The following is a 115,343-nucleotide window of genomic DNA, read 5'->3' as shown; positions in this document are numbered from 1 at the left end:
ATTGTAGAACAGGAGCATCTGCACCAGCAGCGGCACGCCGCGGAAGAAACTCACATAGACCCGCGCCAGCAGCGACAGGGGCAGCACCGGGCCGCCCCGCATAGCAGCGACCGCCAGGCCGATGACGCAGCCGAGCGCCGTGCCCGCCAACGACACGTAGAGCGTGACGCCGAGACCCTCCAGAAGGAACGGGATCGCGGTCTGCCAGTCTTGTGTGTTCATCGGCGCGGCACCTGTCGGTCGGTCAGGACGGGATCGCGGGGATCAGAACCCCGGATCCGGCATCGTGTCGGGCAGGTCCTCGGTCTGACCGAACCACTTCATCTGGATCTCGGCCATGCGGCCGTCTTCCTTCATGGTCTCGAGCGCGGCCGAGATCGCCTCGATGAGGCTGGCGTCCGCCGGATCCTTGCGCGTCACCCAGCCATAATAGTTCGGCTGGCCGAACGGCGGCTGGACGACCTCCAGCTGGTCGGGGCGCTGGACCGACGCGTAGGAGACGTTGGGCACCGAGGAGGCGCCGGCATCGATCCGGCCGTTGGCGACGTCGGCGTAGACGCCCAGCATGTCGGAATATTCGCGGACCTCGATCGGCTCCGGGAGGGTCTCGGAGTAGGCGGTGACCTGCTTCAACGTGGAGCTGGCCTTGATGACGCCGACGGTCTTGCCGGCGAGGCTCTCCGGACCGGTGATCTCGTCGTTGCCTTTGCGCTTCACGAAGGCGTTGCCCGAGTAGGCGATCGGGCTCGAGAAGGCGTAGCGCTCCAGGCGCGCCTGGGAGGCGTTGAGCGGGGCGCCGACGAAGTCGTACTTGCCCGCTTCCAGACCCGGCAGAACGCTGGTCCACGGCAGGTCGACGTACTCCATCTCGACGCCCAGCTCCTTGCCGACCTCGTCGAGCAGATCCTTGTCGACGCCGGTGTACTCACCGTTCACCATGAAGTCGAACGGCGGGAATTGCATCTCGGTGGCGACCACGAGCTTGCCGGCCTCCTGGACCTCGGCAAGCGTGTCGGCGTGGGCGGGCACGGCGAAGGCCAGGCCCAGGGCTAGGGCCGTCGCGGCCGGCAGCTGCATCAACGTCTCGATCCTCAATGTGATCTCCTGATCGGGTGTGGACGATGGTGGCGTGTCATCGCGGGGCGTCGGCCTTCCGGCCGATACGCCTCAGGCGATCCTGGACGGCGCGGGCGCGGACCACCGCGGGCGCGTCGATCATGCGTCCGCCGGCGGCGACGGCGCCGCGTCCCTCGCGGGCCGCCGCGGCGAACGCGGCGAGGACGGCGTCGGCCTCGGCGGCTTCGTCCGCGCTCGGCGTGAAGGCGGCGTTGAGCGGAGCGACCTGGGTGGGGTGGATGCAGGGCGCGCCGTCGAAGCCGAAGCGCCGGGAGCGGGCGGCCAGCGCGGCGTACCCGTCGACGTCGCCGAAGTCGGCGATGGTGTCGAGCGTGCCGAGCGCCAGCCGGCGGTGCCGGTGCGCGGCGAAGACGACCGCTTGCTTGGGTCCGGCGAGCGTCGCCTCACAGGCCGCGATCCCGGCGTCGGTGGCGAAATCCTCGTCGCCCAGGCTCAGCGCCGCGACGCGCGCGTGCGCCGCGGCGATGGCGCCCGCCGCGCCCAGCGCGTCCAGCGTCTCGATCAGGACGATGAAGGAGATGCGCCCGGCCGGCAGCTCTCGTTCACGCTCCAGCGCGTCCACCAGTTCTGCGATCAGCCGCACATGGTCGGCCGAGCGGACCTTGGGCAGACACAAGGCATCCACACCGGGACGCACGGCCGCCTCGATGTCCGCCGCCAGGTGCCGCAACTCCGCGTTCACCCGCACGACGATGTCGCTGCCGCAGCCCGCCAGCGCGTCGACGGCGCCGGGCAACGCGGCCCGCGCCGCGGCCTTGCGGTCGGGCGGGATGGAATCCTCCAGATCGAGGATGACGGCGTCCGCGCCCCGCCGGCCCGCGCCGGCGACGAAGCGCTCCGACGTGACCGGCACGTAGAGGAGCGAACGCCACAGCGGCGGCTCGTCGGCGGTCATTGCGCCGCGACCCCGCTGCGATCCGGAGCGAGCGGCGCGAGGACGACGCCCTCCCGCGCCATCCGATCGATCTCGCCGGCGTCGAAGCCGAGCGCCGTCAGCACCTCGCGGCTGTGCTCGCCATGGCCCGGCGCGGGCGTGCGGAAGGTGCCCGCCGTATCCGACAGGCGCGGGACGATGTTGTGCATCGCGATCCGCCCCAAGTCCGCATCCGGCAGGTCGACGACCGCCTCGCGCTCCAGGACGTGCGGATCGGCGACGACCTGATCCACATCGTAGACCGGCGCGACGGTGACGCTCGCCGCGTCGAAGAAGGCGAGGGCGTCATCGAGGTCGCGCGCGGCGATGAAATCGGCGATCGGCCCCTCGCAGGCGTCGGCATTGTCGAGGCGCGCGGCATTGGTGGCGAAGCGGGGGTCGTCGATCATGTCGGCCCGGCCGATCGCCCGGAACAGGCGTTCGACCATGGACTGCATCGGCGCCGACAGCGACACCCAGCGCCCGTCCCGCGTGCGGAAGACGTTCCGGGGGCAGGCGATTTCGGAGCGGCTGCCGTCGCGGCGCGGCAGCCGTCCGGTCTGCCGGAAGGTCTCCGCCTGCGGGCCGAGCAGGGTCATCGTGGTCTCGAGGAGGCTGAGGTCGATCACCTGGCCGCCACCGCCGGGCGAGCGGGCCTGGACGGCGACCATCGTCGCGTAGGCGCCGTAGATGCCGCACACCAGGTCCGACAGGGCGAGCGGAGGAAGGATCGGCGGCCGATCCTCGAAGCCGAGGCGGGTGGCTAGGCCGGAGAGCCCCTCGACCAGCGTGCCGTAGCCCGGCCGGCCGCGGTAGGGCCCGGTCTGCCCATAGCCCGAGATCCGAACGACGACGAGGCGCGGGTTGAGGGACAGCAGAACCTCGGGCGCGAGGCCCATCGCCTCCAGCGTGCCGGGGCGGAAATTCTCGATCAGGACGTCGGCCTCGGCGATCAGGCGCGTCAAGACGGCCATTCCGGCCTCCTGCCGCAGGTCCACCGCGAGGCTGCGCTTGTTGCGGCAGTAGACCTTCCAGAACAGCGACTGTCCGTCCACCATCCAGTCCCGCAGCGGGTCGGCGTTGGCGACGCCCTCGACCTTGAGGACGTCGGCGCCGAAGTCGGCCAGCTGGAGGCTGAGCATGTTGCCGGCGACCAATCGGGACAGGTCCAGAACCTTCAGGCCGTGCAGCGGGCCGGTCGCGTCGGGGGTGAAGGACTTGGAGGCGAACATAGCGGCGGGATACTCGATTTCTGGCTCGAATATGTATATACAATATTCGAGTTTGGTGTCTATTGGAAAAAATAGACTGCAGTACGCCATGCAGGAGCGATGCCATGAGCGACCATCCCAAGCGTATACATATTATGGAGGTCGGCCCGCGTGACGGCTTGCAGATGGAAGAGCGCCGGCTCGACGTCGGCGAGAAGCTCGCCCTCGTCGACGCCCTCGCCGAGAGCGGTCTCGCCGAGATCGAGGTCGGCTCGTTCGTCCATCCGGGCCGCGTGCCGCAGATGGCCGACACGGACGCCGTCTTCGCCGCGCTGGCACGACGGCCGGGGGTCGCCTATCGCGCGCTCTGGCTCAATCGCCGCGGCCTGGAACGGGCCCGTACCGCCGGCGCCGACCTCACCGCCAAGCTCTCCATCGCCACCAGCGAGACGTTCGGCCGCCGCAACGTCGGCCGCTCGTTCGAGGAGACGTTGGCGACGATGCCGCAATGGCTCGAGATCTACGCCGAGGAAGGTCTGCGCGACGTCTCGCTCGGCGTCATGACGGCGTTCGGCTGCACGTTCGAAGGGCACGTGCCGGAGGCGCGGACCGTGGCGATGATCGCGCGGGTCGAGGATCTGCTCGGCGACCATGGCTTTCGCCTCGACGAGGTGGACCTCGCCGATACCACCGGCTGGGGCAATCCGCTGCTCGTGAGCCGCGTGGTCGGCGCGATCCGCGAGCGCTGGCCGGAGCTTCCCGTCAAGCTCCATCTGCACGATACGCGCGGCTGCGGCATCGCCAACGCGCTCGCCGGGCTGGCGCTCGGCGTCGACCGGTTCGACGGGTCGATCGGCGGGCTGGGCGGCTGCCCCTTCGCCGGCCTGACGGGCGCGGCCGGCAACATCGCGACGGAAGACTTCGCCTTCGTGTGTGCCGAGATGGGGATCGAAACGGGGCTCGACCTCGACCGGCTGACGGACGCGGCGCACCTGGCGCAGCGGCTCGTCGGGCGCCCCCTGCCGGGCAAGGTCTTCCGCGCCGGGCACCGCCGCGCGACGCTCGCACCGACGGATCCGCCGGTGTGATCGCCCCGCCGGCGCGGTCAGCCCGCCGGCCTCGCCACCCGGTCCAGCGCAGCGAGGAAGGCCTCGCTGTGTTCGGGCCGGCCGACGGTGACGCGCACGAAGCGAGTGTAGCCCGCCTCCGTCCACGGCTTGACGATGACCCCTTCGCGAAGGAGCGCCGCGGCGATGCCGTCCGCCTCCCGACGCGCGTCGAAGAACAGGAAGTTCGCCTCCGAGCGCGCCACCGCATACCCCCGCGCCACGAGCGCGGCGGCGAGGCGGTCCCGCTCGGCGGCGATCGTCGCCACCGTGGCGCGCATGAAGGGCTCGTCGGCGAGGGCGGCGACGGCGGCACGCTGGGCCGCGGCGTTGACGTTGAACGGCGTGAGCGCCGCCTGCATCAGCGCGGCGACCTGCGCACTCGACGCGAGCGCGTAGCCGATGCGCAGCCCGGCCAGCCCGTAGGCCTTGGAAAAGGTGCGCAGCGTGACGAAATCCACCTCGGCCGCCAACGCCAGCGCCAGCGGGTCGAATGCGTCGGCGTCGCGCCGGAATTCGGCATAGGCCTCGTCCAGGACGAAGACGGTGCCGCGCGGCACGGCCGCCAGGAGCCGCGCCAGATCCTCTCGCGACAGCGTCGAGCCGACCGGGTTCGAGGGCGAGCTGAGGAAGACCAGGCGCGGGCCGGCGGCGATCGCGTCCCGGAGCGCGGCGACGTCGAACTCCAACGCCGGCGTCATGGCCACCTTTACGACGCGGGCCCCCTGGGCGAGCGGCTCGATCTCGTGGAGGCCGAAGCTCGGCGCCACCGTCACGACCTCCGCGCCCGGCTCCAGGAACGCGCGCGAGAGGGCCGCGATCAGCGCTTCCGATCCGTTTCCGGCGACGACGCGGTCGATGGCGAGGCCGGCGTGCGCGGCGATGGCGGCGCGCAGGGCGTCGGCCTTGCCCTCCGGATAGCGCCACACCGCCGCGGCCATCGCCGCCACTTCGGCGATCGCCGCCGGCGACGGGCCGTAGGGGTTCTCGTTGCTCGCGAGGCGGACGAGGCCCCGCCCCGCGCTTGCGCGGCCGGCCTCGGCGTCCGACATGCCGGCGTTGTAGTGTGGGAGGGAGGCGAAGTGGGGGTTGAAACGCAGGCGAGCGTGCGACGACGACATGGCGATTCCCGGCTCAATATGTATATATTTATTACGCGAAAAATCGCCCCGTCAACGACCTTCCTGCCGAACCTCGTGCATGGCTCGTACGGCCGCCCACCATCGCCGTTGCGCGCACCCCCGAACGCTGTTGATGTGTAGACATATGGTCGCGAAAATACCGGCCGAACGGCCGAGAATTGGAGACAGGGTGCCGCCAAGCGAGCCTGAGACATGACGCCGCCCGCACCGCAGAAATCGATCCATCAGCGGATCTGCGAGGATATCGAGGCGAAGATCATGGACGGACGCTGGCAGCCCGGCCAGCGCATCCCGTTCGAGTATGAGCTCGAAGCGGAGTACGGCTGCTCGCGCATGACGGTGAACAAGGCGCTCGGCCAGCTCGCCGACCGCGGCATGATCATCCGCAAGCGGCGCGCCGGATCGTTCGTGACCCAACCGCAGATCGAGCGCACGGTCATGGAGATCCAGGACATCGGGACCGCCGCCAAGGCGGCCGGCCACGACTATGCCTTCAAGATCCGCTCGATGAAGGTGGAGCGCCTCGACCCGGCCGAGGCGGAGCGGATCGACACCGCCGCGCGCCAGGAGGTGGTCCGCCTCACCTGCCTGCACATCGTCGGCGGCCGCCCGCACGCGCTGGAGAGCCGGCTCATCATGCTGGACGCCGTGCCCCGCGCCCGGTTCGAGACATTCGAGACCAAGCCGCCCGGAAGCTGGCTCTTGGAGCACGTCCCCTGGTCGGAGGCGCGCCATGTCATCCGGGCGATCGCCGCCGACGCCACGATCGCCCGCGAACTCGACATGCCGAAGGGGGCGCCGTGCCTGGTCCTGTCCCGCCAGACCTGGCAAGGCGGGCGCACGGTCACCTACGTCGAGATCACCCACCCCGGCGACCGCTATCAGTTCACCGGCCACTTCCAGCCGCTCAAGGGCACGCTGTAGCCCCGGCCGCGCGCCGCCGCTCCGGCGGATCAGTCCTCGGTCAGCACATGATCGATGATGAAGGTCAGCGCACCGGAAATGTCGTCCTCGATCTCGCGGCGGGCGGAGGCGCCGTCTCGCGCGCGCAGGGCCGCGATGATCCGGCCCCGACCCTCGCCGAACTGCGTCCTCGTATAGTCGGGGAAGAGCAGGTTGAGATACGGGCCGGTGCGCAGCCACAGCGTCTCGATCAGGCCGATCAGCTCCGTCCGCCGCGCGCAGCGGTACAGCGTGAAGTGGAACTCGTAGATCTTGCGGATGTCGCGCGCGCGGTCGTTCTGCTCGCGCGCCGCCATGATCTCCAGCGAGATCCGCTGTAGCGCCGCGATTTCCTCCGCGCTCGCCTCGGCGGCGGCGTATTCGGCCGCACGCCCTTCCAGCAGCGAGCGCAGCTCGATCAGCTCGCGCGCCCGCGCACGCGTCAGGAGTGGGATCCGCGGCGAGCGCTGGAGGTTCGCCTCGAGCGCGCGCTCGGCCACCAGGCGCACCAGAGCCTCGCGCACCGGCGTGATGCCGATATCGATTGATACAGCAATTTTGCGCGTCGACAGCTTTTGTCCGGGCTCGAAGCCGCCACTCATGATGGCTTCGCGAATGATCCCATAGGCCGCCTGCGTCAGGCCCTTCTTCGACGTATTTTCTCCTGTTTTCATAACATTACAGCATCTCGTTTGTTTCTCATCGACACGAACGCAACCCGCACATGTGCCACTTTCCCAAGCAATCGGCGCACAAAATTTTGACTTTCACGGCGTCTTATTCTCTATATCAAATTGGACTTAGACGAGTTGGAGCAAAGATGGCGGTCATGCGGTCGATGCAGATCCAGGCGGGTCACGAGTGGGACGGTCTCGGTAGGGCTGGTACCGCCATGGCGGCCTGCGAACAACTCGGCGGCTCCCGAAACGCCCGGCACCGGCGCATGCGCGCCCCCCGTGGCCCCGCCCTGCCATGATACCCGGCCCGCCGACGGCCCCCGTCGCCGGGCCCCGCCGAGCCTCGGCCCGGCCGAACCTCTTACGCCCGGAGCATCGCCCCGGTCCGTCCAGCCCTCGCCGCGACCCGGCGTCCGCCGTGCCGATCCCCGTCGGCCGGAGGCGCCGCCCGTGAGGTCGCGACAGGGTGCGCGCCCGCCAACAAGGAGAAGGTCATGTCGCCCGAGACCCACCCGAACCGCCGCGGCACGCTTCGCCGTACGCTCCTCCGAGGGGTCGGCGCGCTCGCCGTCGCGCTGACGCTGTCGAGCGCGCTGCCGGCGCCGCTTTCCGCGCAGCAGGCGGTGCCCGACACGACGCTGACGGTGGTCCCGCAGGCCGACCTCGCGATCCTCGACCCGGTGTGGACCACCGCGCAGATCACCGCCGAGCACGCCTTCCTCGTCTACGACACGCTCTTCGCGCTCGATAGCGAGTTCGTGCCGCAATATCAGATGCTGGAGAGCCATACCGTCAGCGACGACGGGCTGACCTACACGTTCGTCCTGCGCGACGGCCTCGCCTTCAGCGACGGGAGCCCGGTGGAAGCGGCCGACGCCGTCGCCTCGATCGAGCGCTGGTCGGTCCGCTCGCCGGAGGGCAAGCTGATGAACGCCCGCGGTGCCGTCTACGAGGTGGTCGACCCGAAGACTTTCACCCTCACGCTCGACGAACCGTTCGGCATGGTCGAGATGGCGTTCGGCTCCAACAGCCGCCCCGTCTTCGTCATGCGCGAGGAAGAGGCGACCACCGACGCGTTCGAGCAGGTGAAGACCGTTATCGGCTCCGGCCCGTTCGTGTTCGACGAGGAGGCCTGGCAGCCCGGTTCGCGCATCGTCTACCACGCCAGCCCCACCTACGTGCCGCGCGACGAGCCGGCCGACGGGTTCGCCGGCGGCAAGGTCGCCAAGGTCGGCACCATCGAGTGGACCGTCATCCCCGACAGCGGCACCGCGGTGAACGCTCTCGTCGCCGGCGAGGTCGACATGCTGGAGTTCCCGCCGCACGACCTGCTGCCGGTGCTCGACGCCAATCCGACCACCGAGAGCATCATCATCGACCCGGTCGGCTACCAGGGCATGCTGCGGCCCAACAGCTACGCCCCGCCGTTCGACAAGCCCGAGGCGCGCCTCGCCATCCTGCACATCGTCCAGGCGCGGCAGGAGGAGTATCTCGCCGCGATGGTCGGCCTGCCGGATTACTATGAGGTCTGCCTGACGCCGTTCATCTGCGGCTCGCCGTTCGCGACCGAGGCCGGCACCGACCAGTTCAAGGACGCCGACCTGCAGGCGACCGTCGACGAGCTGATGGACAAGGCCGGCTACGACGGCTCGCCCATCGTCGTCCTCGACCCGACCGACCAGGGCGTGATGCACAACATGGTGCTCGTCTTCGCCCAGCATCTGCGCGACCTCGGCATCAACGTGGACCTTCAGGCGACCGACTGGGGCACCCTCGTCACCCGCCGCACCAACAAGAACCCGCCCAGCGAGGATCCGGACGGCTACCACATTTTCCCGACCTGGTGGGGCGGCTACTCGATGCAGAACCCGATCACCAACGTCCCGCTCGACACCACTCCCGGCGGCTCGAACTGGTACGGCTGGGCGGCCGACGAGGAGCTGGAGGCGCTGCGCCTCTCCTTCGCCAACGCCGCCACCGAGGCCGAGCGCAAGGCGACGATGGACGCCATCCAGGAGCGCTTCTTCCAGGTCGTGCCGTACGTCTTCGTCGGCCAGTTCTACCGCCCCGTCGCTTTCCGCAGCGATCGTGTGGACGGTGTGCTCGCCGGCGGCACCCCGGTGTTCTGGAACATCGAAAAAACCGACTGACGGCGCCATTGTGCGACGCCCGGCGGGGGGATCGTCCCCTCGTCCTTTCCCGTGACCACCGGAGGCCCCATGGACGCGACCCTTTCCAACGCGTCGATCGACACCGCCCTCAGCGACGCGATCGACCGCTTCGCGGCCAAAAATCCCAAAAGCCTCGCCCAGCATGAGACCGCGTCCGCGGTCCTGCCCGGCGGCAACACCCGCACCGTGCTCTTCCACGAGCCGTTCCCGATGACGCTGGTCGGGGGCGAGGGGTGCTACGTCACCTCGCTCGACGGCGTGCGCTATCTCGACGGCCTGGGCGAGTACACCGCCGGCCTCTTCGGCCACTCCGACCCGGTGATCCGCGCCGCGATCGACACCGCGCTCGACGGCGGTCTCACGCTCGGCGGTCACACCCGCATGGAGGCCGAGCTGGCGGCCGTGCTGTGCGAGCGCTTCCCGGCGCTGGAGCGGGTGCGCTTCACCAACTCGGGCACGGAATCGAACCTCCTCGCGATCGGCCTCGCCCGCACGCTGACGGGGCGCTCCAAGGTGATGGTGGCGAACGGCGGCTATCACGGCAGCATGCTGATGTTCGCCGGCGAGAACCCGCTGAACGCCCCCTTCCCTTACGTGATGATGACCTACAACGACGCGGCCTCGGCGGAAGCGGCGGCGGCCGAGGCGGAGGGCGACCTCGCCGCCATCGTCGTCGAGCCGATGATGGGCTCGGGCGGCTGCATCCCCGCCACTCGCGAGTTCCTGATGTCCCTGCGCGACCTCGCCGACCGCACCGGCGCGCTTCTCGTCTTCGACGAGGTGATGACCTCGCGCCTCACCGTCGGCGGCCTGCAGAAGACCCTCGGCATCACGCCCGACCTCATGACGCTCGGCAAATATATCGGCGGCGGGCTCACCTTCGGCGCGTTCGGCGGCCGGGCGGACCTGATGCGCCGTTTCGATCCCAACCAGCCCGACATGCTCGCCCACGCCGGCACCTTCAACAACAACGTGCTGACGATGTCCGCCGGTGTCGCCGCGATGACGAAGGTCTACACCCCCGACGTCGTCGAGGCGCACAACGCCCGCGGCGACGCCCTGCGCGAACGGCTCAACGCCATCGCCGCCGACGCCGGCGCCTGCCTCCAGTTCTCCGGCATCGGCTCGATGATGACCGCGCACACCACGCGCGAGCCGATCGTGTCGACCGCCGCCGCCGCGACCAGCGACCAGCGGCTCAAGGCGCTCTTCTTCTTCGACATGGTCGACGCCGGCGTGTGGATGGCGCGGCGGGGCATGATCAACCTCTCGCTCCCCATGGGGAAGGCGGAGGAGGACCAGCTCGCCGCCGCGGTCGAGTCCTTCGTCCAGACGCGCCGCAGCCTCCTCGCCTGAGGCCGTCCGGCCGCGCGCCGGGCGCCCCGTCCCTCATACGAACCGAGATCCCAGATGACTGACCTGTCCCACGGCCGGATCGAGACCGTCCTCGGCCCCATCGCCCCCGAAGCGCTCGGCCCGACGCTGATGCACGAGCACCTCCTGTGCAACATCGTCCCGCCCGCCAAGCGGGGGAACCCGACCCCGCCCGAAGCGGTCACCCTGGAGAATACGTTCGACCTCAACTACGGCCGCTCCGGCGCGCCCAAGGTGCCGATCCAGGACAAGGACGTCGCCATCCGCGAGGTGGACTGGATGAAGGCGGCCGGCGGCAACGCCATCGTCGAACTGACCATCGGCGGCCTGGAGCCCGATCCGGAGGGCCTGCGCGACATCGCCAAGGCCACCGGCACGCACATCGTCATGGGTTGCGGCCACTACGTCCACGGCTACCAGGACGCCGCCAACTACGAGCGCGACATCGACAGCTTCGCCACCGAGATGGTCGAGCAGGTCACCAAGGGCCTGTGGGGGACGGACGTGAAGGCCGGGCTGATCGGCGAGATCGGCTGCGAGTCGCCCTGGGTCGACCTCGAGAAGCGTGTCATGGCCGGCGCCATCATCGCCCAGCGCGAGACGGGGGCCTGCGTCAACGTCCACCCCGGTCGGCAGGAGGACCACCCGATGGAGGTGGTCGAGTTCTTCCGCGAGCACGACGGCGACCTCACCCGGCTCATCATCTCCCACATCGACCGCACCATCCACGACGACGACCGCCTGAAGCAGCTGGCCGACACCGGTCTCATCCTGGAGTGGGACCTCTTCGGCCAGGAGAACGCCTACTACGCGCCCAACCCCACCGTGCAGCTCCCCAACGACGCCAAGCGCCTGCGCGACATCCGCATGCTGATCGACCGCGGCCATCTCGACCAGATCGTCATCTCGCACGACATCTGCTTTGCGACGCGCCTGCAGTCCTACGGCGGCCACGGCTACGGGCACATCTACCGCAACGTCATCCCCATGATGCGCGAGATGGGCTGGACCGAGGCGGAGATCGACGCCGTCATGGTCGGTAACCCGCGCCGCCTCCTGACGATCCAGTGAGCGCCGTCATGATGCGCCACCGCAGGGCGGCGCCGGGCTGATGCTGGCCTACATCGCCCGCCGCCTCGTCGCGACGATCCCCACCATGTTGATCGTGGCACTGATCGTCTTCTCGCTGCTCTACTTCAGTGCCGGCGACCCGGCCGCGATCGTCGCCGGCGACATGGCGACGGGCGATGAGATCGCCCAGATCCGCGCCCGCATGGGTCTCGACGACCCGTTCCTGGTGCGCTTCGCCGACTGGGTGCTCGCCGCGTTGCAGGGCGACCTCGGCAACTCGCTCTACAGCAACCGGCCGGTGACGCAGCTCATCCTGCAGCGCGTCGAGCCGACGGCGGTGCTGACGCTCACCACCATGCTGCTCGTCATCGTCGTCTCCGTGCCGCTGGGCGTGCTGGCGGCGTGGCAGGCCGGGCGGTTCGCCGACCGGGCGGTGATGGCGTTCGCGGTGCTGGGCTTCTCGGTCCCGGTCTTCGTGGTCGCCTACATTCTCATCTGGGTGTTCTCGGTATGGCTGGGCGTCCTGCCGGTGCAGGGCTACGTCAGCCCGTTCGAGGATCCGGTCGGCGCGGTGCGGCACATGGTGCTCCCCTCTCTGGCGCTGGGGCTGACCTTGATGGCGCTCGTCTCGCGCATCACTCGCGCCTCGATGCTGGACGTCCTGTCGCAGGATTATATCCGCACCGCACGCGCCAAGGGGATGGCCGAGCGGCCGATGCTGACGCGGCACGCGCTGAAGAACGCCGCGGTGCCGATCGTCACCGTCATCGGGCTGGGCGTCGCGATGCTGATCGGCGGCGTCGTCATCACCGAGACGGTGTTCGCCATCCCCGGCATGGGGCGCCTCACGGTCGACGCCATCCTGCGGCGCGACTTCCCCGTCATCCAGGGCGTGATCCTCGTGTTCTCCGCGGTCTACGTGCTGATCAACCTCCTGGTCGACCTCAGCTACTGCCTCTTCGACCCGAGGATCCGCTACTGATGGCCGACGCAGCCACCGGGGCGCTCGCCCCCGCGCCACCGCGCTGGCGCCGCACCATGCGCCGGCACCCGACGATCGTGTGGGGCGGGGCGATCCTCCTCGCCATCGCGCTCGCCGGCGTCTTCGCGCCCTACGCGCTCACCGTCGACCCGCGACAGGTGTTCCCGCTCGACCGGCTCAAGGGCCCGTCGCTGGAGCATTGGTTCGGGACCGACATGCTGGGCCGCGACATCTACAGCCGCACCATCTACGGCGCGCGCATCTCGCTGATGATCGGATTCTCGGTGGCGCTGTGCAGCGTGGCGCTGGGGCTCGTCTTCGGCCTCGTCGCCGGCAGCAATCGCCTCGCCGACTCGCTGCTGATGCGCGTGCTGGACGGGTTCATGGCGATCCCCCCGGTGCTCCTCGCCATCGCGCTGATGGCGGTCAACGGCGCCGGCATCGGCAACGTCGTCCTGGCGCTGACGGTCGCCGAGACGCCGCGCGTCGCCCGCCTGGTGCGCGGCGTCGTCCTCTCCCTGCGCGAGCAGCCGTTCATCGAGGCCGCGGTCGCCTCGGGCGCCACCTACACCACCATCCTGGTGCGCCACATGGTGCCCAATACCGTCGCACCGCTGCTGGTGCAGGGGAGCTACGTCTGCGCCGCGGCGATGCTCCTCGAGGCGGTGCTCTCCTTCATCGGCGCCGGCACGCCGCCGGACGTGCCGAGCTGGGGCAACATCATGGCCGAGGGGCGCGCCTACTTCACCCTCGCGCCGCAGATCATCCTCTTTCCCGGCCTCTTCCTGTCGCTCACCGTGCTCGCCGTGAACCTCATCGGCGACGGGCTGCGCGACGCCCTCGACCCGCGCCTGTCGCGCCAGCTGTGAGGGCCGCGATGACCCCCCTCCTCCAGGTCGAAGACCTGCGCACCCACTTCCGCGCCCAGGGCGGCGAGGTGCGCGCCGTCGACGGCGTCTCGTTCGACATCGCACCGGGGCAGACCGTCGGCCTCGTCGGCGAATCGGGCTGCGGCAAGAGCGTCACCTCGCTGTCGCTGATGCGCCTGCTGCCGGCCAAGATCGGCCGCATCGCCGGCGGCGCCGTGCGCTTCAACGGCGAGGATCTCGTCACCGCCTCGGAGGCGCGCATGCGTCAGGTCCGCGGCAACGACATCTCGATGATCTTCCAGGAGCCGATGACGTCGCTGAACCCCGTGCTCACCGTCGGCCGGCAGATCGCCGAGACGATCGAGCTGCACGAGGACGTCTCGAAGAAGGCGGCCGAAATGATGGCGGTCGACCTCCTGGCGAGCGTGCAGATCCCCGAGCCGAGCCGGCGCGCGCGGGAATATCCGCACGAGCTGTCGGGCGGGATGCGCCAGCGGGTGATGATCGCGATGGCGATCGCCTGCTCGCCCCAACTCCTTATCGCCGACGAGCCGACCACCGCGCTCGACGTCACCATCCAGGCGCAGATCCTCGATCTGCTGGCCGAGCTGAAGGAGCGGACCAACATGGCGATGCTCTTCATCACCCACGACCTCGGCGTGGTGGCTGAGATCGCCGACCACGTCGTCGTCATGTACGCCGGCCGCAAGATCGAGGAGGCGCCGGTGGAGGCGCTGTTCGAGCGGCCGCGCCACCCCTACACGGCCGGCCTGTTCGGCTCGATCCCCAAGCTCGGCTCTTCCGCGCTCGGCACTTCGACGCGCCTCAAGGAGATGCCGGGCAGCGTGCCGTCCCTGAAGGAGCCGCTCATGTCCTGCGCCTTCGCCCCGCGCTGCCCGCTGGCGAGCGACATCTGCCGCACCACGGTGCCGCCGCTGGTCGCCGAGGGCGAGCGCCACCTCGCCGCCTGCTTCCACAGCGACCGGGTCGCGCTGGAGGTGCCGGCATGAGCGGGGCCGAAGTCCTCGGCGTCAGCGGGCTGAAGAAGCACTTCCCCGTACGCAAGGGCCTCTTCGCCCGCGCCGGCGCCACGGTCCACGCGGTCGACGGGATCGACTTCTCGCTCGGCACCGGCGAGACGCTGGGTCTCGTCGGCGAGTCGGGCTGCGGCAAGTCGACCGCCGGCAAGACCATCCTCGGCCTGATCCCGCCGACCGCCGGCGAGGTGCGGCTCGACGGCGCGCGGATCGACGCGCTGGGCGCCGGGGCGATGCGCAAGCTGCGCCAATCGTTGCAGGTGGTGTTCCAGGACCCCTATTCGTCGCTCAACCCGCGCATGACGGTGGGCGCGATCATCGCCGAGCCGTTGCGCAACTTCGGCCTCGGCAGCCGCGCCGATCAGGCCCGGCGCGTGGCCGAGCTGATCGACCGTGTCGGCCTGCCGAAGAACGCCGCGGAGCGTTACCCGTACGAGTTCTCGGGCGGCCAGCGGCAGCGCATCGGCATCGCCCGCGCCCTCGCGCCGGAGCCGCGGGTGATCGTGTGCGACGAATCGGTCTCCGCGCTCGACGTTTCGGTGCAGGCGCAGGTCATCAACCTGCTGATGGACCTGCAGGCCGAGTTCGCGATCTCCTACCTCTTCATCGCCCACGATCTGGCGGTGGTGGAGCACATCAGCCATCGCGTGGCGGTGATGTACCTGGGCCAGATCGTCGAGCTGGCGGACAAGGCCGCGCTCTACGCGCGCCCGCAGCACCCCTACACCAAGGCGTTGATGTCGGCCGTGCCGCGGCCGGAGCCGGGGCGCAAGCGCGACCGCATCGTTCTCGAGGGCGACCTGCCGAGCCCGCTCAACCCGCCGGCCGGCTGCCGCTTCCACACCCGCTGCCCCCACGCCTTCCACCGCTGCCGAACCGAGGTGCCGCAGATGCGTGAGCTGACCCCCGGCCACGTCGCCAGCTGCCACCTCCTCGAGCCGAGCGGACCCACGTTCGAGGTGTAGCCCCTCGCCGACCTCAACCCGGAGACCCGCATGAGCTTCGACACCGCGCTGCCCGAGGCGATCGACCGGGCATGGGCCATGATGGCGCAGGTCGGCACGCGCACCGCCGATGCGCCCGGCATCACGCGCCCCGCCTGGAGCCCGGCCGAGGAGATCGCCGCCGACGCGGTGCGCCGCTTCGCCGCCGAGACCGGGCTCGACGTCGCGTCCGACCCCTACGGCAACCTCGTCGTCACCCCCGCCGGGCAGGACGCGGCGGCGCCCGCCGTCACCAGCGGCTCGCACATGGACACCGTCCCCCACGGCGGCAACTTCGACGGGTTCGCCGGCGTCGCCGCCGCGCTCGCCGTCGTCGCCGCCGCACAGGCGGCCGGGGCCGGGGTGCCGCTGCGGGCGATCGCTATGCGGTGCGAAGAGAGCCCCTGGTTCGGCACCGCCTACCTCGGCAGCCGCTTGCTCCTCGGCCTCTCCACCCTCGACGAGCTGGGGCCGATGGTGCGGGTCGACAGCGGCGAGACGCTGGCCGCGCACGTCGCGGCGCTCGGCTATCCGCGCGCGGGGGAGGCCGTCGCCCCGCCGCTGACCGGGCAGAACACGCCGGCCTTCATCGAGATGCACATCGAGCAGGGCCCGCTGCTGCTCGAGGCCGGCGTCCCCGTCGGCATCGCCACGTCGATCCGTGGCAACGTGCGGTTCCCCGACGCCCTGTGCCGGGGCGAGTATGCCCACTCCGCCGCCCTCCCCCGCCGCTTCCGGCGCGACGCGGTGCTCGCGGTCGCCGAGCTGGCGCTGGTGATCGACGGATACTGGGCGCAGCGCATCGACGGTGGCGACGAGGATTTCGTCGCCACCGTCGGCAAGTTCGCGACCGACCCGGCCGCGCACGCGATGACGAAGGTCGCCGGCGAGGTCGCCTTCAGCCTCAACGTCGGCAGCACCTCGCCCACGGTGCAGGACGCGGCGCGCGCGCTGGCCCTGGAAACGATCGCCGGCATCGAGGAGCGGCGCGGCGTCACCTTCATGCTCGGCGAAGAGACCGGAACGCCGCCGACGCCGATCCCACCGGTGCTGCGCACGATGCTGCATCGCAGCGCCGCGGCGGCCGGCATCGCCGCGACGGACATCCCCACCGTCGGCCACGACGCGGCGATGTTCGCGCGGGCGGGCATCCCGGCGGCCGTGGTCCTGGTGCAGAACGAGGGCGGCAGCCACAATCCGGACGAACGCCTCGCCAAGGCTCCCTTCGCCGCGGGCGTGACCACGATCGGCCGCACCATGCTGGAGATCGCCGCGGGCGGGCTCGACCCGGCCTGAGACCCGCCGGCGGGGCGCCGGCGTCAGGCGTCGGCGAACCGGGTGTGGTCGAACAGGCGGACGAGTTCGCTCGGCCGGCGCGCGGCCATCGACTTGGCGATCTCCTCGCCACACACGGCCGACAGCGTGAGCCCGACGTGGCCATGGCCGAAGTTGAACCACACGTTCGGATGCCCCTGGCACGGCCCCATCACGGGAAGCGAGTCGGGGAGGCAAGGCCGCTCGCCGGACCACCGCTCGCGCGGCTCGGTTCGCACCTGCGGCCAGACCCGCTGCACGTGACCCACCAGCGCCTCCGCCCGGCGCATGTCCACCTTGGCCGAGAGCGGCGTGATCTCCACCGTCCCCGCCGCGCGCAGCCCCCGCCGCATCGGGGTGACGAAGACTTTGCGGTCGGCGATCACCACCACCCGCTGCAGCGCGACACCGCTGTCGGCGAAGGAAACGTGGAATCCGCGCTGGTTGGCGAGCGGGATACGCACCCCCAGCCGCCGCACGACGTCGGCCGACCATGCCCCCGCGCACAGCACCATCTCCTCGCATTCGAGCGTCTGCCGCGCGCCGACGAGCCGCACCTTGCCGCCCGCGCCGGTCTCCACGGTGCGCACCTCGTCCTCGACCAGGGTGGCGCCGCTCTGCCGCAGGACGCCGCGCAGCCGCCCGACATAGTCGCCCGGATCGACGATCATGCCCTGGTGCGGCAGGAAGACGCCCGCCGTGTAGCCGGGGCCGATTGAGGGTTCGACCTCCAGCAGCTCGTCCCGCGTGAGTTCGTGCGCGACCACCCCGTGAGCCCGGCGCAGCTCCCACCCGAAGCGGTCCCGCTCGCGGGCCTCGGCGTCGGGGTAGAGGTGGAGCTGGCCGTCGGCCCGCAGGAGATCGGACGAGCCGATGGCGTCCAACAGCTCGGTGTGCTTGGCGAGGCTCGCGGGGATCAGCTTGGCCATCGTGCCGGCGGCGGCGCGGATGCGCTCCTGGCGCCCCTCGCGCAGGAAGCGGGCCAGCCACCCCGCGTGCCGCACCAGCCCGCCCGGCGTCACCCGCAGCGGCCCTTCCGGGTCGAGCAGCATGCGCGGGATGTCCCGCACCATGCCGCGATAGGCGACCGGCAGCACCGCCCCCGGACTGAGCGACCCGGCATTGCCGGACGACGCCCCGTCCAGGCCGAAGGACCGGTCGATCACCGTCACCGCCGCGCCGCGGCGCATGAGATGGAAGGCGGTGCACAGTCCCACCAGCCCGCCGCCGACCACCGCGATCGATCGGTCTTCCATCGTCACCCTCGACCTGTTGCGCGGCGGACCGCCGCCACGGGACCCGGCTGCGGGTCTCGCCCGAGACGGCCTCGCGTGCAAGACGGATCCGCCGCCGGGGCGCATCGGGGTTGCCGCTTCGCCCCGGTTTTCCGCTATGATTCGCGTCCCCCCGGTGCGAACCGGCCATGCCAATGTCGGAGCGCCTCGCGGATGCTTTTCCTGCTGTTGCACCTCGCCCTCCAGGTGGTGCTGGTGGTGCGTGTCATAATCCGCCCGCACCGCGACCCGGCCGCTCGCGCGGCGTGGATCGTCGTCGTCCTGGCCGTCCCGGTGATCGGCATGCTGGCCTACCTGCTGGTCGGCGAGACGCGCATGGGGCGGGCCCGCGCGCACCGGCACCACCGTGTCGCCCATACGCTGGCCGCGTTGGAGCGGGCGCCGGGGTTCGGGGCGGCGGACGCGGCGGGCGCCGTGAGCGCCGATGTCGCGCCGCTCTTCGCGCTCACCCGGTCGATCGGCGACTTTGCACCGCTGGCCGGCAATCGCGGCGACCTCATGCCGGAGGGCGACCCCACCATCAACGCGATCGTGGCCGACATCGACGACGCGGACGAGCACGTGCACGTCGGCTTCTACATCTGGCTGCCGGACGGGAACGGGACGAAGGTCGCCGAGGCGCTGATACGGGCGGCCCGGCGCGGCGTCACCTGCCGGGCGCTGGTGGACGACGTCGGCTCCCATGCGCTGGTGCGCTCCGCGCTGTGGGCGCGCATGGGCGAGGCGGGCGTGCGGCTCGCCTGCGCGCTGCCGGTCGGCAACCCGCTGCTGCGCGTGCTGATCGGGCGGATCGACCTGCGCAACCACCGCAAGATCGTCGTCGTCGACAACCGGGTGACCTACTGCGGCAGCCAGAACTGCGCCGACCCGGCCTTCCTGCCGAAGGCGCGGTTCGCGCCCTGGGTCGATGCCATGATCCGCTTCGAGGGCCCGGTGGCGCGGCAGAACAACTGCATCTTCGCCAGTGACTGGATGGAGGAGGTCGACGAGGATCTGACCCCGTTACTGGCCGCCCCGCTGACCGTTGTGGAGGGCGGCTTCCCCGCCGCTGCGGTGGCCACCGGGCCGACCGGCGCGCATGCGGCGATGCCGGAGATCTTCGCCACGCTGATCTACGCCGCGCAGCGGGAGCTGGTCGTCAGCACGCCCTATTATATTCCGGTGGGGGCGGTGCAGGCGGCGTTCTGCTCGGCCGCCCGCCGCGGGGTGGACGTGACGTTGATCCTGCCCGCCCGCAACGACGACTTCGCCGTCGGCGCCGCCAGCCGCAGCTACTATGCCGACCTCCTCGCCGCCGGAGTGACGATCTACGAGTTCACTCCCGGCCTCCTCCACACCAAGTCGCTGACGCTCGACGGCCGCGTCACCCTGATCGGCTCGGCCAACATGGACCGCCGCAGCTTCGAGCTGAACTACGAGAACAACATCCTCTTCGAGGACCCGGCCCTGACCGACGCGGTGCGCCGGCGCCAGGCCGGCTACGTCGCCCGTGCGCGGCGGGTCGAGGCGGGCGAGGTCGCGGGGTGGAGCTTCGCTCGCCGCCTCTGGAACAACGCGCTGGCGATCGTCGGCCCGGTGCTGTGAGCCCGGCGCCGGTGACGCGTTATTTCGCCGGCACGGCGATGATCATGTCCAGCTCGACGCGGACGCCGGGCAGCTCGTAGACTTCGGCGACGAGGGCGACGAAGGCGGGCTCGGAAAGCTGTGCCATCGTGCGCAGGAGCAGCAAGCCGGGCGAGCGCCGCCTCGGCCCGCGACGTGGGCGCCTAGCCGTCCGTCGGCGGTTGCCGGAACTCCGCTCGCGGGAGTACGACGGGGGACGTCTTTCGCGAATCACCCGGCTTTCGCCTTCGCCGCGCGCGCTGGCGCCCTGCGGCCGACACGAGGCACCGCCATGAGCGCACTCCTACACCGCAACCTGAAATCCGCGCCGGCCATCGCCCGCGACGGTCGCGGCATCCGCCTGACCGACACGAGCGGCCACACCGTGATCGACGGGTCCGGCGGCGCCGCCGTCGCGTCCATCGGGCACAGCCATCCGCGCGTGCTGGCCGCATTGCGCGATCAGCTGGACCGCCTCGCCTACGCCCACACCGGCCTCTACTCCAACGAGCCGGCCGAGGCGCTCGCCGAGATCCTCGTCGGCCACAAGCCGGCCGGCCTCGCCCGCGCCTACTTCGTCTCCTCCGGCTCGGAGGCGACCGAGGCGGCGCTGAAGCTCGCCCGCCAGTACATGCTGGAGATCGGCGAGCCGCAGCGCGACCGCTTCATCGCCCGCCGCCAGAGCTACCACGGCAACACCCTCGGCGCGCTCGGCGTCAGCGGCAACATGATCCGCCGCCCGCCATACGAGGCGATCCTGCCGCAGACGGTCGCCCTCGTCTCGCCCTGCTACCCCTACCGCGGCAAGACGGACGGCGAGGACGACGCCGCCTACGTCGCCCGCCTGCTGGCCGAATACGAGGAGACCTTCCAGCGCGTCGGCCCTGGCCGCGTCGCCGCCGTCTTCGCCGAGCCGGTGGTCGGCGCGACGCTCGGCTGCGTCGCCGCGCCGCCGGGCTACTTCACCGGCCTGCGCGAGATCTGCGACCGGCACGGCGCCCTCCTGGTGCTCGACGAGGTGATGTGCGGCATGGGTCGCACCGGCACCCTCCACGCCTTCGAGCAGGAGGGCATCGCCCCGGACATCGAGATCGTCGCCAAGGGCCTCGGCGGCGGCTACCAGCCGATCGGCGGGCTCCTCATCGCCGAGCGCGTCGTCGCCGCCATGGAGGCCGGCTCCGGCATCCACCGCCACGGCCACACCTATTCGGCCCACCCCATCGCCTGCGCCGCCGCGCTCGCGGTGCAGCGGGTGATGGCGGAGGACGACCTCGTCGCCAACTGCGCCGCGCGCGGGCACGACCTCGCCGCGGCGCTCCGGGCGCGGCTCGGCGACCACCCCAACGTCGGCGAGATCCGCGGGCGCGGCCTCTTCTACGCCGTGGAGATGGTCGCCGACCGGGCCACCAAGGCACCGTTCGATCCGGAACTCGGCCTCGCCGACCGGATCAAGTACGCCGCCTTCCGCCGCGGGCTCGCCTGCTACCCGATGAACGGCACCATCGACGGGCATGCCGGCGACCACGTCATCCTCGCCCCGCCCTACATCGTCACCGCCGCCGACATCGACGAGATCGTCGACCGGCTCGCGCTCGGCATCGGCGACGCCCTCGCCGAGTGCGCGCGGCAGGCGGCCTGACGGCGCAGTCGGCGCGGCCATAGTCCAGGAGGAGGTGGACGCGGCCTTCCCCGCCGGGACAACATGGCGGCTCCGACGCCTTCCCACCCTCTGCGCCGGCGACCGGGACGGGCCTGCCCCGCCCCCCGCGCCGCGCCGCCCGCCGAAAGAGATCCGCCGCCGTGCCTGAAACCCGCAATCCCGTCGTCATCACCTGCGCGCTGACCGGCACGCAGGACACCCGCGACAAGAACCCCAACCTCCCCGTCACGCCGGCGGAACTGGCGCGCGCGGCGCTGGATGCCGCAAAGGCGGGCGCCGCCGTCGTCCACATCCACGTGCGCGACCCGGCGACCGGTGCGCCCAGCATGGCGCTCGAACACTATCGCGAAGTGGTGGACCGCATCCGCGAGGAGAACGACGACCTCGTCATCAACCTCACCACCGGCCCCGGCGCGCGCTTCAATCCGTCGGTCGAGGACCCCGCCCGCGGCGGCCCCGGCACCACGCTGACGACGCCCGAGCGGCGCATCGCCCATATCGAGGCGCTGCGCCCGGAGATCTGCACGCTCGACCTCGGCAGCGTGAACTTCGGCGACAACGTCCTCATCAACACCCCCGGCCACCTGCGCACGATGGCGGATGCCGCACAGGCCGCCGGCGTGCGGCCGGAGCTGGAGGTGTTCGACCTCGGCCACATCGAGCTTGCCCGCCGGCTCATCGCCGAGGGCCGCATCGCCGAGCCGCCGCTCTTCCAGATCTGCCTCGGCATCCCCTACGCCGCGCCGGCGCTGGCCGAGACGATGATCGCCATGCGCGACCGCCTGCCGCCGAACGCGGTCTGGTCCGGCTTCGGCATCTCGCGCATGCAGTTCCCGATGGTGGCCGTCGCGGCGACGCTGGGCGGCCACGTGCGCGTCGGCATGGAAGACAACCTCTACCTTTCGAAGGGCGAGCTGACCCCGTCCAACGCGGCGCTGGTTGAAAAGGCGGCGCGCATCCTCGTCGACCTCGGCCACGAGCCGGCGACGCCCGGCGAGGCGCGGCGCGTCTTCGGCCTTCGCCCGGCGGCGTGATGGCCGCTCACCGCGGGTCGGCCCGCTCCTCCGCGGCGCTGCGGACCAGGGCGAGCACACGGTAGAGGCCGTGCACGAACTTGCCGTACGGCATCGTGACGAACAGCGCGAAGACGACGCCGAGGTGGACCGCCAGGAGGAGCCCCATCGCCGGCGTCGCCCGCAGCACCAGGAGCGCCAGACCGGTGAGCCCGGTCGCCAGCAGCATCGCCAGGAACGCGGCGTCCATCCCGCGCGGCGTGCCCTCCTTCAGCCCGGCGCCGCGTTCGCTCTTGGCGACGAAGAGCCCCAGCGGCCCCACCACCAGCCCGAGCCCGCCGAGGGTGCCGAGGACCACCGGCAGCTCGAACCATCCGTAAGGCGCCTCGCGGCCGAGGACATAGTGGTAGAGGGTCGCCGTCGCGGTCGACGCCAAGCACAGGAGGAAGCCGCCGGAGGTGAGATGATGGAAGAGGCGCCGCCGGTCGGGTGGCCGGTCCGAGCATCCGGCCCCGCCGCCGTCGAGGTAGCGCAGCCGCACCGCGTCGCGCACCGCCTGCCGAAAGGCCGCGCCGTCGCCCCCCGCGCCGCCGGAGGATCGCCAGAACTGGCGCGCCCCCATCACCATGGCGACCAGCGCGTAGAGGAACGCCGCGCCGAAGAGCGCCACCATCGCGTTGTGCGGCATCAGCCGGTAGAAGGCGCCCGGTCCACTGTGCGCACCGAACAGCACCGCGGGGTCGCTCCACGCGACGAAGCCGGCGACGAACGCCGCCACCGCCGCCGCCAGCATCACCGCGACGAAGAGCCCATTGCGCGCGAACACCCCCGCGAAGGCGCCCGGCCACGCGGTGCGCGCATAGGAGCCGGTGCGCACGCGCGCGAGCGTCGCCGGGACATGCACCGCGAAGGGGTGCGGCGGTGCGAACTGGCAGTCGTACCAGCAGGCCCCGCAATTGTGGCAGAGGTTGGCGAGGTAATCGAGGTCGCCGTCGGCGAACACGCGCCGCCGCTCCATCGCCGGGAAGACGGCGCACAGCCCCTCGCAGTAGCGGCAGGCGTTGCAGACGGTCATCAGCCGGTCGGCCTCGGCAAGGTCCGGCGTCGCGTGCGTGGCGACCGAGCCTGCGATCTCCGTCGCGACACCGATCTCAGTTGCGGACATGGCGTGCCGCCTCCCGTCCCGCGACCCGGCCGAAGACGGCGCCGATCGTCATGCCGATCCCGGCCGCATACCCCTGCCCCAGGACGTTGCCGGCCATGATCTCGCCCGCCGCGAAGACGTTCGGCGCCGGCCGCCCGTCCGCCATCATCACCCGCGCTTGGCGGTTCACCCGCGTGCCGAGGTAGGTGAACGTGATCCCAGGCCGCACCGGGTAGGCGTAGAACGGTGCCGTCTCGATCCGCTGCGCCCAGTGACTCTTGGGCGGGCTCAGACCCTGCGTGGCGCAGTCGTCGAGGATCGTGTGATCGAACGTGCCGGGGCGCACCGCGGCGTTGAATGCGGCGATGGTCGCATCCAGCGTGGTAGCGTCGAGATCGAGCGCGTGGGCGAGGTCGGCGACCGTCTCTCCCCGGATCGGCGGGTAGAGCGAGGGCATGAACCGCTCCAGCGACGGCGCGTCGAAGATGATGTAGGCGATCTGCCCCGGCTGCGCGGCGACGAGCCGGCCCCAGATCGCGTACCGCTTGGGCCACAGGTCCTCGCCCTCGTCGTAGAAGCGCACCGCATCGCGATTGACGACGATGCCGAAGACGACGCAGTCGAGCCGGGTGATGATGCCGCCGTCGTACCGCGGGGCGCGCGCGTCGATCGCCACCGCGTGGCACTGGGTCGGATCGCCGACGGGAGCGACGCCCTGGTCGAGCAGCATCTTCAACACCGTACCGCGGTTGTTGGCGGTGCCGCGGATGAGGAAATTCTCCGCCGCCTCGCCCCAATATTCCTTCAACCAGGCGATGTTGGACTCGAACCCGCCCGCCGCCGCGACCAGCGCCGCCGCCTCCACCTCGTAGCAGCCATCCGGATCGCGCACGGTGAGGGTGCGGAATACGCCGTCCTCCAGCGCGATCTCCACCACCTCCGAGCGGTAGCGGATCTCGACGCCGAGGCGCTCGGCCGTCTGGTACAGGGCGTTCAGCATCGCCCGGCCGCCGCCGAGGAAGAACGAGTTGGTGCGCCCCAGGCTGAGCGTCCCGCCGAGGGAGGGCTGCCAGCGCACGCCCTGCTCGGCGATCCAGTGCAGCACCTCTTTCGATTCCTCGATCATGAAGCGGGCCAGCGCCTCGTCGGTCTCGCCCTTGGTGACGCGCTGCAGGTCGTCCCAGAACTCGTCCGCCGTATAGGGGCCGGTCAGACTCGCGGTCGCGGTGTCGTGGGCGCAGCGCATGTTGCGGGTGTGGCGCGTGTTGCCGCCGCGGCCGAATGCGTCGGCCAGCTCCAGGACGAGGACCCGCGCTCCCTCCCGCCGCGCCGCGATCGCCGCGCAGAGCGCCGCGTTGCCGCCGCCTACGACGACGACGTCGTACCGCGGCTGATTGTCGATCCCGGCCATCTCACCCGTCTTCACGTCCGCGGGGTCCACCCGCACAGGCCCCAGCATTGACCGACGCCGCGCCGGCATCAACCGCCCACGCTGCCGGTCGCGCGATCCGGCCCTCCCCCGTTGCCGACAAGTCGGTCCCGAGCGAGGCACCGCGCACGTGGCAGCGAGGCGCGCGCCCGGTCCACGCGCCCGGGTCGCCCCGGCCCGCAAGGCCGCGATTGATCGACATGGCTCATAGGTCTTATCGCGCCGGCGCGGTACTCGATCGCGGCTCCGACCTTAGACTCATTCAAACTCGACATGCGGTCCCCGCCCCGCGGCGCGCCGACCGCATGTGCCGCGCACCAATAGGAAAGAGTTGTGTATGGCTCAGGAGAAAGCATTCGCGGTCACACGTCGCGACGTCGTCGTCGCCGGCGCGGCGACCGCGGCGGCGACGGCCGTCCCCTTCCGCGTCTCGGCGCAGGCGACGCCCCCCGCGGCCGCGGCGGCACCCCCCGCGGCGACCACCACCAGCATCGGCTTCACCGTCAACGGCGCCGAGCGCCAGCTCACCGCCGACAACCGCCTGACGCTGCTCGACGCGCTGCGCGAAAGCCTGCAGCTCACCGGCACGAAGAAAGGCTGCGACCACGGCCAGTGCGGCGCCTGCACCGTCATGGTCAACGGCCGGCGCATCAACTCGTGCCTGTCGCTCGCCGTGATGCACGAGGGCGACGAGATCGAAACCATCGAGGGAATCGGCACGCCGGACGACCTCGACCCGATGCAGGCGGCCTTCATCGCGCACGACGGCTACCAGTGCGGCTACTGCACGCCGGGGCAGATCTGCTCGGCCAAGGCCGTCCTCGACGAGATCAAGGCCGGCATCCCCAGCCACGTCACCGCCGACATCACCGCCGAGATGCGGCCCACCGCCGACGAGATCCGCGAGCGCATGAGCGGCAACATCTGCCGCTGCGGCGCCTACGCCAACATCCTCGCCGCCATCACTGAAGTTTCGGAGAGCAACGCGTGAGAGCCTTCTCCTACGAGCGCGCCACCTCGCCGGAGGGCGCCGCACAGGCCGCCGCCGCGACGCCGGGCGCCAAGTTCATCGCCGGAGGCACCAACCTCCTCGACCTCATGAAGCTCGAGATCGAGACCCCGACCCACCTCATCGACGTCAACGGCCTCGGCCTCGACACCATCGAGGAGACCGACGACGGGGGTCTGAGGATCGGCGCCCTGGTGCGCAACACCGACCTCGCCGCCGATGAGCGCGTACGGCGCGACTACGCCGTCCTGACGCGCGCGCTGGTGGCCGGCGCCTCGGGCCAGCTCCGCAACAAGGCGACCACCGCCGGCAACCTCTTGCAGCGGACCCGGTGCCCCTACTTCTACGACACCGACATGCCCTGCAATAAGCGCAATCCCGGCTCCGGCTGTGCGGCGCTGGAGGGCGTGTCGCGCCAGCTCGGCGTGATCGGCACGTCGGACGCCTGCATCGCCACGCACCCGTCGGACATGGCCGTCGCCATGCGCGCCCTCGACGCCGTGGTCGAGACGGTCGATGCCGGGGGGTCGACGCGGGCGATCCCGATCGAAGATTTCCACCGGCTCCCCGGCGATACGCCCGAGGTGGAGACCGCGCTGCAACCGGGCGAGGTCATCACCGCGGTGACGCTGCCGGCCCCGCTGGGCGGCCGCCACCTCTACCACAAGGTCCGCGACCGCGCGTCCTACGCCTTCGCTCTGGTCTCCGTGGCGGCCGTCGTGCAGCGGGACGGGACCGGCCGCGTCGCACTCGGCGGCGTGGGGCCCAAACCGTGGCGCCGGGCCGAGGCGGAGGCGGCGCTTCCCCAGGGAGCGGCGGCCGCGATGGCCGGGATCCTGGAGGGCGCGCGACCGACCGACGACAATCAGTTCAAGGTGGTGCTTGCCGAGCGAACGCTCGCCGCAGTGCTGGCCGAGGCGCAGGGGGTGCCACATGAGGTTCGATAATCCTGCCGGAGACAATCTGTTCGACCGCGCCAAGGTGGTCGGCCATGCCACCCCGCGGATCGACGGGCCGCTGAAGACCACCGGCACCGCCCCCTACGCCTACGAGCGGCACGACGTCGCAGCCGGCCAGCTCGTCGGCTACCCGGTCCCGTCGGCCATCGCCAAGGGCCGCATCCGCGCGATCGACACCGCGGCGGCCGCCGCCGCGCCCGGCGTCGTCGGCATCGTCACCACGTTGGAGCACGACCCGATCGAAGGCGTGTTCGACTACGATCCCGTGCGCCATTTCGGCGGCGACGAGGTGCTCCATTACCACCAGGCCATCGCCGTCGTCGTCGCCGAGAGCTTCGAGCAGGCCCGCGCCGCCGCCAAGCTCGTCGCGGTCGACTACCAGCGCGACGCGGCCGCCGGGTTCGACCTCGCCGCCACCGCCGAGGCGCGCGGCGAGGCGGACGTCGCGCCGGCGTCGGAGGTGGGCGACTTCGCGGCCGCCTTCGCCGCCGCCCCGGTGACGCTCGACGCCACCTATACGACCCCCGCCGAGAGCCACGCGATGATGGAGCCGCACGCCACCCTCGCCGCCTGGGACGGCGACACGGTGCGGCTGTGGACCTCCAACCAGATGGTCGAGTGGGGGCGCCAGTCGATGGCGAAGGCCCTCGGCATCCCGGCCGACGACGTGCGCCTCGACTCGCCCTTCCTGGGCGGCGGCTTCGGCACCAAGCTCTTCGTGCGCTCGGATGCCGTGCTCGCCGCGCTCGCCGCCCGCAAGGTCGGCCGGCCGGTGAAGGTCGCCCTGCCGCGGCCGATGATCGCCAACAACACCACCCACCGCGCCGAGACGATCCAGCGCATCCGCATCGGCGCCGAGCGAGACGGGCGCATCACCGCCATCGCCCATCACAGCGCCTCCAACGCGCTCACCGCGGCGGGCGGCGAGAACGGGACGGCGCCGACGCAATCCTTCTACGCCGGCGCCAACCGCCTGCTGGTCGACGCCCCGGCGCGGATGAACCTGCCGAACTCCAACGCCATGCGCGCGCCCGGCGAGACCGCCGGCCTGATGGCGCTGGAGATCGCGATGGACGAGATGGCGGAAAAGCTCGGGATGGACCCGGTCGAATTCCGCATCGTCAACGACACGCAGGTCGACCCGGAGAACCCGGACCGGCCCTTCTCCGAGCGAAACTTCGTCGAGTGCCTGCGCACCGGCGCGCAGACGTTCGGCTGGACCGGCCGCAACACCGCCCCCGGCGCCACGCGGGACGGAGCCTGGCTCGTCGGCCACGGTGTGGCCGGTGCCTACCGCGGCGCGCCGGTGATGACCTCCGGCGCCCGCGTCGTGCTGCGGCCGGACGCGACGCTGGTCGTCCAGTCCGACATGACCGACATCGGCACCGGCTCCTACACCATCATGGCGCAGACCGCCGCCGAGGTGCTCGGCCTGCCGCTCGCCGCGGTCTCGGTCGAGCTGGGCGACTCGCGCTTCCCGGTCTCGGCCGGGTCGGGCGGGCAGTGGGGCGCGGCGAGCGCCACCGCCGGCGTCTACGCCGCGTGCGTCGCCCTGCGCCAGGCGATCGCCGAGCGGCTCGGTGCGGCCGAGGCGGACCTCACCTTCGAGGACGGCATGGTGCGTGCCGGCAACGCCTCGACCCCGCTCGGCGAGGTCGGCGGCGGGGCGGAGATGACGGCGGAGGATTCCATCGAGTTCGGCGCCTTCCGCGAGGAGGATGTCCTCCTCGCCACCTTCGGCGCGCACTTCGTCGAAGTCGGCGTCCACGCCCATACCGGCGAGATCCGCGTGCGGCGGATGCTGGCGGTGTGCGACGCGGGGCGGATCCTCAACCCGCTGACCGCCCGCAGCCAGGTCATCGGCGCGATGACGATGGGTGTCGGCGCGGCGTTGATGGAGGAACTCGCGGTCGACACCCGCTACGGCTTCTTCGTCAACCACGACCTCGCCGGCTACGAGGTGCCGGTGCACATGGACATCGGCCGACAGGACGTGATGTTCATCGAGGGTGCCGACCCCTATTCGACGCCGCTCAAGGCCAAGGGCGTCGGCGAGCTGGGCCTGTGCGGCGTATCGGCGGCGATCGCCAACGCCGTCTACGACGCCACCGGCGTGCGTGTGCGGGACTACCCGGTGACGCTCGACAAGCTGATCGGCAACCTGCCGGCCGTCTGAGCTGGCCGCGCGCGGCGGGCTTCGTCGCCGCGCGCCCCCCGTCAGGCCGCGCCGAGTGCGGCGGCCTGGCGGGCCGGCCAACGCGGCGGCGCGTAGGCCCAGGCCAGCCCCACCCGCTCGACGACGAGCTTCAGTGCGAGCGACAGCGCCACCGCCGCCGCGACGATCACCGGCACGCCCCAGTAGCGCACCATCGGCACCTGGGCCGCATGGTCGGCGAGGACCAGCGCGAGCGCGGCGACGATCATTACGTGCGCGACGTAGATCGGCAGCGTATTGCGCCCCAGGTAGGTCAGCACCGCGCGCGCCGGCAGGACGGCCGCCAGCAGGATCGACACCGCGCTCCCCAGCGCCAGCCCCGCGACCGACATCGCCAGCCGCCCCGCCCCGAACGCGATCCCCTCCAGATAGGCGACCGCGACCGACAGCGAAGCGAAGACCGCCCCGCCGACGATGCCGACCACGAGCGGCCGTGCGGTCACCGCCCCGAGGATCGCCGGGCCGTACCACGCCCCGCCCAGGAAGAAGGGCGCGTACCAGACGAGGTTGCGCTGCGAGAACGCCTCGATCGCGATCACGTCGCCGAACGCCAGGAGGGCCAGCGCCACGGCGAGCGGAAAGGCGGCGTGACGCACCGGGTAAAGAAGTTTGGCGAGGAGGAAGAAGATCGCCAGCGCCCAGATGAACCAGATGCCGGTGTTGGGCCGCACCCAGGCGACGAGCAGCTCGGCGTAGCTGCTCCCCTCCTGCGGTGTCACGACATTGGTCTGCACGGTGCCGAAATAGGCCCAGCGAACCAGCGTCCACAGCGTGAAAAGGTAGGCGAAGGTGACGATGCGCCGGCTCATCAGGTCGGAGAGGCTGCGCGTGACGGCGCGCGTCCCCAGGAGTCCGGAGACCGCGAAGAAGAGCGGCATGCGGATCGGCGCGAAGAGGTTGTTGAGCTGCTCGTAGCCGTAGGACGCCAGGTCGTACTGGCGCATGTAGAGCGTCGCGTGCAGCAGCACCACGAGCAGGATCGACGTCCCCTTGGCGACGTCGAGCCAGACGATACGTTCCGATGCGGCCATGCCGGCCCCTCCCCCCCGCGAGCGTCGCCGGGGAGTGTCCGCGGCCGGGCGGCGCCGGTCGCCAACATTTGTTGAGGCTATGCGGGGGAGACCAGCACCAGGCCTTGGGAGATGCCGTCGTCGCTTTCCGGCTCCAGGAGTTCGGCATCCGGGACGTAGACCGGCACCGGGCGGCGGATGCCGCGCACATCGTGGGCCCCGGCGCTCAGCATCGAGCGGCCGTGCCGCCGGCCGATCTCGGCGACCGGCTCGGACACCAGGTAGTCCCGTCCCAGGCGGCTGCACAGCGAGGCGATCCGCGCGGCGATGTTGACGTCGCGGCCGATGACGGTGAAGTCCAGCCGGTCGCCGGAGCCGACGTTGCCGTACGCCGCGTCGCCGACGTGGATCGCGATGCCGAAGCGGATCGGCGCCACCACGTCGCCCAGCTCGTAGGGGTCGACCACGGTGGTGAGGGCCTGGGCGGCGGCGTCGAGCGCGGCGAGCACGGCGGCGTCCTCGCCGGACTGGGCGGCCGGGAAGATCGCCAGCACGGCGTCGCCGATGAACTTCAGGATCTCGCCGCCATGCTGCTCGATCGGCGGGACGACGACGTCGTAGTAGCGGTTGATGACCTCGGCCGTCGCCGCGACCGGGAGCTGGGTCGAGATCGACGTGAACCCGCGCAGGTCCGCCACCAGGATCGCGGCGCGCAACTCCCGCGTCTCGCCGCGGTGGACGGTGCCGCTGACGATCTCGCGCGCCGGCACCCGGCCGACATAGGCCGACAGCACGTCCCGCAGGATCACGTTGAGCGACTTCAGGTCCACCGTCGCCCGGATCGCCGGCAGGATCTCCAGCAGGAAGTTCTTCTGCGCCGCGGAGAAGCCCTCCGGCAGGGTGGTCGCCATGGTGATGTTCATCTGCCGGCCCATCGGCGAGGGCATCGGGATGACGATATAATGCTTCAGCCCTTCGGCCTTGAGGTCGGGGACGATGCCGTAGGCGTCGTCGGGCGTGGCGTCGAGGTCGATCTCGAGCCAGCCGCCGCCCTGGTCGAGCGCTGCCTTGAACGGGCTGCGCTCGTACATGCCGCTGTTGCGGCTGATGTAGGTGTAGCGCGAAAACTCCAGCTCCCGCTCCGGGCGCCAGATGATGCCGCCCGCGATGAGCGACGGGTTGAGCAGGCTGAACGAGACCATGAACCGGTCGACGCGCATGCCGGTGACGACGAGGCGGTGCGCCAGCCCTTCGATGATCGCGGGCAGTTCGAGCCCCATCGCCTCGCCCAGGAGCCAGTTCGTAATGTCGAGGGCATGGCTATCGGGATTCTGCATGGGCGATCTCACTCAAATTCTCGTCGGAGCGAAGAGATGGACGCTCCGCTTGGTCGAACAAGGCGCATGGGAACAGATCAGGGTCACTCTATACCAGAATCGCGCCAGACGGGCACCTCGTCACCCACCCCGCGCAACGGGTGCGTCCCACACGAGGCGAGACCGGGCACGATTTCGGCACAGGTTTCGTCCACCAACAGCCGTGCGCCCAGGATCTTGGCGAGTTCTTCCAGCCGTGCGGCCCGGTTCACCGTGTCCCCGTAGACGGTGAAGGCCTGCCGCTCGACCGAGCCGACGCTGCCAGAGGCGACCGGACCCGCGGCGATGCCGACGCGGTTGTCGAATCCGGCCTCGGCCGCGCAGGCGATCAGCGCCCGCCCCGCCTCGACGGCGGCGGCCTCCGGCGCGTCGAGATCGAGCGGGGTGTTGAAGGTGGCGAGCAGGCCGTCGCCGGTGAAGCTGATGACGACGCCGCCGGCCGCCGCCACCTCGTCGGCGCAGCGGGCGAGGAAGTCGTTCAGCTCGGCGATGACGGCGCCGGGGTCGCGGGTGTGGGCGTAGGCGGTGAACTCGGTGATGTCCATGAAGAGCGCCGCCGCGTGCCGCACGCGCGGCTCCAGCGAGGCGGGGTCGTTCAGGACGCGCTCGGCGATGGCGGCGGGGACGAAGCGGCCGAGCCGGCTGCGCACCTCGGCCCGCGCCGCGCGCTCCTGCTCGCGCTCCGTCTCGGCGGCGACCTGCGCATAGAAGACCCGCCGCGCCCGCGCCACCGCCAGCGCCAGGACCGCGGTGACGAGGAGGGTGACGAGCGCCTCGGTCATGCGGTTGCCGCGCGCGACGAAGTCCGGCGACAGAATGAGACCCTCGTACTCGGCCCGCGTGGGCACTGCTGGCATGTCCGACCAGGAAACGCGCCGGTCCATCTGGAGCAGCACGTAGACGTAGGCCGCCATCCAGCACACCACCGCCGACAGGCCCGACCACAGCACCAGCCACGGCGACAGCGTCAGCGTGGTGAGTGCCACCAGCGGCAACAGCAGGATGATGTCGGAGTTCCGGAAGGCGTAGATCTGCGGCAGGTCGAGGCCCTGGTAGACCGGCACCACCACGAACAGCGCGCTGATGGCGGCGACGTCGAGCGTGGAGCCGAGATAGCGGGCGAACGGCCGGTCGAAGGGCGAGTCGATCGACAGATAATAGGCGATCCCCAGCAGCGTCAGCGCGACGAGGAAGCCGATGCCATAGGGCGTCGGGCTGAGGCCGGAGGCGAGCGTGGAGACGACGTACCAGGCCAGCGCGACTGCGAACATGAACGTGCGGCACAGGATGAGAAGCTGGAAGCCGCGTCGCTCGGCCCGGCGCAGGCGGTGCAGCTCGGTGTCGGTCAGGCGGACGTCGCTCGTGCGGAAGCTGGCGGCCGCGCTGCGGGTCAGGCGGACGATATTGTGCCAGCGCAGCGTCGACCAGAAGCGGCCATAGGCGCGTCGGCGCCGGTCGTGCGGGGTCACCCGTGTCATGGCCGCCATTTAGGGCGGGTCACGGCCCGCCGCACGTCAGGTTGTTCGGTTTCTTGCCGCCGCACCATCGCAGCGCATCGTGGGCCGGGGCCGTCGCCACTTTCCCGGCCGCACGGGCCGCGTCGCAGCGGGGCGGGTCGCGGCCGCCTCCCGCCGGAGCCGACGGAGACGGCAGCGCCGCCGGCACGAATGACGGCGGCGCGATGGGTGCAGGTCGCGGCCGCGGCCGCGCCTCGGCTAGGTCGCCGCTGTCGCAGCGATCCCGGTGGCCGCGTCAGCTGTCCAGGAAGGAGCGCAGCTTGCGCGAGCGGGACGGGTGCTTGAGCTTGCGCAGCGCCTTCGCCTCGATCTGGCGGATACGCTCGCGGGTCACCGAGAACTGCTGGCCGACCTCTTCGAGGGTGTGGTCGGTATTCATGCCGATGCCGAAGCGCATGCGCAGGACCCGCTCCTCGCGCGGCGTCAGGGACGCCAGCACGCGGGTCGTCGTCTCGCGCAGGTTGGACTGGATCGCCGCGTCGATCGGCAGCACCGCGTTCTTGTCCTCGATGAAGTCGCCGAGGTGCGAATCCTCCTCGTCGCCGATCGGCGTTTCGAGGCTGATCGGCTCCTTGGCGATCTTGAGGACCTTGCGGACCTTCTCCAGCGGCATCGCGAGCTTCTCGGCCAGCTCCTCCGGAGTCGGCTCGCGGCCGATCTCGTGCAGCATCTGGCGCGAGGTGCGCACGATCTTGTTGATCGTCTCGATCATGTGCACCGGGATGCGGATCGTGCGCGCCTGGTCGGCGATCGATCGGGTGATCGCCTGACGGATCCACCAGGTCGCGTACGTCGAGAACTTGTAGCCGCGGCGATACTCGAACTTGTCGACCGCCTTCATCAGGCCGATGTTGCCCTCCTGGATGAGGTCCAGGAACTGCAGGCCGCGGTTGGTGTACTTCTTGGCGATGGAGATCACGAGGCGCAGGTTGGCCTCGACCATCTCCTTCTTCGCGCGGCGGGCCTCGCGTTCACCCTTCTGCACCTTCTGCACGAGGGTGCGGAACTCGGTGATCTCCAGGCCCGCCTGCTGGGCGATCTCCTGGATCTCGGTGCGAAGGTCGCCGATCACCTGCTCTTCGTGGCTGATGAACTGCTTCCAGCCCTTGCCCGGCAGGCCGCCGACGCGCTCGGTCCAGTTCGGGTCGAGCTCGTAGCCCTGGTAGTGCTGCAGGAAGTCCGCGCGGTTGACGCCGTACGAGTCGGCGATCCGCATCAGCTTGCTCTCGCAGGCCATCAGGCGCTTGTTGATGTCGTACAGCTGCTCGACCAGGCTCTCGATGCGCTGCGGGTTCAGAAGCAGGCTCTTCACCGCGACGACGATGTCCTCGCGCAGCTTCTTGTACCGCTTCTGCTGCGCGGACGAGAGCTGCTCGCCCTCACCGCCCTGAGCGTCGACGTTCTGCTCCTGCAGCTTGCGCAGCTTCTTGTAGTTGTCGGCGATGGCCTCGAAGGTTTCCAGGACCTTGGGCTTCAGCTCGCCTTCCATCGCCGCGAGCGACAGGGACGATTCGAACTCGTCGTCGTCGTCGCTCTCCTCTTCGGCGGGCTGTGCGCCGGGCACGCCGGGCCGGCCCGCGGCGAGCGGGATCACGTTGGAGGCCTGCGGGCCACCTTCCTTCGGGGTCGCACTGTCGGTGCTGACCTCGGCGAGGTGGGCCTTGCCGTCCGGGTCGGCGTAGGTGGCCTCGAGGTCGATGATGTCGCGCAGGAGGACCTTGCCCTCCATCAGCTCGTCCCGCCAGATGATGATCGCCTGGAAGGTCAGCGGGCTCTCGCAGAGCCCCGCGATCATGAAGTTGCGGCCGGCCTCGATGCGCTTGGCGATCGCGATCTCGCCCTCACGGGAGAGTAGCTCCACCGAGCCCATCTCGCGCAGGTACATGCGGACCGGATCGTCCGTGCGCTCGGTCGGCTCACGCGTCGTCGTCTTGGCGACCGCCTTCGGGCTGGCACCGGCCAGCTCGCGGCTCTCGTCGTTGTCGTCCGACTCTTCCTCGGCCTCTTCCCCGTTTTCCACAACGTTGATGCCCATGTCGTTGAGCATCGCCATGGTGTCCTCGATCTGCTCGGACGTGACCTCTTCCGAAGGGAGGACCTCGTTCAGCTCGTCGTGGGTAACATAGCCGCGGCGCTTAGCCGTGCGGATGAGCTTCTTGACAGCCGCATCGTTGAGGTCGAGGAGCGGTCCGTCGGAAGCCTCGGTTTGCGGATCCTTTTGCTCTGCCGCGCTCGCCTTCGTCGCCATCGGGCCTCCACATGGGATTACGCGCACAAGAGTGTGTGCGCACCGTTCGAAAGAACATGCTGTGCCGATCTAGAGCAAATCATGTCAAGATCGGGCCGTGGCGCACGCGCACGTGCAAGGCGCCCCCCGGCGCGCCACCGATCTGTCTAGATAACGCGCCTCCGTAAAGGTGCAAGGGAGGCAGAGGGCAATCATAACGTTCGACCGGACGACGAGGTTCCGGTGGTGGCTTTTTTGCGCCGCATCGCGGCGGCCTCGTCCGCCAATTCGCGTTCGGCGTTCTGCAAGCGGGTCTGATGTTCCTGAAACGCGACGGTCAGCCGGATCAGCCGGCCGTCGTCGTCGCCGCGCCGGGCGACCATGCGCTGCGGCTCGGAGGCGAGTTCGTCCATCTCGCTGCGCAGCGCCAGCCGATCGACGAACAGCGACATGCACCGTCCCAGGAAAGCCTCGTCCGGATCGCACTCCAGGATGGCGAAGCGCTGCAGGAGGCGCGGGCCGACCGGCGCCTCCGCCTCCCCCCAGATCTCGCCCAGGCACATGAGGGCCCGCTGCGGCAGGGCGGCGATCAGGTCGCCCGAGGTCTCCGGCAGGTGGCTGGCGTAGGTTTCGGTCAGGAGCGCGGCGAAGCCGGCGTGAGCCTCGCTCTTGAACGCCGACGCCCCGAGGGTCTCGGCAAACCTCTCGATGAAATGCGGCCGCAGAACCATCAGACCCAGCGTGATGCGCTCCAGGTCGATCAGCGCGCGGTCGGCGCCGACGGGGGCGGCGATGGGCGCCGACGGTGGTTGTAGGCGCATGCCGGCCCCTCCGCCGCTCCAGCTCCCCTGGCCGTCTCCGCCCGGTCCGCTACGCCACTGTCCGCCGCGCCACTGTCCGCCGCCTGCTGCCCCGCCGCGTCCGGTACCGCCCTGGCGCGGCCGCTCCGCGCGCCGGGTGCGGCGCAAGTCCCACGCCCGCTCGCGCAACGCGGCACGATAGTTCTTGGCGAGGCGTTCGTCGGCGATCGTCGCCACCAGCGCGTCGAGCCGGTCGTCCAGCGCGGCGAGGCGCTCGGGCGTGTCGGCCCCCTTGTCCGCCTCACGGGCGAAGAGCGCGTCGACCAGCGGCACCGCCTTGGCGGCGAGCGCCTCGAACGCGTCGCGCCCGCCGTCCTGGATCAGGTCGTCCGGGTCCTGCCCCTCGGGCAGGTGCAGGAACTGCACCGAGCGCCCTCCCTGCAGCAGCGGCAACACCCGGTCGATCACGCGCTGGGCGGCCATGCGTCCGGCCTTGTCGCCGTCGAAGGTGAGGATCGGCTCGTCGGCCATCGACCAGGCGAGCGCGATCTGATCCTCGGTGAGCGCGGTGCCGCAGGAGGCGACCACCTCGCCGATCCCGGCCTGGGCGAGGGCGATCGCGTCGAAATAGCCCTCGACGATGAAGAGCCGATTGGCCCGGTGGGCGGGGCCGCGCGCGCGGTGCGCATTGAAGAGAAGCTTCGATTTGTCGAACAGCGGCGTCTGCGGGGAATTGAGGTATTTCGGCTCGCGCCCGTCCAGCGAGCGGCCACCGAAGCCGACGATCTTGCCGCTCTTGTCGTGGATCGGGACCATCAGGCGGCCGACGAAGCGGTCGCGCAGGCGCCCGTCGCGCCGCACGGCGAGGCCGGTGCGCTCCATCTCGGTCTCGCTGACACCGTCGGCGCCGAGGGCGCGGATGACCGCCCCCTGCACCGAGGGAGCGAGGCCGAAGTCGAACGCCTTCAACGTCTCCTCGGAGAAGCCGCGGCCGACGGCGTAGCGCCGCGCCTCGTGCCCGGTCGAGGACCACAGCGTGCTCTGATAGAGCGCGGCGGCGGCCTCCAGCGCGCCGCGCTGCACGCGCCGCTCGCGCATCTGACGCGGCTCCTCGCGGTCGCGCTCGGGGAGCGGGACGCCGGCCTCTTCGGCGAGCTGCTTGACCGCGTCGAGGAAGTCGAGCCCGCCGTGAGAGGTCATGAAGGTGATGTGGTCGCCGGACTCGTGGCAGCCGAAGCAGTGGTAGAAGCCCTTGCGGTCGTCGACGTGAAACGAGGGCGAGCGCTCCTGATGGAAGGGGCAGCAGGCCCAGAAGTCGCCGCGCCCGGGCTGCGACTTTCGTCGATCCCAGGTGACGGTCTTGCCGACGATGGAAGACAGCGGCACCCGCTCGCGCAGGCCGGCCAGAAAGTCCTGTGAGAAGCGCATCGTTCCCCCTGTGGCGAACGTCCTTACCACGATGCGCTCTAAACGCCGGCTTTCAAGTCCAACTTACGCCCGAGATCCCCATTGTCCCCCGCGCATCCGCCACGGGCTCTCCGGGGGCCGGAGGGGGCCGGAGCCTAGAGCCCCGTGCCCTCCAGCGTGTCGCAGTCGGAGGGGCTGCCGGACTGGAAGCCGGTCTGAAACCAGCGGGTGCGCTGGTCGGCGGTGCCATGGTTGAAGCTCTCGGGAACGACATAGCCCTGGCTGCGGCGCTGCATGGTGTCGTCGCCGACGGCGGCCGCGGCGGCGATCGCCTCCTGGATGTCGCCTTCCTCCAAGATCCCGAGCTCGCGCGCGGAGTGGGCCCAGACGCCGGCATAGCAGTCCGCCTGCAGCTCGACGCGGACCGAGAGCGCGTTGGCGTCCCCCTCGGAGAGGCGCTGGCGGGCCTGGTGGAACTTGCCGAGCACGCCGGTCTGGTTCTGCACATGGTGGCCGACCTCGTGGGCGAGGACGTAGGCCTGGGCGAAGTCGCCGGGAGCATCGAGACGGCGGGCGAGCAGTTCGAAGAAGGTGAGGTCGATGTACACCTTGCGGTCGTTCGGACAGTAGAACGGCCCGGCCGCCGCGGCGCCGAAGCCGCACCCGGTCGGAGTCTGCCCGGCGTAGACGACGAGGGTGGTGGGTTCGTAGCTGGCGCCCGAATTGTCGAAGATCTGGGACCAGGTGTCCTCGGTCTCGGCGAGCGTGACGCGCAGGAGGCCGAGCGTCTCGCCGTCTTCGGCCTGTTGCCGGGCAGAGCGCTCGGGGGCCTGCTGGGTGACGACGGGGCCGCCGCCCTGGCCGCCGGAAATCATCTCCAGGAGCTGCAGCGGGTTGATGCCGACGAAGACCCACAGCCCGATGGCGACGATGATGAAGAGAATGATCGAGCCGCCACCGGCGCGGCGCACACCGCCCGAGCTGCCGCCGCGGGGGATGCGCACGCGTCCGCCTCGCGGTAGGCCGGCCCGGCCGAAGATCGAACCCCCGCTCCCGCGGCGGTCCTCGAAATTGTCGCTCTTTCGGCGGCCTTCCCAGCGCATTCCTGTCCTCCGGCGTGCGAATCCAATCGGCGGCCGGAGCGGGAGGGCTAGCGCGCCGCCCGTCCCCAGCCCTTGATGAACGTCGACCACCGCTTCGAGGTTGCCCGCTCTTCACGGCGCGGTGTCGTTGCAGCCTGGGCGACAATAAGATGGTTTAACATGGTCGTCTCCTGTCATGAGGCTTTCGCGCCGGCGCTCCAGGGGGTGGCGCGCCGACGTTTTCGTCGATAGTGCTCACGCATTGAGTGCGCCTTAGCGACTCAACATGCGCGCCTGGTGCGCACTTTAAAGGGGTAGAGGCGCAATTTATGCGTCTTTTTGCGAGGATGCCGCATGACGCCTGAACAATTCCGCGCGTGGCGGAAGGCGAACAATTGGAAGCAGAAGGAGCTAGCCGACCGCCTGGGCCTGAAACGCCGTATGATCCAGTACTATGAGCGCGGCGACCGGGACGGCAAAAGCGTCGAGATTCCCAAGACCGTTCGTCTGGCCTGCTATGCGATCGCGTGCGGTGTCGAAGAGTTCGACGGGCACACCGTCGAGTGGTCCTCGGCCCCCGCGGAAGGGGCGCCCAACCTCGATCCGGACGGAGCCCTCGCCGACAATGACGAGGACGACGACGACTGATCGGACGGCTTGGCTTTGCGCCGGACGCGGGAACGCTCTATAGCGGGCCGTTCTTCCCGCCACCCACAGTCACAAGAAGCTGTCGCCGGTTCCCCATGCCGAAACGTACCGACCTTTCCTCGATCCTCATCATTGGCGCGGGTCCGATCGTCATCGGCCAAGCGTGCGAGTTCGACTATTCGGGCACGCAAGCCGTCAAAGCGCTCAAGGAGGAAGGGTTCCGCGTCATCCTGGTGAACTCCAATCCGGCGACCATCATGACGGACCCGGAGCTCGCCGACGCGACCTACATCGAGCCGATCACGCCAGAGATCGTCGAGAAGATCATCGAGAAGGAGAAGCCCGACGCGCTGCTCCCGACGATGGGCGGGCAGACGGCGCTGAACTGCGCCCTCGCCCTCTACGACAGCGGCTTCCTCGACAAGCACGGCGTGGAGATGATCGGCGCCAACGCGCAGGCGATCCGCACCGCCGAGGACCGTGACGACTTCAAGAGCGCGATGAGCGAGATCGGCCTCGAATCGCCACAGTCCGAGATCGCCCACACGCTGTCCGAGGCGCTCGCCGCACTCGACGTGGTGGGCCTGCCGGCGATCATCCGCCCCTCCTTCACGCTCGCCGGCACCGGCGGCGGCATCGCCTACAATCGCGAGGAATTCCTCGACATCGTGGAGCGCGGCCTCGACGCCTCGCCGACGACCGAGGTGCTGATCGAGGAGTCGGTGCTCGGCTGGAAGGAGTTCGAGATGGAGGTGGTCCGCGACCATGCGGACAACTGCATCATCATCTGCTCCATCGAGAACGTGGATCCGATGGGCGTCCACACGGGCGATTCCATCACCGTCGCCCCGGCGTTGACGCTGACGGACAAGGAATATCAGCGCATGCGGTCGGCCTCGATCGCGGTGCTGCGCAAGATCGGCGTCGAGACCGGCGGATCGAACGTTCAATTTGCCGTGAACCCCGAGGACGGCCGCATGGTCGTCATCGAGATGAACCCGCGCGTGTCGCGCTCCTCGGCGCTGGCGTCCAAGGCGACCGGCTTCCCCATCGCCCGCGTCGCGGCCAAGCTCGCCGTCGGCTACACGCTCGACGAGCTGGACAACGACATCACCAAGGGCGCCACGCCCGCCTCGTTCGAGCCGACGATCGACTACGTCGTCGTCAAGGTTCCGCGCTTCACGTTCGAGAAGTTCCCCGGCGCCAACACGGTGCTGACGACGTCGATGCGGTCCGTCGGCGAGGTGATGGCGATCGGCCGCACCTTCCAGGAGGCGATGCAGAAGGCGCTGCGGGGCCTGGAAACCGGCCTCTCCGGCTTCGACGATGCCGAGATCGAGGGGCTGGTGCCGGGCGAGGAAGGCCAGGCGATCCGCGCCGCGATCGGCGTGCCGCGGCCCGACCGTCTCTTGAAGGTGGCCGAGGCGATGCGCCGCGGCTTCTCGGTCGACGCGATCTACGAGCAGAGCCGCATCGATAAGTGGTTCCTCGAGGAGATCGCCGGGATCATCGCCTTGGAGGAGAAGGTTCGGGCGCATGGCCTGCCGCTGACCTCCGGCCTGATGCGGCAGCTCAAGGCCGCCGGCTTCTCCGACCAGCGGCTCGCCGCACTCGCCGGGATGACCGACGACCAGGTCCGCGCCTACCGCGAGCGGCTCGGCGTGCGTCCGGTCTACAAGCGGATCGACACCTGCGCGGCCGAGTTCGCGGCGCCGACCGCCTACATGTACTCGACCTACGAGACCGAGTTCGCGGGCGTCCCGCAGAACGAGGCGGCGCCCTCGAACCGCAACAAGGTGGTCATCCTGGGCGGCGGGCCGAACCGCATCGGCCAGGGCATCGAGTTCGACTATTGCTGCTGCCACGCGTGCTACGCGCTGTCGGACGCGGGCGTCGAGACCATCATGGTCAACTGCAACCCCGAAACCGTCTCGACCGACTTCGACACCTCCGACCGGCTCTACTTCGAGCCGCTGACGGTGGAGGACGTTCTCGAGATCCTGGCGGTGGAGAAGTCCGCCGGGCGGCTGATGGGCGTGATCGTGCAGTTCGGCGGGCAGACCCCCCTCGGCCTGGCGCAGCGTCTCGTCGACGCCGGGCATACCATCCTCGGCACGCCGGTCGACGCGATCGACCTCGCCGAGGACCGCGACCGGTTCCAGAAGCTCCTGCACCGCCTGCGGCTGAAGCAGCCGGACAACGGCATCGCCCACTCGGTCGAGCAGGCGCGTCTCATCGCGTCCGAGGTCGGCATGCCGCTGGTGGTGCGCCCGTCCTACGTGCTGGGCGGCCGCGCCATGGAGGTCATCCGCGACGAGGAGGGGCTCGACAAGTACCTCTTCACCACCCTCTCCTCGCTGGTGCCGGGCCACGTGCGGGCCAAGTATCCCAACGACAAGACCGGGCAGATCAACATGCTGCTCGGCAAGAACGCGCTCCTCTTCGACAAGTACCTCGACCGCGCGGTCGAGGTGGACGTCGACGCGTTGTCCGACGGGGAGGACGTGTTCGTCTGCGGTGTGATGGAGCACATCGAGGAAGCGGGCATCCACTCGGGCGATTCGGCCTGCTCGCTGCCGCCGCGTACCCTGCCCGACCAGATCGTCGAGCAGCTGCGGGCGCAGACCTCCGCACTCGCGCTGGCGCTCGGCGTGGTCGGCTTGATGAACGTGCAGTTCGCCGTGAAGGGCGGGCAGATCTACATCCTCGAGGTCAACCCGCGGGCGGCGCGCACCGTGCCGTTCGTCGCCAAGACCATCGGCGAGCCGATCGCCAAGATCGCCGCGCGCGTGATGGCCGGCGAGCGTCTGTCGACGTTCAACCTCACCACCAAGCCGCTCGACCATGTGGCGGTGAAGGAAGCGGTCTTCCCGTTCGCGCGCTTCCCCGAGGTCGACACCGTGCTCGGCCCGGAGATGAAGTCCACCGGCGAGGTCATGGGGATCGACCGCTCGTTCGCACTGGCGTTCGTGAAGAGCCAGATGGCAGCCGGCAATGCGCTGCCGCTCGAGGGGAAGGTCTTCCTATCGGTTCGCGATTCGGATAAAGCCTCCATTCGCGGCGCGGCCTCGCGGCTGTCAGCGGCCGGGTTCACCCTGGTGGCGACGTCCGGGACGCAGCGGGACCTGGAGGCGAACGGCATCCCCTGCGAGCGCATCAACAAGGTGTCGGAGGGACGGCCGCATATCGTCGACGCGATCAAGAACGGGTCGATTCAACTTGTGCTGAATACGGCAGAAGGGCCGCAGTCGCTGAACGATTCCAAGTCGATGCGCCGCGCCGCGCTGTCTCACCGGGTGCCGTACTACACGACACTTGCCGGGGCACTCGCCGCTGCGGAAGGAATTGCACTACAGGGCAGCCAGGAACTTGAGGTTCGCCCCATGCAATCCTACGTGAACGCATTCTCGGACGTTTGACGCCCGGCGGAACGCTTTCCGCACTTGCATTTTCGTCACAGTCTGTTGGAAACTGGACCACTTCGCTCGGAAGCGAGCGGCGTTACGAAGAAAGTTCGAATGACGATGGAAAAGATCCCAATGACGGCGCAGGGGTATGCGTCGTTGGAGACCGAGTTGAAGCGCCGCACATCGGAGGATCGTCCGAAAATCATTCAGGACATCGCCGAGGCGCGCGCGCATGGCGACCTCTCCGAAAATGCAGAATACCATGCCGCCAAAGAGGCGCAGAGCCACAACGAAGGCCGCATCACCGACCTGGAAGACATGCTTTCGCGCGCCGAAGTGATCGACGTCAAGAAGCTCTCCGGCTCGACCGTGAAGTTCGGCGCGTTCGTGACCCTGGTCGACGAAGACACCGATCAGGAAAAAAAGTACCAGATCGTCGGTGACGTCGAGGCCGACGTGAAGGCCGGCCGCATTTCGATCTCCTCGCCGATCGCCCGCGCGCTCATCGGCAAGACCGTCGGCGATTCCGTCGAAGTGACCGCCCCCGGCGGCGCCCGCGCCTACGAGATCACCGAGGTCCAGTTCCGCTGAGGACCCGAGGGGCCGCCGCGAGGTCACACACACCGTGACCCTCCCGCCGCGGCCCCGCTCTTCGGCATGCAGGCGCACCTCGCGCCAGCTCTGACGACCGCCGCGCACACGCCCGCGCGCCGCCTCGAGGATGACGACTCGCCCGCCTCCCGCAAGCACGGCCGCCGACGGCGTTCGGCACGATACGCCGCGCTTGCCGCGACCTGGCGCACCGTCTACGAGAAGACCACATCATCCGAGCTGAAGACACGTTGCGCGGCGCCTGTCCGCGCTATCCCCACGAGAGACCAACGACGAGCATTCATGGCACGCCAGTTCATCTACCATATGCAGGGGCTGTCGAAGGCCTACGGGACCAAGAAGGTCCTCGACAACATCCATCTCCAGTTCTATCCGGACGCCAAGATCGGCGTGCTCGGCCCCAACGGCTCGGGTAAGTCGACGCTGCTGAAGATCATGGCCGGCGTCGACAAGGAGTGGAACGGCGAGGCCTGGGTCGCCGACGGCGCCAAGGTCGGCTACCTGCCGCAGGAGCCGCAGCTCGACGAGACCAAGTCCGTGCGTGAGAACGTGATGGAGGGCGTGGCCGAGAAGAAGGCCAAGCTCGACCGCTACAACGAGCTCGCCATGGACTACTCGGACGAGACCGCCGAGGAGATGGCCAAGCTCCAGGACGAGATCGACGCGCAGAACCTGTGGGACCTCGACAGTCAGATCGACCAGGCGATGGACGCGCTGCGCTGCCCGCCGGACGATGCCGACGTCACCAAGCTCTCGGGCGGTGAGAAGCGCCGCGTCGCCCTGTGCCGGCTGCTCCTGTCGCAGCCCGAGCTGATCCTGCTCGACGAGCCGACCAACCACCTCGACGCCGAGACGGTCGCCTGGCTGGAAAACCATCTGCGCGAGTATCCGGGCGCGATCCTGATCGTCACCCACGACCGCTATTTCCTCGACAACGTCACCGGATGGATCCTCGAGCTCGACCGCGGCCGCGGCATCCCCTACGAGGGCAACTACACCGCTTACCTCGAGAAGAAGGCCAAGCGGATGACCCAGGAGAAGCGCGAGGCCTCCGCCGAGGCGCGCGCCCTGGAGCGCGAGCGCGAGTGGATCCAGTCGAGCCCCAAGGCGCGGCAGACCAAGTCTAAGGCCCGTATCCAGGCCTATGACGAGCTGCTGAAGCGCAACGAGGCGCGGACCCAGTCGGGCGACGCGCAGATCATCATCCCGACCGGCCCGCGCCTGGGCGGCAACGTGATCGAGGCCAAGGGGCTGAAGAAGTCCTACGGCGACCGTGTGCTGATCGACGGGCTGGACTTCTCGCTGCCGCCGGGCGGCATCGTCGGCATCATCGGCGCCAACGGTGCGGGTAAGACCACGCTGTTCCGCATGATCACCGGCCAGGAGACCCCCGACGACGGCGAGATCGAGATCGGCGACACGGTCCAGCTCGGCTACGTCGACCAGTCGCGCGACGACCTCGCCGGCAACAAGACCGTGTGGGAGGAGATCTCCGGCGGCAACGACGTCATCACGCTCGGCAAGCGCGAGATGCAGAGCCGTGCCTACGTCGGCGCCTTCAACTTCAAGGGCGCGGATCAGCAGCAGAAGGTCGGCAACCTGTCGGGCGGACAGCGCAACCGCGTCCACCTCGCCAAGATGCTGAAGTCCGGCGCCAACGTCATCCTGCTCGACGAGCCGACCAACGACCTCGACACCGAGACCTTGGCGGCGCTCGAGGACGCGCTGGAGGATTTCGCCGGCTGCGCCGTGGTCATCAGCCACGATCGCTTCTTCCTGGACCGCCTCGCGACCCACATCCTCGCCTTCGAGGGCGACAGCCACGTCGAGTGGTTCGAAGGCAACTTCGCCGACTATGAGGAAGACAAGAAGCGCCGCCTGGGACCGGACGCCATCGTCCCGCGCCGCGTGAAGTACAAGCGCCTCACGCGCTGAGCATCCCGCGGGGGCGGCGGTCGCGCCGCCCCGCACGCCCCACCGAAACCATAAGCTGCATTATTTCTGTATTGCACGCTATAGGAGAGTCGTCGTACCGTAACCGCTCACAGACGGGACGGTTCGCATGCGCATTGCACTCTCCCTACCGATTACCGCAGCCCTGGCGCTCACCGGCTGCTACGACGACGCCGCCACGCTCGACACGCGCGACGGCGGCACTCTGAGCGACAGCGTCTCCCAGATGACGTCCGAGCTGGCGCCGCCGCAGGCCGAGGCGCTGGGCGACGCACTCTTCACCCTCTCCTTCGGGTCGGACACGCCGCCCGGCGAGCCGGTCGCGATCTCCGCCCTCGCCCGCGAGCCGGAGCGCGTCGCCGCACGGCTGCGCCATCAGGTCGACGGGCTGACCGCGCAAGAGATCATCGACGCGGCGCGCACCTACAAGCTCGTCTCGGTCGAGGGCGAACTCGACCGTTTGCAGCGGGAGATCGAGAAGTGGTCGAGCTACGCGATCTCGGCCAAGACGCTGATGCGCACCATCGCGCTGCGCTCGCCCCGCTACTATTGGCACGAGAACGGCACCGTCGAGCGCGCGGTGATCGACTTCGAGATCGTCAACAACAGCCCGATTTCGCTCAAGCGCATCGTCGTGATGGGCAATCTGCAGTCGCCCAGCCGGGAGATCCCGTGGGCGCGGGGCACCTTCAGCTACACCTTTCCCGGCGGGTTGGAGCCGGGAGAGCGCCAGCGGCTGAAGCTCCTGGCGCACACCTTCGGCGCCTGGTCGCAGGAGGCGCTGCGCGAGGCGACGGACGCCGACCTCACCCTCGCCCTCATCAACGTCCGTGACGCGCACGACACGCCGCTCATCCCCACCGAGGTGGAGCGGCTCGACGAGATGCGCGCCCAGATCCGCAGCCTGGAGGCCGAGCGCACCGCCATCATGGCCGCCGTGCAGTAACCCGCCGGCCGGCCGGGGCGCTTACTCGTCCGCGGCGTCCTCGGAGGTGCAGCGGCGGATCTCGAAGCCCCGCGGCAGCTTTGTGTCGGCATCGCCGCAGGCGAGGGCGAGATCCTCCGAGCGGAGGCCGCGCACGTCGCTGAGGTCGGCGCCGGAGAAGTTGGTGCGCCGCAGCAGCGCGTCCTCCAGGTTGGCGCCCGTCAGGTTCGCACCCGTGAAGTTGGTGCTGCTCAACCGCGCCGATTCCAGGTGCGCCCCGCGTAGGTCCGCGCCCGAAAGGTCCGCCCGATCGAAGTCGACGAGTTCCATCTTCGCGCCATGGAACCTGGCGTTGTGCGCCTGGATCCGCTCCATGTCGGCGCTGTCGAGCTGCGCGCCGGAGAGGTCGGCGTCGACCATCACGGCCCGGCGGAAGGTGGCGCCGCGCAGGTCCGCTTCGGCGAAGCTGGCGTTGCTGAGGTCGGCCTCGGCGAGGTCGGCGTCGCGCAGGTCCGCGCCGGAGAAGTCGGCACCCGTCGCGATCGACTTCTCAAGGTCGGCGCTGCGCATCGACGCGTTGGAGAAATCGGCCTCGCTGAGGGTCGCCTTCTCCATCTCGGTCCGCTGCATCGAGGCGCCGCGGAAGTCCGCCCCCGGCAGGATGGCGCCCTTCATGTCCGCCTCGCGCAGCTTGGCGCCCTTGAAGTCCGCGCCCTGGATGGAGATGCCGCGCAGGCTGGCGAGCACCAGCCGGCAACGCGGGCACCCTTTCGCCTCGGTGATCTTCTCCTGCGATGTGGCCTCTGCCGCCCCCGCCCAGGCGACGAGCATCGCGACCATTGCCAGACGACCGATCATGTCCACTCTCCCTAACTCGACGAACATATCGTGCGCACGTGACGCTCTGGCAATGTCGGCCCCGTGCCCGGCCGGCGCGCGCGTGGAGGCCGGCGCGGCATCCCGCCGCGGGTGGGCCGGCATTGCGCGCGTCACGGCTGCGCGACCTTTGCGCGCGCCTCACCGGGGTTCGATCCGTCCGCGAGGTGGGATCGGCGGCTGTTCAAGACCGTTTGCAAAGTGCGAGAAGGAAAGGCGACCGGTACGACAGGGAGACCACACATGGACCAAATGGCCGACACCGACACGCAGAAGGGCCTTTTGGCGGAGCGGTATGGCGAACGCGCGCTGCCGGCCCAGGTCGCGGCGCTGCCGGACGCGCTCCTCAGCCACCGCTCGGTCCGCGCCTACACCGACCGGCCGCTGCCGGAGGGGGCGTTGGAGGCCATGGTCGCGGCGGCGCAGTCGGCCTCGACTTCGTCCAACCTGCAAACGTGGAGCGTGGTGGCGGTGGAGGACCAGGCCCGGCGCGACGCGCTCGCCGAGTGCGCCGCCAACCAGGCACATATCCGCGTCGCGCCGCTACAACTGGTGTGGCTGGCGGATCTGCGCCGCCTGCGCGACACCGCCGCCCGGCATCGCATCATTGCCGAGGGGACGGATTACCTGGAGCTTTTCCTCGTCGCCGCCCTCGATGCGGCGATCGCGGCGCAGAACGCCGCTCTCGCGGCCGAGGCGATGGGGCTCGGCATCGTCTACATCGGGGCGATGCGCAACAAGCCGCTGGAGGTCGCGCGGATCCTCGATCTGCCGGAGCGCACCTTCGCGGTGTTCGGCATGTGCGTCGGTTACCCGGACGCGCAGAAGCCCGCCTCGATCAAGCCGCGGCTGCCCCAGTCTGCGGTGCTGCACCGCGAGACCTACGACCTCGACGCCGCAGCCCCTGCCGTCGCCGCGTACGACATCGAGTCGGCCCGCTTCTACAAGGGGCAGGGGATGGAGCGGAACGCGTGGTCCATGCACGTGGGCCGGCGTGTGGCGGGCCCCGCCTCGCTCAGCGGCCGCCACGCTCTGCGCGAGCAGCTGGTCGCGATGGGCTTCCCGCTCAAGTAGGCGCGGGGCCGGGGGCGCGGGCGAGTTGCGCGCCGGGACAGGTCGGCTCCTCGTCGGCGCGCCAGAAGCGCGAGTCCCACCCGGTGCCGACCATGCGCTGGTAGAGGCCGACGGCGGGGAACCCCTGCCCCTCGGCGATATACATGTCGTAACAGTTGGCCGAACGCTGCCACACGCGGAAGCACCCTGTCTCGATCGCGACCGGGTAGGCGAAGCAGATGAACTCGCCCTTCAACTCGTACTCGCCGGGGGTGGCGTCGTCCTGGTCGCGGTAGAAGGTGCTCATGTCCGCCTTCAGCTCCTCGCTGAAGGCCTCGCCGTTGTTGTAGACGCCCTCGATCGTGGTGCCGACGAAGCGTTGGCGCAGGTCCTGTGCGTCCAGGCTGCGCCACAGCACCGGCTTGTCCTCGGCGGCGGCGGGGTGGGAGGCGGCGGCGAGCCCCGCGGCGCAGAGCGCGGCGCACACATGGGCCCGGAGGGACCGGTGCGGCGCGGCGGCGCGACGTGGCGCGAGCCGGCCGCGGGCCGTGCCGTGGGTGGGGCGGTCGACGTGTGAGATGACGAACTCCCGGCGCTAAACTGCAAGCTGCCCTGCTACAACAGCCCCGCGCCCCGGGGCAAGCAACCCAAGCGCGCCACGCCGCGCGTCACGATCGGCGCCGCGAGCGGCCCGTTCGGCCGCGCCCTGCCCGCCCGATCGTGCGGCGCGAGGGCCGGATGCGACCATCCGTCCGCGTCCGGTGGGGGCTATCCTCGAAACGTGAAGCGCGGCCGGCGCGGTCGCCCTCAGCCGGGCTGGTTCGTGGTCCCGGCGGGCGGCCCTAGTAGAGGCCGCCGGTGCCGGAGAGGACCGCACGTTCGGATTCGCGGGTGATGCGGCGGCGCGACGGCTCGTTGTCGTTCAGGCCGATGATGGAGAACGTGTCGCCGGGCGCGGTGCCGGGCTTGAACGCCTCCAGGATGACGTTGCCGCCCGAGCCGGAGGTACGCTGGCCCGACAGGCGGTCGACCGGGATCAGCTTGATGCCCTCCGGGACGCGGAAGTCGACGATCGGGGCGTCGGCCAGGGCATCCTGCATGAAGTCGAGGAAGATCGGGGCCGCCATCTGGCCGCCGGTGGCACCGCGGCCCATCGGCTTGGGCTCGTCGTAGCCGATGAAGACGCCGGCAACGAGATCGGGCGTGAAGCCGACGAACCAGGCGTCCTTCTCCTCATTCGTGGTGCCGGTCTTGCCGGCGACCGGGCGGCCCAGCGCCTTCACGCGGGTCGCCGTGCCGCGCTGGACGACGCCTTCCATGATCGAGGTGATCTGGTAGGCGGTCATCGGGTCGAGCACGTACTCGCGTTCGTCGATCACCTCGGGGGCGGCCTGCTCGCGCCAGGCGAGGGCGGTGCATTCGTCGCAGCGGCGGTTGTCGTGCTTGAAGACCGTGCGGCCGTGACGGTCCTGGATGCGGTCGATCAGGGTCGGCTGGATGCGCTGGCCGCCGTTGGCGATGATCGAGTAGGCGCCGACGAGGCGCATCACCGTGGTCTCGCCCGCACCCAGCGCCATCGGCAGGTATTTGCCGAGATCGTCATAGATGCCGAAGCGCTCGGCATATTCGGCGACCAGCGGCATCCCCATGTCCTTGGCGAGGCGGACCGTCATCAGGTTGCGCGAGCGCTCCACGCCCATGCGCAGGGTCGAGGGGCCGGCCGACTTGCCGCCGTAGTTCTTCGGGCGCCAGACCTCGCGGCCGACGACGATCTCGATCGGCGCGTCCATGATGATGGACGAGGGCGTGTAGCCGTTGTCGAGCGCGGCGGCGTAGACGAAGGGCTTGAACGAGGAGCCCGGCTGGCGCAGCGCCTGGGTGGCGCGGTTGAACTCGGAATAGTCATACGAGAAGCCGCCGACGAGGGCCTTCACGCGGCCGGTATGCGGGTCCATCGCCAGCAGCGCGCCCTGGATGGCCGGGATCTGCCGCAGCACCCACTGGCCGTCCACCTTCTGGACATAGACGGCGTCGCCCCGATCCACCACGTTGGCCATGCGGTTGGTGCTGCCGCCGCTCTTGGTCCGGCTCCAAGGCACGCCCGCGGTGGTGAGCGAGATCTGCTCGCGCTCGGTGGTGAGCGCACCCCACACGTCACGCGGCGGCTGCAGGCCGAGGATCGCCTCGTTGCCGCTGACGCTCAGCACGATGGCGACCTGCCACTCCGGCACGTCGTTCAATGGCGACACGGTGCCGATCTTTGGCCCCCAATCCTCGCCGGCGGCGAGCTCCAGGGTCTGCACCGGGCCGCGCCAGGAGCCCTTCTGCCGGTCGATCTCCAAGAGCCCGGACATCAGTGCCTTGCGGGCCATCACCTGCATCGCCGGGTCGAGCGAGGTGCGCACCGACAGGCCGCCTTCGTACAGCGTCTTGCGGCCGTACATGGCGATCAGCTCGCGGCGGACCTCCTCGGCGTAGTACTCGGCACCGGCGAGGAACTGCGAGCGCTCGCGCGGATTGACGCGCAGCGGCTCGGCCTTGGCCTTGCGCACCTCCTCGGGGGTCGCCACACCGTCGAGCATCATGCGGTCGAGCACCCAGTTGCGCCGCTCGATCGCGCGGTCGGCATGGCGGAAGGGGTGGTAGTTGTTGGGCGCCTTGGGGAGCGCGGCGAGGTAGGCGGTCTCCGCCAGGGTCAGCTCGTGAACCGACTTGTCGAAGTAGACGAGGGAGGCGGCGGCGACGCCATAGGCGCCGAGCCCGAGGTAGATCTCGTTGAGATAGCGCTCGAGGATCTCCTCCTTGGAGAAGGCCGCCTCGATCCGGAGCGACAGGATCGCCTCTTTGATCTTGCGCTCGTAGGAGACCTCGTTGGTGAGGAGGAAGTTCTTGGCCACCTGCTGGGTGATCGTCGACGCGCCGACGGGCCGCGAGTCGGATCCGCGGTTCTTCAGGTTGGTGACGAGGGCGCGGATGATCGCCTGCGGGTCGACGCCGGCATGGTCGTAGAAGGACGAGTCCTCGGCGGACAGGAAGGCGTTGCGGATGCGCACCGGGATCGCCTGGATCGGCAGGAAGAGGCGGCGCTTCTCGGCATACTCGGCGACGAGCGAGCCGTCGTCGGCGTGGATGCGCGTCATCACCTCGGGCTCGTAGTTCCGCAGCACGTTGACGCTGGGCAGCGTATCGGAGATCTGGGCGATATAGATCCCGACGCCGGCGGCGGCGAGGAGACCCAGCACCGAGCCCAGCGAGAACAGGAAGCCGACGAAGCCGACGAAGAATCTAAACACAGTGACGCGCCTCCGGAGCAAAGGGCCTCGCATCCCGCGGCACAATACAGCCGCGCCGATCGCCTGTCGCCTTAAAGAGCGACAAGATTTCCGTCATCGTTGGTCGGCGAGTACCCAGCGGATATCGACTAACCCAGAGCGGGCGACAATCACAAGCCGTTCAAGAGGATGGGCCGGGGGCCGGCCGCGCCGTTCACGACGATTCGATCCCATACGACAGCATTTCGCAAAACTTCATTACTGCGCGGCCGTCGCCTCGGCCCGGCGGGCGAGCCACTCGGACCCGATCGGCGGGTCGAGATCGAAGAAATCTGCCACTGCCGCGGCGACCGAGACGGCGACCTCCTCCTGCCAGTCGTCGTCGAGGAGGCGGCCGGCATCCTTGGCATTGGTGAGGTAGCCCAGTTCCAGGAGCACCGACGGGATGTCGTGCGCCATCAGCACCCGGAAGCGGGCCGAGCGGTGCGGGTTGGAGTTCATTTCGACGGTGGCGGTGAGTGCGCCGATCAGTCGCTCCGCGAACGTGTGGGAGAACGCCTTCGTCTCGCGCCGGAGCAGATCGGCGAGGATGCCCGACACCTCCTCCTGGTGGTCCGGCTCGATGGCGCCCGACACCGAGTCCGAGAGGTTTTCACGCGCGGCGATGGCCCCGGCCTGCGCGTCCGAGGGACGCTCGGACAGCGTATAGACGGTGGCCCCGTGGACGTAGTCCTGCGGCGCGGCGTCGGCGTGGAGCGAGATGAAGAGATCGGCCCCGAAGGCGCGCGCCAGCTTGATGCGGCGACTGAGCGACAGGAACTCGTCGTCCGAGCGGGTGAGGCGCACGGAGAGGCCGGGGATGGTGGTCAAGCGCGCCTCGAGGCGGCGGGCGAAGGCGAGCACCAGGTCCTTCTCGTAGCGCCCGTCGGGGGTCGAGGCGCCGGGGTCGATGCCGCCGTGGCCGGGGTCGATCACGACGACACGCCCGCCGGCCGGGGCCACCGTGGGCTGCGGCGCGTCCTTGGCCAAGGCGCTGGCGGTGATGGCGGCGTGGCCGAAGCGCGTGGCGCCGACGGGCTCGATGTCGAACACCAGGCGCGCCGGGCGGCCACCGATCGCCGGCAGGTAGACATGCTGAGCCAGGAGCGCCGGCTCGGCGAGATCGAAGACGATGCGTCCGGCCTCCCCCGTGAGGTTGCCGAAGCGGAACGCGGCGATGAGCCCGGCGGGGGCGGGCGTGTCGTCGATCGCGAAGGCGATCTCGTCGAAGTCGATGACCAGGCGCGGCGGCCCGTCGACCGCGAAGGCGCGGTAGTGCGGCTCGCCCGAGACGGTGAGGATGAAGCGGGTCGCGCCGGGGAATTCCTCGACGGCGATGCTGTCGGCGAGGATGGTGGCGCGGGCGGGTCCGGCGAGGGCCGTCAGCGCCGCGAGGACGACGAGCGCCGCGCCCCACCGCGCGAAGGCGCGCAGGACGACGGCGGCGCCGCGGGCCCGCCGCGAAGCCCGCGCGAACGCGAAAGTCTGACGGAACGGCGGGAAAGCGGGGCCTTGCCTCTTCACAGGATGCGGCTCGGTTACCATATGAATGCTCGGCCCGAATGCTGCACTCACCTTCCTTGACTGAAGGTGAACTGAAAATCGACCTCGACGCGAAGGGTCGCCCCCACAATTCATAGGCTTGGCCCTGCATTTGTGTTGTGCCAGCCCGCGAATAAGGCTACGCTTCTGATGGGCCGCGGTCGAGTCGGCTCGTTTGCGGGTCGAAGCTCGGCCCAAGAGTTTTTTCTCCACCCCACGCCTTGGGACGTTGGCCTACCGGCTGGTTCTTCGAGGCGCAACAGGGCGGACATCGAGTATGCGCACCGCAGCGTCCTGGCTGTTTGGCGCAGGAGACAACGGGCGGATGCCACTCAGTCGTGATGGTGAAGTAGCGGTCGAACCGACGCCAGAAATGGTGCGCGGCGTCCGTGTCACCGTCGCTGCGGCGGCGCCCTGCCCGCTCCCCTCCCCGGTCGGACCAGCGGTTTGCGGACCACTCGCCTCCCGCCGCCCCTTCCTTTCGTCGCCGGCCCTGCCGCGCGATGTCGCCGCCTTCCTGGAAGGCGAGCGCCTCGCGCCGATGACGCCGGCAGTGAACAGGTCACACCGCTTCGCCGCTGATGGCCGAAGCGCATCCGTCGGCGCACGCCACAACGGCCGGTCCCTCACGTGGACCGCAGCGCCAAATGATTCCCTGACATCGGACCGCTCGAACGCGGTCGGCCTCGGCCGACGCTCGCGGTACCCGGAGCCCATTCATGCCCAACAAGATGCTGATCGATGCGATCCACCCGGAGGAGACGCGCGTCGTCGTCCTTCGCGACAAGAAGGTGGAGGACTTCGACTTCGAGGCGGCCAGCAAGAAGCCGCTGCGCGGTAACATCTACCTCGCCAAGGTCACGCGCGTCGAACCGTCGCTTCAGGCCGCCTTCATCGAATATGGCGGCAACCGCCACGGCTTCCTCGCCTTCAGCGAGATCCACCCCGACTACTACCAGATCCCGCAGGCCGACCGCGCCGCGCTGCTGGCCGACGAGCGCGCCTCCCGCACCGACGAGGACGACGAGGCCCCCAAGAAGAGCCGCGGCGGCAGCCGCCGCCGGGGCGCCAAGAGCGACGACGCCGGCAGCGGCGGCGGCAACTCGCGCCGCCAGTCCCGGTCCGCCGCCAAGGCCGATCCCGCCGCCGAGCCGGTGAACGAGGCCAAGGCCGACGAGACCGCCCCGGCGCAACTCGCCAATCCGAGTGCCAGCGTCGCCGAAGAGGCCGTCTCCTCGGACGAGGCGCCCGTGTCGCTCGACCGCGCCATCGCCCAGGTCGAGGAGACCTACGAGGCCGACATCGACGCCGCCGTCGACAATCCGGCGCGCGACGTCGAGGTCACGGGCGAAGGCGAGTCCGCCTATGACGCCCCCGGCGCCGCCGCCTCCGAGGAGAGCGCGGCCGTCACCCCCTCCCCCGCCTCCGACGAGGCACGCGCGGAGGCCGCCGCGCCGACCGTCGCCGCCGAAACCGACGCCGCCCCCGGCGCAGTGACCGAGAACGCCGCGCCCGAGGCCGTCGCCGAGGCCGCCACGCCCGCCGATGGCGAGGCCGAGCCGGTCGAGGAGAAGCCCAAGCGGCGCCGCCGCACCACCGCCGGCACCGCGACGAAGGCCAAGACGGGCACCACCACCACCCGCAAGCGCGCCCCCGCCGCCAAGAAGCCGACGACCAAGAAGTCCGACGACGGTCTCGCCGACCCGGTCGTCTCGGACGACGAGGCGCTGCGCGAGGACGACCGCAACGATCACGACGACGACGACGATTCGGTCACCTCGATCGGCGAGCAGGACGCGCTGGAGGAGATCCCCGAGCGTCGCCGCGCCGCCCCGCGCCGTCAGTACAAGATCCAGGACGTGATCCGCCGCCGGCAGATCCTGCTGGTCCAGGTCGTCAAGGAAGAGCGCGGCACCAAGGGCGCGGCGCTGACCACCTACCTGTCGCTCGCCGGCCGCTACTCGGTGCTGATGCCCAACACGGACCGCGGTGGCGGCGTGTCGCGCAAGATCACCGACAATGCCGACCGCAAGCGCCTCAAGTCGTCCGTCGCCGAGCTGGAAGTGCCGGAGGGGATGGGCATCATCCTGCGCACCGCCGCCGCCAGCCGCACCAAGACCGAGATCAAGCGCGACTTCGAGTACCTGATCCGCCTGTGGGAGAGCGTGCGCGACCTGACGCTCGCGTCGATCGCGCCGCAGCTCGTCTACGAGGAAGGCAACCTCGTCAAACGCGCGATCCGCGACCTCTACAACAAGGAGATCGACGAGGTCCTGGTGTCCGGTGAGCCCGCCTATCGCGAGGCCAAGGACTTCATGAAGATGCTGATGCCGTCTCACGCCAAGAACGTGAAGCGGTACCTCGAGCCGACGCCGATCTTCACCAAGTACAGCGTCGAATCGCAGCTCGACGCGATGTTCTCCGAGGTGGTGACGCTGCCCTCCAAGGGCTACCTCGTCATCAATCCGACCGAGGCGCTCGTCTCGATCGACGTGAACTCGGGCCGCTCCACCAAGGAGAGCAACATCGAGGACACCGCGCTGAAGACGAACCTGGAGGCCGCCGACGAGGTGGCCCGCCAGCTCAGACTGCGCGACCTCGCCGGGCTCATCGTGATCGACTTCATCGACATGGACGAGAAGCGCCACAACCGGCAGGTGGAAAAGCGCCTGAAGGACGCGCTGAAGCTCGACCGCTCGCGCATCCAGGTCGGTCGCATCTCCCCGTTCGGGCTGCTGGAGATGAGCCGCCAGCGGATCCGCCAGGGCATGGTCGAGACCTCGATGGTGCCGTGCGAGGCGTGCGGCGGCAACGGCCACGTGCGTTCCACGCAGTCGGTCGCGCTGCACTGCCTGCGCGCGCTGGAGGACCACCTCCTGAAGCACGCCGACCACAACGTGACCATCAAGACCTCGGCGACGGTGGCGCTCTACATCCTCAACCAGAAGCGCCAGCACCTCAACGAGCTGGAAGAGCGCTTCGGGCTGGAGATCGGCGTCGACGCGGACGAGACGCTGTCGGGCCAGCACCTTGCCATCGTGCCGGGTGCGCTGGTGGTGCGCGAGCCGGGCGTCGAGCCGCCCACCGCGCAGATCGCGCCCGACGCGGCCATCGTCGAGCATGACGACGAGGACGAGATCGAAGGCGAGGACGAGAGCACGGTCGAGGCCGAGAGCGAGGCCGAGACCACCGAGGCGCGGGACGCCTCCGGCGAACGCTCCGGGTCGCGTCGGCGTCGGCGCCGGCGGCGGCGGGGCGGCGGCGCCGACGATCGCCGCGACGACGAGAGCCGCGGCAACTCCGGCGACGAGGACGGCGCGCAGGTCGCCTCCGACGGCGGTGACGCCGTGACCGGCGAAGTCGAGGCCGAGTCCGACACCGAGGACAGCGGCGCCGAGGATACCGGCGACGGCGAGATGCAGGCCGACGGCGACGACGATCGGCGTGGGCGCCGTCGTCGTGGGCGCCGCGGCGGCCGCCGCCATCGCCGCGACGAGGACACCGCCGAGGACGGCGAGACCGCCGAAGCCGCGCCGGTGAACGAGACCGAGGCCGCCGCAGCGCCGCAAGCCCCGGAGCCGGCGGCGACGCCGGACGAGGCCCCCGCGGCCGAAGCCGCCGCGCAGGACGCCCCCGCCGAAGCGGCGAGCGCCAACGGCGCGGACACCGAGGCGGACGCCGCCGAGGAACCGGCCGCAGAGGCGGCCGAGGCACCGGCGCCGGAACAGAAGTCGGACGGGGCGCGCCCGCGCCGCGCCGGTTGGTGGCAGCGCCGCTCGTTCTTCTGAGCCGGAGCGCCGTTGCGCCCATCAAGCCACGTACGGCCGGACCTCCAGGGAGGCCCGGCCGTTTTCGTCTCCACAGCGCACAGAGCGTGCCGCTTGATCTCGCCGACCTGCTGCGGCAATCCACCCGGCGGGCGCCGCCCGGCGGTCCCCGGCATCCGCACCGCGGTCCGGTCAACCGAATGTGACGCCTGCGCCAACGCGCGTCCTTTCGAGGGGTCCGGTCCCGCGCTATCGAAGGCGACGCCTCCAACGCGAAAAGGTCGACTATGTCCCGCCCCTTGATTGCACTGGCCGCCGTGGCCTCGCTGGCCCTCGCCACGCCCGCGCTGGCCCAGCAGGCCGCGGACCAGCCCGCCCTCAGCCGCTCGGACGTCGAGACGATCGTGCGCGAGTACCTGATCGCCAACCCGGAGGTGCTGGAGGAGGCGTTCGGCGCGTTGCAGGCCAAGCGCCAGGCCGCCGCCGAGGAGGAGCGGGCCGAGGCCCTCGTCGCCGTGCGCGGCGAGTTGGAGACCTCCCCCCACAACGCCATCCTCGGCAACCCCGAAGGCGACGTCACGCTGGTCGAGTTCTTCGACTACAACTGCGGCTACTGCCGGCGCGCGCTCGACGACCTGGAGCGCCTGATCGAGGCGGACCCGGACCTGCGCGTCGTCATGAAGGAGCTGCCGGTGCTGGGCGAGGCGTCCGTGCGGGCGAGCGCGGTGTCCATCGCGGTGCACCAGGTCGCCCCGGAGGCCTACCCGGAATTCCACCGCAAGCTCCTCTCGAGCGACGGACGTGCCGACGACGAGGCCGCCTTCTCCGTGGTCGAGCAGATGGGCCTGCCGCGCGACGAGATCGAGGCGACGATGCGCTCCGACGTCGTCGGCGAGGCCATCCAGGAGAGCACCCGTCTGGCCCGTCTGTTGCAGATCGAAGGTACCCCGTCCTACGTCATCGGCGACACGATGGAGTACGGCGCGGTGGGTTATGATCAACTTCGTGCACGAATCAATCAACAGCGGTGCGGCGCGGACGAGTGCTAGCCCTTGGAGCGGGCGTTCGGATCGCCTAGGTAGGCGGGGACGGTGCGGCGGGACGACACGTCCCGTCTTCCGATCATCCGCGTAGTCCATTACTAAAATGGGCGTTTAACACATTGAGTTCTGCGGCAGCCGGCCGCACGCCACAGGAAAGGCCTCGACCCCACGACAGGGTCCCGTTGTATCGCGATGGCAGACACACCCCCTATTGACGAAGCGGCCATACGTACGATCGCCGCGTTGCTGCATGAAACGGACCTTTCGGAGATCGAGATCGTCCACGGCGAGACCAAGCTCCGGGTCGCGCGGCATGTGAGCACCTCGGCCGTGACCGTGGCGCCGGCGGCCGCGCCCGCAGCCCCCGCGCCGACCGCACCCGCCACGGGTCCGGCCAAGGCGCCCGAGGGTGCGGTCCTATCGCCCATGGTCGGCACCGCTTACCGCGCGCCCGAGCCCGGCACCCGCCCGTTCGTCGACGTCGGTGACACCGTGCGCGTCGGTCAGGTCATCATGATCGTGGAGGCGATGAAGACGATGAACCAGATCATCGCCGAGCGTGCCGGCACCGTCACCGAGATCTACGTCGAGGACGGACAGCCGGTCGAGTACGGCGAGCCGCTGCTGGCGATCGCATAGTATGTTCCGCAAAGTCCTCATCGCCAACCGCGGTGAGATCGCGCTGCGCGTCCAACGCGCCTGCAAGGAGCTCGGCATTCAGACGGTCGCGGTGCATTCCACCGCCGACGTCGACGCCATGCACGTGCGTCTTGCCGACGAGTCGGTCTGCATCGGCCCGTCCGCCGCGTCCGACAGCTACCTGAACATCCCCGCGATCGTCGCCGCCTGCGAAATCACCGGAGCGGACGCCGTCCACCCCGGCTACGGCTTCCTGTCCGAGAATGCGCGTTTCGCCGAGATCCTGGAAGCGCACGACATCACCTTCATCGGCCCGACGTCGGAACAGATCCGCGTCATGGGCGACAAGATCGAGGCCAAGCGCACCGCCAAGGCGCTCGGAATCCCGGTCGTCCCCGGCTCCGAAGGCGCGATCCGGTCCGAGGCGGAGCTGCGCGCCGTCGCCGCCGAGATCGGCTACCCGGTGCTCATCAAGGCGTCGGCCGGCGGTGGCGGACGCGGCATGACGGTGGCCCGCTCGGCCGACGAGGTGGTCTCCGCCGCCCAGCGCGCCCGCGCCGAGGCGAAGGCGTCCTTCGGCAACGACGAGGTCTACCTCGAGAAGTACCTCACCAAGCCGCGGCACATCGAGATCCAGGTGATCGGCGACGGCCAGGGCGACGCCGTGGCGCTCGGCGAGCGCGACTGCTCGCTTCAGCGGCGGCACCAGAAGGTGTGGGAAGAGGCCCGTTCCCCGGCCCTCAACGAGGACCAGCGCCGGCGCATCTACGACACCTGCGCCAAGGCCATGCAGGACATGCGCTACCGCGGCGCCGGCACGATCGAGTTCCTGTACGAAGACGGCGAGTTCTATTTCATCGAAATGAACACCCGCTTGCAGGTGGAGCACCCGGTCACGGAGATGATCACCGGGCTCGACCTCGTCCACGCGCAGATCCGCGTCGCCTCGGGTGGCAAGCTCGGCTTCAGCCAGGAGGACGTGCAGTACAACGGCCACGCGATCGAGTGCCGCGTGAACGCCGAGCACCCGCGCACGTTCATCCCCTCTCCCGGTACGATCACGCACTATCACCCGCCGGGCGGGCTCGGAGTCCGCGTCGATTCGGCCGTCTATCAGGGCTACCGGATCCCCCCTTACTACGATAGCCTGATCGGCAAGCTGATCGTTCACGGCAACAACCGGGTCGAGTGCCTGATGCGTCTGCGGCGGGCGCTCGACGAATTCGTCGTGGACGGGATCGAGTCCACCCTCCCCCTCTTCCGCGAGCTGGTCCAGGATCCGGACATCGCCAACGGGGCATACGACATCCACTGGCTGGAGAACTTCCTGGCGAGAGGGAAGGTATGACGAGCCCGGACAACATCGTCCTCGAGATCACGCCGGAGGTTCTCCTCAAGGCGTATGCCTGCGGGATCTTCCCCATGGCGGAATCGGCGGACGATCCGGGTCTTTATTGGATTGAACCAGAGCGGCGGGGCATCCTGCCGCTCGAAACATTTCATGTCCCCCGTCGTCTCGCCCGCCTCGTCCGCCAGGAGCGGTTCGAGGTCCGGATCGACACCGACTTCGCCGGGGTGATCGACGGGTGCGCCGCCCCGGCGCCGGGCCGCCAGCGGACCTGGATCAACGGTCGTATCCAGCAGCTCTATTCCAGCCTGCACCGCCTCGGGCAGGCTCACTCGGTCGAAACCTATCTCGACGGGATGCTCGTCGGCGGGCTCTACGGCGTCCGGTTGGGCGGCGCCTTCTTCGGCGAGTCGATGTTCTCCATCGTGCGCGACGCGTCCAAGGTGGCGCTGGTGCACCTGGCCGGCCGGCTCGCGATCGGCGGCTTCACGCTGCTCGACGCACAGTTCATCACCGAGCATCTCAGCCAGTTCGGCGCCACCGAGGTCAGCCGCCGGCACTACCAGTCGCTGCTCGACGAGGCGATGCGCACCGAAGGCGACTTCGCCCCCGGCCGCATCTACACCGGCGACGAGGTCCTCACCGCGCTCGACCGCGACTGACGCCCACCCGCGACCCTACCGCCCACGCGCTGCTGCCCCGTCAGCCGTCGTCCTCGCCCAGGAAGGGGTCGACCACCTCCTCGGTGACGCGCGGCGTATGCGGCGGCCGCGGCTTGGGGATCGGCTGCCAGCCTTCCGGACGCTCGATCACGCCCATCTCGTCCTGCGCATATTCGTCCTGCGCGAAGCCCGGCGGCGGGGCCACCTCGGTCGACAGGGCGCAATCCTTCAGCCACACGTCGTAGACGGGGTGCTCCACGGCGTTGAGGCCGGGGCTCGCCGCGAACATCCAGCCGGTGAAGATGCGGCGGATGCGCGAATCGAGAGTGATCTCGTCCACTTCGGCGAAGACGACCGTGTTGGGCTCTTCCGTGGGCGGCTGGGTCTGGCAGGTGCGCGGCGTGACGCGCAGCGCGCCGAACTGCACAGTCTCGTTGATGTAGACGTCGAACGAGATGATGCGGCCGGTCACCTTGTCGAGCCCGGAGAAGACGGCGACCGGGTTCTCGATCGGCGCCGCCTCGGCCGGCGGCGGGTCGCCCACCAGCAGCGCGGCCGACGCGCCGACGGCCGCGAAGGCGGACAGCATCCCAACAACCACCGGACGGAGCATCACAGACCTCAGATCGCGTACGCTTCGAAGCGGAGCCGCACATAGTCGACGATCCACACCCCGTCGGGGTCCCGCAACGCCGGCGCCAGCAGGGCCTCGGCATCCGCCAGAACCGCCGATGCGGCTGCGCCCGCTTGGTTCAAGTATGGGTTCATAAAGGTCTCGAGCCATCCCACAACCCCCGACGCGGGAAGTGCGGTCGGCCGCGGGATCAGCACGCAGCGTTCCACCTTGAACCCGGCGCCCGTCAACAGGCCGCTGTAGCCCTCGGCGGTCGGGAAGTACCACGGATGGGCGAGCGCGGGATCGACGTCGTATCGAGGGGCGAGCGCGGCGAGGGCGGTGCGCATGGTGGCGACGTTGCCGTGGCCGCCGAATTCCCCGACGAAGCGGCCGCCCGGCTTCAGCGCCCGGCGGACACCGGCGGCGACGGCCTCGGCCTCGCGCATCCAGTGCAGCGCAGCGTTGGAGAAGACGGCGTCGAACTCGGCGTCGAAGTCCAGCGCGGCACCGTCGCCGAGCTTCACGTCGAGCCCGCGTGCTGCGGCGGCGGCGACCAGGTCCGTGCTGGCGTCGACACCCAGGACGCTGGCGCCGGTGGCGACCAGCCGCTCGGTCAGCGCCCCGTCACCGCAGCCGAGGTCGAGGATCCGCTCGCCCGGCCGTGGCGCCAGCCAGTCGACCACGCCTCCGGCGAGGTCGGCGACGAAGCGGGCGTTCTTCGCGTAGGCATCGGCGGACCAGACCTGCGTCGCGCCGGAGGATGAGGGGCTTGCCATGGTCAGTCCACCGGTTCCAGGCGGCCGATCGCGGCCCGCAGCTTCTCCAGCTTGGCCTCTGCATCGCCGCGCTTCTCGCGCTGCTCGTCGATGGTGTCGGCGTCGGCCTTCTCGAGGAACTTCGGATTGGAAAGCCGCCCGTCGATCTTGGCGACGTCCGACTCCAGCCGCTTCAGCTCCTTGGCGAGGCGCGCGCGCTCTGCCGCGAGGTCGACGAGACCGGCGAGCGGCAGGCAGACGACGACGTCGCCGACCACCGACTGCGCGGAGTTGGGCGGCGCGATGTCGGACACCTTCAGTTCCGAGGCGCGGGCGAGGCGGCGGATGGCGGCGTCGTGCGAGGCGAGCCAGCCCTCCTGCGCGCGCGAGCCGCCGACGACCACGACCTCCGCCTCGGTCGCCGCCGGGACGTTGGATTCGGACCGCAGCGAGCGCACCGCGGCGACGAGGTCGACGACGAAGTTGATCTCGTCGGCCGCCGTGCCGTCCTCGAACCCGCCGGTGGGCCAGGGGGTGTGGATCAGCAGCGTCTCACGCTCGATGCCGGACTGTTCGGCCGTGATCGCCCAAAGCTCTTCGGTGATGAACGGCATGAACGGGTGCAGCATGACGAGGATCTGGTCGATGACGTGGGCCGTCACCGCGCGCAGCTCTTTCTTTTCGTCCTCGTTCTGGCCGATCAGGCCGGGCTTGGCGAGTTCCAGGAACCAGTCGCAGAAGGTGTTCCAGGTGAAGCGGTAGATCGCCGCCGCCGCGTCGTTGAAGCGGTAGGCCTCGATCGCGCGGGTGACGTCGCCGGCGGTGCGGTTCGCCTCGGTCAGCACCCAGCGCGACAGGGTGCCCTGCGCGTCCGCCGGGTCGAACGCCGGGTCGATGCGGCACTCGTTCATGTCGGCGAAGCGGGTGGCGTTCCAGAGCTTGGTGGCGAAGTTGCGGTAGCCCTGGACGCGCGCCTTGGCGATCTTCACGTCGCGGCCCTGGGCGGCCATCGCGGCGAGGGTGAAGCGCAGCGCGTCGGCGCCGAACTCGTCCATCAGCTCCAGCGGGTCGACGACGTTGCCCTTCGACTTCGACATCTTGGCGCCCTTCTCGTCGCGGACGAGGGCGTGGATGTAGACGGTGTCGAACGGCACCTGGTTGAGGAAGTGCATGCCCATCATCATCATCCGGGCGACCCAGAAGAAGATGATGTCGAACCCGGTCGAGAGGACGCTGGTCGGGTAGTATTTCCGCAGCTCCGGCGTGCGCTCGGGCCAGCCGAGCGTGGAGAACGGCCACAGCGCCGAGGAGAACCACGTGTCGAGCACGTCCTCGTCGCGGTAGAGGAGCGTCTCCCCCTCGGTGCCGGCTTCCCAGGCGGCCAGCGCTTCGGCGCGCGGGGCGAAGCGGATCGGCGTGCCGTAGTGGATCGTCGCGGTGCGGGCGACGTCGGCCTCGGAGCGCTCGACGTAGATCTTGCCGTCCGGCCCGTACCATGCCGGGATCTGGTGGCCCCACCAGAGCTGGCGCGACACGCACCAGGGCTGGATGTTCTCCATCCAGTCGAAATAGGTCTTCGACCAGTTGGCGGGGACGAACTTGGTCTTGCCCTCGTTGACCGCGTCCATCGCCGGGCCGGCGAGACGCTTGGCGTTGACGTACCACTGGTCGGTCAGGAACGGCTCGATGGCGACGCCCGACCGGTCGCCGTAGGGCACCATGTGAACGTTGTCTTCGATCTTCTCGACGAAGCCGCCCTCTTCCATCTTGGCGACGATGGCCTTGCGCGCGGCGAAGCGGTCCTCGCCGTGCAGCTCGTCGACCAGGGCGGCGACTGTCGCCGGGTCGAGGCCGGCGGCGAAGTCGGCATTGCCCTCCAGGAGGACGGCGGCCTGCTCGTCGAAGATGTTGATGACGGGAAGCTTGTGGCGCTTGCCGACCTCAAAGTCGTTGAAGTCGTGCGCCGGGGTGATCTTCACCGCACCCGAGCCCTTCTCCGGGTCGGAGTATGTATCGCCGACGATCGGGATGCGGCGGCCGACCAGCGGCAGGACGACGTTCTTGCCGATGAGGTGGGCGTAGCGCTCGTCCTCCGGGTGGACGGCGACGGCGGTGTCGCCCAGCATCGTCTCGGGCCGCGTGGTGGCGACGACGATGTAGGTGGACGGGTCTTCCGGGTCGAACGTCACGCCTTCCAGCGGATAGCGGAAGTGGGTCAGCGTCCCCTTCACTTCCTTGGACTCGACCTCGAGATCGGAGATCGCGGTCAGGAACTTCGGGTCCCAGTTGACCAGGCGCTTGTCGCGGTAGATCAGCCCCTGCTTGTGCAGGCGGACGAAGACGGTGAGCACCGCCTCCGAGAGGCCCGCGTCCATGGTGAAGCGGTCGCGCGACCAGTCGCAGGACGCGCCCAGCCTGTCGAGCTGGCCTTTGATGGCCCCGCCCGACTCCGCCTTCCACGCCCAGACGCGATCCAGGAACGCCTCGCGGCCCATCTCGCGGCGCGTCGGCTCACCGTTGGCGGCGAGCTGACGCTCGACGACCATCTGCGTCGCGATGCCGGCGTGGTCGGTGCCGGGCTGCCACAGGACGTCCTTGCCGCGCATCCGCTCGAAGCGGACCATCACGTCCTGGAGCGTGTTGTTGAGGGCGTGCCCCATGTGGAGCGAGCCCGTCACGTTCGGCGGCGGAATGACGATGCAGAAGGTCTGCGCATCCCTCCCCGCCCCCGCGCCGGCACGGAACGCGTCGGCCTCTTGCCAAACTTCGCGAATGCGCGGCTCGATCGACGCCGCGTCGTAGGTCTTTTCGAACATGGATCCACACCCTTAGACGGTGTGCCTAAGACCCTGCACCGCCTCTCGTCAACGAAGACGTTCACCATTGCGGCGACGCAGTGGCACCGGCCGCGACGACTCAGGCCCGCGGCAGCAGCACCGTCACGCGCAGCCCACCCATATCGGCTCGGCCGAGGTCCAGTCTACCGCCATAAAGCTCGATCAGCTCGGCGACGATGGAAAGACCCAGCCCGCTGCCCGGCTTCGTCTGGTCGAGACGCTTGCCGCGCGAGACGACCTCGCTGCGTTCGCTCTCCGAAAGGCCCGGCCCGTCGTCGACGATCTCGATCACGAAGGAGCGCTTGAAGGCGGCGCCCGCGAGCGCCTCGTCGCTGGGGCGCACGCGGATCATCACCTCGCGGTCCGCCCACTTCAGGCCGTTGTCGACCAGATTGCCGACGACCTCCTCCAGGTCCTGCTGTTCACCGGCGAACTGGATGCCCTTGGGCTGCTCCAGCGTCACCGCGATGCCGCGCGGTTCGGCCAACCGCGCCATCGCCCGGTGCAGCCGTTCCAGCACGGGGCCGACGTCGGTCGTGGTGCCGATGAAGCGGTCCTGCGCGGCCATCTGGGCCCGGTCGAGGTAGTAGCGCACCTGGCGTTGCATGGTGTGAACCTGCTCGCGCACCGATCGCGGCAGCGGCTCCGGTGCGTTGCCGGCATCGTTGAGGAGCACGCTGAGCGGCGTCTTGAGCGCGTGCGCCAGGTTGCCGACGTGCCGGCGCGCGCGCTCCAGAGTGGCGTGGTTGGAATCGATCAGCGTGTTGAGCGCATCGGCGACCGGGGCGATCTCGGTCGGGAACTTGGTGCTGACGTGCTGCACGCGGCCTTGGCGCACCGCCTCCAATTCCTGGCCGAGCTGGCGCAGCGGGCGCAGGCTGATCCGCCAATGGATGAACGTCACCGCCACCAGCACCATCGCGAACGAGCCGAGATAGAGCGCCAGGCGCGTCGTGAAGGAGGCGGTGTCGGCGGCGATGGTGGAGGCCGCACCGCTCACGACGACCATCACCCACTGCCCATCGGCGAAGGCGACGCGGCGGGCGATGAGGCGCTGCGCATCACCCGTCGGCCCCTGCCCGTACCCCTGGTGCGGCGCCGCGTAGCCGACGTTCGTCTCGAACCCCTCCGGCATGTCGATCACGTCGCCGGCGAGCGATTCGGAGGTCTGCACCACCTCCCCCGTCGCGCTGTCGACCACCATCCAGTACCAGCCCGACAGCGGCAGCACGAAGCGCGGCTCGCCGAGGTCCGGCGGGATGCCGCCATAGCGGTCGTCGTCCTGCTCGGAGAGCTGGGCGATCAGCATCGCGAGGTAGACGTTGAGGGTATCGTCGAACCGCGCCTCGACGGTGGTGCGAAACGCCGAGACGAGGACGATGCCCGTCGCCACCAGCGCGAAGGTCGCCCACGTCAGGGACGTGAGCAGCAGCCGCGCCGACAGCGACTTGGGCCAGATCCTCATGCCGCGCGCCTCACGCCGGGCGCTCAGTCGGCCGCGCCCGGCTCCGACACGCGGTAGCCCAGGCCCCGCACCGTCTCGATGATATCGGCGCCGAGCTTCTTGCGCAGGCGGCCGATGAACACCTCGATGGTGTTGGAATCGCGGTCGAAGTCCTGGTCGTAGAGGTGCTCGGTCAGCTCGGTGCGCGACACGATCCGGCCCTGGTGCATCATCAGGTAGGCGAGCACCCGGTACTCGTGCGAGGTCAGCTTGATGAGCGTGCCGTCCACCGTCACCCGGCTCGCCCGCGCATCGAGCTCCACCGGACCGCAGACGTAGTCGTTAGAGGCGTTGCCGGCGGCGCGGCGGATCAGCGCCCGCACGCGCGCCATGATCTCCTCCATGTGGAACGGCTTGGTGACGTAATCGTCGGCGCCCGCGTCGATGCCGGCGACCTTGTCGCTCCAGCGGTCGCGGGCGGTCAGCACCAGCACGGGCATGCGCCGCGCGTTCTTGCGCCACCGCTCCAGCACCGAGATGCCGTCGAGCTCCGGCAGGCCGAGGTCCAGGATGGCGACGTCGTAGGGCTCGGTATCGCCGAGGAAGTGCCCCTCCTCGCCGTCGAACGCGGCGTCCACCGCATAGCCGCCGGCCTTGAGCGCGTCGCACAGTTGACGATTGAGATCGCGATCGTCTTCCACGACGAGCACACGCATACGCTTCTCCTCACCCCCTCCAAGGCGCGCCCCGAGAGCCGCGCCGCTCGATGTTCCCGCCTCAGCGGATGGGCTGGCCGCTGCGCGCGTCGACCACCCGGTCGACCACCCGCCCGTCGCCCTGCAGGACGGTGACGCGCCACGTCAGCCCGCCCGCCCCTTCGCACAGGTTGAGCCGCAATACCTTGCCGCCCAGCTTGCGTCCGATCTGCCCCGGCCGCACCGCCTGGCCGGAGCTGACCGCCTGGCGCTGCTGGCTCTGCGACAAACACCCCGCCTGGGCCGCCGCCGGCGCCGCGTCCCACAGGACGAGCGTCCCGGCCTGGGCCAGGAACGTCACGGCGGCTATGATCCTTACGAGGTGCATGGTCGCGAGGATTAGTAGCATGCCCGTGTACGCCCAATGAACGAAAACGCGCCGGACGCCGCCGCTTATATCGACTGGACGGTGGAGCATGCCCCGCCGGCGACGGCCGACCGGGAGCCCGCCCCGGCCACGGCGCACGCCCCCAGCCCCGGCGGCGCGGTGAGCGGCGGCAAGGCGGGCGCGGCAAACCCCTTCACCGCCAACGCCTTGGCCGCTGCGCAGGCCCGCACGGCGGCCTTGCTGACGACGCGTCGCGGTCTGTCGGCGGCGTCAACCGCGCTCTGGCTTCGCGCACGGCAATCCACACCTTTGCGCGATACGGGGTCGGAAGTCGGGGATCTTAACGATTGGGTAATGGAAAAGGTCTCGCATCGGGTGATGGTCGAGGCGTCCTGCGTCCAGAGTGTCCCCGTGTCTGAAACCTCCGTCCTCGGTGTCGATCAATCGCTGTCCGGCCGTCGCTGGATGCGCCGGCTCGACGAACGCGGCGAGCGCACCGCAATGGCGCTCGCCCAGCGCCATACCCTGCCGGAGATCGTCGCACGGGTGCTCGCCGGCCGCGGCGTCGATCTCGACAATGCCGGGCGCGAGCTGACGCCGACCATCCGCGAGCTGATGCCGGACCCGTCCACCCTCACCGCTTGCGACGCGCTGGTCGCCCGCCTCGCCGACGCCATCGACCGCGGTGAGCGCATCGTCCTCTTCGCCGACTACGACGTCGACGGCGCGACGTCCGCCGCCGTCGTCGCGCGCACGCTCGCCCACCTCGCCGTCACGCCGCGGATCGTCATCCCCGACCGCATCACCGATGGATACGGCCCCTCGATCCCCGCCATGGAGGCGCTGGCCGACGAGGGAACCGACGTCCTCCTCTGCCTCGACTGCGGCGCCGGCGCGATCGAGCCGGTGGCCGCCGCCAAGGCCCGCGGCATGACCGTCCTGGTGATCGACCATCACCCGGTGACGGCGCTCGCCCCGGCCGACCACATCGTCAACCCGAACCGGCCGGACGACCTCTCGGGCCTGTCCGACTGCGCGGCCGTGGGCGTCGCCTTCATCGTCATGGTGGGGCTGATGCGCGAGATGCGCCGCCGCGGCCGGTTCGAGGGGCGCACCGAGCCCAGCCTCATGCCGCTGCTCGACTGCGTCGCGCTGGGCACCGTGGCGGACGTGGTGCCGCTGTCGCCGCTCAACCGCGCCTTCGTCACCCGCGGCCTGGTGGCGCTGCGGCGGCGCGAGAACCTGGGGCTGGCGGCGCTGACGACCGTCTCCAAGCTCTCCGGTCCGGTGGATGCGGGGCACCTCGGTTTCGTCCTCGGCCCCCGGATCAACGCGGGCGGGCGCATCGGCCGGTCCGGCCTCGGCGCCCGACTGCTGACGTCCGACGATCCGGCCGAGACCGAAGCGATCGCCACCGAGCTCGATCGCCTCAACCGCGAGCGCCGCAGCCTCGAGACCGCCGCCCTCGCCGAGGCCACGGCGCTGGTCGACGAGGACGCTGCGGTGATCGTGGTCGCCGGGCGCTGGCATCCGGGCGTCGTCGGCCTGGTGGCGGCACGGCTCAAGGAGCGGTTCCGCAAGCCGGCCCTCGCCATCGGCCTCGGCGACGAGGCGGGCACCGGGTCGGGCCGCTCGATCTCCGGCGTTGACCTCGGCGCGGCAATCCGCGAGGCGGCCGCCGCCGGGCTCCTGCTCAAGGGCGGCGGACACGCGATGGCGGCCGGCCTGACCGTGGCGCCCGAGCGGATCGAAGCGCTGACGGCATGGCTGACCGAACGGCTCGGCCCCGCCGTGCGCGAGGCGGTCCTGCGCGACACCCTGAAGATCGACGCCATCGCCGCCCCCGGCGCCCTCGACGAACCGCTCGCCCGCCTCTTGACCGAGCACGGCCCGTGGGGCGCCGGCCGGCCCAAGCCCGTCATCGCGCTCGACGGCGCCTATATCGACCATGTGATGAAGGTCGGCACGGGCGAATCGCTGAAGCTGCGCCTTTCGGGCCGCGCCGGCCCGCCGATCGAGGCGATGCTGTTCCGCCCCGCCGGTCCCGTCGGCGACCGCCTGCGTGCCGCGCGAGGCGCCACGGTCAACATCGCCGTCGAGGTCGCGCACGGCGCCTTCCGCGGCGTTCCGCGGGCCGACATCACCGTCGTCGACGTCGCCGAGATCAGCGCCGCCGTCCGCCGCGCCGCCTAACGGCGCCGAAGCCGCTCGACGAGCCGCCGAACGGTCGCGAACAGCCACTCGTCGCGCCCTGCCGCGCCCACGAACTGGACCGACAGCCCCTCCACCGGCGCCACCACCACCGGCAGTCCGGCGATGTTGAACATCTCGGTCAGACGGATGTTGGCGTTGGTGATCGGCAGCGTCTCGCCGCGCACGGTGGCGTTCTGCGCGCCCCGGTCCGCCGGCGCCATCGGCAAGGTCGGCAGGAGCAGCACCATGTCCGGGGCCATCGCGGCGCGCCATGCCTCCCGCGCCGCGTCGCACACCTCCCGCGCCTCGGCGAGATGCGCCTCCGACAGCGTCTCGGCATAGGCGAGACCGCCGGCGGTCACCGGCGGGAAACGGTCGGGCGCGGCGGCCCAGTCCGCCCGGTGCACGCTCAGCCCGTCGGCGCAGACGAGGTCCGAGTGGGCGATCGCGGCGGTGCGATAGGACGCCGGATTGCCGAGCGGCACCGCGCCCAGCCGCGCGCATATGGGCGCGAAGGCGGCGGCGACGGGAGGGTCCACGTCGGCCAGCTCGTCGGCGGCGAACGCGACGCGCGGCGCGGCATCGCCCGCCTCGGCCCAGCGGTCCACCAGATGCGGCAGGGCCGGCGCCAGATCGCCGAAGGTGCGCGCCATGGCACCGACGACGTCGAACCGCGGCGACAGCGGCAGGATGCCCTCCATCGCGCCGCGCTCGTTGGTCGGCTTGAAGGCGACGAGGTCGCAATAGGCGGCGGGAATGCGCACCGAGCCGCCGGTGTCGGTGCCGAGACCCACGTCGGCGAGCCCGCCGGCCACCGCCGCGGCCGATCCGCCGCTGGACCCACCGACCGCGCGCTCCGGGTGGCGCGGGTTGACGACCTCCGCGGTCATCGTGCCGAAGCCGGCACCGTCCGTCGCCGTGGTGCCCACCACCGCGTACCCCGCCCGGCGCAGCCGCGCGACGACGGCTGCGTCCTGCGTCGCACGGCGCTCGGCGCGCACCGGCAGGCCGGCAGTCTGCTTCAGGCCTGCCACCGCGATCATGTCCTTCACGGCCAGGCGCGGCCCCGGTCCCGGAGCGGCGACCCGGTCGACGAAGGCGTTGAAGGGGTCGGTCATTGCGCGGCACTCTCCTTCGCGGCGCGGGCGAGCCCCGACACGAAGGGCGACCACAACGGCATCGCGAGCCCGGCCCGCCGCAGCAGCGCAGCGACCCAGACGTTGCATGTTCTCAGCACAGAATACTGGGGCACCGCCGCGAAAAAGCCATCCGCCGGACCATAGGCCCGCCCCGGCAACGGCACCGGCGCCCCGCCGTCGCGCGCCAACGCGGCGTCGAGCCCGGCCACCAGCCGCCGGTAGCCGGTGTCGCTCAATCGCAGCGCGACGGCGCCGGGGATGCCGGCCGGGTCGCCGAGCACGGTGAGGTGCACGACCCCGTCGTCCCACAGTGCGTCGAGGACGTGGCCGGGTCGCAGGTCCGCCAGTTTCCGGACGTTGAGATAGAACGCCTCGGAGCCCCACCCCAAGGCGACGTGCGAGGCGGCATCGGCCATGAGGTCACGCTCGGCGCGGGAGCCGGCGAAGGCGGCCGAACGCAGCAGCGGGCGCCAATCGGCGACATCGTCGGCCACCGGCACGACGATGTCGGCATGGATGGGGCTGGTGACGAGGTAGACCGTTCGTACGGTCGGCCCCTCGCCCACGTCCGCGCCGGGGAGGATGATGCGCGAGCCCACCAGCGCGAGCCCCCCGGCGATCGCCAGCGCGACGGCGAGGCCCGCGAGAAGGGCCAGCGCCGCGCGAATTGCCCGCCCGACCGAGCGGATCAGGCGTGCAGGAACTTCGAGAAGTCGGTATGGCGCGCCTTGATGGTGCGCACGGTCCCGTGCAGCGAGCGCATCACGATGGTCTCGGTCTCGATATATTCGGGATGGAAGCGCACCCCGCGCACGAGATTGCCGTCGGTCACGCCGGTCGCCGAGAAGTAGACGTCGCCCTGCGCCATCTCCTCGTGGGTGTAGATCTTTTCCGGGTCGGAGATGCCCATCTTCTCGGCGCGGGTACGGCGCTCCTCGTTGTCGAGGATGAGGCGGCCCTGCATCTGGCCGCCGACGCAGCGCAGCGCCGCCGCGGCGAGCACGCCCTCGGGCGCCGCGCCGATGCCGATGTAGAGGTCGATGCCCGACTCCAGCGGGTTCGTCGTGTTGATGACGCCGGCGACGTCCCCGTCCGAGATGAGGCGGACCGCCGCACCCGTGCCGCGCAGTTCGGCGATCAGCTGCGCGTGGCGCGGCCGGTCGAGCACGCACGCGGTGATCTCCGCGGGCGGCACGCCCTTCTCCTTGGCCACGCGGCGGATCACCTCCTCCGGCGGCATGTCGAGTTCGACGAGGCCGTCCGGGTAACCGGGGCCGATCGCGATCTTCTGCATGTAGACGTCGGGCGCGTTGAGGAGCGCGCCGCCTGAGGCGAGCGCCAAGGTGGCGATCGAGTTCGGCATATCCTTGGCGCACAGCGTCGTGCCCTCGAGCGGATCGAGCGCGATGTCGACGCGCTTGCCGCCGGAGCCGACGGCCTCGCCGATGTAGAGCATGGGGGCTTCGTCGCGCTCACCCTCGCCGATCACCACGATGCCCTCGATGGCGAGGCGGTTGAGTTCGCGCCGCATCGCGTCGACGGCGGCCTGATCGGCCGCTTTCTCGTCGCCGCGCCCGCGCAAGCGTGCCGCGGCCACCGCAGCACGTTCGGTCACACGCATAACCTCGACGGTCAGAACGCGGTCGAGCGCCCCTTGCGGCGTTGTATCTTCAGACATGAGCCTACTGTCGTCTCCGCTCCTCGGAAGGACATCCTTGTGACGCGTTGTTGGGCTTGGTGCAATCGTTAGCGAACACATCAAGTGCCTCAACGCCTTGCATGCTGCTCACTCCGGCAGCGCCCGGCCGGAAAAGTGAATTTTCGCCACAACAACGCCCGATCAGCGCCGGATCTCTCCCACGTCTGGAGCGTTGAGGAACTGACCCTGCGCGGCCGCGCAGGATCGAACACGCCTTTTGCACTGCGAAAACTTGCGCGAGCGGACCCATGTTCATCTACAGCGCCTTCGACCGGCCGGACGCGCCGCCGGTCTACACTGCCGAAGCCCTCGTCTCCGCCCGTTCGCTGCGCCGGTTCACCGACAAGCCGATCCGCCTTCTGACGAGCCGGCCCGACCTTGCCGAGATGCTGGCCCGGCGGCCGGGCTTTCCGTTCAGCGACGTGGTGCCCCTCCACGGCGACGTGGCGCCCAAAGCGTTCAAGATCCGCTCCATCGGCACCATGGCGGGCGCCGATTGCATCTTCCTCGACACGGACACGATCATCTACGGCGACATCAGCCGGGTGTTCGAGTTCGGCCCCTTCGATCTCGCCGGGGTCCACATGCCCTACCATCGCGAAGAAATCGTGACGATGGAGGACGCCGTCGCCAAGGAGGGCCGGCGCTACTACGCGCTCAACTCGGGCGTCCTGTTCATCCGCGGCGAGTTCGCGGGGCCGCTGTCGGAGCGGTGGGGCGAGGCCTACGCCTTGGCGCTGGAGCGCAACGGGCCGGGAGCGATGGACCAGCCGCCCCTCGTCAATGCGCTGTTGAAGCTGAAACCGGCGCTATGGCCGCTGTCGCAGAACTTCAACTACCGGCTGATGTACGGCGGCGTGATTTCGGGCACGATCTTCGTCGTCCACACGCACTACAGGCGCGACGTGCGGCGCATCGTCGACGCCGATTTCGACCATGGGGTGATCGACGCGTTGATCGAGCGCATCGGCGCCATCAACGCCTCAGTCGAGCGGGCGACGCTGCCCCAGGCCAGCATGCAGACGGTGCCGCGCCATGTGCTGAGCCGGCACCGCCCGCGGGCGGGCCTCGCCTGGGCACTCGGCCCGCTGCGCCGCAGGCTCGGCCGGGCGTACTAGTTCGGCGCCCGCGCCTACAGCGTCTGCGCGATGCGGATGACGTGCGGCGCGCGCACCACGATGCCCTCCGCCTCGATCGCCTTCAGCGCGCGGGCGAGCGCGGCCTCGTCGGTCGGGTAGGTCACGAGGATCACCGTCTGCTGCTCGAGCGGGGGGAGATGCTCGGGCCGGTGCGGCGTCTTCTGGACGATCTGCTCCAGGCTGATGTGCTCGACCGCCATGTGCTTGGCGAGCGCGGCGAAGGCGCCGGCCCGGTCGGCGATCGGCAGGCGCACGTAGAAGGCGCCGTGATGGCCGCCGGCCTGCGGCTTCTGGAACGGCTTCAGCGAGGACGACGGGCGCCCCAGCGGCGGCGGGGCGAGGCCGCGGGCGAGGTCGGTCAGGTCCGACAGCACCGCCGAGGCGGTCGCCGAGCCGCCCGCACCTGGACCGGACAGCACCATCTCGCCGAACGCCGGCCCGCGGATCGACACCGCGTTGGTGACGCCCGACGTCTCGGCAAGCGCGGAGCCGCGCGGCACCATCGTCGGGTGCACGCGCTGGTCGACGCCGTCCTCGCTCATCGTCGCGATGCCGAGGAGCTTGATGCGGAAGCCCAGTTCCGCCGCCGCGGCGATGTCCGCCGGCTCGATGCCGCGGATCCCCTCGATGTTCATCGCCTCGGCGTCGATCTCGGTGGTGAAGGCGATCGAGGCGAGGATGGCGAGCTTGTGGGCGGTGTCGAACCCGTCGACGTCGAATGTCGGATCGGCTTCGGCGTAGCCGAGACGCTGCGCGTCGGCGAGGCATTCCTCGAAGGCGATGCCGTCGGTCTCCATCCGCGTCAGGATGTAGTTGCAGGTGCCGTTCATGATGCCGAGCACGGAGGCGATCGGCACGCCCGCCAGCCCGTCGCGCACGGTGCGGATCGCCGGGATCGCCCCAGCGACGGCGGCCTCGTAGAGGAGCGGGACGCCCGCCGCCTCGGCCATCGCGACGAGGCGCATGCCGTGCTCGGCCAGCAGCGCCTTGTTGGCGGTGACGACGGCCTTGCCCGACCGCAGCGCCGCCTCGACCGAGGCGAGCGCCGCGCCGCCCGCACCGCCGATCAGCTCGACGAAGACGTCGGCGGGACTCTCGGCCATCTCGACCGGGTCGTCGAACCAGGTCATGCCGGCGAGGTCGACGCCGCGGTCGCGCGAGCGGTCGCGCGCGGAGACCGCGACCACCTCGATCGTGCGCCCGGAGCCGCCGTGCGTCGGCTCGGCCTGGAGGAGCCGAATGGTGGACGCGCCGACCGTCCCAAGGCCGGCGATGGCGATTTTGAGCGTTTCGGTCACGGACACCTTCTTCGGATCACGGGGTTCGTCGTGGGGCGACACAAAACCCATTCCCGCCGGGAAGGCCAGTGGTCCGTCTCAGAAAGACGCCGGTTGTGCCGCGTCGCGCGCGGCGGCGACCAGCGCCTCGGCAGCGATCGGCTCGCCCGGCGGGGCGCCGCCGAAGCCGTCAAGGATGCGGTAGGGCTGCTCCAGAAGGTCGCAGATCGCCAGCTGGGTGCGGTTGCGCCGCTCCGGACGGCCATGGCTGCGACTGTCGGTGATCTCCAGCACCGGCGTGCCGGGCGGGGCGAAGACGCTGTTGTGCAGGTTGCTGCCGGAGAACCCCGCCAGCACCGACGCGCGCGAGAACAGCGCCACTTGGGCCTCCGGCGCCAGCGCCGCACCGTCGACGATGCGAAAGCCGTGCTCCGCCATCACGGCGTAGAACCGCTCTTCCTGGGGGTGCAGGCGGCCGTGGCCGGCGGGGCGGCGCGCCACCATCGGCACCCGCGGCCCCGCCTCGCCGAAGCGGGCGACGATGCGGGCGTAGACCTCGCGCAGCACCGGGTGCATCGCCGGCTGGCGAAACGGCGCGCCGAAGACGCTCAACCGCTCGGGGACGTGCAGGACGTCGACCCGCGTGGTGTCGCCCAGCGCCAGCAGCGGGCGCGTGCCCCACCCCGCCGCGTCCAGGAGCCCGGCCCAGGTAAGCAGGCGCTGGCGGATGGTGCCGGCGCCGGCCGGCCGCGCGAAGGGGGCGAAGAGCACCGGGCAGTCGGGCAGCGTCGGCCCGGCCCAGGCGGTGCTCAGCGTCTCGAACAGGAAGTGGCCCCAGTCGTGGAAGACGTGTCCGGCGAAGATCGCCTCGGCGTGATGCGCGGCAGCGGGCGCGGCGCGGTCGATGCTCAGCGGGTCGACGGGGCGAAAGTGGCCGAGCCATGCCGGCCGCAGCGAGGCCGGCACCAGCCCGCCCTCCGCACCGTAGACGGCACCGACGAACGTCGCGGCGGCGGGGTCGATCGACGCCGGCGTGATCGTGGCACCGGGCACGCGAACGGTCGCGGGGGCGAGCGCGCGGCCCTGGAAGGAGCGGACGGGGGAAGGCACGGAGAAGCGCCGCCCGCCCGGGACCGCCGGAGCGGCCGCGGGGGCGGGCGGCCGTCGCTCAGCGCGTGGCCGACATCGGCACCACGTTGTGCCGCCGGTCCAGGAACTTCTTCACGCTGCGCGCGGCCTGGCGGATGCGCTGCTCGTTCTCCACCAGGGCGATCCGCACATGCCCGTCGCCGTGCTCGCCGAAGCCGATGCCCGGCGCCACGGCGACCGACGCCTCCTCCAGAAGCTCCTTGGCGAACTGCAACGAGCCGAGATGGGCGAGCTGCGGCGGAATCGGCGCCCAGGCGAACATCGACGCCTGCGGCGAGGGGATCTCCCACCCGGCCCGCGCGAACGAGTCGACCAGCGCGTCGCGGCGCTTGCGGTAGACGTCGCGCACCTCGGAGATGCACTCGTCGCCGCCGTTGAGCGCGGCGGTCGCGGCCACCTGAATCGGCGTAAAGGCGCCATAGTCGAGGTAGGACTTGACCCGCGCCAGCGCCGCGATGAGCCGCGGATTGCCGACCGCAAAGCCCATGCGCCAACCCGGCATCGAGAACGTCTTCGACATCGAGGTGAACTCGACCGCGATCTCCTTCGCGCCCTCCACCTGGAGGACCGAGGGGGGCGGCGTGCCGTCGAAGTAGATCTCCGAGTAGGCGAGATCCGACAGCACCCAGATGTCGTGCTTCTTGGCGAACTTCACCACCTCTTTGTAGAACTCGAGGTCGGCTATGTGGGCGCCCGGATTGGACGGGTAGCACAGGACCATCGCGATCGGCTTGGGCACGGAATGGACCACCGCCCGCTCCAGCGCGCGGAAGAACTCCTCGCCCGGCTCGGCCGGGATCGAACGGGTGGAGCCGCCGGCCATCAGGAAGCCGAAGGCGTGAATGGGGTAGGACGGGTTGGGCGTCAGCACCACGTCGCCGGGCGCGGTGATCGCCTGCGCCATGTTGGCGAAGCCCTCCTTGGAGCCGAGCGTCGCGACGACCTCGGTGTCCGGGTCGAGCTTCACGCCGAAGCGGCGATCGTAGTAGGCGGCCTGGGCGCGGCGCAGGCCCGGAATGCCCTTGGAGGCGGAGTAGCGGTTGGTGCGCGGCTTGGAGACCGTCTCGACCAGCTTGTCGCAGATCGCCTGCGGGGTCGGCAGGTCCGGGTTGCCCATGCCGAGGTCGATGATATCGGCCCCGTTGGCGCGTGCGCCCGCCTTGAGGCGGTTCACCTCCTCGAACACATAGGGTGGAAGCCGGCGGATCTTATGGAATTCTTGCACCGGTGGCATCGCGACAACTCCGAACGTTTGATGCGAAATACAGCGTCCTACCGTGGCGGCGCAACTGGCGCGCCGGAGAATGGCTCGGGCCCCACCGAGCGTGGCGGCGCGGCACCGGGGTCGAGCGGGCGGCCCGCGTCAACCTGCGGCTCGGGGCTTGCGCCGGGCTGGGCGGCGGCGCCGGCCCCGCGCTTGCTGCCGGAGGCGATGCGGTTGCGCACCTCCTCGGGGTTGGAGGGCGCGACGGAGGTCCCCGCCGCGCTGCTCGACGCCTCGATCCGCCGGCGCATCTCCTCGCGCTGCGTGGCGGCGCGGGCGGTGAGGTCGCCGGCGAAGCTCGACCGGTCGATCCGGGCGGTGCGGGCGCGCGAGGCCGCCCCCTCGGCGGCGACCATCTGCTTGGCCGCCTCGACCCCCTTCGGCTCGCGCGGCAGACCGGGCACCGAGGCGGGGTCGGCGAGGATGTTGGGGAAGCCGTCGGCCGTCTGCGCCGGGGCCTCGGACGGAAGCACCGTCGCAGGCCGCTGCGGCAGCGGGATCAGCGGCGCGGCCGGGTCCATCGTGCAGCCCGACACGGCCAAACCCGCCATTAGCACGGACCAACGCCCCAGAGCCCTCACGCACCCACCCCACACCGGCGAAATTCGGTAACCCTGCGCCGCGATCCGGCGCCCTTTTTCGGCCCGCCCTGTTGGCAACCGAGCCCTGACGTCCCATGACTGAGGTATAAAAGAAAGAACGGGCGGTTAATTAGTGATTGCGGAGGAGCTCGGAGATGGCAGTTCGTGATGTGAGCGACACACCGCGGGATCCAGTGCTGAACTATATCGTCGAGAATCCGGAAGAGTTCGCCAAGAACCTCACCCTCATGCTGGGCCACGCCAACGAGGCGATCGCGGCCTACGTCGCCCCGATGCAGCAGGGCGAGATCAAGAACGATCGCAGCGACGAGATCGCGGAGTGGATCCGCACCTTGTCGCGCGTCTCCCACTATTGGATGGCCGATCCGACCCGCGCGTTCGAGGCGCAGGCGCGCCTGACGCGGGACTGGACCGCGCTCTACGCCAACGCGATGCGCCGCATGGCCGGCGAGGAGGCCGAGCCCGTCGCCACCCCCGAACCCGGCGACAAGCGCTTTTCCGACAAGGACTGGACCGCGGTCCAGTTCTTCGACTTCATCAAGCAGGGCTACCTCATCACCACGCGCTGGGCGCAGAGCCTCGTCGACGAGACCGACGACCTCGACGAGCACACGCGCGCCAAGGCGGCGTTCTACGTCAAGCAGCTCTCGGCGGCCCTCTCGCCCTCCAACTTCATCTTCACCAACCCCGAGCTCCTGCGCGAGACGGCGAGCCGGTCGGGCGAAAACCTCGCCCACGGCATGAAGATGCTGGCCGAGGACGTCGCCCGCGGCAAAGGCGAGCTGCGGCTGCGACAGTCCGACCCGGACAAGTTCGAGGTGGGCGTCAACGTCGCGGTCACACCGGGCGACGTGATCGCGGAGAGCCGCGTGGCGCAGCTCATCCAGTACAAGGCGGCGACCGAGACGGTGGCGAAGGAGCCGATCTTCATCGTCCCGCCGTGGATCAACAAGTTCTACATCCTCGACCTCAACACCGAGAAGTCGATGATCAAGTGGCTGACCGAGCAGGGGCACACGGTGTTCGTGCTGTCGTGGGTCAACCCGGACGAGAGCCTCGCCCACCACGATTTCGTCAGCTACATGCGCGAGGGGATTTTGTTGGGGGTCGACCACGTCTCCAAGGCGGCGGGCACCGAGAAGATCGACATCGTCGGCTACTGCGTGGGCGGCACGCTGCTGGCGATGACGCTCGCCTACATGGCGCGGATGGGGGACCGGCGGATCAACACCGCGACCTTCCTCACCGCACAGATCGACTTCACCCACGCCGGCGATCTGAAGATCTTCGTCGACCGTGACCAGCTGGCGACGCTGGAGCGCAAGATGGACGCCAAGGGATACCTGGAAGGGTCCTCGATGGCGACGGCGTTCAACATGCTGCGCGCCAACGACCTGATCTGGCCCTACGTCGTCAACAACTATATCAAGGGCAAGGACCCCTTCCCCTTCGATCTGCTGTTCTGGAACTCCGACGCGACGCGGATGCCGGCGGCGAACCACAAATACTACCTGCGCAACTTCTACCTCGACAACCTCTTCGCCAAGGGTGAGCTGGAGGTCGACGGGCTGAAGCTGTCGCCGGCCAACATCAACGTGCCGGTCTTCAACGTCGCCACCAAGGAGGACCATATCGCCCCGGCGCTGTCGGTCTACACCGGCAACAAGCTGCTGGGCGGCGAGGCGAAATTCGTCCTCACCGGGTCCGGCCACATCGCCGGCATCGTCAACCCGCCGGCCAAGAACAAGTACCAGGTCTGGATCGACGGCGACATGAGCGGCTCGCTGGAGGACTGGATCCAGTCCGCCCAGGAGGTCAAAGGCTCGTGGTGGCCGCTGTGGCACACATGGCTCGGCGAGCACCGCTCCGGCGAGACGGTGGAGGCGCGGCCGCCCGGCGGCGGCGTCTTCAACGCGATCGAGCCGGCGCCGGGCCGCTACGTGAAGATGCGGTTCTGAGGCGGCCGGCACGGGCCCCCGCCGCACCTAGACGAGGAACGAGAAGACCAGCCAGAAGGCGACCAGGAAGGCGAGCGAGGCCAGCAGCGTGACCCACTTGGGGACGCGGTAGCGCTTGATGCGCTCGCCCAGGAGGCGGCACAGCAGCGCCAGGCCGAAGTAGCGGATCGCCCGGCTGGCGGTGATCGCGGCGAAGAAGGTCAAGAAGCCGAGTTCGGACGCGCCGGCACCGAGTGTCGCCAGTTGCAGCGGCGCGGGGCCGACCGAGATGAGAAAGACGGTCCAGAAATAGCCGCCCTGCGACAGGTCGTCGAGCGTCGACTGGTAGGTCGCCTCCAGCCCGAAGCGTTGCAGCAGCGGCTGCACGACGGGCTCGAACAGCAGGTTGCCGACGGCATAGAACAGCGACGCGCCGATCAGGGCGCCGACGAGCGCGGCCGTCGCGATCGCCCACGAACGGCGCGGCCAGGCGAGCATCAACGGCAAGATCACCGCCTCGAGCGGGATCGGCACCACGGTCGACTCGCCCAGCGACAGTGCCGTGACGCCGACTTCCGAGTGCGCCAGCCGCTGCGAGACGCGGCTGAACGCGTTGTCGTCCGGTTGGGCGGCCCGCCGGTCGACGGCCACGGGGTCGGAGGCGCTATAGTTCTGCATGACCCATCAAACCGGCGCGCCGGCCGAGCGGTTCCCTGCGGGCCGATCGGTCGCAGGGCACGGCCGGGCGCGGGCCCCGGCCGAGCGCGGTCAGGGGAACATCGCCAGCTGCTCGAGGCCGGTCGCCTCGTCGAGCCCGCACATGACGTTCATGTTCTGCACCGCCTGGCCGGAGGCGCCTTTGACGAGGTTGTCCAGCGTGGAGATGACGATCGTGCGCCCCGCCCGCCGATCGGCCACCACGCCGATACGGGTGAAGTTCGTGCCCCGCACATGGCGCGACTGCGGCACTTCGCCGAAGGGGAGCACGGTGACGAAGAACTCGTCGGCGTAACGCTCGGCGAGCGCGCCATGGACCGTCTTCGGGTCGCCGTCGACGTAGATCGTCGCGTAGATGCCGCGGTTCATCGGCACGAGGTGCGGCGTGAAGGTCGGTGCGACGTCGGCGCCGGCGGCGAGGGAGAGCTCCTGGTCCAGCTCGGCGGTGTGGCGGTGGTTCCCGACCGAGTAGGCGTGGAAGCCCTCGGACACCTCCGCGAAGAGCGTGCCGACCTTGGCCGCCCGCCCCGCCCCGGTGACGCCGGACTTGGCGTCGATGACGATGGTGTCCGTCTCGATCACGCCGGCGCTGACCAGCGGCACCAGCGGCAGCAGCGCGGTGGTGGTGTAGCAGCCGGGGTTGCCGACGAGGCGCGCCTTGGCGACCGCGGCGCGGTGGATCTCGGTGAGGCCGTAGACCGCTTCGGTCTGGAGCGCCTCGGCCTGGTGGGCGTGGCCGTACCAGTGGGCGTACATCGCCGGGTCCGACAGGCGGAAGTCGGCCGAGAGGTCGACCACCTTCAGCTCGGGCTTGGCCTCGAGTGCGGCCTTGAGCGAGGTCTGCGTGGTGCCGTGCGGCAAGGCGCAGAAGAGGACGTCCACCGGCGCGAGGTCGAGGTCGGCGATGGTGGTCAGCGTCGGCAGGTCATAGGCGGCGAGCTGCGGGAAGACCGATGCCATCGGCTTGCCGGCGTTCGACTCGGCCGACAGCGCGGTCACGGTAACGTCCGGATGCGGTATCAGGAGGCGCAGAAGCTCGGCGCCGGTGTAGCCGGAAGCGCCGTAGATCGCGACGTTGAGGGTCATGGGCGGGTCTCGATCGGAATTGGGCCCGGGAGGGCGGAACTCGGAGGCAAGATAGGACGGCGATGCGCCCGCGAAAGCGGGGCGGCGTCCGGGGATGCGCCCGTGGCAGCCGTCGGGCGTGCCTGCGGGGCGGCCGGGTCAGGCCTGCGGCGTCTCAGCCGCGGCGGCTTCGTCGCCGGCCCGGCGCTCGAAGCGCTGCTCTCCCACGTTGCCGTGCCATGTGTCCTCACCCGTCTCGGCCACCAGGCGGAAGCCGTGGCTCTCGTAGAGGTGCCGCGCGGCGTCGAGCCCCGCGAACGTCGTCAGCCACACGAGGCTATAGCCGCGCGCGTCGGCAAAGGCCAGCGTGTGCGAGAGGAGCCTGCGGCCGACGCCCGTGCCGCGGGCCGTGTCGGAGACGATGAACCAGCGCAGGCGCGGCCCCTCGTCACCGAACCCGGTGGCGTCGAGGCTGGCGGAACCGGCCAGCCGATCGCCCGTCCAGGCGGTGAGGAAGAGGTCGCGCTCCGGGTCCATCCGCGCGACGAAGGCGCCGAGCCCCGCCGCCACGTCCGCCTCGAAGCGCGGACCGAAGCCCCAGGCCGGGGCGTAGTAGGCGCCGTGCAGGCGCACCACGTCTCCGATCGCGCCGGGGCGGTAGTGATCGAGCCGGACGGAGGGGACAGGGTCCACCACGGTCCGGCCCGCTTGGCGTCAGCGCTTCGAGAACTGGAACGAACGGCGGGCCTTGCGGCGGCCGTACTTCTTACGCTCGACGACGCGCGAGTCGCGGGTCAGGAAGCCGACGCGCTTCAGGACCGGACGCAGGCCCGGCTCGTAGTGGGTCAGCGCCTTGGAGATGCCGTGACGCACCGCGCCCGCCTGGCCCGACAGACCACCGCCGGAGACGGTGCACATGATGTCGAACTGGCCGTCGCGCTGGGCGACGAGGAGCGGCTGGCGGATGACCATCTGCAGCACGGGGCGCGCGAAGTATTCCTCGTACGACTTGCCGCAGACGATGATGCGCCCGGTGCCCGGCTTCACCCACACGCGGGCGACGGCGTCCTTGCGCTTGCCGGTGGCATAGGCGCGGCCGAACTGGTCGAGCTTCTGGACGTGGACCGGGCCGGAGGTCTCTTCCGGGGCCGCGTCCTGACCGATGGCGGAGCCAAGGTCCTCGAGGGACGAAACGGTGGTATCGCTCACCAGGTCCTCACATTCTTCTTGTTCTGCGCGCCGAGGTCGACCGTCACGGGCTGCTGCGCCTCGTGGGGATGCTCGGGACCGGCGTAGACGCGGAGGTTCTTCATCTGCTGACGGCCGAGCGGGCCGCGAGGCATCATGCGCTTCACGGCCGCCTCGAGGACGCGCTCGGGGAAGCGGCCTTCGAGGATCTGCTTGGCGGTGCGCTCTTTGATGCCGCCCGGGTAGCCGGTGTGCTTGTAGTACACCTGCTGCTCGATCTTGCGGCCGGTGAAGACCACCTTGTCGGCATTGATGACGATGACATTGTCACCGCAGTCCACGTGCGGCGTGAAGTACGGCTTGTTCTTGCCGCGGAGACGAAGCGCGATCTGCGAGGCGAGGCGACCCACCACCAGATTGGTGGCGTCGATCACCACCCACTGCTTTTCGATCTCCGCAGGCTTTGCGGATTGGGTATACATGACGAACGATCCGATGAGGAAAGACGGGCCGCGTAAACGCAGCGTGGCGCGTATGTGTCGGCTCGCGGCGCATTCGTCAAGAAAAATCTTTTACACCAATAAAATCATAGCGTTAGTGGCAAGGTATCAGGATACCACCGTCGCATCCGTGGCCGGCATCGCGTAAGTCATCGTGCAATGCGCCAGCAACGCCTCGCCGGAGAACGCCTCCGCCACGATGACCGAGAGGCGCCGACCCGGCTTGACCACGCGCGCCACCATGCGGATCGGCGCCCCCGCCGCCCCCGCACGCAGGAACGAGATGTTGAGGTTGGTCGTCACCGCCATCTTCGCCTCGCCCGTCAGCGACAGCAGCGCGGCATAGGCGGCCGCGTCCGCCAGCATCATCAGCGTCGGTCCCGAGACGATGCCGCCGGGACGCAGGTGCGCCTCCCCCGGCGTCAGCGCCAGGGTGGCGACGCCCCCCTCGGCCGCCTCCACGGCGATCGATCCGGAGCCGAAGACCTGCGGGAAATCGGCGGCGAGGTAGTCTTTGACGTCCGCAAGGTGCATTGACTGAGGCGCTCATTGGCTGAAAGGTCCGACGATGAACGCTCCCCTAAGAGAGACGACAGTCGACGCGCCGCAGGTCCTCGTCACCGACGAGGGACGCGTGCGGCGCATCGTGCTCAATCGCCCCGCATCGCGCAATCTCCTGACACCGGAGATGATGACCGCCCTCAAGACCGCACTCGATGCGCCGGACGCGCGCGTCATCGTCATCGCCGGCGACGGTCCGGCCTTCTGCGCCGGGCACGACATGAAGGCGATGGCCCGCCATCACGGCGACGCGGACGGCGGCCGAGCCTTCTTCACCGCCCTCTTCAACCAATGCTCGGACATGATGCTGGCGATCGCGAGCGCGCCTCAGCCGGTGATCGCCGAGGTGCACGCCGTCGCGGTCGCGGCCGGCTGCCAGCTCGTCGCCGCGTGCGACCTCGCCGTCGCCGCCGATACCGCCCGGTTCGGCACCACCGGCGTCACCTTCGGGCTCTACTGCTCCACCCCGGCCGTCCCGCTGATGCGCACGGTGCCGGGCAAGCACGCCGCCGAACTGCTGATGACCGGGGACGTCGTCGACGCGGCGCGGGCCGAGCGGATCGGCCTCGTCAACCGCGTCGTACCGGCCGCGTCGCTGACCGCGGAGACGATGGCGCTCGCCGATCACATCGCCCGGAAGTCGGCCGCGGTACTCGCCATCGGCAAGCGCACCGCCGGCGCCCAGGCCGGCCTCCCCCTCCCCGAGGCCTACGCCCTCGCCACCCGGGCGATGGTCGACAACCTCCTCCTCGCCGACGGTCGCGAAGGGCTCGACGCCTTCGCCACCAAGCGGCCCGCCGACTGGCAGGACAAATAACCGATCATGCTGACCCTCTTCACGTCGCCGGGCTCCTGCGCCTTCGCCACGCACCTCGCGCTCGCCGAAGCGGGCGCCGACTATGCCATCCGCCGCGTCAAGATGGCCGAGAACGAGCAGCGCTCGCCCGAATATCTCGCGATCAATCCACTCGGCCGGGTGCCGGCCCTGGTCACGCCGGACGGCGTCCTGACCGAGACGCCGGCGCTCCTGATCTTCGTCGCCCAGAGCTACCCGACCGCTAAGCTCGCGCCGATGAACGACCCGGTCGCCCTCGCCAAGCTGCAATCGTTCAACAGCTACCTGGCGACCACCGTCCACGTTGCCCACGCGCATGGCCGGCGGGCCTACCGCTGGACCGACGACGAAGCCGCCATGGAGACGATGCGCGCCAAGGTGCCCCAGACGATGGCCGAGGCCTTCACCCTGGTGGAGAAGGCCCTCGAGGGGCCGTGGGTGATGGGCGAGCAGTTCACCGTGGCGGACGGCTATCTCTACACGCTCGGCCGCTGGCTGGAGATCGACAAGGTGGACACCGCGCAGTTCCCCAAGGTGATGGCGCACCGCGCGCGCATGAACGAGCGACCCGCCGTGCAACGCGCCCTCGCCGAAGAAAAGGCCGCCTGAGCCCGCGCGGGGCCGGCCGTCCCGCCTTCGGGCGGAGCGGCCGGCGGCGGTGGTGTCAGGCGGCGTGTGCGGACCCGTCGTCGTCATGGGCCGCACGCTCGGCCGCCGCCCGCGCGATGCTGCGCGTCTTGTAGGAGCCGATGTGCGCGCCGTCCACGTAGCACAGCCACAACCGGTAGCGCCCCGCGCCGGCCTCCATCATGTAGAGGCTGCGGCCGTTCAGCTCGCCGCGCCAGCCCCAGCGCTGGTCGATCCAATGGGCGTCGGCCGGGTCGGCTGTGAGGGTCCGCATCGACGGCTCGAAGTATTGCGGCGCGGCGAGCGCGGCGCGGCGCGGCGCGGCCAGCGACGGCGCGCGCAGGTCGCCCGGCGCGCGCATCGGCGCGAAGTGGCGTTGCAGGATCGTCAGCACCGCGAAGGCGAAGAACGCCGCGAAGCCCCACAGCACGTCCTGCACGATCACCCGTTCGGCAATGGCATCGAGCATCTGAACCAACGCGCTATCTTCCACTACGATGAAGGTGCGCGCCTCCACGTAGCGGACGAGCCGCACCCCCGCGTACGCCCAGAAGAAGACGCCGCCGGCAAATAGGACATAGCGAAACAGGGTCAGCACGATCGATGCTCCCGTCACCAAACTGCCCGTTGTGAATATGCTACAACGGAGCAACAACCTAAAATAGAGGAAATGTAGCGCATATATGTTGAACCACGACCGCTATGACGACGCGCTGATCGAGAATGTCCTCGCCAAGGTGAAGACCATCGCCATGGTCGGCGCGTCGGCCAATCTGACCCGCCCCTCGGCCTTCGTGCTGAAGTACCTCGTCGAGAAGGGCTACACGGTGATCCCGATCAACCCCGGCCACGCCGGGAAGACGATCCATGGCCAGACCGTGGTCGCCACGCTGGCCGACCTCACCGCCCCGGTCGACATGGTCGACGTCTTCCGCGGCTCGGACGCGGTGCCGGGCGTCGTCGACGAGGTGTTGCAGATGGAGACCGTGCCGCAGGTGCTGTGGCTACAGCTCGGCGTGCGCAACGACGAGGCCGCGGCCAAGGCCGAGGCCGCCGGCATCACGGTGATCCAGAACCGCTGCCCGAAGATCGAGTACGGCCGCCTGTCGGGCGAGATCGGTTGGGCGGGCGTCAACTCGAAGCGCATCTCGGCCAAGCGGCCGGCGCGGATGGAGGGCTTCCAGCGCCTCGGCATCGGCCAGAAAAACGGCGGCTGACGCCGGCCTCAGCCTGACCGGGATCTGGAGCAGACCGGGGCCGAGTGGGCGTCGCTATCCCGCAGCGGCGCGCAGCGCCTTCAGCCGCGCCTCGATGTCCTCCGGCTTCATCGCCAGCGGGTGCAGCGGCACGCGGATCTCGCCCGCCTTCAGGCGCGCGTTGCGGGAGGCGAACCGCTCGGCCAGCGGCACCCGGTCGGGCTGGACGATCGCCTCCGACAGGGGGCCGGAGGGCACGATCACCAGCGTGGAGAGCTGCATCGTGCGCAGCGCGTGGTACTCGATGCGCATGTCCGCCACCCGCTCCCACGGCAGGATGCCGAAGCGGGCGACATAGATGCCGTTGACGTCGGCGCCGAGCTGCGGCCGCTGCGTGTCGATCGTCGGCCGGAAGTAGGCGGCCGAGATCGTCCCCGCGAGGCTGATCAGCAGGAACACCGGCGCCGCGTTGATGAACGTCGCCAGCACGCCGATGATCGTCAGCACGCCGCCCCCGTAGACCATCATGTCGCCCATGTGCGCCCGGTAGCCGGTCGCGAAAGCGCGCGGCAGCTTGGGTTCGCGCTCGGGGCGGGGATGCTCTGGGGGGATTGCGTCCATGTCGCCGTCATCCATTCGCGGTGACTTGCTCCGTGGCGGTGATGGTGATGCCGAAGCCCTCGAGGCCCACATAATGCCGGTCCTGCGAGGCCAGCAGGCGGATCGAGCCGACGCCGAGATCCCGCAGGATCTGCGCGCCGAGGCCGATCTCGCGCCACTCGCGAACGCGGGCCTGGGCGCTGTCGTGAACCTCGTCCTTGTCGGCCATCGCGGCCGCCGCGGCGACGCCGACGCCGCCGTCGCGCAGGTAGACGAGCACGCCCCGACCCTCGGCCTGGAAACGCTCGAGCACGGCGCGCGGACCGGCCGGACCGAAGACGTCGTCGACCACATGCTCGCGCGTCAGCCGCACCGGGACATCCGCGCCGTCGCGAATGTCGCCCACGACCACTGCGAGGTGCTGCAGCGGGTCGAACGGGGTGCGATAGGTGAGGACGCGCGCCGGGCCGGACGGGAAGGTCCGCGTCTCGTCGAGGATGCGCTCGACCAACCGCTCGTGGCGCTGGCGCCAGGCGATGATGTCGTTCAGCGAGATCTGCACCAGGTTGTGCTTCTGGGCGAACTCGGAGACGGCGGCGCCGCGCATCACCGTGCCGTCGTCGTTGACCAACTCGGACAGGACGCCGACCGGGGCGACCCCGGTGAGGAGGCACAGGTCGATCGCCGCCTCGGTGTGGCCGGAGCGGATCAGCACCCCGCCCTCCCGCGCGATCAGCGGGAAGATGTGGCCCGGCCGCACGAAGTCCGCCGCACCGGAGTTGGGGTTGGCGAGCGCGCGCACGGTGTTGCAGCGCTCTTCGGCGGCAATGCCGGTGGTCAGCCCGTGCTTGACGTCGACCGACACGGTGAACGCGGTCGCGAGCGGGGCGTCATTGTCGGCCACCATGGGGGCGAGGGAGAGGCGGCGCGCCGAGTCGCGCGTCATCGGTGCGCAGATGATGCCGGAGGTGTGGCGGATCATGAACGCCAGCTTCTCCGGCGTCGCCAGCGAGGCGGCGCAGATGAGGTCGCCCTCGTTCTCCCGATCGTCGTCGTCGGTGACGACGACCAACTCACCGCGCTCGAACGCGCGCAACGCCGCGGCCATGCGGCCCGCCATGTCGCTCAACTGCGAACCTCCCCTTCCGGCCCCGCCAGGCGGGGCAAACATACACCGTCCGCTTAGACCACGCGGCGCCGCGACGCCACCACGCACTCCCCCTCGGGCGGGTGTGCCGGCGAGCAATTGCGAAAATCCGTCGCAGCCTTTATGCGGCGCACAGCCCCCTCGAGTGCTCCGCCATGAACTACGCGATCTTTCTGCCGGCCTGCTTCGCGCTCAATCTCGCGTTCGGCCCCAACAACCTGCTGGCCCTCACCCACGGCGCGCACCATGGCATCGGCTTCGCCATGCGCGCGGGGCTGGGGCGCATCCTGGTGTTCGTGCCGATGATCGCGCTGTCGGGCCTCGGCCTCGGCATCATCCTGTCGGCCTCGGCGGCCGCGTTCACGGCGCTGAAGTTCGCCGGTGCCGCCTACCTCGTGTGGATCGGCATCAAGATCGTGCGCAGCGCCCGCGCCCCGGCGCCGGATGCGGTGCCGCCGACGCTCACCACGCGCCAGGGCTTCCAACGCGAGGCGCTGACCGCGCTCAGCAATCCCAAGGCGATGCTGATCTTCGCGGCCTTCCTGCCGCAGTTCGTCCCGGCGGACGACTACGTCGCCGGCTACCTCGAGGTCGGCGCGATCTTCCTGGTGATGGAGTGGATCGTGCTGGGCTTCTACGCCGGGCTCGGCCATCTCGCGGCATCGTTCGCCGGCTCCAAGCTGCATCTCATGCAGCGCGCGTCGGGATACGGGATGATCGTCTTCGGCGCGCTGCTGGTCCTCGCCCGCCGGCCCGGCGCGGCGTAGCGGACGCACCGGAACCGGCGCCGCGGATCAGCCGATCTGGCCGCGGTGGCGCAGGAAGTGGTCGGCCAGCACGATCGCCATCATCGCCTCGCCCACCGGCACCGCGCGGATGCCCACGCACGGGTCGTGCCGGCCGGTGGTCGCGACGTCGACCTCCTCGCCGCCACGCGTGACCGAGCGGCGCGGGGTGCGGATGGACGACGTCGGCTTCACCGCGAAGCGCGCCACCACGGGCGCCCCGTTGGAGATGCCGCCCAGGATGCCGCCGGCGTGGTTGGAGAGGAACACCGGCCCGGCGTTGCCGCCGTCCTCGCGCAGGCGCATCTCGTCGGCGTTCTCCTCGCCGGTGAGACGCGCGGCCTCGAACCCGTCGCCGATCTCGACGCCTTTGACCGCGTTGATCGACATCATCGCCGCCGCGAGGTCCCCGTCGAGCTTGCCGTAGAGCGGCGCGCCCCAGCCGGGCGGCACCCCCTCGGCGACGATCTCCACCACCGCGCCGAGCGACGAGCCGGCCTTCCTCACCTCGTCGAGCCGGGTCGCCCAGCGCTCGGCCGCGGCGGCGTCGGGGCTGAAGAAGTCGTTCCGGTCGACGATCGAGAAGTCGCGCCCCGCGGCCTTGTCGCCGCCCATCTCCACCAGCGCGCCGCGGATGGCGACCTGCGGGATCACCGCACGGGCGATCGCGCCCGCCGCCACGCGCACGGCGGTCTCGCGCGCCGAGGAGCGCCCGCCGCCGCGATAGTCGCGGATGCCGTACTTGGCGTCGTAGGTGTAGTCCGCGTGACCGGGGCGGTAGCGGTCGGCGATCTTGGAGTAGTCCTTCGAGCGCTGGTCGACGTTCTCGATATAGATCGCGATCGGCGTGCCGGTGGTCAACAGCCCGTCCTCGGTCTCCATCACGCCGGACTTCAGCTCCACCGTGTCCGGCTCGCGCCGCTGCGTGGTGTGGCGGCTCTGGCCGGGCCGGCGGCGGTCCATGTAGCCCTGGATGGTCGCCAGATCGAGGCGGATCCCCGGAGGACACCCGTCGACGATGCCGCCGATCGCGGGCCCGTGGCTCTCGCCGAAGGTGGTGACGCGGAAGAGGTGGCCGAAGGTGTTGTGGCTCATGACGTCCTTGGATCTCGGCGCGGCCGGAACCGCGGGCGCGCTGGCGTCATAAGCCCACCGCGCCGCCGCTGCCAAGGGTGTCGCGCCACCCGCGCCCGCCCCCCGCCCGCAGCGCCGCAAAGAAAAAATCGCACATCATCTCATCCGAAAAACAAATGTGCGCGTAATTGGGAATAGGCGCTCGAAAAACCGGGCGCACATCGAGGACCCAGGGAGAACATCCATGTCACTCAAGGCAAAGTTCATCGGCGGCCTCGCCGCCGTTGCTATCGGCGGCTGCGCGATGACTGCGCAAGCACAGACGATCCCGAAGGTCGGCGGCGCGCCGATGTATCCGGACAAGCCGATCGCGCAGAATGCTTCGCAGGCCCCGAACCTGACCACGCTCGTCGCCGCCGTGAAGGCCGCCGGGCTGGTCGACACTCTCGCCGGCCCCGGCCCCTTCACCGTCTTCGCGCCGACCAACGCCGCCTTCGAGGCGCTGCCGCCCGGCACGGTCGAAACGCTGCTGAAGCCGGAGAACCGCGACAAGCTGACCGCGATCCTCACCTATCACGTCGTCCCCGGAACCATGTCGGCCGGCGACCTCGCCAGCCAGGCCGGCCGCAGCCCGGACGATCTCGCCAACCTCAGCACCGTCGAGGGCGGACCGGTCAGCGTGAAGGGCACGCGGATCTACGACGAGAGCGGCCACATGCACCGCATCGTCCAGACCGACGTGTTCCAGTCGAACGGCGTCGTCCACGTCATCGACGGTGTGCTGCTGCCGAAGTAGCGCCGGGAGGGCGGTCAGACGGTGCGGACGGCGCCGTCGCCCTCAAACACGAACACCTTGTCCTGCGGCACCGGGAGGCTCGGCACCTCGTGCCAAGGCGTGCCGCAGAGATGGCCGAACAACACGCGGTGGACGCCGCCATGGGTGACGGCGATCGTGTCGCGCTCCAGCGTCTCCAGCCACGCGCCGACCCGCTCGGCGAGTTCGGCGTAGGTTTCACCGCCGGGCGGGCGGAAGCTCCACTTGTCCTTCTTGCGCGCGCGGACCAGCGCCTCGCGGCCGTCCTCGCGCAGCTCCTGGTAGGTGAAGCCGGCCCACTCGCCGAAGCTCACCTCCTTCAGGCGGTCGTCCGTCGCCCACGCGCCGCCGAGGCCCAGCTCGTCGCGAATCCGGTTCATCGTCTCGCGCGAGCGGCCGAGCGGGGAGGAGACGAACGCGAAGTGGTCCGGCGCGATGCCTTCGCCGTCCAGCCAGGCCTTCAGCCGGCGCCCGTTCTCGTTCGCCTGCCCCTGGCCGACGGCGTTGATCGGAATGTCGAGCTGGCCCTGCAGGCGGCCGGCGACGTTCCAGTCCGTCTGCCCATGGCGGACGTGGATGAGGCGGACGCCGTCCGGCAACATGGAAATGACCTCAGCTCTCCGAGACGGCCTTGGTGATGTCCGGCGCGTCCACCGCCTTCATGCCGACGACATGGTAGCCGGAATCGACGTGGTGGACCTCGCCGGTCACCCCGCGCGAGAGCGGCGAGAGCAGGTAGGCCGCCGCCCCGCCGACGTCCTCGATCGAGACGGTCTTGCGCATCGGCGCGTTGAACTCGTTCCACTTCAGAATATAGCGGAAGTCGCCGATGCCGGACGCCGCCAGCGTCTTGATCGGGCCGGCCGAGAGCGCGTTGACGCGGATGCCGACGGGGCCGAGATCCGCCGCGAGGTACTTCACCGACGCCTCCAGCGCGGCCTTGGCGACACCCATCACGTTATAGTGCGGCATCACCTTTTCGGCACCGTAATAGGTCAGGGTCAGCATGGAGCCGCCGTCGTTCATCAGCGGCTCGGCGCGGCGCGCGATGTCGGTGAACGAGTAGCAGGAGATGAAGAGCGAGTTTTTGAAATTCTCGGCGCTGGTCTCGATATAGCGGCCGGTCAGCTCGTTCTTGTCGGAGAATGCGATGGCGTGAACGAGGAAGTCGATCGACCCCCACTCGTTCTTCACGGTGTCGAAAACGGCGTCCATCGAGGTGGGGTCCGTCACGTCGAGGTGGCCGAACACCTTGGCGTCGAGCGACTGAGCCAGCGGCTCGACGCGCTTCTTCAGCGCCTCCCCCTGGTAAGTCAGCGCCAATTCCGCGCCCTGTTGGCGCGCCGCCTGGGCAATGCCCCAGGCGATGGACATCTTGTTCGCGACCCCGAAAATCAGTCCGCGTTTACCCGCGAGAATGCCGGAGCCGTTCATTAGGAGTGCCTTTGGGTCGTAAGATGCGGACAAGTCCGAGAAGGACGTCCTACATAAAGGCGCCCCTCAGGCCAAGCAAGCGGAGCCGATACAATGTCCGATGTCTCAACCGAAACACGGCCCAGCGCCCTCGGCGCGTTTCGGGACGCCATCGTCGCCGAGCTCGGCCCGGACGCGTTGCTGGACGACCCGGCGCGCATGGCCCCCTATCAGACGGAGTGGCGCAACCTCTATCAGGGCAAGGCGCCCTTCGTGCTGCGGCCGCGCGACACCGATCAGGTCTCCGCCATCATGCGCCTGGCCGCGCGGCACGCGGTGCCGATCGTCCCGCAAGGCGGCAACACCGGTCTCGTCGGCGGCCAGATCCCGCGCGAGGGCGAGGTCGTCCTGTCGCTCGACCGGATGACGGCGATCGAGCCGGTCAACGTCGCGGGTACGTGCGTCACGGTCTCGGCCGGGGCGATCCTCTCCGAGGTGCACGACGCGGCGGACGCGGCGGGGCTGATGTTTCCGCTGTCGCTCGCCTCGAAGGGCTCGGCGCGGATCGGCGGGCTGATCTCCACCAACGCCGGCGGCGTCGGCGTGCTCGCCTACGGCAACATGCGCAACCAGGTGCTGGGGCTGGAGGTGGTGCTGCCGGACGGCCGCGTCTGGAACGGATTGCGCGCGCTGCACAAGGACAATGTCGGCTACGACCTGAAACATCTCTTCATCGGCGCGGAGGGGACGCTCGGCGTCGTCACCCGCGCGGTGCTGAAGCTCGTGCCCAAGCCGCACGCACTGGACGTGGCGATGGTCGGCGTCGCCTCCCCGGCCGACGCGCTCGCGCTGCTGGGCCAGGTCCGCGGTGCGCTGGGCGACGCGCTCACCGGCTTCGAGCTGATCCCGCGGATCGGCCTCGAGATCGTCGCCCGCCACCGCCCGGAGACGCGCCAACCGTTCGCCGAGACCCCCGAGTGGGCCGTCCTGATCGAGGCGTCGACCTTCCTGCCCGAGCGGCCGATGCGCGACGTCCTGGAGCAGGTCTTGATGCGCGCCTACGAGCAGGGGCTGGTGTCGGACGCGGTGGTCTCGCAATCGCTCGGCGAGGCGCGGGAGCTCTGGCAGATCCGCGAGCTGATGAGCGAGTCGCAATCCGTGCTCGGCGGCTCGATCAAGCATGACGTGTCGGTGCCGGTGGCGGACGTGCCGGCGTTCCTGACCGAGGCGACGGCGGCGGCCCTCTCGGTGGTGCCGGCGGCACGGCCGGTGGCGTTCGGACACCTGGGCGACGGCAACATCCACTACAACCTTTCCCAGCCCGAGGGAGCCGACAAGGCCGGGTTCCTGGCCCGCTGGGAGGAGGTCAACGAGGCGGTGCACGCCGTGGTGCGTCGCTACGGCGGCTCGATCGCCGCCGAGCACGGTGTCGGCGTCATGAAACGCGCCCTCCTCCCCTCGGTCCGCGACGAGGTCGAGCTCGCCATGATGCGGGCGGTGAAAGACGCGTTCGATCCCGACGACCTGATGAACCCCGGCCGCCTCCTCCCTGACCGCTGACGCGCCACCCGCCGAGGCCGCCCGTCCCTTCACGGGGCAGGGCGGCTCCCAGGGTGGCCGTTCACGCGTGGTGCCAGAGCCCCCGCGGGTGTGGCCGCACCGAAGGGCCGGGCGGGCCTAGAGGTCGCCCCCATCGTCCGCGTCCTCGCGCGGGCCGCCGCGGAAACCGGTGGCGAGGACGTAGGTTTCCGGCGAGGCGGGTCGGGAGGCCGGCGGCTTGACGTGGCGCACGCTGCGGAAATCGCGGCGCAGCGCGACGAGCAACTCCCCCTCGGCACCGCCCTGGTAGACCTTGGCGAGGAAGGTGCCGCCCGGCGCCAGGGTACGGCAGGCGAAATCGTAGGCCAGCTCGGCGAGGCCGACGATGCGCAGATGGTCCGTCGCGCGGTGACCGGTGGTCTCGGGCGCGAGGTCGGAGAGGACGACGTCGGGCCGGCGACCGTCGAGCGCTTCGATCAGGCGGTCGGGCGCGCTGTCCTCGCTGAAGTCCTGGTGCAGGAAGGTGACGCCCTCGATATGGTCCATCGGCAGAATGTCGATGGCGACGATGGGTTTGGCGCGGCTCGACTTGGCGCGCTCGCCGGCGACCTGGCTCCAACCGCCCGGCGCCGCGCCGAGGTCCACCACCACCCGCCCCGGCTTCAGGATGGAGAAGCGGTCGTCGATCTCGATCAGCTTGTAGGCGGCGCGCGAGCGGTATCCGGCGGCGCGCGCCTTCTGGACGTAAGGATCGTTCAGCTGGCGCTGGATCCAGAGGGTGGACGAGAGCTTCCGCCCACGCGCCGTCTTCACGCGTTGGTTCAGCGTGCGTTCGCCGCCGCCCCCGCCCGAGCCCGGACGCTTGCCGCCGCCCTTCGCGGGCGGCCCTTTGCCTTTCGACACGTCAGGCGAGCGTCGGCACGGCGCCCATCGCGGACACGCGCTGGCGGCGGGAGCGATGTCGCGCCAGGCGGTCGTGTTCGATCAGCTCCATGAGCATTCCTTCGCGCAATCCCCGGTCCGCCACACGCAGCCGCTCGCACGGCCAACGCTGACGGATCGCTTCTAGGATGGCGCAGCCCGCCAGCACAAGGTCCGCCCGGTCCGCGCCGATGCACGGATTGGCGACCCGCTCGTTGAAATCCATCGACAGGAGCTGGGCGATCAGCGTGTCGATCTGTTGATGGTCGAGCCAGGTGCCGTCGACCTGGCGGCGGTCGTAGCGCTTCAGCCCCAGGAAGAGGCCGGCGAGGGTGGTCACGGTGCCGGACGTGCCGAGGAGGTGGATCTTGCCGCGGGCGACTGCCTCGGCCAGCACGCCGCGCGGGTCGATACGCTCCAGCATCTGGCGCACGTCGGCGACCATGTCGGCGAAGACGTGCTCGTCGACCTCGGTGCCGCCGTGCCGCTCGGCCAGCGTCACCACGCCCACCGGAAGCGACGTCCAGGCGCGAATGCAGCGCACCAGGGCCGTGCCGGAGAGGCGGTAGCGGCTGGTGAGGTCGATCCAGACGATCTCGGACGAGCCGCCGCCGATGTCGAACAGGAGGACGCCCTCGGCGTCGTCGTCGATCAGGGGCGCGCAGCCGGCGACGGCGAGACGCGCCTCGGTCTCACGGTCGACCACCTCGATCTCGAGGCCGGTCTCGGCGCGAATCCGAGTGGTGAAGGCGGCGCCGTTGCGGGCGGCACGGCACGCTTCGGTGGCGACGAGGCGGGCGGAGCTGACCTCGGCGAGGTCCAGCTTGTCGGCACAGACCTTGAGGGCGGCGATGGCGCGATCCATCGCCGCATCCGAGAGGACACCGTCGCTGGAGAGCCGCTCGCCGAGGCGCACGATGCGGGAGAACCCGTCGACCACGCGGAAGCCGGAGCCGCGTGCTTCGGCGATCAGGAGGCGGCAGTTATTGGTCCCGAGGTCGAGCGCGGCGTAGCGGCGGGCGCGGGCGGCGCTGCCCCGCTCGGCGATCGGAAAAGGCCGTCGGAAACCGCGGGACTCGCCGTCGAAACCGGCGGCGCGGCTGGCAAAATCGCCTTGTGGATCGCCTTGGACGCTCATCTGGCCTCCTGCCTACAGTGTCGCGGTTACCGCCCTGCCTCCTCCGGCTCCGGTCCGGGTCTCTTCATATGGTGCCGATCCTTTGCCGGCTTGCAGCAGCGTAACAAGAACCGACCCATTCGCAAATGCCTCCCATTTGAGCCGACCGGAAATCTGCCGCGAGATTCGGCACCGTGCGGGCCGGTTGCCTCGTGTCTGGATCGGTCGTCCCGGACCGCCGGAAGGGGTCCGCGCAGGCCGGAGTGCAGCAGCCGAAGGTTGGTTCAGCAAACCTTGACTTTCGTCGTAGGCGGCTGACAAAATCCGCCATGCGGAATGATATTCCGCGAAAATGCGTTGCCACAACTTTGAGCAGCCGCGCGAAAGATGCGGGTGGCAGCGAACAACATAAGGCGCGAGCCGCGCCATCGGACCGGAGGAACGACATGCAACTTCGCCTCAGCGCCGCGGTATGCGCGCTGGCCTTGGCCGCCTCGGCCCACGCGCCGGCCTTCGCCCAGGACCTCGATCTGCCGCGCCAGCTCGCCTGGACCGCGTACGATACGGGCTCGGCCGGCTACAACCAGGCCGTCGCCATCGGCGCCGCACTGCAGGACGCGGGCGGAGTGAACCTGCGCGTGCTGCCCGGCAAGAACGACATCTCGCGCACCGAGCCGCTGCGGCGCGGGCGGGTGCAGTTCTCCGCGACCGGCGTCGGCGGCTCCTTCATGGCGCAGGAAGGCGTGTTCGAGTTCGGCGAGGCCAACTGGGGGCCGCAGCCGGTCCGCGTGCTGGCGGCCAACAACGGTGGCGCAATCAACCTCTCCGTCGGCGTCGCGGCCGACGAGGGGATCGAGACCTATGCCGACCTCGCGGGCAAGCGGGTGGCCTGGGTCGTCGGCGCGCCGGCGCTCAACGTCAACGTCGAGGCCTACCTCGCCTATGGCGGCCTCACCTGGGACGACGTGGAGCGGGTCGAGTTCGGCGGCTTCGGCGCCTCGTGGCGCGGGCTGATCGAGGATCAGGTCGACGCGGTGTTCGCCTCGACCAACTCCGGCATGGCCTACGAGGCGGCGACCGGCCCGCGCGGCCTGTTCTGGCCGCCGATCGACCCGGACGATACCGCCGCGCTCGACCGGATGAAGGCGATCGCGCCCTTCTTCACCCCCAACCTCGCCACCGTCGGCGCCGACATCGACGGCACGGACGGCTACCAGGGCGCCGGCTATGCCTACCCGGTGCTGACGGCGATGGCCGAGCAGGACGAAGACCTCGTCTACAACATGACGAAGGCGATGTTCGACCTCTACCCCGAGTACAAAGGCAAGGCGCCGGGCATCAACGGCTGGGCGCTGGAGTTCCAGGACTTCGAGTGGGTGGCGCCGTACCATGACGGGGCGATCCGCTACTACAAGGAAGCCGGCGTGTGGACCGACGCCGCGCAGGCCCACAACGACGAGTTGGTCGCCCGGCAGAAGGCTCTCGCCGCCGCCTGGGAGGCTTTGAAGGCCGAGAACCCGGACAATTGGGAGGAGGCCTGGGCCGAGGCGCGGCGCAAGGCGCTGAAGGACGGCGGCTTCAAGGTCTTCTTCTGACCCTGCCGTCGCGGCGCGCGGGGGCGACCCTGCGGGCGCCGCCTGCATCTTCGTGCGGAGGCGGCCCCGGCCGCCCTCGCCGTGCGGCAGACCCCCGCGGACGGGGGCGCCTCGAACGGCCCTCATTCGAGTGAGACACCCTTGACCAGCGCCTCCCCTCCCGGCGACCCCGCATCCGGCCCCACTGCCCCGCCGCCGGCCGACATCGGTCCGATCGACCCGACCGAGACCTTCCACGGCGCGGCGCGCCTGGTGATGCTGGTCGCCACCGTCTCGGGCGTGGCGCTGGTGGTCTACCAGCTCTTCAACTTCAAATTCCTCGGCGTCATCATCGAGGGGCGCTACCTCTACGCGCTCGGCGGCCTCTTCCTCGCCATCGCCTTCGTCGTCTTCCGGGGAGACGGCTTCAAGGGCGGTAAGGTGCCGCTCGTCGACTGGGCGCTCGTCGCCGCGAGCGTCGCCACGGGCCTCTACCTCGTCGCCACCGCCGGCCAGAACCTGTCCGAGGCGTGGGAGTTCGCCGCGCCCCCGGTGGCGCAGTGGGTGGCGGTGGTCTTCGTGGTGCTGGTGGTGGAGGCGACGCGGCGCGCGGGCGGCTGGGTGCTCTTCACCATCGTCAGCATCTTCGCGCTCTACCCGATGTTCGCGTCCTACGTGCCGGACCCGTTCTCCGGCTTCCAGAGCCCGCCGCTGGAGGCGATCGCCTACCACGTCTATTCGTCGGAGAGCGCGTTCGGCATCCCGATGAAGGCGTTCGGCGGGCTCGTCATCGGCTTCATCGTGTTCGGCGCGGTGCTGCAACGCACCGGCGGCGGGCAGTTCTTCAACGACCTCGCGATGGCGCTGGTCGGCCAGTACCGCGGCGGCGCCGCCAAGGTCTCGATCTTCGCTTCGGGTTTCATGGGGTCGATGTCGGGTTCGGTGATCTCCAACGTTCTGACCACCGGCGCCGTCTCCATCCCGGCCATGAAGAAGACCGGCTTCTCGGCCAACACCGCCGCCGCCACGGAGGCGTGCGCGTCCACCGGCGGGGTGCTGATGCCGCCGATCATGGGCGCCACCGCCTTCGTCATGGCCTCGTTCCTGTCACGCCCCTACGTCGACATCGCGGTCGCGGCGGCCATCCCCTCACTCCTCTTTTATTTCGGCCTCTTCACGCAGATCGACGCCTACTCCGCGCGCCGCGGCCTCAAGGGCATCCCGCGTCCGGACCTGCCGCGCCTCGCCGCGACGCTGCGCGAGGGCTGGCTCTATATCGGCGTCTTCGCGCTGCTCATCTTCATGATGCTGGTGCTGCGGATGGAGACGGCGGCCCCCTTCTATTCCACGCTGCTGCTCCTGGTGGTGAACCAGATCCTCCCCAAGCACCGGCTCTCGTGGGAGGGGATGAAGAACCTCATCGTCGGCGTCGGCGCGGCGCTCGCCGAGCTGGTCGCGATCCTGCTCGGCGTCGGTCTCATAGTCGGCGCCTTCTCGGCGACGGGCCTCGCCGGAACGCTCGTCAACGAGCTGGTCTTCATCGCCGGCGACAACACCTTCGTGCTGCTCCTGATGGGCGCGGCCACCGCCTTCGTCTTCGGCATGGGGATGACGGTGACGGCCTGCTACATCTTCCTCGCCGTCGTGCTGGCGCCGGCGCTGGAGCAGGGCGGGCTTAACGTCCTCGCCGTGCACCTCTTCATCCTCTACTGGGGCATGGTCAGCTACATCACCCCGCCGGTGGCGCTCGGCGCCTTCACCGCCGCGACGCTCGCCAAGGGCAACGCCATGAAGGCGGGGCTGGAGGCGATGCGCCTCGGCAGCGTCATCTACATCATCCCGTTCTTCTTCGTCCTCAACCCGGCCCTGATCGGCGAGGGCTCGACGGTCGACGTGATCGTCACGCTGATCACGGCGTTGGTGGGCGTGGCGTTTATTTCCATGGCATTACAGGGATATGTGAGTTTCGCCGGTCCCCTGCTCGGGCTCGACGGCGCGGCGATGCGGCTCCTGCTCTTCGTGGGCGGGCTGTTCTTCGCGGTGCCGGCGATCCCGGCGCTCGGGCTCGGCCATATCGAGCTGTCGGCGATCGGGCTGGCGCTCTCCATCCTGCCGATCCTGCGCGCGCGGCAGGCCGGGCACCTGCGCCGGGCGATCGCGTGATCCATCTGTCGGCCGCCCCCGCGTGGCCGCCCCATCAACCTGGACGATCCACCATGAGCGAAACCGCCGTCATCATCGAACGCGAAGGCCCGGTCGGCCTCATCGGCTTCGACAACCCGCCGGTCAACGCCGCCTCGCACGCGCTGCGCGTCGGTCTGAAGGAGGGGATCGACGCGTTCGCGGCGGATGCGGGCGTGAAGGTGATCGCGCTCTACGGCGTCGGCCGCTCGTTCGTCGCCGGGGCGGATATCCGCGAGTTCGGCAAGGGCCGCAAGGAGCCGCTGCTCAACGCGCTGATCACCGAAATCGAGGCGCTGGACAAGCCGGTCGTCGCCATCTGCCACGGCTACGCGCTGGGCGGCGGGCTGGAGCTGGCACTCGGCTGCCACACGCGGGTCGCCATCGCCGGGCTGACGGTCGGCTTTCCGGAGGTGGACCTCGGGCTCCTTCCGGGCGCGGGCGGCACGCAGCGCATGCCGCGCCTCACCGGCGTCACCGCCGCGCTCGACCTGATCCCGACCGGCAAGCGCATCAAGGCCGACGAGGCGGTCGCGCTCGGCCTCTTCGACACGCTGACCGACGGCGACCCGCGTACCGTCGCCGTCGCCTCCGGCCAGGCCGTCATCGACGGCACGCTGGCGACGCGCCGCACCTGCGACCTGTCGGTCGACGTCGACCCGGAGGTGATCGCCGCGGCGAAGGCCAAGGCGGCGGCGAAGGGCAAACTCGTCGCGCCGATGAAGGCGATCGAGGCGGTCGCCGCCGCCCGCCTTCCCATCGCCGAGGGCCTCGCCGAGGAGGTGCGGCTCTTCCAGGAATGCCTCGCCCACCCGCAGCGCGCCGCCCTCGTCCACGCCTTCTTCGCCGAGCGCGCGGTCGCCAAGATCCCCGAGAAGGACGCAACGCCGCGCGAGGTGGCGAGCCTCGCGGTGATCGGCGGCGGCACGATGGGTTCCGGCATCGCCACCGCCGCGCTGATCGCGGGCCTGCCGGTCACGCTGATGGAGGTCAGCGACGAGGCGCTGGCGCGCGGCCGCGGCACCATCGAGAAGAACCTCGCCGGCGCGCTGAAGCGGCGCAAGCTGACCGAGGAGAAGCATGATGCCGCCCTCGCCCGGCTGACCACCACGACCGCGGTCGACGCCCTCGCCGGCGCCGACCTCGTGATCGAGGCCGTGTTCGAGGACATGGACGTCAAGAAGGAGATCTTCCGCAAGCTCGACGCCGTGATGGAGCCGGGCGCGGTCCTCGCGTCGAACACGTCCTACCTCGACATCGACGCCATCGCCGCCGAGACCGGGCGGCCGGCGGACGTCCTCGGCCTGCACTTCTTCTCGCCCGCGCACATCATGCGCCTCCTCGAGATCGTCGTCGCCGAGAAGACCGCGCCGGAGGTGGTCGCCACCGGCTTCGCGCTGGCCAAGCGGCTCGGCAAGGTCGGCGTGCGGGCGGGGGTGTGCGACGGGTTCATCGGCAACCGCATCCTGTCACACTATCGCAAGGTGGCGGACTATCTGGTGATGGACGGCGCCAGTCCGCAGGAGATCGACTCCGCGCTGGAGGACTTCGGCTTCGCGATGGGCCCCTTCGCGGTCGCCGACCTCGCCGGCCTCGACATCGGCATGATGACGCGCAAGCGCCTCGCCCCGACGCGCGACCCGCGCGAGCGCTACGTTCCCATCGCCGACCGCATCTGCGAGCGCGGCTGGTTCGGGCGCAAGACCGGCCAGGGCTACTACCTCTACGGCGACCGCGAGGGGCCCAACCCGGCCGTCGCCGGCATCATCGAAGAGGAGCGTGCCGAGGCCGGCATCACCCCCCGCGAGATCACCGACGACGAGATCGTCGAGCGGTACATGACCGCGATGATCGCGGAAGGGGCGCGCGTGCTGGAGGATGGCATCGCGCAGCGGCCGGTCGACATCGATGCGGTCTTCCTGTTCGGCTACGGCTTCCCGCGCTTCCGCGGCGGGCCGATGTTCTATGCCGACACCATCGGCGCCGCGGAGCTCGTCCGCCGGATCGAGACCTACGCCGAGGACGACGCCTTCTTCTGGCGCGTGCCCCCGCTGCTGGCCCGGATGGCCGCCGACGGGACGACGTTCGCCGACCTCGACGAAAGGGCCTGAGCGATGGACCTGTCCTTCACCCCCGAGGAAGAGGCGTTCCGCGAGGAAGTGCGCGCCTTCCTCGCCCACAAGCTGCCGCAGGACATCGCCGACAAGGTGAAGACCGGCAAGACCTTGACCAAGGACGACCACGAACGCTGGCAGCGGGTGCTCGAAGAGCGGCACTGGTACGCCACCACCTGGCCGAAGGAGGCAGGCGGCCCCGGCTGGACCCCGGTCGAGCGGCACATCTTCGACGAGGAGACGGCGATGGCGCACGCGCCGCGCATCGTCTCCTTCGGCGTCCACATGCTGGGCCCGGTGCTGCTGAAATTCGGCACCGAGGCGCAGAAGGCCCACTACCTGCCGCGCATCCTCGACCAGACCGACTGGTGGTGCCAGGGCTATTCCGAGCCCGGCGCCGGCTCCGACCTCGCCTCGCTCAAGACGCGCGCGGTGAAGGACGGCGACGCCTACGTCATCAACGGGCAGAAGACGTGGACGACGCTCGGCCAGCATGCCGACCACATCTTCTGCCTGGTGCGCACCGATCCGGACGTGAAGCCGCAGGCCGGCATCAGCTTCATTCTGGTGGACATGGCGACGCCGGGCATCGAGGTGCGGCCGATCAAGCTGATCGAGGGTGGGCACGAGGTGAACGAGGTGTTCTTCACCGACGTTCGCGTGCCGGCCGAAAACCTCGTCGGCGAGGAGAACAAGGGCTGGACGGTCGCCAAGTACCTCCTCACCCACGAGCGGACGGGGATCGCCGGCGTCGGCTTCTCCAACGAGGCGCTGACGCGGCTGAAGGCGCTCGCCCGCGAGCAGCGGCGCGGCGGCAAGCGGCTGATCGACAACCCGCTCTTCGCCGCTCGCCTTTGCGAGATCGAGATCGACCTCGAGGCCATGAAGGTGACCAACCTGCGGCTCCTCTACGAGGCGCAGAAGAACGGTGCACCGGGGCCGGAGACCTCGATGATGAAGATCAAGGGCACGGTGATCCGCCAGGCGCTGAACGACCTCTCGCGTCGCGCGCTGGGGCCGGCGGCGGCGCCGTTTCCCTCGGAGGATCTGGAGGGCAACGCCGCGCTGGTGGCGCCGGAACACGCGCACGCGGCGGCGAGCTACTTCAACAACCGCAAGCTCTCGATCTTCGGCGGATCCAACGAGATCCAGCGCAATATTCTGACCAAAACCGTGCTCGGGCTCTGAAGAGGACGCCGATGGACTTCGAGGTTTCCGACGACCGGCGCATGCTGGCCGACACGCTCTCCCGCTGGCTGGCCGCCGAGTACGATATCGCCGCGCGCAACCGGATCGCCTACACCGCGCCCTACCACGCGCCCGACAAATGGGCCGCCTTCGCCGAACTCGGCGCCCTGATGGCGCTGGCGCCGGAGGAGCACGGCGGCTTCGGCGGCACGGGGTTCGACGTCGTCACGGTGTTCGAGGCGCTGGGCCGCGGCCTCTGCCCCGAGCCGGTGCTGCCGCAGTTGATGGCGATCCGCCTGCTGACGGCGGCCGGCGAGGACCTCGAGCCGGCGCTCTCCGGCGCCACCCGCTACGCCGTCGCCGTCGGCGAACTGAGCGCCCCCTACACGCTCGATTTCATCGAGACGCGGGCCGCCGGCGGCACGGTGACAGGGCGCAAGAGCGTCGTCTACGGCGCGCCGGGGGCGGATCGCGTCCTGGTTGCGGCACAGGTGGACGGCCGGCTCGGCGTCGTCGAGGTCGACGGGTCGGCGGCGAGCGTCACCGGCTACGGCATGGTCGACGGCGGCCCGGCGGGCGAGGTCTTCCTCGACGCGGCGCCGGCGCGGACCGTCCTCGCCGACGGCGCGGCGGCGCTGCAGGACGCGCTCGACTGGGGCGCGCTGGCGCTGTGTGCCGAGGCGGTCGGGGCAATGGACTGGAGCTTCGCGACGCTGCTGGCCTACCTCAAGGAGCGCAAGCAGTTCGGCAAGCGCATCGGCGACTTCCAGGCCCTCCAGCACCGGGCGGTGGACGTGTCGATCGAGATCGAGCAGGCACGGTCGATCACCATCCTGGCGGCGAGCCGGATGGGCAGCCCCGAGCAATCGCGCACATGTTCCATGGCCAAGAACCTCATCGGCCGGGCCGCCAAGCTCACCGCGGAGGAGACGATCCAGATGCACGGCGGCATCGCGATGACTTGGGAATATGCGCTGTCACACTACGCCAAGCGGCTCACGATGATCGACGCGCAGCTCGGCGACACGGACTTTCATCTGGAGCGTGTCATGGAATCCCACATGGCCGCATGATCGGTTCGGCGCGGTTGCCGAACGGGTCGGACCGCGCCATCCTAGTCGTCAAACAGGCGCAATAATCGCCGTTCTGGTCGGGGATCGAAGTCATGCTGCCCATTTTGTACCAGGCTCGCGTCGCCAGTCCGCTCGGCCCGCTGCGGTTGGTCCATGACGAGGAGAAGCGGATCCGCGCCGTCGACTTCGACGACTACGAGGGCCGCATGCTGCGCCTGCTGCGGTTGCATTTCGGCCGCGTGGGGCATGAATTCACGCTGATGGAGACGGCGCCGGAGCCGGCCATCAAGGCCGCGTTCGACGCTTACTTCGCCGGCGACCTCACCGCGCTCGACACGCTCCCGACCAAGACCGGAGGCACCCCGTTCCAGCGCAACGTCTGGGCGGCGCTGCGGACGATCCCGGCCGGCCACACGATGAGCTACGGCGCACTCGCCGCCGCCATCGGCAAGCCGGCGGCGGTGCGCGCGGTGGGCCTCGCGAACGGCGCCAACCCGATCGCGATCCTCGTGCCGTGTCACCGGGTGATCGGCGCCAACATGTCGTTGACGGGCTATGGCGGCGGGATCGAGCGCAAGCGCTGGCTGCTGGCACACGAGGGCGTCATCCTCGACACTGGTCCGCTGGCCCCGCTCGCCCCGTCGCCGCGGCTCATGGCCCCGGCGCTGCCGCTGCGCTGACCCACGCATGCCGCGGGCACGCCTCGCGGGCGGCCCATGGTCGCGACCCGTGCCGCCGGCCTACAGGGGACACGCGGTGCCCGCCGGGACGCCTCCCGGCGCGAGCGTCTACCCGCCGGTGCGATAGCGGAAGGTGCCCGTGGCGCGGGCGCACACGGTGCCGTTCCCGTCGAAGACGGTCCCCTCGCCGAAGTAGATGCGCTTGCCGCCGCCGACGCGCCGGCCTTCCGCGATCAGCAGGTCGTCGCCGGGTTGGGCGAGGTAGTTGGTGGTGAGGGACAGGGTCATCGCGAAGCGGCGCACCGCGGGGTCGCCGGTGTAGCATCCGGCGTAGCCCATCACCGTGTCCAGGAGGACGGTGTAGAGGCCGCCGTGCGGAATGCCGTAGCGGTTCCGGTGGAACGTGCGCACGGGCATGCGGAACACCGCGAGATCCTCGGCCCAGGTCACCAGCTCGTAGCCGAGGTGATCCTCGAGTGGGTACGGCGCCTCCTTGAGGGCGGGGTCGAGGTCCGGATAGGCCGTCATCGGCCGCGTCATATCGTGGGGCAAGGCGTCTCTGTCGGGTCAGGCCGGGGACTGGCGGGCGGGCTGGCTGAGGATCTCGCAGGTGGCTTTCAGCCTCTCGCCATACTCGTCGGCCAGGCACTCGGGCGACACCAGGAAGGACGGGCCGCCGACGTTGAGACCGTAGATCCGGTCACCGTTGAGCGAGATGATCGGCACCGCGATGCCGTTCACCTCCGGGCGCCAGTGGGCGAACGAGGTGCAGAAGCCGTATTTGGCGTAGGAGGCCACGGCATCCTCGACGCCCTCCTCCACCTCGCGGATACGCTCGGGCATCTCGGCCTTGGCCAACAGCACGATGTGCTGGCGCTCTTCCTCCGGCATCCCGGCGAGGATCGCGCGGCCGATCGCCGAGGAGAACAGCGGCAGGCGGGCGCCCACGTTCATCGTCATCGACACGGTGTGCCGCGCACGCGCGACGGCCATGTAGACGGCGCTGAGGCGGTGCCGCTCGGCGAGGGCGGCGGTGACGTGCGGGTTGGAGCCCTCGTCCACCAGACGGCGCAACTCGGCCTGGGCGCGCTCGCCGATCTCCATGCCGGCCAGGACCCCGTACCCCAGCGACAGGACGCCCGCGCCGAGGCGGTAGGTGCCGGTCCGCTCGGAGTGGGCGAGATAGCCGAGGCGGCGCAGCGTGTAGGTGAGGCGCGTGACCGTGGGCTTGGGCAGCCCCGTGCGGGCGGAGATGTCCTGGTTGGTCAAGGTCGTCTCATTGGGGCGAAAGCAGCGGAGCACGTCGAGGCCCCGCGCCAGCGCGGTCACGAAACTGCGGTCGTTGTCGTCGCTCTGGTCGAAGTCGTCGGGCACGGGGGAGGTCATGGGCACGCATCCTTCTTCGCCCCCGGCCGGGCCGGACGCAAGATGCTCAAGAGGATTTCGGGTTGCGACGCGGGTTCGGGACCTGCGCGCCGGGGCGGGGGCGTGCGGCGCTCAGCCATGGCACGCGGCCTCCAGCCCCATCGCGGCGTAGAGGGGGACGAGCGCGCCGGCGGCGGCTGCACGCTGAGGGTTCGAGGCGTTCCCGTCGATCCGCCGCTTTTCGATGCCTTGCAGGATGCCCGCCATGCGGAAGAAGCAGAACGCCAGGTAGACGTTGAGGTGCGGCACCGCATCGATCCCGGTGCGGGCGCAATAGGCCTCGACGAAGGCGGTGTCGGTGGGGATGCCGGCGGCGGCGCGGTCCACCCCGGCGAGGCCGCGGCCGGTGGTGCCGGGCTCGAGGCGCCACTGCATGAGGATGGCCGCGAGATCGGCGAAGGGGTGGCCGAGCGTCGACAGCTCCCAGTCCAGCACCGCCTTCACCTCGGGGCGCGAGCGGTGGAAGAGGAGATTGTCGAGCCGGAAATCGCCATGGACGAGCGTGCGCCGGCCATCGTCCTCGGGGAGGTTGGCCTCCAGCCAGGCGATGAGGGCCTCCATGTCGGCGATGTGGCGCGTTTCCGACGCGCGGTACTGCGTGCTCCAGCGGCCGAGCTGGCGGGCGAAATAGTTGCCGGGGCGGCCGTAGTCCGCCAGCCCCACCGCGCCCAGGTCGACCATATGGATGGCCGCGACGGTCGCGTTCATGGCGTCGAAGACGGCGGCGCGCTCCTCGCGCGACAGCTCGGGCGTGCGCGGGTCGTCGAAGTGGCGCGCCTCGACGTGCTCCATCACGTAGAACATCGAGCCGATCACGTCCTCGTCCTCGCACAGCGCGACCATGCGCGCGACGGGGACGGCGGTGCCGGCGAGCGCGTGCTGGACGCGGAACTCGCGATCCACCGCATGGGCCGACTTCAGCAGCGTGCCGGGCGGCTTGCGGCGCAGCACGTAGGCATCGCCGGGCGTGGTGAGCCTGAAGGTCGGATTGGACTGGCCGCCGGCAAACTTCTCGGCCGACAGCGGGCCCGCGTAGCCGGGGACGGTCCGGGCCATCCATGCGTCGAGGGCGGTCAGGTCGAGGGGGGCGGCGGCGGCTTGCGACATGGGTTCAACTATAGGTCAGATATTCGGCCATGGTCTCGGCGTCGATGTGCGGCGTCTCGTTGAACGTGTGGAGAAAGCGGCGACGGGCGGTGAAAACGACGCGGGTCACGGCGCAGTTCTTCATCTGAAGTTGCAGCTCCACCATCGTCGACGGCGGGGCGTCCAAGAGGGTGGCGACGATGAAGGCGATCGGGCCGCCCGAGGAGACGGCGACGACGGAGTCGCCGCCCGCCTCTGTCATTGCGTCGACCGCGGCCAGGACGCGGGTGCGGAAGGCCTCGAACCGCTCCGGAACGCCGGCGATCTCGTCGCGCTGCCACATCCGCACCGTCTCGCGCAGGGCGCGGAAGTGGGTCTTGCGGTCGTCGTGGAGACCGGGTGGCAGATCGTCGCCGAAGCGGGCGTCGAGCACGGCCCGGAAGTCGAACTCGTCGAGGCCGGGGAGCACTTGCGGCGCCGGCGCGATGCCGAGGCCGTCGATGATCCCGTCCAGCGTCTCGCGATGGCGGCGCATGTCGCCGCGATAGCAGGCGGTGGGCGCGGTGCCGTGGGCCTTGAGGGCGAGGCCGAGCGCGGCGGACTGGCGGTGGCCACGTGCGGAGAGGACGTCGTAGTCAGCCGCCCCGAACGAGGCTTGGGCGTGGCGGATGAGGATCAGTTCGGCCAACTATCCGGCTGCTTTCTGGTTGGTGTAGCGCTTCAATTCGTGGCGGGCGACCTGGCGGCGGTGGACGGCGTCCGGCCCGTCGGCGAAGCGCAGCGTGCGGAGCTTGTGGTACATCTGGTAGAGGGGAGTGTCCTGGCTGATGCCGGTCGCCCCGTGGATCTGCATCGCCTCGTCGACCACCTTGCAGGCCATCAGCGGGGCGACGACCTTGATCTGGCTGATCCACGGCTGCGCCTGGCGGGTGCCCACGGTGTCCATCATGTAGGCCGCCTTGAGGCACAGGAGCCGCGCCATCTCGATCTCCATGCGCGCATTGGCGATGATGTCGTAGTTGGCGCCGAGCTCGGCGATGGGCTTGCCGAAGGCGGTGCGCGAGACGGCGCGGCGGCACATCAGCTCCAGCGCCTTCTCGGCCTGGCCGATGGCGCGCATGCAGTGGTGGATGCGCCCCGGCCCGAGCCGTCCCTGCGCCACCTCGAAGCCCCGCCCCTCGCCGAGGATGAGATCCTCGGCCGGCACGCGCACACCGTCGAACTTCAGGTGCATGTGGCCGTGCGGCGCGTCGTCGTTGCCGAACACCTGCATCGGGCGGACGGTCTCGACGCCCGCCGCGTCGCGCGGCACGACGAACATCGAGTGGCGGCTGTGCTTGGCCCCGTCGGGGTCCGTCATCGCCATGACGATCATCACCGCGCAGCGCGGGTCGCCGGCGCCGGAGGCCCAGTACTTCTCGCCGTCGAGCACATAGGACTCGCCGTCCTTCCTGGCGGAAAGGGCGATCTGGGTCGCGTCGGACGAGGCGACGCCGGGCTCGGTCATCACGTAGGCGGAGCGGATCTCGCCCTCCAGCAGGCGGGCGAGCCACTTCGCCTTGTGGGCGTCGGAGCCGTAACGCTCGAACACCTCCATGTTGCCGGTGTCGGGCGCGGCGCAGTTGAACACCTCGGCGGCGATGCCGACCTTGCCCATCTCCTCGGCGAGATAGGCGTACTCCACCGTCGTCAGGCCGAACCCGCGGGCGGAGTCGGTGAGCCAGAAGTTCCAAAGGCCGCGCTCACGCGCCTTCGCCTTCAGCGTGGCGAGGATCTCGTGCTGCCGCTCGGTCATCTGGAAGCGATCGCCGGAGGGGTGGCGACCGATCTCCTCGTGGAACTCGCGGTCGAGCGGGGCGATCTCGTTCTCGACCATGTCGCGCACCTTCTCGACGAGCGGTGCGACGCGGTCGGACATGCCGAGGTTCATGAGCGTTCTCCCTTGGCCTTTCAGGCCTTCGTTATCGTTGCGGGTGGGGCCTCCCGCGCGGGGCCGCCCCTTCCGATCGCAGCGCCGGCGTCAGAGGACCTCGAAGAGACCCGCCGCTCCCATCCCGCCGCCGACGCACATGGTGCACACGACGTATTTCGCCCCGCGCCGCTTGCCCTCGATCAGCGCGTGGCCGACCATGCGCGCGCCCGACATGCCGTACGGATGACCGATGGAGATCGCGCCGCCGTTGACGTTGAGCGCCTCGTTGGGGATCCCGAGCTTGTCGCGGCAATAGAGGACCTGGACGGCGAACGCCTCGTTCAGCTCCCACAGGTCGACATCGTCCATCGTCAGCCCGTTCTTGGCGAGGAGCTTGGGGACGGCGTAGATCGGACCGATCCCCATCTCGTCCGGCTCACACCCGGCGACGGCGATGCCGACGTAGCGGCCCAGCGGAGCGAGACCGCGGCGCTCGGCCTCTCTGGCCTCCATGATCACCGCGGCGGAGGCGCCGTCGGAAAGCTGGGAGGCGTTGCCGGCGGTAATGGTGATACCGTCGACGATCTTCTGCCCGTTGATCGGAACCGGCTTCAGCGAGGCGAGACCGTCGAGCGTGGTCTGCGGGCGGTTGCCTTCGTCGCCCTGCAGGGTGATCTCGCGGTCGGAGACGGCTTTCGTCTCCTTGTCGACCACCTTCATCGTGGTGGTGAGGGGGACGATCTCGTCGGCGAACTTACCGGCGGCCTGCGCCTCGGCGGTCCGCTTCTGGGATTGCAGGGCGTATTCGTCCTGGGCCTCGCGGGTGATGCCGTAGCGCTGGGCGACCGTCTCCGCCGTCTCCAGCATGGTCATGTAGAGGGACGGCAGGTGCTCCATCAGCGCCGGGTCCTGGGCGCGATAGCGGTTCTGGTGTTCGTTCTGGACCAGCGAGATGGATTCGAGGCCACCGCCGACGGCGATGTCCATCCCGTCGGCGATCACCTGCTTGGCCGCCGTCGCGATCGCCATCATGCCAGACGCGCACTGCCGATCCATCGACATGCCGGCGACGCTGGTGGGCATGCCGGCGGACATCGCCACCTGGCGGCCGATGTTGTAGCCGGTCGCGCCCTGCTGCAGGGCGGCGCCGATCACGCAGTCCTCCACCTCGCCGGCGTCGACCTCGGCGCGCTTGAGCGCCTCGCGGACCGCGTGCCCGCCGAGGGCCTGCGCCTGCGTGTCGTTGAACGCACCGCGGTAGGCCCTGCCGATGGGCGTGCGGGCGGTGGAGACGATGACGGCTTCGCGCATTTCAGTCCTCTTAGGCGGTCTTGGATCGTGCGGCGCGCATGGCGATGGCGCGCTCGGCAAAGGTGTTGGTCTGTTCGAAGGCGCTGTGCACGGGCGCGGCGCCCTCGGGGTTGCGGATGGCGGCCGCCGCGGCGGCGACGGCCTCGGGGGTCAGCGCGTCGAGCGGCAGCGTGATGCCGCGCGTCTCGGTGATGCGGATCTCGGTGAACGAGCCGCCGCCGGCGCCCATGATCATCTTCGACGGCGCGTCCTCGGAAACGAGCCAGAGGACGCCGGGGGTGATCGTCTCGGGTGCCAGAACCTCGGCCGCCTCAGGCGAGAGGAGGTCGGCGGTCATCTGCGTCGTCGCGGTCGGGGCGAGGCAGTTGACGCGGATGTCGTAGCGCTCGCCCTCCAGGTGCAGCACGTTCATGAGACCGACCATCGCGGCCTTGGCGGCGCCGTAGTTGGCCTGGCCGAAGTTGCCGTAGAGGCCGGAGGAGGACGACGTGAAGAGCACCCGCCCGTAGCCCTGCTCGCGCATGTGCTGCCAGGCGGAATTGGTGACGTTGACCGAGCCGATGAGGTGCACGTCGAGCACCAGGCGCATGTCCTCTAGCGGCATCTTGGCGAAGGTCTTGTCCCGCAGGATGCCCGCGTTGTTGACGACGATGTCGATCCGCCCCCACTCGGCGACGGCGCGCTGCATCGTGGCGTTCACGGCCGCGACGTCGGAGACGTCCGCGTGGCAGGACATCGCCTGGCCGCCGGCGTCGCGGATTTCGGCGACGACGGTATCGGGGTCGTTGAAATCGTTGACGATCACCTTGGCGCCGCGCGCGGCGAGGCCGAGCGCGTGACAGCGGCCGATGCCGGCCCCCGCACCGGTGACGATGGCGACGCGCCCTTCGAAGCCGATCACGCCACAGCTCCCCGCAGGCCGCGGTGACGGGCGACCGCGGCGGCATGATAGCCGTAGTCGCCCAGCCACTCGGCGGCGACGCGGGCCCGCTTCATGTAGAAGCCGAGGTCGAGCGCGTCGGTCACGCCGATACCGCCGTGCAGTTGCACACTTTCCGACACCGCGAGCCGTGCGGTCGCCGTCGCGCGAGCCTTGGCGAGCGACACCGCGAGGCCTGCGTCGGCCGGACCGGCGTCCAACACGCGCCCGGCATGGATGATGGCCGATGTCGTCATCTCGATCTCGCTCCACAAATGCGCCACACGGAACTGCAACGCCTGGAACGTACCGATAAGCCGGTCGAATTGCTTGCGTTCTTTCATAAACATGACGGTTAAGTCGCAGGTGGCGGCCGCCGCGCCGGTCATCTCGGCCGCCAGGGCCGCCTGCCCGGCCATCAGCGCCGGCTCCAGCGCGGCGAGCCCGTCGTCCAGCGTGCCGACGATGTCGCCCCCGGTCGCCTCGACCCCGGTGAAGCGGATCGTGGCGCGGTCGCCCGAATCGATCGGCCGGCCCGGCCGGGTGGTGATCCCGGCGCGGTCGCGCTCGATGTCGAAGAGGGTGAGACCGGCTGCCTCCCCCGGCGCGCCGGCGGTGCGGGCCAGCACCAGGAGCCGCGTCGCGCTCGCCCCCTCGGCGACGAATGTCTTGGCGCCGCTGAGGCGGTAGCCGTTGCCGGCGCGGGCCGCCTCCATGGCGGTGGCGCCGGGCGCGAACTTCCGTCCCTCGTCGAGCGCGAGGGCGTAGGTGGTGCGGCCCTCGGCGATGGCGGTGAGGGCCGCGGAACGGCCGGCGGCGCGCAGCGCGGTGGCGGCGATGACCGCGGTCGACAGGAAGGGCGAGACGGCGAGCGTGCGCCCCATCTCCTCGGCAAGGATGCCGGCGGCGCGGTGGCCCATGTCGGCCCCGCCGGCGTCCGGCGGCACCAGCACGCCCGCCCAGCCCATGGCGACCATCTCGGCCCAGAGCTGCGGGTCGGTGGTGCGGCCGTCGTCGCGCATCGCCCGCAGCCGGGCGACGGGGGCGGTCGCGGCGAGGAAGCTGCGGGCGGCCTCGCGCAGGAGGCCCTCGTCCTCGCCGGCGGCGAGGCTGACGGCCCCGCTCACTGCGGCAGCTCCAGGATGCGCCGCGCGATGATGGAGAGCATGATCTCCGACGTCCCGCCCTCGATGGAGTTGGCCTTGGTGCGCAGCCAGTCCGCCGCCACGCCGTCGTCGCCGTCCCAGTCGGTCGCCTCGGTGCCGAGCGCGGACATCATCAGCTCCAGGCGCCGCTTGTTGATCTCGGTGCCCATGTACTTGAGCATTGCCGAGGCGTCGCCGATGCCCTTCCCCGCCTTCGCCTCGTCGGCGTAGCGCTCGGCGGTGAGTGCGAAGGCGAGGCCGTCCACCTCGCATCGCAGCGCCTCGGCGTGGATCACCGGGTCGTCCAGAGTGCCGGCGTGGTCGAGGATCTCGGGCAGCGAACGGCCGGCGGCCAGCGTCTGCAGGAAGCTGCCGACCCCGGCCCGCTCGTGGGTGAGGAGGAACTTGGCGATCGCCCACCCGGCGTTCACCGCGCCGACGACGTTGTCTTTGTGGGTCCGCGCATCGGTCAAGAAGGTCTCGCAAAAGGGCGAGCGGCCGGAGATCAGCCTGATCGGCCGCGTCTCGATCCCCGGCTGGTCCATGTCGATCAGCAGGAAGGAGATGCCCTCGTGCTTGGGCGCGTCGCGGTCGGTGCGGACCAGGGCGAAGATCATGTCGGACTGGTCGGCGTAGGAGGTCCAGATCTTCTGCCCGTTGACGACCCAGGTCTCGCCCTCAAGCACGCCCGAGGTCGAAAGGCTGGCGAGGTCCGACCCGGCGCCGGGCTCGGAGTAGCCCTGGCACCAGCGGATCTCGCCGCGCACGATCTTCGGCAGGTGCTCGCGCTTCTGCGCCTCGCTGCCGAACTCCAGCAGTGCCGGACCAAGCATCATGAGGCCGAAGGAGAACAACGGCACGCGCGCGCCGATGCGTGCCATCTCCTCCTCGAGGATCTTGTCTTGCGCGCGGGTCAGGCCGCCGCCGCCGTACGCGCGCGGCCACCGCGGCGCGGTCCAGCCGCGATCGGCCATCCGCTCCAGCCACAGCCGCTGCGCCTCGGACTGGAAGGCGAACCGCCGGCCACCCCAACAGATCGTGTCGTGATCGGTGGCGCCGTCGCGCATCTCGTGCGGGCAATTGGCGGAAAGCCACGCCGCGACCTCGGCGCGAAACGGCGCCAGGGCAGCGCTGTCCTCGGGCATCGTCCCCGTCCCTGCGATACTTGTTTTGCAGTGCAGAATAGCGTTTCAGAGTTGGGTTGACAACCCGAAGTTTTCACGGTTTCCTGACCTTGGACGCTAGATCCAACCCGCAGTAAACGCGGGACAATGGGAGGAAATCGATGAAAAAGTTCGCGCTCGCCTCCGCGGCGACGTTCGCTTTGCTTGTGTCGTCGGCCGCCATGACTTCAGCGCACGCGCAAGACGAGGCGTTCCGGATCGCCTACGTCGAAGGCATGTCCGGCCCGTTCGCCAATGTCGGCGATCAGGGGCTGAAGCATTTCACGCACGCGATCGAGAAGATCAACGCGGCGGGTGGGATCAACGGCAAACAGGTCGAAGTCAAGGCGTTCGACGGGCAGACCAACCCGCGCGAAAGCCTGGTCCAGTTGCAACGGGCCATCGACGAGGGCTACCAATACGTCACCCAGGGCAACGGATCGTCGATCGCCTCGGCGCTGATCGACGGGATCGAGAAGCACAACAAGCGCAACCCCGATCAGCCGGTGCTGTTCCTGAACTACGCCGCCGTCGACCCGGCCTTCACGAACGACCGCTGTTCCTTCTGGCACTTCCGCTTCGATGCGGACGCCGACATGAAAATGAACGCGATCACCGACTGGCTGGAATCTCAGCCCGACATCAAGAGCGTCTACATCATCGGCCAGGACTACTCGTTCGGAAAGGCCGTGGCCGACGCCGCCGTCGCCCAACTCGGCGACAAGCGGCCCGATGTCGAGGTCGTCGGCAACGAGCTGCACCCGCTCGGCAAGGTGAAGGACTTTACCCCCTACGTGCAGAAGATCATGTCCTCCGGCGCCGATGCGGTCATCACCGGCAACTGGGGCGCGGACATGCAGCTCCTCATCAAGGCCGCGTCCGAGGCGGGCCTCGAGGCGCCGTTCCTCACCTATTATGGCGGCGGTCTCGGCGCGGTGACGGCGATGGGCCAGTCGGCGGTCGGGCGCGTGATGCAGGTCTCGGAGTTCCACGAGAACCTCGACGCGACCGAGGACCAGATCGCGGAGATCAAGTCGTTCGAGGACGAGGCCGGTCTCGACTACTACTACCTGCGCATCTTCACCCTGATGGACATGCTGAAGGCGGCCGCGGAGAGCGCCGGCAGCAACGAGCCCACCGCGGTGGCCAAGGCGCTGGAAGGCCTGACCTACGAGAGCCCCTACGGCGCGGTCTCCATGCGGGCCGACAACCACCAGCTCCTCCAGGACCTCTACATCTCGATCCTCGCCGACGACGTCGAGGGTACGGTCGAGGGAACGCCCTTCGGGTTCAAGACCGTGGATGACGGCATGATCCAGGCGGCGGCCACCGAGACCGAGACCACGTGCAAGATGGACCGGCCCGACTGACGGCCCGACCCGCGCGGGGTGTGAAGCCCCGCGCCCCCGGCGGCGCTCCCGTGCGGGCGCCCCTGCCCGGACACCCCAGCAGTCGGACACCATGGAAACGATCGTCTTCTCGCTCCTCAACGGCGTGACCTACGGGCTCCTGCTCTTCATGCTGTCGTCGGGCCTCACGCTTATCTTCTCGATGATGGGCGTCCTCAACTTCGCGCATGCCAGCTTCTACATGGTCGGCGCCTACCTCGCCTACACGGTGGGGGCGGTGACCGGGTTCTGGGCGGCGCTGTTCATCGCGCCGATCCTCGTCGGCCTGCTGGGCGCGGCGGTGGAGCGGTGGGGCCTGCGCAAGGTCCACAGCGGCGGCCACGTCGCCGAACTGCTGTTCACGTTCGGCCTCGCCTACCTGATCGAGGAGATCGTCAAGATCATCTGGGGCAAGGCCGCCGTTCCCTACAAGATCCCGCAGCTGTTGGACTTTTCGGCCTTCACGCTGTGGGGCACCTCCTATCCCGCCT

General features: G+C 70.0%; 100 protein-coding genes (2 of these 100 cut by a window edge). 44 read left to right on the top strand and 56 right to left on the bottom strand.

The window, feature by feature from the left end; genetic code table 11:
* The 4 genes in view from MRB58_RS14695 to MRB58_RS14680 are tightly spaced (at most 42 nt apart) and all read right to left on the bottom strand, a layout consistent with a single transcriptional unit that may run on beyond the window.
* Window positions 1-222, bottom strand: the 5' end (the start) of a protein-coding gene (locus MRB58_RS14695; protein ID WP_244777874.1) for an amino acid ABC transporter permease. Its footprint begins 432 nt before the window's first position; the window shows 222 of its 654 coding nt (coding positions 1-222); the start codon lies at window positions 220-222; the stop codon falls past the left edge of the window.
* A gap of 42 nt (window positions 223-264) precedes the next feature.
* A complete protein-coding gene (locus MRB58_RS14690; RefSeq protein ID WP_244777873.1) occupies window positions 265-1,095 on the bottom strand; it encodes a transporter substrate-binding domain-containing protein in 831 nt (276 codons plus the stop codon).
* Window positions 1,096-1,132: 37 nt separating this feature from the next.
* On the bottom strand, window positions 1,133-2,032 hold the full coding sequence (locus MRB58_RS14685) for a CoA ester lyase (protein WP_244777872.1): 900 nt from the start codon (window positions 2,030-2,032) through the stop codon (window positions 1,133-1,135).
* Window positions 2,029-3,282 carry a CaiB/BaiF CoA-transferase family protein gene (locus tag MRB58_RS14680; protein ID WP_244777871.1) on the bottom strand — a complete coding sequence of 418 codons (1,254 nt, stop codon included), beginning with the start codon at window positions 3,280-3,282 and terminating at the stop codon, window positions 2,029-2,031. Before MRB58_RS14680 ends, MRB58_RS14685 begins: the two co-directional genes overlap by 4 nt.
* 104 nt (window positions 3,283-3,386) lie before the next feature.
* Between MRB58_RS14680 and MRB58_RS14675 the strand changes: the two genes are divergently transcribed.
* Window positions 3,387-4,349 carry a hydroxymethylglutaryl-CoA lyase gene (locus tag MRB58_RS14675; protein WP_244777870.1) on the top strand — a complete coding sequence of 321 codons (963 nt, stop codon included), beginning with the start codon at window positions 3,387-3,389 and terminating at the stop codon, window positions 4,347-4,349.
* Between the two features lie 17 nt (window positions 4,350-4,366).
* On the opposite strand, the gene hisC is transcribed toward MRB58_RS14675, so the two are convergent.
* The gene (gene hisC / locus MRB58_RS14670; RefSeq protein ID WP_244777869.1) at window positions 4,367-5,488 is read right to left on the bottom strand and encodes a histidinol-phosphate transaminase; all 1,122 of its coding nucleotides are present in this window, start codon (window positions 5,486-5,488) and stop codon (window positions 4,367-4,369) included.
* A gap of 213 nt (window positions 5,489-5,701) precedes the next feature.
* On the opposite strand from hisC, the gene hutC reads away from it, so the two are divergent.
* Complete coding sequence (gene hutC / locus MRB58_RS14665; RefSeq protein WP_244777868.1) at window positions 5,702-6,433, top strand: histidine utilization repressor; 732 nt, start codon at window positions 5,702-5,704, stop codon at window positions 6,431-6,433.
* 29 nt (window positions 6,434-6,462) lie between these two features.
* On the opposite strand, the gene MRB58_RS14660 is transcribed toward hutC, so the two are convergent.
* Window positions 6,463-7,125, bottom strand: coding sequence for a GntR family transcriptional regulator (locus tag MRB58_RS14660; protein WP_244777867.1), 663 nt, complete (start codon window positions 7,123-7,125; stop codon window positions 6,463-6,465).
* 497 nt (window positions 7,126-7,622) lie between these two features.
* On the opposite strand from MRB58_RS14660, the gene MRB58_RS14655 reads away from it, so the two are divergent.
* The 8 genes from MRB58_RS14655 to MRB58_RS14620 all read left to right on the top strand — a co-directional run bounded on the left by MRB58_RS14655 (window position 7,623) and on the right by MRB58_RS14620 (window position 16,911).
* Window positions 7,623-9,278: an ABC transporter substrate-binding protein gene (locus tag MRB58_RS14655; RefSeq protein WP_244777866.1), complete on the top strand. Its 1,656-nt coding sequence runs from the start codon at window positions 7,623-7,625 to the stop codon at window positions 9,276-9,278.
* A gap of 69 nt (window positions 9,279-9,347) precedes the next feature.
* Complete coding sequence (locus MRB58_RS14650) at window positions 9,348-10,655, top strand: aspartate aminotransferase family protein (RefSeq protein ID WP_244777865.1); 1,308 nt, start codon at window positions 9,348-9,350, stop codon at window positions 10,653-10,655.
* Window positions 10,656-10,709: 54 nt separating this feature from the next.
* On the top strand, window positions 10,710-11,744 hold the full coding sequence (locus tag MRB58_RS14645; RefSeq protein WP_244777864.1) for a phosphotriesterase: 1,035 nt from the start codon (window positions 10,710-10,712) through the stop codon (window positions 11,742-11,744).
* A 40-nt stretch (window positions 11,745-11,784) separates the two neighbouring features.
* On the top strand, window positions 11,785-12,726 hold the full coding sequence (locus tag MRB58_RS14640; protein ID WP_244777863.1) for an ABC transporter permease: 942 nt from the start codon (window positions 11,785-11,787) through the stop codon (window positions 12,724-12,726).
* Window positions 12,726-13,595 carry an ABC transporter permease gene (locus tag MRB58_RS14635; RefSeq protein WP_244777862.1) on the top strand — a complete coding sequence of 290 codons (870 nt, stop codon included), beginning with the start codon at window positions 12,726-12,728 and terminating at the stop codon, window positions 13,593-13,595. The genes MRB58_RS14640 and MRB58_RS14635 overlap by 1 nt, the downstream gene beginning before the upstream one ends.
* 8 nt (window positions 13,596-13,603) lie before the next feature.
* Complete coding sequence (locus MRB58_RS14630; protein WP_244777861.1) at window positions 13,604-14,605, top strand: ABC transporter ATP-binding protein; 1,002 nt, start codon at window positions 13,604-13,606, stop codon at window positions 14,603-14,605.
* Complete coding sequence (locus MRB58_RS14625) at window positions 14,602-15,597, top strand: ABC transporter ATP-binding protein (RefSeq protein WP_244777860.1); 996 nt, start codon at window positions 14,602-14,604, stop codon at window positions 15,595-15,597. Before MRB58_RS14630 ends, MRB58_RS14625 begins: the two co-directional genes overlap by 4 nt.
* A gap of 30 nt (window positions 15,598-15,627) precedes the next feature.
* Window positions 15,628-16,911, top strand: a complete 1,284-nt coding sequence (locus tag MRB58_RS14620; protein WP_244777859.1) for a M20/M25/M40 family metallo-hydrolase — start codon at window positions 15,628-15,630, stop codon at window positions 16,909-16,911.
* A 23-nt stretch (window positions 16,912-16,934) separates the two neighbouring features.
* On the opposite strand, the gene MRB58_RS14615 is transcribed toward MRB58_RS14620, so the two are convergent.
* On the bottom strand, window positions 16,935-18,185 hold the full coding sequence (locus MRB58_RS14615; protein ID WP_244777858.1) for an FAD-binding oxidoreductase: 1,251 nt from the start codon (window positions 18,183-18,185) through the stop codon (window positions 16,935-16,937).
* Window positions 18,186-18,377: 192 nt separating this feature from the next.
* Between MRB58_RS14615 and cls the strand changes: the two genes are divergently transcribed.
* Window positions 18,378-19,808 carry a cardiolipin synthase gene (gene cls, locus MRB58_RS14610; RefSeq protein WP_244777857.1) on the top strand — a complete coding sequence of 477 codons (1,431 nt, stop codon included), beginning with the start codon at window positions 18,378-18,380 and terminating at the stop codon, window positions 19,806-19,808.
* A gap of 19 nt (window positions 19,809-19,827) precedes the next feature.
* Here the strand turns inward: cls and MRB58_RS24825 are convergent, their stop codons facing one another.
* The gene (locus MRB58_RS24825) at window positions 19,828-19,953 is read right to left on the bottom strand and encodes a hypothetical protein (RefSeq protein ID WP_256461674.1); all 126 of its coding nucleotides are present in this window, start codon (window positions 19,951-19,953) and stop codon (window positions 19,828-19,830) included.
* 165 nt (window positions 19,954-20,118) lie between these two features.
* On the opposite strand from MRB58_RS24825, the gene MRB58_RS14605 reads away from it, so the two are divergent.
* Entirely contained in the window at window positions 20,119-21,465 is a 1,347-nt protein-coding gene (locus MRB58_RS14605) for an aspartate aminotransferase family protein (RefSeq protein ID WP_244777856.1), read from the top strand.
* Between the two features lie 161 nt (window positions 21,466-21,626).
* A complete protein-coding gene (locus MRB58_RS14600; protein ID WP_244777855.1) occupies window positions 21,627-22,520 on the top strand; it encodes a 3-keto-5-aminohexanoate cleavage protein in 894 nt (297 codons plus the stop codon).
* A 7-nt stretch (window positions 22,521-22,527) separates the two neighbouring features.
* Here MRB58_RS14600 and tcuB read toward each other — a convergent pair whose 3' ends face one another.
* A complete protein-coding gene (gene tcuB / locus MRB58_RS14595; RefSeq protein ID WP_256461673.1) occupies window positions 22,528-23,664 on the bottom strand; it encodes a tricarballylate utilization 4Fe-4S protein TcuB in 1,137 nt (378 codons plus the stop codon).
* Window positions 23,651-25,054 carry an FAD-dependent tricarballylate dehydrogenase TcuA gene (tcuA, locus tag MRB58_RS14590; RefSeq protein ID WP_244781995.1) on the bottom strand — a complete coding sequence of 468 codons (1,404 nt, stop codon included), beginning with the start codon at window positions 25,052-25,054 and terminating at the stop codon, window positions 23,651-23,653. The genes tcuB and tcuA overlap by 14 nt, the downstream gene beginning before the upstream one ends.
* Before the next feature lie 355 nt (window positions 25,055-25,409).
* On the opposite strand from tcuA, the gene paoA reads away from it, so the two are divergent.
* The 3 genes from paoA to paoC are packed head-to-tail and all read left to right on the top strand — an operon-like array spanning window position 25,410 to window position 29,216.
* Complete coding sequence (gene paoA, locus MRB58_RS14585; protein ID WP_244777854.1) at window positions 25,410-26,063, top strand: aldehyde dehydrogenase iron-sulfur subunit PaoA; 654 nt, start codon at window positions 25,410-25,412, stop codon at window positions 26,061-26,063.
* Complete coding sequence (locus tag MRB58_RS14580) at window positions 26,060-27,028, top strand: xanthine dehydrogenase family protein subunit M (RefSeq protein WP_244777853.1); 969 nt, start codon at window positions 26,060-26,062, stop codon at window positions 27,026-27,028. Before paoA ends, MRB58_RS14580 begins: the two co-directional genes overlap by 4 nt.
* Window positions 27,015-29,216, top strand: a complete 2,202-nt coding sequence (paoC, locus tag MRB58_RS14575) for an aldehyde oxidoreductase molybdenum-binding subunit PaoC (RefSeq protein ID WP_244777852.1) — start codon at window positions 27,015-27,017, stop codon at window positions 29,214-29,216. Before MRB58_RS14580 ends, paoC begins: the two co-directional genes overlap by 14 nt.
* Window positions 29,217-29,257: 41 nt before the next feature.
* Here the strand turns inward: paoC and MRB58_RS14570 are convergent, their stop codons facing one another.
* From MRB58_RS14570 to MRB58_RS14545, 6 genes are all read right to left on the bottom strand, one after another.
* Complete coding sequence (locus MRB58_RS14570; RefSeq protein WP_244777851.1) at window positions 29,258-30,286, bottom strand: acyltransferase family protein; 1,029 nt, start codon at window positions 30,284-30,286, stop codon at window positions 29,258-29,260.
* Between the two features lie 77 nt (window positions 30,287-30,363).
* A complete protein-coding gene (locus MRB58_RS14565) occupies window positions 30,364-31,602 on the bottom strand; it encodes an adenylate/guanylate cyclase domain-containing protein (protein ID WP_244777850.1) in 1,239 nt (412 codons plus the stop codon).
* Between the two features lie 83 nt (window positions 31,603-31,685).
* The gene (locus MRB58_RS14560; RefSeq protein ID WP_244777849.1) at window positions 31,686-33,119 is read right to left on the bottom strand and encodes an adenylate/guanylate cyclase domain-containing protein; all 1,434 of its coding nucleotides are present in this window, start codon (window positions 33,117-33,119) and stop codon (window positions 31,686-31,688) included.
* Between the two features lie 274 nt (window positions 33,120-33,393).
* Complete coding sequence (gene rpoD, locus MRB58_RS14555; protein WP_244777848.1) at window positions 33,394-35,406, bottom strand: RNA polymerase sigma factor RpoD; 2,013 nt, start codon at window positions 35,404-35,406, stop codon at window positions 33,394-33,396.
* 191 nt (window positions 35,407-35,597) lie between these two features.
* Window positions 35,598-37,613 (bottom strand): DNA primase, encoded by a 2,016-nt coding sequence (gene dnaG / locus MRB58_RS14550; protein ID WP_244777847.1) that lies wholly within the window; start codon window positions 37,611-37,613, stop codon window positions 35,598-35,600.
* A 134-nt stretch (window positions 37,614-37,747) separates the two neighbouring features.
* Entirely contained in the window at window positions 37,748-38,695 is a 948-nt protein-coding gene (locus MRB58_RS14545) for a neutral zinc metallopeptidase (protein ID WP_244777846.1), read from the bottom strand.
* A 333-nt stretch (window positions 38,696-39,028) separates the two neighbouring features.
* Here MRB58_RS14545 and MRB58_RS14540 point away from each other — a divergent pair, with 333 nt between their 5' ends.
* The 5 genes from MRB58_RS14540 to MRB58_RS14520 all read left to right on the top strand — a co-directional run bounded on the left by MRB58_RS14540 (window position 39,029) and on the right by MRB58_RS14520 (window position 46,240).
* Window positions 39,029-39,322, top strand: a complete 294-nt coding sequence (locus tag MRB58_RS14540) for a helix-turn-helix transcriptional regulator (RefSeq protein ID WP_244777845.1) — start codon at window positions 39,029-39,031, stop codon at window positions 39,320-39,322.
* A 95-nt stretch (window positions 39,323-39,417) separates the two neighbouring features.
* Complete coding sequence (gene carB / locus MRB58_RS14535; RefSeq protein ID WP_244777844.1) at window positions 39,418-42,741, top strand: carbamoyl-phosphate synthase large subunit; 3,324 nt, start codon at window positions 39,418-39,420, stop codon at window positions 42,739-42,741.
* Between the two features lie 105 nt (window positions 42,742-42,846).
* Window positions 42,847-43,320 carry a transcription elongation factor GreA gene (gene greA, locus MRB58_RS14530; protein WP_244781994.1) on the top strand — a complete coding sequence of 158 codons (474 nt, stop codon included), beginning with the start codon at window positions 42,847-42,849 and terminating at the stop codon, window positions 43,318-43,320.
* 303 nt (window positions 43,321-43,623) lie between these two features.
* Complete coding sequence (gene ettA / locus MRB58_RS14525; protein WP_244777843.1) at window positions 43,624-45,276, top strand: energy-dependent translational throttle protein EttA; 1,653 nt, start codon at window positions 43,624-43,626, stop codon at window positions 45,274-45,276.
* Window positions 45,277-45,403: 127 nt separating this feature from the next.
* A complete protein-coding gene (locus MRB58_RS14520; protein WP_244777842.1) occupies window positions 45,404-46,240 on the top strand; it encodes a DUF6694 family lipoprotein in 837 nt (278 codons plus the stop codon).
* A 21-nt stretch (window positions 46,241-46,261) separates the two neighbouring features.
* Here MRB58_RS14520 and MRB58_RS14515 read toward each other — a convergent pair whose 3' ends face one another.
* Window positions 46,262-47,077, bottom strand: a complete 816-nt coding sequence (locus tag MRB58_RS14515; protein WP_244777841.1) for a pentapeptide repeat-containing protein — start codon at window positions 47,075-47,077, stop codon at window positions 46,262-46,264.
* A 261-nt stretch (window positions 47,078-47,338) separates the two neighbouring features.
* Between MRB58_RS14515 and MRB58_RS14510 the strand changes: the two genes are divergently transcribed.
* On the top strand, window positions 47,339-48,169 hold the full coding sequence (locus MRB58_RS14510; RefSeq protein WP_244777840.1) for a nitroreductase family protein: 831 nt from the start codon (window positions 47,339-47,341) through the stop codon (window positions 48,167-48,169).
* Here the strand turns inward: MRB58_RS14510 and MRB58_RS14505 are convergent.
* The 3 genes from MRB58_RS14505 to MRB58_RS14495 form a co-directional block, all read right to left on the bottom strand.
* Window positions 48,162-48,635 carry a hypothetical protein gene (locus tag MRB58_RS14505; protein WP_244777839.1) on the bottom strand — a complete coding sequence of 158 codons (474 nt, stop codon included), beginning with the start codon at window positions 48,633-48,635 and terminating at the stop codon, window positions 48,162-48,164. The two genes, MRB58_RS14510 and MRB58_RS14505, sit on opposite strands and share 8 nt — an antisense overlap.
* Before the next feature lie 355 nt (window positions 48,636-48,990).
* The gene (locus MRB58_RS14500) at window positions 48,991-51,441 is read right to left on the bottom strand and encodes a penicillin-binding protein 1A (RefSeq protein ID WP_244777838.1); all 2,451 of its coding nucleotides are present in this window, start codon (window positions 51,439-51,441) and stop codon (window positions 48,991-48,993) included.
* A 237-nt stretch (window positions 51,442-51,678) separates the two neighbouring features.
* Window positions 51,679-52,983 (bottom strand): N-acetylmuramoyl-L-alanine amidase, encoded by a 1,305-nt coding sequence (locus MRB58_RS14495; RefSeq protein WP_244777837.1) that lies wholly within the window; start codon window positions 52,981-52,983, stop codon window positions 51,679-51,681.
* 737 nt (window positions 52,984-53,720) lie between these two features.
* Here MRB58_RS14495 and MRB58_RS14490 point away from each other — a divergent pair.
* The 5 genes from MRB58_RS14490 to aat all read left to right on the top strand — a co-directional run bounded on the left by MRB58_RS14490 (window position 53,721) and on the right by aat (window position 60,460).
* On the top strand, window positions 53,721-56,789 hold the full coding sequence (locus tag MRB58_RS14490; RefSeq protein ID WP_244777836.1) for an Rne/Rng family ribonuclease: 3,069 nt from the start codon (window positions 53,721-53,723) through the stop codon (window positions 56,787-56,789).
* A gap of 266 nt (window positions 56,790-57,055) precedes the next feature.
* Window positions 57,056-57,817, top strand: a complete 762-nt coding sequence (locus MRB58_RS14485) for a DsbA family protein (RefSeq protein WP_244777835.1) — start codon at window positions 57,056-57,058, stop codon at window positions 57,815-57,817.
* 186 nt (window positions 57,818-58,003) lie between these two features.
* The gene (gene accB / locus MRB58_RS14480) at window positions 58,004-58,450 is read left to right on the top strand and encodes an acetyl-CoA carboxylase biotin carboxyl carrier protein (protein ID WP_244777834.1); all 447 of its coding nucleotides are present in this window, start codon (window positions 58,004-58,006) and stop codon (window positions 58,448-58,450) included.
* A gap of 1 nt (window position 58,451) precedes the next feature.
* Window positions 58,452-59,798: an acetyl-CoA carboxylase biotin carboxylase subunit gene (gene accC / locus MRB58_RS14475; protein WP_244777833.1), complete on the top strand. Its 1,347-nt coding sequence runs from the start codon at window positions 58,452-58,454 to the stop codon at window positions 59,796-59,798.
* Window positions 59,795-60,460: a leucyl/phenylalanyl-tRNA--protein transferase gene (gene aat, locus MRB58_RS14470; RefSeq protein WP_244777832.1), complete on the top strand. Its 666-nt coding sequence runs from the start codon at window positions 59,795-59,797 to the stop codon at window positions 60,458-60,460. The genes accC and aat overlap by 4 nt, the downstream gene beginning before the upstream one ends.
* A gap of 40 nt (window positions 60,461-60,500) precedes the next feature.
* Here the strand turns inward: aat and MRB58_RS14465 are convergent, their stop codons facing one another.
* The 6 genes from MRB58_RS14465 to MRB58_RS14440 all read right to left on the bottom strand — a co-directional run bounded on the left by MRB58_RS14465 (window position 60,501) and on the right by MRB58_RS14440 (window position 67,168).
* Window positions 60,501-61,073: a DUF2155 domain-containing protein gene (locus MRB58_RS14465; RefSeq protein ID WP_371747181.1), complete on the bottom strand. Its 573-nt coding sequence runs from the start codon at window positions 61,071-61,073 to the stop codon at window positions 60,501-60,503.
* Between the two features lie 8 nt (window positions 61,074-61,081).
* Window positions 61,082-61,852 (bottom strand): trans-aconitate 2-methyltransferase, encoded by a 771-nt coding sequence (locus MRB58_RS14460; protein ID WP_244777831.1) that lies wholly within the window; start codon window positions 61,850-61,852, stop codon window positions 61,082-61,084.
* Window positions 61,853-61,854: 2 nt separating this feature from the next.
* Window positions 61,855-64,647 carry a valine--tRNA ligase gene (locus MRB58_RS14455; RefSeq protein ID WP_244777830.1) on the bottom strand — a complete coding sequence of 931 codons (2,793 nt, stop codon included), beginning with the start codon at window positions 64,645-64,647 and terminating at the stop codon, window positions 61,855-61,857.
* Between the two features lie 100 nt (window positions 64,648-64,747).
* Window positions 64,748-66,133 (bottom strand): ATP-binding protein, encoded by a 1,386-nt coding sequence (locus tag MRB58_RS14450; protein WP_244777829.1) that lies wholly within the window; start codon window positions 66,131-66,133, stop codon window positions 64,748-64,750.
* 23 nt (window positions 66,134-66,156) lie between these two features.
* Window positions 66,157-66,828 carry a response regulator transcription factor gene (locus tag MRB58_RS14445; protein ID WP_244777828.1) on the bottom strand — a complete coding sequence of 224 codons (672 nt, stop codon included), beginning with the start codon at window positions 66,826-66,828 and terminating at the stop codon, window positions 66,157-66,159.
* A gap of 61 nt (window positions 66,829-66,889) precedes the next feature.
* On the bottom strand, window positions 66,890-67,168 hold the full coding sequence (locus MRB58_RS14440) for a PepSY domain-containing protein (RefSeq protein ID WP_244777827.1): 279 nt from the start codon (window positions 67,166-67,168) through the stop codon (window positions 66,890-66,892).
* Window positions 67,169-67,549: 381 nt separating this feature from the next.
* On the opposite strand from MRB58_RS14440, the gene recJ reads away from it, so the two are divergent.
* A complete protein-coding gene (gene recJ / locus MRB58_RS14435; protein WP_244777826.1) occupies window positions 67,550-69,388 on the top strand; it encodes a single-stranded-DNA-specific exonuclease RecJ in 1,839 nt (612 codons plus the stop codon).
* On the opposite strand, the gene MRB58_RS14430 is transcribed toward recJ, so the two are convergent.
* The 3 genes from MRB58_RS14430 to glpX form a co-directional block, all read right to left on the bottom strand.
* Entirely contained in the window at window positions 69,385-70,506 is a 1,122-nt protein-coding gene (locus tag MRB58_RS14430) for an amidase family protein (RefSeq protein ID WP_244777825.1), read from the bottom strand. The genes recJ and MRB58_RS14430 overlap by 4 nt on opposite strands.
* Entirely contained in the window at window positions 70,503-71,126 is a 624-nt protein-coding gene (locus MRB58_RS14425) for a TIGR02117 family protein (protein WP_244777824.1), read from the bottom strand. The genes MRB58_RS14430 and MRB58_RS14425 overlap by 4 nt, the downstream gene beginning before the upstream one ends.
* 89 nt (window positions 71,127-71,215) lie before the next feature.
* Entirely contained in the window at window positions 71,216-72,205 is a 990-nt protein-coding gene (gene glpX / locus MRB58_RS14420; RefSeq protein ID WP_244777823.1) for a class II fructose-bisphosphatase, read from the bottom strand.
* Window positions 72,206-72,474: 269 nt separating this feature from the next.
* Here glpX and MRB58_RS14415 point away from each other — a divergent pair, with 269 nt between their 5' ends.
* Entirely contained in the window at window positions 72,475-73,344 is an 870-nt protein-coding gene (locus MRB58_RS14415) for a hypothetical protein (protein ID WP_244777822.1), read from the top strand.
* A 14-nt stretch (window positions 73,345-73,358) separates the two neighbouring features.
* Here MRB58_RS14415 and MRB58_RS14410 read toward each other — a convergent pair whose 3' ends face one another.
* The 4 genes from MRB58_RS14410 to MRB58_RS14395 form a co-directional block, all read right to left on the bottom strand.
* Complete coding sequence (locus MRB58_RS14410) at window positions 73,359-74,663, bottom strand: homoserine dehydrogenase (RefSeq protein WP_244777821.1); 1,305 nt, start codon at window positions 74,661-74,663, stop codon at window positions 73,359-73,361.
* Between the two features lie 78 nt (window positions 74,664-74,741).
* Window positions 74,742-75,752: a DUF563 domain-containing protein gene (locus tag MRB58_RS14405; RefSeq protein ID WP_244777820.1), complete on the bottom strand. Its 1,011-nt coding sequence runs from the start codon at window positions 75,750-75,752 to the stop codon at window positions 74,742-74,744.
* A gap of 58 nt (window positions 75,753-75,810) precedes the next feature.
* Window positions 75,811-77,016 carry an LL-diaminopimelate aminotransferase gene (locus MRB58_RS14400; RefSeq protein WP_244777819.1) on the bottom strand — a complete coding sequence of 402 codons (1,206 nt, stop codon included), beginning with the start codon at window positions 77,014-77,016 and terminating at the stop codon, window positions 75,811-75,813.
* Between the two features lie 47 nt (window positions 77,017-77,063).
* Window positions 77,064-77,606, bottom strand: a complete 543-nt coding sequence (locus MRB58_RS14395; RefSeq protein WP_244777818.1) for a hypothetical protein — start codon at window positions 77,604-77,606, stop codon at window positions 77,064-77,066.
* Window positions 77,607-77,791: 185 nt separating this feature from the next.
* Here MRB58_RS14395 and MRB58_RS14390 point away from each other — a divergent pair, with 185 nt between their 5' ends.
* Complete coding sequence (locus MRB58_RS14390; RefSeq protein WP_244777817.1) at window positions 77,792-79,615, top strand: alpha/beta hydrolase; 1,824 nt, start codon at window positions 77,792-77,794, stop codon at window positions 79,613-79,615.
* 27 nt (window positions 79,616-79,642) lie between these two features.
* Here the strand turns inward: MRB58_RS14390 and MRB58_RS14385 are convergent, their stop codons facing one another.
* The 6 genes from MRB58_RS14385 to MRB58_RS14360 all read right to left on the bottom strand — a co-directional run bounded on the left by MRB58_RS14385 (window position 79,643) and on the right by MRB58_RS14360 (window position 83,598).
* The gene (locus MRB58_RS14385; protein ID WP_244777816.1) at window positions 79,643-80,272 is read right to left on the bottom strand and encodes a YqaA family protein; all 630 of its coding nucleotides are present in this window, start codon (window positions 80,270-80,272) and stop codon (window positions 79,643-79,645) included.
* Window positions 80,273-80,362: 90 nt separating this feature from the next.
* Window positions 80,363-81,397: an N-acetyl-gamma-glutamyl-phosphate reductase gene (gene argC / locus MRB58_RS14380; protein WP_244777815.1), complete on the bottom strand. Its 1,035-nt coding sequence runs from the start codon at window positions 81,395-81,397 to the stop codon at window positions 80,363-80,365.
* 138 nt (window positions 81,398-81,535) lie between these two features.
* Entirely contained in the window at window positions 81,536-82,072 is a 537-nt protein-coding gene (locus MRB58_RS14375; RefSeq protein WP_244777814.1) for a GNAT family N-acetyltransferase, read from the bottom strand.
* An 18-nt stretch (window positions 82,073-82,090) separates the two neighbouring features.
* Window positions 82,091-82,585, bottom strand: coding sequence for a 30S ribosomal protein S9 (rpsI, locus tag MRB58_RS14370; RefSeq protein WP_244777813.1), 495 nt, complete (start codon window positions 82,583-82,585; stop codon window positions 82,091-82,093).
* On the bottom strand, window positions 82,582-83,046 hold the full coding sequence (gene rplM / locus MRB58_RS14365) for a 50S ribosomal protein L13 (protein ID WP_244777812.1): 465 nt from the start codon (window positions 83,044-83,046) through the stop codon (window positions 82,582-82,584). The genes rpsI and rplM overlap by 4 nt, the downstream gene beginning before the upstream one ends.
* A 126-nt stretch (window positions 83,047-83,172) precedes the next feature.
* Window positions 83,173-83,598, bottom strand: coding sequence for a PaaI family thioesterase (locus tag MRB58_RS14360; RefSeq protein WP_244777811.1), 426 nt, complete (start codon window positions 83,596-83,598; stop codon window positions 83,173-83,175).
* 34 nt (window positions 83,599-83,632) lie between these two features.
* Here MRB58_RS14360 and MRB58_RS14355 point away from each other — a divergent pair, with 34 nt between their 5' ends.
* Entirely contained in the window at window positions 83,633-84,442 is an 810-nt protein-coding gene (locus tag MRB58_RS14355) for an enoyl-CoA hydratase (protein WP_244777810.1), read from the top strand.
* Window positions 84,443-84,448: 6 nt separating this feature from the next.
* Window positions 84,449-85,069 (top strand): glutathione S-transferase family protein, encoded by a 621-nt coding sequence (locus tag MRB58_RS14350; protein ID WP_244777809.1) that lies wholly within the window; start codon window positions 84,449-84,451, stop codon window positions 85,067-85,069.
* A gap of 55 nt (window positions 85,070-85,124) precedes the next feature.
* Here the strand turns inward: MRB58_RS14350 and MRB58_RS14345 are convergent, their stop codons facing one another.
* A complete protein-coding gene (locus MRB58_RS14345; RefSeq protein ID WP_244777808.1) occupies window positions 85,125-85,685 on the bottom strand; it encodes a hypothetical protein in 561 nt (186 codons plus the stop codon).
* An 88-nt stretch (window positions 85,686-85,773) separates the two neighbouring features.
* Here MRB58_RS14345 and MRB58_RS14340 point away from each other — a divergent pair, with 88 nt between their 5' ends.
* Complete coding sequence (locus tag MRB58_RS14340; RefSeq protein WP_244781992.1) at window positions 85,774-86,304, top strand: CoA-binding protein; 531 nt, start codon at window positions 85,774-85,776, stop codon at window positions 86,302-86,304.
* A gap of 54 nt (window positions 86,305-86,358) precedes the next feature.
* Here the strand turns inward: MRB58_RS14340 and MRB58_RS14335 are convergent, their stop codons facing one another.
* Window positions 86,359-86,904: a hypothetical protein gene (locus tag MRB58_RS14335; protein WP_244777807.1), complete on the bottom strand. Its 546-nt coding sequence runs from the start codon at window positions 86,902-86,904 to the stop codon at window positions 86,359-86,361.
* Window positions 86,905-86,911: 7 nt separating this feature from the next.
* Entirely contained in the window at window positions 86,912-88,003 is a 1,092-nt protein-coding gene (ribB, locus tag MRB58_RS14330; RefSeq protein ID WP_244781991.1) for a 3,4-dihydroxy-2-butanone-4-phosphate synthase, read from the bottom strand.
* A 182-nt stretch (window positions 88,004-88,185) separates the two neighbouring features.
* Here ribB and MRB58_RS14325 point away from each other — a divergent pair, with 182 nt between their 5' ends.
* A complete protein-coding gene (locus tag MRB58_RS14325; protein ID WP_244777806.1) occupies window positions 88,186-88,797 on the top strand; it encodes a LysE family translocator in 612 nt (203 codons plus the stop codon).
* A 27-nt stretch (window positions 88,798-88,824) separates the two neighbouring features.
* On the opposite strand, the gene aroC is transcribed toward MRB58_RS14325, so the two are convergent.
* Window positions 88,825-89,910: a chorismate synthase gene (aroC, locus tag MRB58_RS14320; RefSeq protein WP_244777805.1), complete on the bottom strand. Its 1,086-nt coding sequence runs from the start codon at window positions 89,908-89,910 to the stop codon at window positions 88,825-88,827.
* 223 nt (window positions 89,911-90,133) lie between these two features.
* Between aroC and MRB58_RS14315 the strand changes: the two genes are divergently transcribed.
* Window positions 90,134-90,685 carry a fasciclin domain-containing protein gene (locus MRB58_RS14315; RefSeq protein WP_244777804.1) on the top strand — a complete coding sequence of 184 codons (552 nt, stop codon included), beginning with the start codon at window positions 90,134-90,136 and terminating at the stop codon, window positions 90,683-90,685.
* Window positions 90,686-90,699: 14 nt separating this feature from the next.
* Here the strand turns inward: MRB58_RS14315 and MRB58_RS14310 are convergent, their stop codons facing one another.
* Window positions 90,700-91,305 (bottom strand): histidine phosphatase family protein, encoded by a 606-nt coding sequence (locus tag MRB58_RS14310; protein WP_244777803.1) that lies wholly within the window; start codon window positions 91,303-91,305, stop codon window positions 90,700-90,702.
* A gap of 10 nt (window positions 91,306-91,315) precedes the next feature.
* Window positions 91,316-92,137: an enoyl-ACP reductase FabI gene (gene fabI / locus MRB58_RS14305; protein ID WP_244777802.1), complete on the bottom strand. Its 822-nt coding sequence runs from the start codon at window positions 92,135-92,137 to the stop codon at window positions 91,316-91,318.
* 93 nt (window positions 92,138-92,230) lie between these two features.
* On the opposite strand from fabI, the gene MRB58_RS14300 reads away from it, so the two are divergent.
* Window positions 92,231-93,676 carry an FAD-binding oxidoreductase gene (locus tag MRB58_RS14300; protein ID WP_244777801.1) on the top strand — a complete coding sequence of 482 codons (1,446 nt, stop codon included), beginning with the start codon at window positions 92,231-92,233 and terminating at the stop codon, window positions 93,674-93,676.
* A 117-nt stretch (window positions 93,677-93,793) separates the two neighbouring features.
* On the opposite strand, the gene MRB58_RS14295 is transcribed toward MRB58_RS14300, so the two are convergent.
* Window positions 93,794-94,468 (bottom strand): RlmE family RNA methyltransferase, encoded by a 675-nt coding sequence (locus MRB58_RS14295; RefSeq protein WP_371747180.1) that lies wholly within the window; start codon window positions 94,466-94,468, stop codon window positions 93,794-93,796.
* Between the two features lie 91 nt (window positions 94,469-94,559).
* Complete coding sequence (locus MRB58_RS14290) at window positions 94,560-95,714, bottom strand: Ppx/GppA phosphatase family protein (protein WP_244777800.1); 1,155 nt, start codon at window positions 95,712-95,714, stop codon at window positions 94,560-94,562.
* A gap of 425 nt (window positions 95,715-96,139) precedes the next feature.
* On the opposite strand from MRB58_RS14290, the gene MRB58_RS14285 reads away from it, so the two are divergent.
* The 6 genes from MRB58_RS14285 to ogt all read left to right on the top strand — a co-directional run bounded on the left by MRB58_RS14285 (window position 96,140) and on the right by ogt (window position 104,503).
* A complete protein-coding gene (locus MRB58_RS14285; protein WP_244777799.1) occupies window positions 96,140-97,288 on the top strand; it encodes a TAXI family TRAP transporter solute-binding subunit in 1,149 nt (382 codons plus the stop codon).
* 141 nt (window positions 97,289-97,429) lie between these two features.
* A complete protein-coding gene (locus tag MRB58_RS14280; protein ID WP_244777798.1) occupies window positions 97,430-99,430 on the top strand; it encodes a TRAP transporter fused permease subunit in 2,001 nt (666 codons plus the stop codon).
* Between the two features lie 53 nt (window positions 99,431-99,483).
* The gene (locus tag MRB58_RS14275) at window positions 99,484-101,559 is read left to right on the top strand and encodes a 3-hydroxyacyl-CoA dehydrogenase NAD-binding domain-containing protein (RefSeq protein ID WP_244777797.1); all 2,076 of its coding nucleotides are present in this window, start codon (window positions 99,484-99,486) and stop codon (window positions 101,557-101,559) included.
* Window positions 101,560-101,562: 3 nt separating this feature from the next.
* Entirely contained in the window at window positions 101,563-102,750 is a 1,188-nt protein-coding gene (locus MRB58_RS14270) for an acyl-CoA dehydrogenase family protein (RefSeq protein ID WP_244777796.1), read from the top strand.
* A gap of 11 nt (window positions 102,751-102,761) precedes the next feature.
* A complete protein-coding gene (locus MRB58_RS14265; protein WP_244777795.1) occupies window positions 102,762-103,823 on the top strand; it encodes an acyl-CoA dehydrogenase family protein in 1,062 nt (353 codons plus the stop codon).
* Window positions 103,824-103,915: 92 nt separating this feature from the next.
* The gene (ogt, locus tag MRB58_RS14260; RefSeq protein ID WP_244777794.1) at window positions 103,916-104,503 is read left to right on the top strand and encodes a methylated-DNA--[protein]-cysteine S-methyltransferase; all 588 of its coding nucleotides are present in this window, start codon (window positions 103,916-103,918) and stop codon (window positions 104,501-104,503) included.
* Window positions 104,504-104,611: 108 nt separating this feature from the next.
* On the opposite strand, the gene MRB58_RS14255 is transcribed toward ogt, so the two are convergent.
* From MRB58_RS14255 to MRB58_RS14215, 9 genes are all read right to left on the bottom strand, one after another.
* Entirely contained in the window at window positions 104,612-105,031 is a 420-nt protein-coding gene (locus MRB58_RS14255; RefSeq protein WP_244777793.1) for a PaaI family thioesterase, read from the bottom strand.
* 39 nt (window positions 105,032-105,070) lie between these two features.
* Window positions 105,071-105,889, bottom strand: coding sequence for an IclR family transcriptional regulator (locus MRB58_RS14250; protein ID WP_244777792.1), 819 nt, complete (start codon window positions 105,887-105,889; stop codon window positions 105,071-105,073).
* Window positions 105,890-106,000: 111 nt separating this feature from the next.
* Window positions 106,001-107,035 carry a phosphotransferase family protein gene (locus MRB58_RS14245; RefSeq protein ID WP_244777791.1) on the bottom strand — a complete coding sequence of 345 codons (1,035 nt, stop codon included), beginning with the start codon at window positions 107,033-107,035 and terminating at the stop codon, window positions 106,001-106,003.
* A 4-nt stretch (window positions 107,036-107,039) separates the two neighbouring features.
* The gene (locus MRB58_RS14240; RefSeq protein ID WP_244777790.1) at window positions 107,040-107,702 is read right to left on the bottom strand and encodes a histidine phosphatase family protein; all 663 of its coding nucleotides are present in this window, start codon (window positions 107,700-107,702) and stop codon (window positions 107,040-107,042) included.
* Complete coding sequence (locus MRB58_RS14235; RefSeq protein WP_244777789.1) at window positions 107,703-108,944, bottom strand: acyl-CoA dehydrogenase family protein; 1,242 nt, start codon at window positions 108,942-108,944, stop codon at window positions 107,703-107,705.
* Window positions 108,945-109,034: 90 nt separating this feature from the next.
* Window positions 109,035-110,237, bottom strand: coding sequence for an acetyl-CoA C-acyltransferase (locus MRB58_RS14230; protein ID WP_244777788.1), 1,203 nt, complete (start codon window positions 110,235-110,237; stop codon window positions 109,035-109,037).
* A 10-nt stretch (window positions 110,238-110,247) separates the two neighbouring features.
* Window positions 110,248-111,138, bottom strand: coding sequence for an SDR family NAD(P)-dependent oxidoreductase (locus tag MRB58_RS14225; protein ID WP_244777787.1), 891 nt, complete (start codon window positions 111,136-111,138; stop codon window positions 110,248-110,250).
* The gene (locus MRB58_RS14220; protein WP_244777786.1) at window positions 111,135-112,283 is read right to left on the bottom strand and encodes an acyl-CoA dehydrogenase family protein; all 1,149 of its coding nucleotides are present in this window, start codon (window positions 112,281-112,283) and stop codon (window positions 111,135-111,137) included. Before MRB58_RS14220 ends, MRB58_RS14225 begins: the two co-directional genes overlap by 4 nt.
* Window positions 112,280-113,446 (bottom strand): acyl-CoA dehydrogenase family protein, encoded by a 1,167-nt coding sequence (locus MRB58_RS14215; RefSeq protein ID WP_244777785.1) that lies wholly within the window; start codon window positions 113,444-113,446, stop codon window positions 112,280-112,282. The genes MRB58_RS14220 and MRB58_RS14215 overlap by 4 nt, the downstream gene beginning before the upstream one ends.
* 140 nt (window positions 113,447-113,586) lie before the next feature.
* Here MRB58_RS14215 and MRB58_RS14210 point away from each other — a divergent pair, with 140 nt between their 5' ends.
* Entirely contained in the window at window positions 113,587-114,834 is a 1,248-nt protein-coding gene (locus MRB58_RS14210) for a branched-chain amino acid ABC transporter substrate-binding protein (protein ID WP_244777784.1), read from the top strand.
* A gap of 91 nt (window positions 114,835-114,925) precedes the next feature.
* Window positions 114,926-115,343, top strand: partial view of a branched-chain amino acid ABC transporter permease gene (locus MRB58_RS14205; RefSeq protein WP_244777783.1) — the 5' portion only. It continues 515 nt past the right edge of the window; the window shows 418 of its 933 coding nt (coding positions 1-418); its start codon is at window positions 114,926-114,928; its stop codon lies off the right edge, out of view.

It is taken from the genome of Acuticoccus sp. I52.16.1 (assembly GCF_022865125.1).
Lineage (GTDB): Bacteria > Pseudomonadota > Alphaproteobacteria > Rhizobiales > Amorphaceae > Acuticoccus.
This window is presented reverse-complemented; position numbering and strand designations above follow the sequence as displayed.

Coding starts and splice junctions, on each gene's coding strand:
- MRB58_RS14685 (WP_244777872.1), bottom strand. CDS start 2,032: ATGACCGCCGACGAGCCGCCGCTGTGGCGTTCGCTCCTCTACGTGCCG.
- MRB58_RS14680 (WP_244777871.1), bottom strand. CDS start 3,282: ATGTTCGCCTCCAAGTCCTTCACCCCCGACGCGACCGGCCCGCTGCAC.
- MRB58_RS14675 (WP_244777870.1), top strand. CDS start 3,387: ATGAGCGACCATCCCAAGCGTATACATATTATGGAGGTCGGCCCGCGT.
- hisC (WP_244777869.1), bottom strand. CDS start 5,488: ATGTCGTCGTCGCACGCTCGCCTGCGTTTCAACCCCCACTTCGCCTCC.
- hutC (WP_244777868.1), top strand. CDS start 5,702: ATGACGCCGCCCGCACCGCAGAAATCGATCCATCAGCGGATCTGCGAG.
- MRB58_RS14660 (WP_244777867.1), bottom strand. CDS start 7,125: ATGAAAACAGGAGAAAATACGTCGAAGAAGGGCCTGACGCAGGCGGCC.
- MRB58_RS14655 (WP_244777866.1), top strand. CDS start 7,623: ATGTCGCCCGAGACCCACCCGAACCGCCGCGGCACGCTTCGCCGTACG.
- MRB58_RS14650 (WP_244777865.1), top strand. CDS start 9,348: ATGGACGCGACCCTTTCCAACGCGTCGATCGACACCGCCCTCAGCGAC.
- MRB58_RS14645 (WP_244777864.1), top strand. CDS start 10,710: ATGACTGACCTGTCCCACGGCCGGATCGAGACCGTCCTCGGCCCCATC.
- MRB58_RS14640 (WP_244777863.1), top strand. CDS start 11,785: ATGCTGGCCTACATCGCCCGCCGCCTCGTCGCGACGATCCCCACCATG.
- MRB58_RS14635 (WP_244777862.1), top strand. CDS start 12,726: ATGGCCGACGCAGCCACCGGGGCGCTCGCCCCCGCGCCACCGCGCTGG.
- MRB58_RS14630 (WP_244777861.1), top strand. CDS start 13,604: ATGACCCCCCTCCTCCAGGTCGAAGACCTGCGCACCCACTTCCGCGCC.
- MRB58_RS14625 (WP_244777860.1), top strand. CDS start 14,602: ATGAGCGGGGCCGAAGTCCTCGGCGTCAGCGGGCTGAAGAAGCACTTC.
- MRB58_RS14620 (WP_244777859.1), top strand. CDS start 15,628: ATGAGCTTCGACACCGCGCTGCCCGAGGCGATCGACCGGGCATGGGCC.
- MRB58_RS14615 (WP_244777858.1), bottom strand. CDS start 18,185: ATGGAAGACCGATCGATCGCGGTGGTCGGCGGCGGGCTGGTGGGACTG.
- cls (WP_244777857.1), top strand. CDS start 18,378: ATGCTTTTCCTGCTGTTGCACCTCGCCCTCCAGGTGGTGCTGGTGGTG.
- MRB58_RS14605 (WP_244777856.1), top strand. CDS start 20,119: ATGAGCGCACTCCTACACCGCAACCTGAAATCCGCGCCGGCCATCGCC.
- tcuB (WP_256461673.1), bottom strand. CDS start 23,664: ATGTCCGCAACTGAGATCGGTGTCGCGACGGAGATCGCAGGCTCGGTC.
- tcuA (WP_244781995.1), bottom strand. CDS start 25,054: ATGGCCGGGATCGACAATCAGCCGCGGTACGACGTCGTCGTCGTAGGC.
- paoA (WP_244777854.1), top strand. CDS start 25,410: ATGGCTCAGGAGAAAGCATTCGCGGTCACACGTCGCGACGTCGTCGTC.
- paoC (WP_244777852.1), top strand. CDS start 27,015: ATGAGGTTCGATAATCCTGCCGGAGACAATCTGTTCGACCGCGCCAAG.
- MRB58_RS14570 (WP_244777851.1), bottom strand. CDS start 30,286: ATGGCCGCATCGGAACGTATCGTCTGGCTCGACGTCGCCAAGGGGACG.
- MRB58_RS14565 (WP_244777850.1), bottom strand. CDS start 31,602: ATGCAGAATCCCGATAGCCATGCCCTCGACATTACGAACTGGCTCCTG.
- MRB58_RS14560 (WP_244777849.1), bottom strand. CDS start 33,119: ATGACACGGGTGACCCCGCACGACCGGCGCCGACGCGCCTATGGCCGC.
- rpoD (WP_244777848.1), bottom strand. CDS start 35,406: ATGGCGACGAAGGCGAGCGCGGCAGAGCAAAAGGATCCGCAAACCGAG.
- dnaG (WP_244777847.1), bottom strand. CDS start 37,613: ATGCGCTTCTCACAGGACTTTCTGGCCGGCCTGCGCGAGCGGGTGCCG.
- MRB58_RS14545 (WP_244777846.1), bottom strand. CDS start 38,695: ATGCGCTGGGAAGGCCGCCGAAAGAGCGACAATTTCGAGGACCGCCGC.
- MRB58_RS14540 (WP_244777845.1), top strand. CDS start 39,029: ATGACGCCTGAACAATTCCGCGCGTGGCGGAAGGCGAACAATTGGAAG.
- carB (WP_244777844.1), top strand. CDS start 39,418: ATGCCGAAACGTACCGACCTTTCCTCGATCCTCATCATTGGCGCGGGT.
- greA (WP_244781994.1), top strand. CDS start 42,847: ATGGAAAAGATCCCAATGACGGCGCAGGGGTATGCGTCGTTGGAGACC.
- ettA (WP_244777843.1), top strand. CDS start 43,624: ATGGCACGCCAGTTCATCTACCATATGCAGGGGCTGTCGAAGGCCTAC.
- MRB58_RS14520 (WP_244777842.1), top strand. CDS start 45,404: ATGCGCATTGCACTCTCCCTACCGATTACCGCAGCCCTGGCGCTCACC.
- MRB58_RS14515 (WP_244777841.1), bottom strand. CDS start 47,077: ATGATCGGTCGTCTGGCAATGGTCGCGATGCTCGTCGCCTGGGCGGGG.
- MRB58_RS14510 (WP_244777840.1), top strand. CDS start 47,339: ATGGACCAAATGGCCGACACCGACACGCAGAAGGGCCTTTTGGCGGAG.
- MRB58_RS14490 (WP_244777836.1), top strand. CDS start 53,721: ATGCCCAACAAGATGCTGATCGATGCGATCCACCCGGAGGAGACGCGC.
- MRB58_RS14485 (WP_244777835.1), top strand. CDS start 57,056: ATGTCCCGCCCCTTGATTGCACTGGCCGCCGTGGCCTCGCTGGCCCTC.
- accB (WP_244777834.1), top strand. CDS start 58,004: ATGGCAGACACACCCCCTATTGACGAAGCGGCCATACGTACGATCGCC.
- accC (WP_244777833.1), top strand. CDS start 58,452: ATGTTCCGCAAAGTCCTCATCGCCAACCGCGGTGAGATCGCGCTGCGC.
- aat (WP_244777832.1), top strand. CDS start 59,795: ATGACGAGCCCGGACAACATCGTCCTCGAGATCACGCCGGAGGTTCTC.
- MRB58_RS14465 (WP_371747181.1), bottom strand. CDS start 61,073: ATGCTCCGTCCGGTGGTTGTTGGGATGCTGTCCGCCTTCGCGGCCGTC.
- MRB58_RS14460 (WP_244777831.1), bottom strand. CDS start 61,852: ATGGCAAGCCCCTCATCCTCCGGCGCGACGCAGGTCTGGTCCGCCGAT.
- MRB58_RS14455 (WP_244777830.1), bottom strand. CDS start 64,647: ATGTTCGAAAAGACCTACGACGCGGCGTCGATCGAGCCGCGCATTCGC.
- MRB58_RS14450 (WP_244777829.1), bottom strand. CDS start 66,133: ATGAGGATCTGGCCCAAGTCGCTGTCGGCGCGGCTGCTGCTCACGTCC.
- MRB58_RS14445 (WP_244777828.1), bottom strand. CDS start 66,828: ATGCGTGTGCTCGTCGTGGAAGACGATCGCGATCTCAATCGTCAACTG.
- recJ (WP_244777826.1), top strand. CDS start 67,550: ATGGAAAAGGTCTCGCATCGGGTGATGGTCGAGGCGTCCTGCGTCCAG.
- MRB58_RS14430 (WP_244777825.1), bottom strand. CDS start 70,506: ATGACCGACCCCTTCAACGCCTTCGTCGACCGGGTCGCCGCTCCGGGA.
- glpX (WP_244777823.1), bottom strand. CDS start 72,205: ATGTCTGAAGATACAACGCCGCAAGGGGCGCTCGACCGCGTTCTGACC.
- MRB58_RS14415 (WP_244777822.1), top strand. CDS start 72,475: ATGTTCATCTACAGCGCCTTCGACCGGCCGGACGCGCCGCCGGTCTAC.
- MRB58_RS14395 (WP_244777818.1), bottom strand. CDS start 77,606: ATGGCGGGTTTGGCCGTGTCGGGCTGCACGATGGACCCGGCCGCGCCG.
- MRB58_RS14390 (WP_244777817.1), top strand. CDS start 77,792: ATGGCAGTTCGTGATGTGAGCGACACACCGCGGGATCCAGTGCTGAAC.
- MRB58_RS14385 (WP_244777816.1), bottom strand. CDS start 80,272: ATGCAGAACTATAGCGCCTCCGACCCCGTGGCCGTCGACCGGCGGGCC.
- argC (WP_244777815.1), bottom strand. CDS start 81,397: ATGACCCTCAACGTCGCGATCTACGGCGCTTCCGGCTACACCGGCGCC.
- rplM (WP_244777812.1), bottom strand. CDS start 83,046: ATGTATACCCAATCCGCAAAGCCTGCGGAGATCGAAAAGCAGTGGGTG.
- MRB58_RS14360 (WP_244777811.1), bottom strand. CDS start 83,598: ATGCACCTTGCGGACGTCAAAGACTACCTCGCCGCCGATTTCCCGCAG.
- MRB58_RS14355 (WP_244777810.1), top strand. CDS start 83,633: ATGAACGCTCCCCTAAGAGAGACGACAGTCGACGCGCCGCAGGTCCTC.
- MRB58_RS14350 (WP_244777809.1), top strand. CDS start 84,449: ATGCTGACCCTCTTCACGTCGCCGGGCTCCTGCGCCTTCGCCACGCAC.
- MRB58_RS14335 (WP_244777807.1), bottom strand. CDS start 86,904: ATGGACGCAATCCCCCCAGAGCATCCCCGCCCCGAGCGCGAACCCAAG.
- ribB (WP_244781991.1), bottom strand. CDS start 88,003: ATGGCGGGCCGCATGGCCGCGGCGTTGCGCGCGTTCGAGCGCGGTGAG.
- MRB58_RS14325 (WP_244777806.1), top strand. CDS start 88,186: ATGAACTACGCGATCTTTCTGCCGGCCTGCTTCGCGCTCAATCTCGCG.
- aroC (WP_244777805.1), bottom strand. CDS start 89,910: ATGAGCCACAACACCTTCGGCCACCTCTTCCGCGTCACCACCTTCGGC.
- MRB58_RS14315 (WP_244777804.1), top strand. CDS start 90,134: ATGTCACTCAAGGCAAAGTTCATCGGCGGCCTCGCCGCCGTTGCTATC.
- MRB58_RS14310 (WP_244777803.1), bottom strand. CDS start 91,305: ATGTTGCCGGACGGCGTCCGCCTCATCCACGTCCGCCATGGGCAGACG.
- fabI (WP_244777802.1), bottom strand. CDS start 92,137: ATGAACGGCTCCGGCATTCTCGCGGGTAAACGCGGACTGATTTTCGGG.
- MRB58_RS14300 (WP_244777801.1), top strand. CDS start 92,231: ATGTCCGATGTCTCAACCGAAACACGGCCCAGCGCCCTCGGCGCGTTT.
- MRB58_RS14290 (WP_244777800.1), bottom strand. CDS start 95,714: ATGAGCGTCCAAGGCGATCCACAAGGCGATTTTGCCAGCCGCGCCGCC.
- MRB58_RS14285 (WP_244777799.1), top strand. CDS start 96,140: ATGCAACTTCGCCTCAGCGCCGCGGTATGCGCGCTGGCCTTGGCCGCC.
- MRB58_RS14275 (WP_244777797.1), top strand. CDS start 99,484: ATGAGCGAAACCGCCGTCATCATCGAACGCGAAGGCCCGGTCGGCCTC.
- MRB58_RS14270 (WP_244777796.1), top strand. CDS start 101,563: ATGGACCTGTCCTTCACCCCCGAGGAAGAGGCGTTCCGCGAGGAAGTG.
- MRB58_RS14265 (WP_244777795.1), top strand. CDS start 102,762: ATGGACTTCGAGGTTTCCGACGACCGGCGCATGCTGGCCGACACGCTC.
- ogt (WP_244777794.1), top strand. CDS start 103,916: ATGCTGCCCATTTTGTACCAGGCTCGCGTCGCCAGTCCGCTCGGCCCG.
- MRB58_RS14255 (WP_244777793.1), bottom strand. CDS start 105,031: ATGACGGCCTATCCGGACCTCGACCCCGCCCTCAAGGAGGCGCCGTAC.
- MRB58_RS14250 (WP_244777792.1), bottom strand. CDS start 105,889: ATGACCTCCCCCGTGCCCGACGACTTCGACCAGAGCGACGACAACGAC.
- MRB58_RS14245 (WP_244777791.1), bottom strand. CDS start 107,035: ATGTCGCAAGCCGCCGCCGCCCCCCTCGACCTGACCGCCCTCGACGCA.
- MRB58_RS14235 (WP_244777789.1), bottom strand. CDS start 108,944: ATGAACCTCGGCATGTCCGACCGCGTCGCACCGCTCGTCGAGAAGGTG.
- MRB58_RS14230 (WP_244777788.1), bottom strand. CDS start 110,237: ATGCGCGAAGCCGTCATCGTCTCCACCGCCCGCACGCCCATCGGCAGG.
- MRB58_RS14215 (WP_244777785.1), bottom strand. CDS start 113,446: ATGCCCGAGGACAGCGCTGCCCTGGCGCCGTTTCGCGCCGAGGTCGCG.
- MRB58_RS14210 (WP_244777784.1), top strand. CDS start 113,587: ATGAAAAAGTTCGCGCTCGCCTCCGCGGCGACGTTCGCTTTGCTTGTG.